Raw genomic sequence first — 115,343 nt, 5'->3', positions numbered from 1 at the left:
CAGTTAATGAGCTTGAAATGGATTATTTGATGAAGAAAATTACCAAAGAGGATTTTGAGTCGATGAAGAACCGATATCAATCACTTGCTGCAAGCTATATGAAAATAGAAAGTAACGAAAGATCTAGTCATTCAAAGGGAAATAAAACAAATGACGTAATTGAACGGGAAATTTTAAAGGAACTAAATAAACTTCGCAAGCAGAAAGGACAGATGGAAGGATGAGTGAAATACCGCCTTTCCACCCAGAATGGCTAGTATCCTTTTGGCTGGGTACGCCAATTTTAAATACAATTAATCCTCACTTCGTATTGATTGTATTAATTGCTGTCTTGATTTTCAAGCTTATAAAAAGAAGAAAGAACACACATGAACATGATTATGAAGAGATGCAATTTCAGCTTCTTTTAAAAAAGAAGGCAGTCATTGAAGAACAAATGACAGAGCTTGAAAGGAATAAGAAGCTAGGAGAAGTAACGGATTTACAATATTCCAAAATCATTGAGGAATACAAGCAGCACCTTGATACAGTGAAAAAAGAACTGCTTCGATTCACTCAAGAAAGAGTTGGATAAAATGCTTGAATTAAAGAATATGACAAAAATTATTGGAGATAGGATCATCATTAGAAATCTTTCACTAGCTATCGAGCCGGGAGAAAGTGTAGCCATACTTGGTCCGAATGGAGCTGGGAAAAGTACATTCTTTAAGCTTGCAGCAGGGCTGATGCAGCCCACGAGTGGAGACATATATTTAAATGGAGAGCTAATAAAGAAAAAATCACAATTATTGAAGCAAAAAATTGGATATTTAGGGCATGAATCCTTTCTATATACGGCTTTAACACCACTTGAGAATTTACTCTTTTATGCAAAATTATACAAAGTAAAAAATAGAGAAGAAAAAGCTATGGAGCTATTAAAAGCAGTGGGACTCCATTATTTTAAAGATATTCCTATTCGTTCATTTTCAAGAGGGATGGTACAGCGGCTAGCAATTGCTCGTGTTTTGCTAGCTGATCCAGAAGTGCTTTTACTTGATGAGCCACATACGGGATTAGATCAAGAAGCAATCAGTTTGCTTAATAATCTTATACTAGAGAAGCAGAGGAAAGGCATTGCTATACTATTAATCTCTCATGATTTTGAACAAGTCATTAAAGTTTGTGAAAGAGCGATTATCCTTAATAAAGGAAAAGCTGCTGAGTCTCGGAGCATTGATAGGCAGGCAGGTTTAGCTGGTTTGAAAAAATGGTATGACAAGGCGGTGAGCGGATATGATGACGATTCTCTCTGACGCTTTAGCAATTGCTAGTAAGGATATACGAAATGAATTGAAATCAAAGCAGACAATCGGCATGATGGTCATCTTTTCTAGCCTTGTCATACTCATTTTTAGTTTTGCATTTGATCCTACAAATAACACTGTAAAAGCGATTATTCCAGGTCTTATTTGGGTCATTACTATTTTTTCAGGGCTACTAGGGTTGAATCGTTCATTTTTATTAGAGAATGAGAATGCAAGCTTAACAGGGTTAAAGGTAGCCCCAATCGATTTATCGAGTATTTATCTTGGCAAAGTCATTGCAAATTTTCTATTTGTCATCATTACGCAGATCATTAGTATTCCTGTTTTATTTATACTATTTGATTATCGTTTTACAGGCGAATGGGTTTGGTTCCTTTTGATTGTGTTTATAGCTACATTTGGATTTATTACTGTTGGCACCTTCTTGGCAGCATTAGCAGCAAATGCAAAGAATAGTGAGATGCTGCTCCCTGTATTGCTGCTTCCTTTGCTCAGTCCTTTGATGATTGCTGCTGTTCAAGCAACGAGAATTGTTCTTGGACAAGATGGAATAGAAGATGCATTATCTTGGCTTCAGCTAATGGTTGGATATGATTTGCTCTTCTTTGCCGCATGTTTTTTCTTATTTGAGTTTTTAATGGAGGGATCTTAATGAAACAACAGTCTTCATTGATTGATCGTATATTATTTCTTTGTCTCGTCCCCGCCTTCTTTATTGCATTGTATCTGGTGTTTATTTGGTCACCAATTGAAAAACAAATGGGCGTTACCCAGAAAATCTTCTATTTTCATGTAGGCTCTGCTTGGGTCGCTTTCTTAGCATTCTTTGTAGTCGGTTTTTATAGTGTTTTAACATTAAGAAGACCAACAGAATCTAGATTTATTCATGCAGGAGTTTCGGCCGAAACCGGTGTTCTCTTTACTACAATCGCATTGGTTACCGGAATGATTTGGGGGAAATCAGCTTGGAACACATGGTGGACATGGGAGCCTCGACTCGTCACAACATTAATACTGTGGTTTATTTATGTAGCCTATTTGTTCGTAAGAAGAATGGAAGGGGCATGGGAAAAAATCGCAAAGCTTTCAGCCGTGTTTGGGATTATTGGATGTATTAATGTTCCAATTGTCTTCATGGCCATTCGCTGGTGGAACACAAAGCTGCATCCAATTGTTTTTGGAGAGGGGAAAAACCAAAAGGGTGGAGGAATCGAGCCAGAGATGCTTATAACTCTTCTTTTCTGCATCGGTACAATTACCCTTTTCTATATTTTTTTAATGCGTAAAGGAACAGAAATTGAAAAAATGCGTTTGACTGTAAAAAAAACAAAAGCAAAAGTAATTGAAAAATTAGCAAGTTAATAGGAGGCGGAAACAATGCAATATTTATTTATAGCATATTCAGTTATTTGGGGATTACTTGCAGGATATATTTTTATTCTAGGAAAGCGTCAAAAAGACTTGAAAAAAGAGCTTCAGCTCCTTGAGGATTGGAAGTCAGAACATTAAAAAGCGGGTGAAATGAATGAGGAAAAGACTCGTTCCAACTATCATCATCATAATTACTATTGGGATCATCGGTGTTCTAATAAGCGGATTAAGCGAAAAGGTATCAGCAAATCCAGGCGATACAGCCTTTGATTATACCCTTAAGGATATGTATGGAAAAGAACATAAATTATCTGACTCTAAAGGAAAGATTGTTGTATTAAACTTTTTTGCTACATGGTGCCAGCCTTGTATTGATGAAGCTCCAGAGCTAGAAGCATTTGGAGCGGAATATAAAAATGCAGAGCTTTTCATAATCGCAAAAGGCGAAACAACAAAGAGAATGAACAAATACATTGAGGAATCAAATTCCAAATTGAGCTATTTACTAGATACAACTGAGGATGTATCTAAGAAATATAATGTTATTGGCCAGCCTGAAACGATCATTATTGATGAAAATGGAATAATTGTTGAGAGATTTTCTGGCCCTACGACTAAGGAACATTTAATTGAACTTATCGAAAACATTCACAATTCCCAGGATTAAAATGCTGTTATCAGCGTTTTAATATATATAGATAAAAAAAGGGAGGTGAAGAAAATGCTAAAAAAGCTATTAGCCATCGATAAAAAGCTCTTAATTATGATTGGAGTATTTGTGGGAATTATTGTCTCTGTCGTTACAGTTAAAACATTTGCCTATACAGATTCTGCAGATTTCTGTCAAAGCTGTCACATTATGACGAATGTATATGAATCTCATGGAGATTCAACGCATGCAAAGCTAGCTTGCAGTGATTGTCACTTGCCTCACGAAACATTAGCAGGGAAGTTAGTGTTTAAAGCAAAATCAGGTATTGGACATGTGTATTACAATACGCTCGGTTCTGAAAAAATACCTGAGGTACTGCTAACGACCGAAGATTCAAAAAAAGCCGTCAATCAAAACTGCATTAATTGCCATGAGAGCACATTAGATAATGTTTCTCATGATGCAAAGGATAGCTGTTCAAGCTGCCACCAGGCAATCCCGCATGGCAAAGGCTTTAAAACAGAAGATTTCTATAAACCACCTAAATCAGGAGAATTGTTAGATACTAAAGGAGGTACGATGAATAATGGCTAGGACTTATCGATGGACATTTTTATTCCTGGCTGCTGTCATGCTCATTATCTCAGGCTGTTCAAGTTCAGACAATGCGAGTACTGAAGCAAGTTCTGATAAAACTGGTCTGTCAAAGGATGAGATTAGTAATGAAGCGTTTAAGGATTTATTTCCGCTTCAATATGACAGCTATCAGAAAAATGCAAAAGAGGAAGATACGAAATACAGTGGTTCTGTAAAAAGAAGTAAATTCGATGAAGATAAAGAACCGTACTTACCGATTCTTTTTAACGGATATGGATTTGCTACTGATTACAACGAGGATCGAGGACATGTTTATGCAAATGAAGACATTCGATCAACCATGCGAATTACAGATAAATCAATTGGATCTTGCTTAACATGTAAATCAACAGCAGTTCCGCAAATGATTGAAGAAATGGGCGATGAATATTGGGGTGGAAGCTTCAATGATGTCGTTTGGCCAAAGGCGGAGTCGATGGGACACTCTCCAATCGGTTGCTCTGACTGCCATGATCCTGAAACAATGGACCTTCGCATCACTCGTCCAAGCTTTATTAAAGCAATGGAATCTAAAGGTGTTGACATGTCAAACCCGACGAAAAATGAAATGAGAAGCTATGTATGTGGTCAATGTCACGTAGAGTATTATTTTGCACCAGAAAATGGGGAGGTTACATTCCCATGGGCAAATGGCTTTAAGCCAGAAAATATGTATGAATACTATGATACTGTGGCTAAAGACAGAGGATTTGAAAAAGATTGGGTTCATAATGTTTCAGGTACTCCGATGTTAAAGGCACAGCATCCGGATTTTGAAACACATATGGAAGGTCCTCATGGAAAAGCCGGTGTAAGCTGTGCTGATTGTCATATGCCATATGAGCGTGCTGACGGTAAAAAGAAAATTAGTTCTCACTGGTGGCAATCACCACTTAAAACTATGGAGAAATCTTGTGCAACCTGTCATAGCAACCGCGACCTTGATGATCTCAAAGACCGTGTTGTAAGCATCCAGGATACACATATGAAGGCATTACATTCAGCTGAGGATATTTCTATTTCTTCACACTATTATGTAAATAAAATGATCACTTCTGGAGTAAGTGAAGAGAAAATAAAAGAAGCACAAGAACATGTACGTAAAGGACAATGGTACTGGGATATTGTTGCCGCTGAAAGTGCTGCAGGCTTCCATAATCCGCAAGGAGCAATGGATTCATTGAAAATCTCTAGTGATGAGTCGAATAAAGCGATTCAAATTGCTACTGAGGAGCTTGCAAAGAAAGGCGTAAATCTAGAAGAATTAAATAAAGAGATAGAAAAAGCGAAGAAGGCTGTTTTAGAAGAGAAGGAAAATCCGAAAAAGAAAGAGCATGTAATTAATGGATATTTCCCACCTCAACAGCCTGCTCCGAAAAAATAAAAGCGAAAAGTAAACTATGAAAACACTGTACAAATGAGACTTGTACGGTGTTTTCTTTATTATTTTGTCAAAATTATGAACTACTGTCAATTAAACTGCCTGAAATATCATAATGTTTTTATGGGATTATTTCGTATTTTCTGTATTTATTTAATGGCTTTAATATCTATTGCAAGGACAATAAAAAAGAAATAAAATTATTTTGGTAACCGAAATAGAATGGAATTTTTTCGTTTTTTTGAAAAACGATGATAGGCGATTATTTTAAAAGGAGGGTGTTTCATGCCACGCGCCTTATGGTTATTAATTATTGGGATGGTCGTGAATGTAACAGGCTCTTCTTTTTTATGGCCATTAAACACGATTTATATTCATGATCATTTAGGGAAATCTTTATCGGTAGCAGGTTTTGTCCTAATGCTAAACTCTGCTGCAAGTGTGGTCGGAAATTTATGTGGAGGCATCCTTTTTGATAAAATTGGGGGCTATAAATCGATCTTGCTTGGAGTAGTAACTGCGTTATTATCATTAATCGGCTTGTCCTTCTGGAATGGCTGGCCTACATATGTGCTCTTTTTAACCATTGTTGGTTTTGGGTCAGGGATTATCTTTCCCTCTATGTATGCAATGGCAGGTTCAGTTTGGAAGGAAGGCGGAAGAAAATCCTTTAACGCTCTTTACGTAGCACAAAATTTAGGTGTTGCACTTGGGGCTGCACTTGGAGGGTTTGTTGCATCTTTTTCCTTCCAGTTAATATTTATTGCAAATACACTCATGTATGCGCTCTTTCTTCTAATTGCCGTTTTTGGATATAGAGGTATTCATACCGAAACAGGTACTCAGACTTCAGTTCTAAAAGAAAAGCCAGTTCATAAAAATCATTCTCGGCTTTATGCTTTATTAATATTGTGTATTGGCTATAGCTTATGCTGGGTTGGATATGTTCAGTGGCAGACGACAATTGCTTCCTTTACACAGGAGCTTAATATTTCGTTAAAGCAATATAGTTTGCTATGGACGATTAATGGCGCATTGATTGTTCTTGGTCAGCCCTTCGTGAACATAGTAGTAAAACGAATAAAATCTCTAAAGACACAAATAAATGTGGGGATCGTTATTTTAATATTTGCCTTTTTAATTGCATCTGGCGCAGAGGAGTTTTCTGCTTTTCTTGCAGGGATGATTATATTAACAATTGGTGAAATGTTTGTTTGGCCAGCTGTCCCAACCATTGCTAATGATCTCGCGCCAAAAGGAAAAGAGGGCTTTTATCAAGGCATTGTGAATAGCATGGCAACAGCGGGCAGAATGATTGGCCCCTTGCTAGGCGGTATCCTTGTTGATATGTACGGTATGTCAATGCTATTTACTATTGTTATTGGCTTGCTCTTTATTTCTATCTTTACTACGCTTATTTATGATAAAAAAATAAAGAATTCGAAGAAACTTGCTCATGCTTCTTAAAACCTGCAGAATTATTGCAGGTTTTTTTATTAATATTGCTGTGTTAAAGCTCAGTGTTTATAAAACTATTTTGTTGTTGATTGAAGCGGAAGGCGCGAGCTCCTCGAAAATGCTAACGCATTTCCTTCGTGCGGTGATTATTCTAGGAAGCTTTTTCAACGTCCTGCGGGAAAGCGAGTCGAAGGAAGACCCCGCAGGAGCGATAGCGACGAGGAGGCTTCCGGACCGCCCGCGATCGCTAAGTGCCTGCAGCGGAAATCAACTGAGAAGTTTATTATAAAATATCAGCTTGTTCCATATAAATCGTTTATTTCACTCTTATTCACAAATAAGATTTCCTTAAAATAGCTTTTTAATAACAGCCATCTTGCAGGATAAATTTGAATAAATTCTTCGATCGTTCTTTGAGAAGGGATCACAAGGCAGTCTAAATGAGCATTCGTTTGTTTCAAGTCAAATAATAGAGCGTGGGGGATGGTATAATAATCATTTATTTGGTAAGGATTGAGCTTCTCAACTTGGATTTTGTTCGCCTTCATATAAGAGACTGCTGCCATTTGCTGATAAGCAATTCTCACTTGTTTATCAAACAATTTCTTCGGTTCATTTTCATTCAATAATAAAACACCTTTCAAGAAAAACACTCCCATTCGTTTTACTATTTTTTTAGACCAAAAGGGTATAAAAGATACATGTTCATCTAAATTATCTGATAAGTATGATAAAATACAGAAAGAGATTTCCATAATATCCAAATAAGGGGACTATGATGAGAAGCGCACTTTTAGATATACCTATTGATATTGTTGAAACAATTGTGGAAAATGCTTTTGGTTGGCTAGTAGTTGTTGATAATAAAGGAAAAATCATTTACATAAACAAAAACTATTGTGAGTTTTTAGAGGTTGAACGAGAGAAGGTTCTTGGTGTACATGTCTCAAATGTCATTGAAAATTCCCGCATGCATATTGTTGCTGCTACAGGAAAAGAAGAGGTCGCTGACCTTCAATACATAAAAGGGAATTATATGATTGCAAACCGTATTCCGATCTTATCTAATGGGCAGGTGGTTGGAGCTTTTGGTACTGTGTTCTTTCGTGACACAAGGGAATGGATGAAAATGAATAGCCATGTAAAAAGCATGCTAACAAAGATTCAAAGCTATATTCAAGATATTGATCGCAGTGTGAAATATAGCCTGGATGATCTGCTAGGGAAATCAAAAGAAATTGAAAGTCTTAAGGAAAAAGTAAAGATGATTGCAGCAAGCGATATCTCAGTTCTTATCCGTGGTGAGAGTGGAACTGGCAAAGAGTTATTCGCACACAGCATCCACCAATTAAGCAATCGAAGCCATCAGCCATTTGTGAAAATTAACTGCGGGGCCATACCTGAAAATCTTCTTGAGTCTGAATTATTTGGCTATGAAGAAGGCGCCTTTACTGGAGCAAAAAAAGGCGGAAAAAAAGGGAAATTCCAATTGGCTGATGGGGGAACTTTATTTTTAGATGAAATTGGCGATATGCCCTTGAATATGCAAGTAAAGCTGTTAAGAGTCATTCAAGAGGGTGAAATTGAAAGTATAGGGTCCACAGAGTCTATATCCGTAGACGTTCGAATTATTGCTGCCACAAATCGCCCTCTGGAAAAAATGATGGAAGAAAAAAGATTTCGTGAAGACTTGTTTTATCGGATTAATGTCGTTCCATTCACGATTCCTCCATTACGTGAAAGAATGGACGATATCCCGGTTTTGCTCGATTATTTTATCAAAAAAATTACGAAAAAATCGGGGAAGCGAATAAGCTTTGTTGAAGATGAAGTACTCGAGCGATTTACTCAATATAGCTGGCCAGGAAATATTAGAGAGCTTGAGAATGTCATTGAAGCATCCGTTCATCTTACAAACAACGAGGTCATATCATTAGATTCTTTGCCTGATTATTTAAAAGAATCATCGGTTTTCCCCGTTGGGAGTAAAAAGCTAAAGGAAATTTTGGAGGAAACAGAAAAAAGAGTATTGATTCAAAGTATAAATAAATTTAATGATGACAAGATTGAAGCAGCAAAAGCATTGGGTATTAGCAAGTCTTCCATGTATGAGAAATTAAAAAAATACGGAATTTTTCATCTCTAGTCCAGAAAATTGGAATACAGTCCAGTTTTCTGGACTTCCTTTTATCTATTAATTTCTGCAGCAAAAAAGCCAATGGTTTTCACATCTATTATTGAAACTACTCTATTAAGTATGAGAAACTATCAATTTTGCATTCCAGCTTTTCGGAAAAAATGTTCATAAAAAATTCAAAAAATCCCTTCCCATAAGCTTTTATTTTTGGCACAAAGCTTGCAAGTAAGTGGGTAGGAAGAATTTTTTGAATCTTCTGTTATAATCCTTTGTAAAAATGTAGTAGCTCATCATTTGAAAGCGTTATCAAGAATGGGAGGGATGTAAAAAGAGGGAAAGAGCTTAGAAAATGATTGTAAAAAACATTAAAGGGGGAAATGAAATTGTTAAGCATGATTGGATTAATTGGTGGCCTTGCATTATTAATTTATTTAACGATGCGAGGGATGAATCTGCTTGTCGTTGGACCATTGTCAGCGATATTTGTTGCCGTTTTTAGCGGTATGCCTCTATTTCCACAGCTTGCTGCGGAAGGCGAAGCAAATTTAGTTGGTAATTATATGTCCGGATTCTCAGGTTTCGTGACGTCATGGTATTTAATGTTCCTATTAGGAGCAATTTTTGGAAAGGTCATGGAGGATAGCGGGGCAGCAGATAGTGTTTCGAAAATGGTTGTGGATAAGCTAGGAATGAAATATGCCGTTTTAGCAATCGTAGCATCTTGTGCGATTTTAACCTATGGTGGTGTAAGTTTATTTGTCGTAGCATTCTCTGTTTATCCTATGGCTTTAAGCTTGTTCAAACAGGCAAATCTGCCGAGGAGATTTATCCCAGCAGCACTTGCATTCGGGTCCGTAACATTTACGATGACTTCTGCAGGGTCACCAGAGATTCAAAACTGGATTCCAATTGAATTTTTAAACACAACTCCGTATGCAGGCTGGGAGGTTAGTTTGATTGTAGCCGTATTTATGATGATCTTTGGTTACTGGTGGCTGAAAAGGATGATAACAAAAGCTGTTAAAAAAGGAGAAACATTTGTCTCAAGGGATAGTGATCCAGTAACAGAAAACAAAGCTTTACCAAACCCATTTATGGGAATTCTTCCTTTAGTTGTCGTATTATTAATTTCTTATGTTTTTCACGATTCTCTTAAACAATCTGCACTTATTATTGCTTTATTAGGCGGAGTTATTGCTACTTATTTATTGAATAGAAAATACTTCAGAAATTTCTGGAATGCCGTTTCAGAGGGAACTCTAGGGGCATTAATTGCTATCGGTAATACAGCGGCTGTTGTCGGATTTGGAGGAGTGGCAAAAGCTGTTCCGGCTTTTACAACTGCTGTTGAATTTATGACTAGTATTCCTGGAAGTCCGCTTATTGGAGGGGCTATTGCTGTAAGTGTAATAGCTGGAATGACGGGCTCAGCTTCTGGAGGTCAGGCGATAGCCTTGCCTTTAATTGCACCACATTATATGGATATGGGAGTAAATCCTGAAGCATTGCATAGGGTTGTTGCCATATCGTCGGGTGCCTTGGACTCTCTGCCTCATAATGGTTATGTTGTGACAACAGTACGATCTATTTGTGGTGAAGCTCATCAGGATGCTTATGGTGCAGTTGGCGCACTAACGGTTATTGTTCCTGCCATAGGTGTTGCAATTGCGATCATTTTATTCTCATTAGGCTTAGGGATTTAGATTTCAAAGAGATCTTGGTATGTTAGGTATTTGAAAGGAGTCACAACATGGTTCAGGAAAAAGTTATTTTTATTACAGGTGCTGCTCAAGGAATTGGTTTTGAAATAGGGAAAAAATTTGCAGCAGCTGGAGCAAAAATTGTTTTAACCGATATTCAAGAAGATGCAGTCAAAAGGGCTGCAAAAAATTTGCAGGATGAAGGCTATGACGCTATCGGATTAAAATGTGATGTGACATCAGAAATTGATATTCAATCCTGCTTGCAAGAAGCAGTAAGCCATTATGGAAGTTTAGAGGTACTTATAAATAATGCTGGCTTGCAGCATGTTTCATATATCGAAGACTTCCCAACCGATAAGTTTGAATTTCTAATAAAAGTCATGTTGACGGCACCATTTATTTCCATTAAGCATGTTTTGCCAATTATGAAAAAACAGCAATTTGGCAGAATCATTAATATGGCTTCCATCAATGGCTTAGTCGGCTTTGCAGGAAAAGCTGCTTACAATAGTGCAAAGCATGGAGTAATTGGGTTAACGAAAGTAGCGGCATTAGAAACGGCCACAGATGGAATTACCGTTAATGCCATCTGTCCTGGCTATGTGGATACAGCCTTAGTTCGGAATCAGCTCAATGATTTAGCCAAAACGAGAAATGTGCCGCTTGAAGATGTATTAAATGAAGTAATTTTTCCATTAGTTCCTCAAAAAAGGTTATTAACTGTTGATGAGATAGCTGAATGTGCTATTTTCTTAGCTAGTGATTCTGCAATGGGGATGACTGGGCAGGCGATTGTGATAGATGGCGGGTATACGGTTCAATAAAGTGAAACTTCAATAAGTGGGGTTTTTTTTCATCCCCCACTTATCCTTTTTTAGTTCCCTAAAAGTTTTGATGTGGGGGTCTTACTGCCGGTTAATGCGGGATAAAACATTTCAAGGGGCAATCAGTATTGATTGCCCTTTATTTTTTTGGGGAAAATAGTAAAAATGTTTTCACACATGAACATTTACTTCATATGCTAAGTATTAAATTTCTCGTCAGGATGAGCCCCCTTGCATCTTGGCGGGAAATTATATACAATTACATTTAATTAAATAGTTATCTGCTAAGATAAGGAGCAGTAATGGTGTTTTATTCTGATTTAGAGAGCTGACGGGTGGTGCAAGTCAGTCAGGTATCCCATGAACTCGCCTTTGAGCAGCAAGTGTGAATGAACAGTAATGCTTGCCGTATACCGCGTTAAGGTTGAATGAAGCGAGTGACTTTGTCACTAATGTGGGTGGTACCGCGGGAGATATACATAATCCTCTCGTCCCTATTATGGGATGAGAGGTTTTTTTATTTTATTTTTTAGGAGGAAATTGAGATGAGTTTCAATCATCAACAGATTGAAAAGAAGTGGCAAGCATTTTGGGAAGGAAATAAAACATTTAAAACGAGTGAAGACAAAGGAAAGCGTAAATTTTATGCGCTTGATATGTTCCCATATCCATCTGGTGCAGGACTTCATGTAGGCCATCCTGAAGGATATACGGCAACTGATATTCTTTCACGAATGAAGCGGATGCAAGGATATAATGTTCTTCATCCAATGGGATGGGATGCATTCGGTTTACCAGCTGAGCAATACGCTTTAGATACAGGAAATGACCCAGCTGAATTTACTGAGCAGAATATCAATACATTCCGTCGCCAAATTAAAGAACTCGGTTTTTCATATGACTGGGATCGTGAAGTGAATACGACAGATCCTAATTATTACAAATGGACTCAATGGATTTTCACTAAGCTTTTTGAAAAAGGCCTAGCTTATATCGATGAAGTAGCCGTTAACTGGTGTCCAGCTTTAGGAACAGTTCTAGCTAACGAGGAAGTCATCGATGGGAAGAGTGAGCGTGGCGGCCACCCAGTTGAAAGAAGACCAATGAAACAATGGGTATTAAAAATAACTGAGTATGCTGATCGTTTACTTGAAGATCTAGATCTATTAGATTGGCCAGATAGTCTTAAAGAAATGCAGCGCAATTGGATTGGACGTTCAGAGGGTGCTGAGGTTACTTTCCAAATTGAAGGGCATGAAGGAACATTTAAAGTATTTACAACACGTCCTGATACTCTTTTTGGCGCTACTTATGCAGTCCTAGCTCCTGAACATGCTTTAGTAGAAAAAATTACAACGGCAGAGCGACAAAGTGCTGTCAATGAATATCTTGAAAAAGTTAAAACAAAGTCTGACCTTGAAAGAACAGATTTAGCAAAAGAAAAAACAGGCGTATTTACAGGTGCCTTTGCTATTAACCCAGCTAATGGCGAAAAAATGCCAATCTGGATAGCGGACTATGTATTGGCTAGCTATGGAACTGGTGCAATCATGGCAGTACCTGCTCATGATGAGCGCGACCATGAATTCGCAAAGCAATTCGGACTTCCGATCATTGAGGTTGTTGCTGGTGGTGATGTGGAAAAGGAAGCTTACACAGGCGACGGAGAACATGTGAACTCAGATTTCTTGAATGGAAAGAATAAAGATGTGGCTATTGCGGAAATGATTTCTTGGCTTGAGGCGAAAGGTCTTGGAACGAAGAAAGTGACATTCCGTCTACGTGACTGGTTATTCAGCCGCCAGCGCTATTGGGGTGAACCAATTCCAATTATTCATTGGGAGGATGGCACGATGTCAGCAGTCCCAGTGGATCAGCTGCCATTAATTCTTCCGAAAACGACAGAAATTAAACCTTCTGGTACAGGGGAATCTCCGCTTGCTAATATTGAAGATTGGGTTAATGTTGTAGACCCTGAAACAGGGAAAAAAGGGCGTAGAGAAACGAACACAATGCCTCAATGGGCGGGAAGCTGCTGGTATTATTTACGCTATATTGATCCACACAATAGTGAAGCACTTGCAGATCCAGAAAAGCTAAAAGAATGGCTTCCAGTTGATATTTATATCGGAGGAGCAGAGCATGCCGTTCTTCACCTTTTATATGCACGATTCTGGCATAAGGTCCTTTATGATATTGGGGTTGTTCATACGAAGGAACCTTTCCAAAAGCTATTTAACCAAGGAATGATTCTTGGTGAAGGCAATGAAAAAATGAGTAAATCAAAAGGGAATGTCGTAAATCCTGATGATATTATTGCGAGCCATGGCGCAGATACTCTTCGCTTATATGAAATGTTCATGGGACCACTAGATGCTTCGATTGCATGGTCAACTAATGGTTTAGATGGCTCAAGAAGATTCCTAGACCGTGTATGGCGCTTATTTATTGAGGAAAACGGAGAACTAAATCCAAAAATCCAAGAGTCAGAAGAAGTAAGCAACCTTGAAAAGGTTTACCATCAAACAGTGAAAAAAGTAACAGAGGATTATGAGGGATTACGATACAATACAGCGATCTCACAAATGATGGTCTTTATTAATGAAGCATATAAAACGACAGTTCTTCCTAAGCACTTTATGGAAGGCTTCGTTAAATTGCTTTCACCAATTACACCTCACGTTGCGGAAGAGCTTTGGGAAAAGCTTGGCCATAGCGAAACCATTGCCTATGAAGCATGGCCAGCATTTGATGAGGCAAAGCTTGTAGATGATGAAGTTGAAATTGTTATTCAAGTAAATGGTAAAGTAAAAACGAAGCTGCTTGTTCCAGCAGATGCTCAAAAGGATGCTCTAGAAAAAATCGCAATTGAAGATGAAAGAGTTAAAGAGCAAATTGATGGAAAAACCATTCGCAAAGTCATTGCTGTCCCAGGAAAGCTGGTCAATATTGTAGCGAACTGATAAAAGTGGCGGATATATTGCCAAGTGTGCAGATAAATAAAAAGAGAAGGTCAAATCTCCTCTAGTAACTATGTCTAGACAAATAAATAATAACATCCTCCGATTGCGTTTTCGGAGGATGTTTTTTAATATGGGTATAGGGAAAACTAATATTTGGTTTAGAAAGGAAGTATTTGATGGATATAGAAATTATGACAACTGATGATTTAGAAAAAAAGGTAGCTGCTGGTGAAAAATTAGAGCTTGTCGATGTAAGGGAAGATGAAGAGGTTGCATATGGCATGATTCCAGGAGCAAAGCATATCCGCATGATGACAATTCCTGAAAACTTGGATTACTTTGATAAAGATAAAGAATATATTTTTATTTGCCGTTCAGGTGCCCGAAGTGAAAATGTTTGCTACTATATGCAGGATCAAGGATATAAGGTTCGCAATTTGGCAGGCGGCATGATGCAATGGAAAGGCGAAACAATATAATTTTATTAAAGAAAAAGACCGAATCAATCAAGCAGGAGTGATTGATTGATTCGGTCTTTTTGCTAATCTTCATTACACTTGAATAAAAAAGTATAAATCTTGCCCATCTTTATATGGTTCTTTTGCTAAAGTATAGCCATGCTTAACGACTTCTTCAGGGACGTTTTTGAAAGAAGCTGGACAGTCTGCAATAACTTGCAGTACTTCACCTTTTTTCATATCTTTTAAGGTTTCTAATGAGTAAATAACAGGGAAGGGACAAGGCTCTCCTCTTAAGTCTAAAGTATAATCAATAACCATGCTGCTTCATTCCTCCTTTTTTAAAACCAGTTCCGAATCGATAATGTTTCTCCCAAAATACAGCTACTGCAAACCAGACAGCGAGCATAATGAGTGTTAGAACGAGGGCTGTTATTGGTCCAAATTTTTCAATTAAATTAATTTTAGAACCACTTTTAACAAGTGTGTTAAAAATACCTAAATGATCCCAGCCGTATGCTAGGAAGGTGGCACCAATAATATTTCCTGCAAAAACAAATAAATATAAAACCTGACCTTCCATTACTCGGTACATCATACCTGTTTCACAGCCGCCAGCTAGTACAATTCCTAGACCAAATAATACTCCACCGATAAATGTGCTTGGGGCAGCAATTTTCGTAATCGGCTCTAATCCGTAAACAACAATGACGACGAAAGTAAATAATGTACTGATGGCGATCCCAACGGCGATTGCTTTTGTCATAGTTGCTCGTCCGCTTACCCATAGATCTCTAAAAGCAGAAGTGAAGCAGATCTGCCCTCTTTCTATTAATATACCAAATGCTGCTCCGAAAATAGCAGCAATCCCAAGATAAGGTTTACCAGTAACAAAAAAATAAATAATTAGTAACGCATACACAATCGCAATGAGAATTCCGATATAAGGCTGAATAATTTTCTTATTTTCAGCCTTGGTTGCAGTATTCCCTTTGTTGAGAACTGGTTTGCCCTTCCACCATTTCGTGCTGACGATCTTAAATCCTATATAAGTGCCGATTGCTGTGGCAACCATAAAGATCCAAGAATGGAAGGAAAATTGCGGCACACCAGTAAAAAAGGCAGCCAAGTTACAGCCTAATGCTAATCGTGCTCCAAATCCAGCAATTATCCCGCCAATTAATCCTTGTACTAATCTGCGCTTTTGTTTAGGGACTCTTATTTTAAAATTATTACTTAGAAGAATCGTAATGAATGCCCCGATAAACATCCCCCAAACAATCCATCCATCCGTTCTTTCGAAGGTAGATCCCTTTATTGTTATAAGTTTGAAATACTCCCAATCTGAAATATCAATACCGAAGAGCATAAGGATCTGCCCTCCTAATCGAGTAAATTCACCTGTAACAGCCCATACAGTATTTGTTAGCCCAAAGTAGAGGGCACTTAATACACCTGCAATCCCTATGGCCCAATATGGATTCCAATATTGGCCAAATACTTTTGAAGTAATACGATTCAATATAAAGACCCCTTTATCCTAGTTCTGTTGCATTTGCAAGTTTATATGATTATAAAAACTATGACAATAATAAATATCAACAACCAATTACTGAAATTGGCATATATTCTAATGGAATTACGTTGACTTGACTAAACTCTTAGCATTCTCAATAAATAATTTAGCAGCTAATGATAACGTTTTATTTTTATGGTAGACAAGATAGATATACCTTTCATCTAGAAAGTCCTTAATCTCATGCATACGAATCATTTTATAGGCTGCATACTCTTTTGCTGCAACTTCTGAAATAATAGAAATACCGATGCCTTGTTTAACGAATTGAATTAAACTATTTCCAGATTCAGTATAGGCAGCAATTTGCAACTGCTCCTTTGATACTCCATTTTTCTTGAAGTACTTATTAAGTTGTGCCTGAGTACCAGAATCAGAATTCCTCATTATGAGTGGATATTTAATGATATCATCGAAACAAACGGCATCTTTTTCTAACTTCACTTGATTGGAAGTAATTAGAACAAGCTTTTCCTTTTGAAAAGGTAGATAACAAAGCTTGTCATTTTCATATTTTTCTCCGAGTACTCCAATATCGACTGATCTATTCAGGACGTTATGAGCAACAGTTTTTGAAGAAGCCTCTGTTACATGAAAAGTAATATTTGGAAAAGAATTAGTAAAGATACTGATTAAATTAGGAATAATAAATGAGCTAGGGACGGAACTTGCAGCTATTCGTACAATTCCACGAAAATCCATCATTCCTGTTTTTAGATCGAGAATGGCCTTATCTCTTAACAGTAAGATTTGTTGTGCCCAAGCATGTAAGCGTTCTCCGTGAGGTGTAAGAATCGTTTCTCTTCCATCGCGATCAAAGAGTTTAAGGTTTAGGCTTTTTTCTAAAGCTTGAATATGTGAACTTACAGTTGATTGACTTAAAAAAATATCATCAGCTGCCTTTGAGAAACTTTTATGTTCAACCACTTTTGTAAAAATAAATAATTGATGTAAATCCATAATATGCTCCTCATAATCTATCGATAAAATCGATTAATATACAAATATAATTACGATACAATGTAATTATATAAGAATACCATTTCTTCATAAAATTAGAAAGAGTGTTTAAAGGGACTGATCCGCTCATGGACAATTATTGGCGAGAATGTCATCTACATTTCATAATTTGGTATAAAAAGTAATAAAATTTGATTATTCTGTAAATAATGTGTAAAAAAGCATTATAAAGGATGAGGCTTTTGATTAAGGTGAAATTATTTGATCATGAACATGAAAAAGATCTTGAGGCAGCTATGAATCGCTTTTTAGAAAAGATTGAAGAGAAGAAGTTGCTTGATATTAAATATAATATCGCAGCTATCCATGAAGAGGAGGACGAGCAGATTTATTGTTTTTCAGCGATGATTGTTTACAGAGCCTGAAAGTTGATCAGGCTCGAATTTTTATAAAGCAGCATTAATACCAGCAAGTCTTCCGGTCACAAGTGCGGACGTAATATTATATCCCCCTGTATAGCCATGAATGTCGAGGATTTCTCCGCAAAAGTATAAGCCTTCCATCAATTTTGATGCCATCGTCTTTGGCTCGATTTCTTTTACAGAAACCCCGCCGCCAGTTACAAATGCTTTATCTAAGGATAGTGTTCCATTTACATTAAACTGAAACTGCTTGCAGTTTTTAGTGAAGCTTTTTATTTTTTCATTTGATATTGTAGCCCCCTGTGCGCCAGGATCAATGTCACTTTGCTCAAGTAAGAATAATAAGTATCTCTCTGGTAAAATCCCTTTTAAAAGATTCTTAATACTTTTCTTCGGTTCTTCTTTCAATTGCTTATTGATTTCCTGAAATAAAGTTTCTTCTTTTTTATCAGGAATGGCATCAATACTCATCGTAATCTCTTTAAGATTCCATTTCTTCAGCGCTTTTACTACAAATTGGCTACATCTTAAAACGGCCGGACCACTCACACCAAAATGGGTGAAAATCATGTCCATTTTATGGGTGATTATTGCTTTTCCTTTTGGATTCAATACACTAAGAGCAACGTTTCTTAACGATAAACCTTGTAATGTTTTTTCTTTAATAAATGGAGCAGCAGAAGTAACTGGCACCTCTGTTGGGAACAACTCTGTAATTGTGTGCCCAGCTTTTTTTGCCCATGCATAGCCATCACCCGTTGAACCTGTATGTGGAACTGATTTTCCTCCTACAGCAACAACCACTGAATTTGTTTCGTAAGTTTCTCCATTTTTCATTTCGACGGATTTCACTCTTCCATCCTCATAATGCACAGTTTGTACGGGACTGTTTGTTTTTATATCAACCTTCAAATGCTTTAGTCTTTGAAGTAGTGCATCGACAACAGATTGAGCTTTATCAGTCACAGGAAACATTCTTCCATGGTCTTCCTCTTTTAATCGAACGCCTAATTTCTCGAAAAACGTAATAATATCCTCATTGCTAAATAAAGAGAATGCACTGTATAAAAAACGGCCATTCCCTGGAATATGCTTAATGATCTCATCAATCGGAAGCTTATTTGTCACATTGCATCTGCCTCCACCAGAGATGGCTAGTTTTCTGCCGAGTTTGTCCCCTTTATCAATTAGTAGCACCTTTGCTTTTTGTTCAGCTGCTCCAATTGCAGCCATTAAACCAGACGGACCTCCGCCAATCACTATTACATCATATTTCATATAGTCACCAACTTAACTTTTGTACTAGATGCAATCAATTATAAACGATTCAAGAGAAGATGCCTAACACGCAACTCATATCTATTGAAAAAAGCGATGAATAGTCATAGTTACTATTGATAGGTTGAATTTATTTATAGGAAACTAATTCATTATAATGAGTTTAGGCTTAACCTCTAAAAGGAGGTGTCGAATGGATAAGCATATGCAGGCAAATGTAGTCTATGATGCTGGCCCGACCGGGTGTGGAGAACTGATAATGAACGTATTTCTAACAATGCGAAAAATGCAAGAGGGAGACATCATTGAAGTGATTTCCTATGATCCTGGTGCACGTGAAGATTTACCAGCATGGTGCCGATTGCAGCACCATACGTTATTAAAACGTTTTGACGAAGGAAAGATTAGTCATTATTTTATCAAAAAAGGAAATTAGAAATAATTTAATGGGGGAATAGACAATGTCAGGAAAATTCACAGTAAGTATAACAAGTGCGAAAAATGATCCGGATAAAGCGACAGTCGGTTTTGTGGTTGCGAATGCAGCTGTTGCATCAGGACAAGAAACAGTTGTGTTTTTGAATGTTGAGGGCTCCTTTTTAGCTGAAAAAGGCTATGCAGATGAAATTCATGAAGAGGGCTTCGCACCGTTAAAGCAGTTGATGGATCAATTTACAGAAGCAGGTGGAATTATTTGGGTGTGTAGTCCGTGTTATAAAAAGAGAGGCCTTTCTGAAGATAATTTAATAGAAGGAGCAACCATTGTTGGCGGTGCAAGATTAATAGAATTCCTTTCACAAGGAGCGGCCTCAATCACTTATTAATTCTTACCCTTAAGGAGGAAATTTTATGCTTGATCCTCATGCAGTTTGTGATGGAGGGGATCTTGACTGTGGTTCAGGTCTCCTATTAATTATTAATAAAAATATGTCACCACTTATAGAAGGACAAGTTTTGGAAATTAGAAGCAGGGAAAGCACAGTAGCAGATGATTTGCCAGCATGGTGTCGAATGGTCAAACATGAATTTTTAGGATCTGAACCGGGTGACGACACAGTCCGCTATTTTGTCCGTAAGGGGCAAACGGAATCTAATATCGAAAAAGACCTTGAGGCAGCTAAAGGCTACAAATGGAATGTTCGTGTACAAGGTGAAAAAGGTTTAAGGGCGAAAGTTTATGCTCGAAATCATCGTTTTTATTCTGGGCAGCCAGCTGAATTCAGTCCAAATGTGGATGCTCCGAGTGCAGTAGACTATTTGATTACATCGCTTGCCTCCTGCTTAGCTGTTGGCTACAAAGCTCATGCCTCAAGAAGAAATGTGACTGTAGACCAAATTGAATTATCACTTAAGGGTGAAATTGAAAATATTCTTTATCATATGGAAATTGAAGAATCGGGTAATCCTAGTTTGAAACAAATTTCTGGTACTTGTTATGTGTCATCCTCTGCTGATGAGAAATTGCTAGAAGAAATCTGGCAGATCACTTTAGACAGGTCGCCAATTTATCAAACTTTGAAAAAGGCAGTTGAGATCAATCTAGTTTTCTCGCTTGTTTATTAAAAATAGCAGATAAGAGGAGGATGTAATATGGGATCAACACTCTTTCCTGCAACTGTAATAGGTAGCTGGCCGCGAACAGTTGAGGTTCAAAAAGCAATGAGAGAGAAGCGGGCAGGAAGAATGACAGATGCAGAGTTTCAAGCAGTGGCTGATGATGCGGTTATTCAATGCCTTCGTCTACAAGAAGAAGCTGGAATGGATATTGTAACGGATGGGGAACAGAGAAGAGATAATTATATTTCATTCGTAGCGGAGCATTTACATAATGTAAAAATGTTAACGGTTTCAGAATTACTTGAATACATCGAGGACAAGGCGAGCTTTGAAGAAATTCTTGGCACATTAGATGTCCCAGCTTTTTCATTATCGAATCCTGCTGCTACGGGGAAAATTAGTCGAAAAAAACCGCTTGCATTAAATGATTATTGTTTTCTAAAAAAACATACAGATAGAAAGATAAAGGTTACTCTTCCTGGCCCCTATTTATTAACAAGATCGATGTGGGTTGAAGGCTTATCAATTAAAGCTTACCCAACGAAAGAAGACTTGGCTATAGATATTGTCAGCGTTCTACGAGAAGAACTGGAGGAATTGATTGCGGAAGGTGTTGATTTCGTTCAATTCGATGAACCTGTGCTGACTGAGCTTGTTTTTACACAAAAGAACACCAATCGTACATTTATGTGTGGTGCTCTAACTGCAAAAGCAGATGCTGAGGAAGAAATAGAGTTTGCTCTTGGATTAATGAATAGTGTTATGGAAGGAATGCGAGGCAGAGGAACGAAATTTGGCGTTCACGTTTGTCGTGGAAATTGGAGCAGGGATGATAGTATTCTTCTCAAAGGCCCTTATTTTTCTTTAATACCATATCTTTCAAGAGTTGATATTGATCAATTAGTGCTTGAATTTGCAACACCAAGAGCTGGGGAAATTGAAGCGATTAAAGATTTTGCTAATGTTGAGATCGGGTTTGGAGTTGTGAATCCAAGAACGGACACTGTTGAAACAACAGATGAGATCGTAGAGAAGGTAAATCAATTATTAAAGATAGTGCCAGCAGATAAAATATATTTAAACCCCGATTGCGGCTTTGGAACATTTGCGCAAAGACCGATGAACAGTGAAGAGATCGCTGTTAATAAATTAAAAGTGATGAGCAAGGCAGCTAATCTGCTTAGAGAGCAATTTAAATCTGTTCGAAAAAGTGACTAGGTATGTACAAAATGCAGGACTTTCTATCGAAACTACTAGGGTGAAAACAAAATACATAGTCTTGTAAAAAAGCTAGTAAAAAATTGCTGGCTTTTTTTTCATTTGTTCCCAAAAATGAAACCTTAATATTTTATTTTCACCGTAGTAGCATTCTTAAAAAAAGAAGAGTAAACTACTAATAGTGTGCATATTTTTAAATTGTGTTTGAAATGAGTTCAAAATTATATTAGTTCTTCAAATAAATAGTAGCGTTTGTAGACCAAATTAGTTTAAAATAATTTCTTATGTATTTGTTTTTATTTTATGGCTGAGCAAGGCGGGATTTTATGTCATCTAAGCTTTTAAGGGGTACATTTATATTAACTTTAGGCACAATAATTTCAAAAATATTGGGACTACTCTATGTAATTCCTTTTTACCATATTGTCGGAGATAAAGGGAACGCTCTTTATTCTTTCGCCTATGTTCCATATACGATTTTTATTAGTATTGCAACCGCAGGGATTCCGTTGGCGGTTTCTAAGTTTATTTCAAAATATAATGCTTTAGAGGAGTATGCAGTTGGGAGAAAGCTTTTTAAATCAGGACTGATCATTATGACGTGTACTGGAGTCCTGTCATTTCTTGCACTGTATTTTTTTGCTCCAGTAATAGCTGAAATGAGTACTTCATCTGAAGCAGGCACGAACGTTAAAGATGTAACGACTGTCATAAGGGCCGTCAGCTTCGCCCTAATTGTTGTCCCTTTCATGAGCCTAATTAGAGGGTTTTTCCAAGGGCATCAGTCAATGGGGCCGTCAGCTGTTTCTCAAGTTATCGAACAGATTGTTCGAATTACTTTCGTGTTAGCTGGTGCATTTGTTGTTTTGAATTTCATGAACGGAACGATCACACAAGCAGTAAGTGTGGCTACATTTGCAGCGTTTATTGGTGCTATTGGTGGTTTAGCAAGTTTATTATGGTATTGGTATAAGCGTAAGTTCTATTTTGACGATTTGCTCTTATATGATAAAGGAACAATGGATATCTCTCTTAAGGACATGTACAAAGAGATCATCATCTATGCTGCACCTTTTGTGTTTGTAGGGATTGCGAATCCGCTTTTTCAATTAGTCGACCAGTTTACCTTTATTAAAGCGATGCAGTCCATTGGTTTTGAGTATGATAAAGCCGAATCTGCTTATGCTGTGATAACGATGCAAACGCATAAGCTTGTTATTATTCCAGTTTCCTTGGCAACTGCATTTTCATTAACATTAGTTCCTTCAATTACAAAAGCATTTGTAGATCTAGACCGTTCAAGCTTGAATCGTCAATTAAATCAGACATTCCAAGTAGTATTATTTCTGACTCTACCTGCTGTAGTTGGGCTTTCGATGTTGGCAGAGCCGATATTTACTTTGTTTTATGACCATAGCGAATTGGGGACAGAAGTATTAAGAACGTATGCGCCTGTTGCTATATTATTTGCCTTTTTCTTAGTAACAGCTGCGATTTTACAAGGGATTAATGAACAGAGATTTACCGTATTGAGCTTACTTGTTGGTTTATTGTTAAAGCTAAGTCTAAATATCCCGTTAATAAAGCTCATGGAAACAGAGGGATCAATTGTAGCAACGGCTATTGGGTATACTGCATCAATCTTAATTAATTTATTTGTTATTAAAACCTTTGCTAAATATCCTTTTAGGCTTGTATTTAGAAGAAGCTTATTAATTGTACTATTTACTTTCTTAATGTTTATTGGAACAGGGACAGTATATAAAATTCTTACGTTGTTCTTATCTCCGGCATCTGATTTCCAAGCATTACTCATTGTGATTATTTGTGCAGGAGTCGGTGCTGGAATCTATTTCTATTGCAGTTTCAAAACGAGACTTATTTACTTCTTATTTGGAGAAAAAGTTGACCGGGCATTGAAAAAATTGAAATTGAGATCCTAATCATTATTTAGTCGCAGATTAACGGGCAGTAAGACCCCCACTTCAAGGTTACGAGAGAATCAAAGAAACATAAGTGGGGGATCAACTGCCCGTAAAGGCCCGACGACGGACACGATGTCCTAGTCAGGCGAAAGCCACAGGACGTGGCGTTTTGAGCGTGATTGGTTCAACTAACCATCAGTGGGGGATGAAAGCCGACTAAGAACGCCACGTCCTGTGGCAACGTCGGCACTAGCACGTCCTGTGCGTCGAAAAACCCCCACTGATGGAAGTTTCACTTTATTTGAGGGAACCGTGCTTTCTATAAGGAGGTAACAATTGTATGCGGATTGATAAAATGCTTGCCAATTTAGGATATGGAAGCAGGAAGGATGTTAAGAAGCTTTTAAAGGATGGAGCCGTTCATGTTAATGAGCAAAAAGTGAAGGACGCTAAACACCATGTCAATCCAGAAATAGATTTGGTTACGATTCATGGTGAAAAAGTAGAATACAAGGAATTTATTTATTTAATGATGAATAAACCACAAGGGGTTATTTCCGCTACAGAAGATATCGAGCATGAAACTGTTCTGGATTTATTGGAAGCAGGAGACCTTGTATTCTCTCCATTTCCGGTAGGGCGTCTTGATAAGGATACGGAAGGACTGCTCCTGTTAACGAATGATGGTCAGCTTGCTCATCGTCTCCTTTCTCCTAAAAAGCATGTGCCGAAGACGTATTTTGCTGTTATAAACAGTGAAGTAACAGAAGAAGATGTTAAAGCTTTTAATGAGGGTGTCATATTGGATGATGGCTATAAAACGAAGCCTGGAGAATTAAAGATTATGAAATCAGGTTTGACATCAGATATTGAGCTGACGATTTCGGAAGGAAAATTTCATCAAGTTAAAAGAATGTTTGAAGCAGTTGGGAAGCGGGTTATTTATCTACAAAGGATTTCTATGGGTCCTCTTCAGCTCGACGAATCTTTGGAGCTTGGAGAATATAGAGAATTAACGGAAGAGGAAATAAATAAATTAATTGAATATGAAGCAAAGTAAAAATCGCCTAAAAAGGCGATTTTTTTTATATATATTCATTAGGATGACATTTTCACTTTCTTTTTGGTTGTTGTCCATCTTCCTCGACTAGGGCTTTTCACTAGGTCGTTATAAACAAGAACATTTAAATCTCGTTGAATGGTGCGAGGAGTAATACCAAATTCCTCTACAAGTTCACCAGTTGTTACAGTTCCGCGCTTATTTATAAACATGTAGACGGATTTGATACGGTTTAACATCCGGTTAGTTGAATGTTTCAAAGAACCACTCCCTATCCTTTTTTCAAACCAATGGCAAATTCCTGCAACTGACAGCTTCGTTGAAGAAACAAGTCCTTCAAGCACATGTAGTTTTTCTTTTCCGCAGCCATCTCCTTTTCAAACTTCAGGTGATTATTTCCAAATATCATCCTCTACCTACATTGTACCCTTATTATTTAATAATTTCTACTTTATTGGGAAATTTACAAAATCTTTATAAGTTTCCCGCTTTCCTTACCTATTTTCTAAATACTATGGTAACTAATTCTTGTATTATGTTTGTCTTCGAACTACAAGGGGGAAATTACCTGTATTCAATAATTACCTTCTCTTCTATAATCAATGAAGGTTTTATTATACATAGAGAGGAACAGGGGTTTATGCGGGAGGAATCATTAAGAAATCAATTAGTATTTCCGAAAGAAAATATATACTTTGCATTTGTTGTTTTATTAAGTATATTAACTTACATTTATTTAGCCATTTCGATAGTAGGTATCATCATTATTTTAACAATATTATTTCTTTCGATTGTGCTGCATGGAATTATGGTGGGCGGCATTAGACGAAATGGAGTAAGGATAAGTGAAAAGCAGTTTCCAGATCTGTATAAAAAGGCTGTTGTAACTGCAAAGGATATGGGTCTAACAGTTATGCCAGATATTTATGTTATCGAATCAGAAGGCATGTTAAATGCATTTGCCACAAGATTTTTCCGAAAGAATATGGTTGTTTTGTATTCAGGTATTTTTGAGTTAATCGAGAGGGAAGCAGAAAAAGAAGTTTTGTTCGTCCTTGCTCATGAATTTGCCCATTTAAAAAGAAAGCACATTATTATTAGTATATTGCTATTACCAGCTATGTGGATCCCTTTTCTTGGGAATTCCTATTTAAGAGCCTGTGAATATACATGTGATCGATATGCTGCTTATTATATTCAATCATTCGATGCTGCAAAAGATGCTTTAACAATGCTTGCAATCGGAAAAGAATTATACCCTAAGGTCAATAAGCAGGCATATATGGAACAGCTACAAACGGAACATGGATTTTTTGTCTGGTTGAATGAAAAGTTATCAACTCACCCTCATCTGCCAAAGCGAATATATGCACTGTCAAGATTTTTCTCGGAGGATTCCACGGTTGAACTTCATGAACCAAAAAGTAAGGTATGGATTGGTCTTTTTGGAGCCATGCTTTCAGTTGTTATTCTGTCTGCAGGAATATGGGGTGGATATAAAGCTCTTAAAAAAATGGATTTCTGGACGGAAATGGCATTAGGCGTAGAAGGAGCTACTCCGTTAATGAGTGCTGCAAGTGAAAATGATGTAGAAACAATTCAGAAATTACTTGCAAACGGTGCCGATGTGAATGAATTCGATGAAGAGGGTTCGACAGCACTTCATTGGGCTGTTTACAATGGAAATACGGATGCGGCAAGTATCTTACTTGAAAATGGAGCCGATCCTAATATTGTAGATATATATGAATCTACACCTCTTATAAGCTCTGTTTTTAATGATGATATTGAAATGGCTGAACTGCTTTTACAAAATGGTGCAGATCCAGCATATGTGGATTCTGAAGGCTATACTGCATACAAATATGCAGAAGAATATGGAAATGTAGATTTAATGGAAATACTTAAACCTTAAAAAATGAACTGCTCTGGCTATAGAGCAGTTCATTTTTTTATATCATTTAAGATTTTTAAAGAAACCTTTTCCATTTTTTATCCGTAATATTAGCAAGGAGGAGAAGTCATGCAACTATTAAATGTAAATATTAAAGAAGCGGGCTATGAAAAAGATAAATCAGTCATACATAATATTCAGTTCAATGTCCAGGAGGGTGAGCTTATCGGGCTTATTGGACCAAACGGAGCAGGAAAAAGCACGACAATTAAAACGATACTTGGATTGTTGGAAAATATGAAAGGGGATGTAATATTTCAGCAAGAAGCCAAATATTCATATATTCCGGAAAGACCAATTTTTTATGATGAGTTGACTTTATGGGAGCATCTTGACTTTATTGCGGCAGTTGAGGGGATTCCTGATAAAGAATACCTTCAACATGCAAAAGAATTACTAGGGAATTATAATCTAGCAGATTATGCACATGAATATCCAGGCAAATATTCAAAAGGAATGCAGCAGAAAGCGATGCTTATTATGTCGATGATTACAAATCCTGATGTTTATATCATTGATGAACCATTCATAGGGCTGGATCCTAATGCGATGAAGCTTTTCCTAGAGTCTATTCAGAATGAGCGTAAAAGAGGTGCTGGCATCCTTATGTCTACACATGTATTGGATACAGCAGAAAAGGTATGTGATCGCTTCTTAATTATTCATCAAGGAAAGCTCCAAGCAGCTGGAAAATTGGATGAAATTAGAGCTCAGTGCAATCTGCCTACTGGATCACTTTATGATTGCTTCCATTTGATTGCGGAAGGTAAAACAAATGAATAGTAGAATGATATTTATGAATCGTTTGATAAGAGCGTGGAAATATCAATATGGAGTTATTCGATCAATAGCTGATTGGACAATCATTCTATACTTAATCATTCCTTCTGCTGCCATCTTTATTATGATGTACCGAACGTGGTGGCAGGAAACGCCTGCTTGGATTGAATATCTTCCCTTTTCTTTAATATTCTTCACTATCTATTTATTTTCATGGAGCGGTCGTATTCGTACATATGTTCAGGAAGCTGATAAAGTTTTCCTTATAAAAAAAGAGCTAATCTTTATTGGTATGAAGAAGTGGGGATATGCTTATTCGCTGTTCGTTCAGTTTTTTCGTATAGGTGTCTCTATACTAATCTTGCTTCCTTTTATGAGAATCCACTATCTTTTAGATTGGCAGCAAATATTACCATTATTTTTTTATTTTTTCTCACTTAATACAACCATTTTGCTTGTGAAATTCTATTTAAGAAGAATAGATATAAAATTTATTAAAATCGCAGCCGGAATTCTATTATTTATTGTATTTAGCTGGTTTAGCCAACTAATTTATTTACTATGGGAAAAAGATTTATTCATATTCATTTATACATGTGGTGCTGTTCTAATGGCTGTATCCATTCATCAAAGCTTGAGGGCATTAAAAAAAATGTCTTCTATTGATCATGAAATTGCAATGGGTCTTGAAGACAAAATGAAGAACATTAATTTAATTTTCAGCCTTTCTTATGATATAGAAAAGCCTATTGTTTCTAAAAGAACGAAGCCGTTGCTATTTCGCCGCTCGAAACGTATTTTTAAGAAACGAACAAAGGTGAATGGGCATACAGAATTATTTATTAAGATTTTTATCAGAAGTTACTCATATATTTTCGGATTCTTCCAAATTATCTCTGTAACGACAGCTGCAATGATCATTATTCCGCCACTGTGGATTAAGGCGATTATTTTCATAGGATTTCTAATTATGATGCATTTCTGGCTTTCATTAATTTGGAATAAGATTACGGCATCAAATCCGATAAGCAAGAAGTATAGTGAAATGCCTTCCTATTTTTCTGCAAGAAAAAGGGCTGTTACAACCTTATTTATTGCAGCAATTCTTATCCTTAGCCTATTTATCACAGGCTGGTTTTTGGTTCTATCTCATTTTGGAGTCAGTATTGGTATGCTAGGGCGTTAATGTTCCAAATGATTAATCATTTCCAATAAGTTTTCATATTTAAATACAAATTGATATAATTTTTCCTAGTAATACATATTTAAAATTCCAACAACGTATCAGGAGGAAAAGCAGTGAGTACAATTAATTGGACACAGGAAGTTGAAAATAGACAAGATGCATTAATCGAGGATACGAAAAAGCTTCTACAAATAAAAAGTGTGTTAGATGAAGAAAATGCTACCGAGGATGCTCCACTTGGAAAAGGTGTTAAGGAAGCTCTAGACTTCATGCTGCAGCTAGGAGAAAAAGACGGATTTATAGCAAAAAATGTAGGAAATCTTGCGGGGCATTTGGAGTTTGGACAAGGAGAAGAAATTGTAGGTATTCTTTGCCATGTCGATGTTGTCCCTGAAGGAGACGGATGGTCCAGTGATCCCTTTGGTGCTGAAATACGTGACGGTAAAATTTATGCAAGAGGGGCGATTGATGACAAGGGCCCAACCATGACAGCTTATTATGCGATGAAAATTATCAAGGAGCTTGGTCTGCCCCTTAATAAACGCGTCCGTATGATTATTGGAACGGATGAAGAAAGCGATTGGCGCTGTGTAGATCATTATTTCAAGCACGAAGAAATGCCAGCGATGGGATTTGCCCCTGATGCTGATTTTCCGATTATTTATGCTGAAAAAGGAATTTCTGATTTTGATATTGTTCAAAAGGCAGACAGCTTAAATGAAGATGAAGAATCTCAAGTAAAAGTTATTTCATTCCAGTCAGGACGTAGATATAATATGGTTCCAGACTTTGCTAAGGGCGTATTAGATGTACAATATGAACCCACAGAGATCATTCAAAAATATGCTGATTTCCTAAAATTGCATGAATTAAAAGGGAAGTATTACATCGAAAATGGTGAATTAATTCTTGAGGCTGAGGGGATATCCGCACATGGAATGGAACCTAATAATGGGAAAAATGCGGGTTTGTATATGGCAGAATTTTTATCAGCATTGAATGTTGACGCAAAAGCACAGCATTATTTTCAATTTACTGCCGATTATTTCAGAGAAGATTCAAGAGGGCAGAAGCTTGGGATTGCTTATTCTGATGATATTACGGGGGATTTAACGATCAATGTCGGGAAGTTATCCTACACAAAGCAAGAAGGTGGCAGACTTGGTCTGAATCTTCGTTATCCTGTTACAAGCAAAATGGAAGAGACAAAAGAAAAGCTAGAATCTTTACTGAAAAAGGAAAGTTTTATCATTGAAAATTTCTCTGACTCGAAGCCACATCATGTGGATGAGAATGACTTTTTAATTCAGACCTTAAAGAAAGTATATGAAGAACAAACAGGTGAAAAAGCTGAACTGATTTCAATTGGCGGAGGAACTTACGCTCGTTCATTGCAATCAGGAGTAGCCTTTGGACCGTTATTTCCAGGCAGAGAGGACATCGCTCATCAAAAGGATGAATATATGCATATTGAAGATATGCTGAGAGCCGCAGCAATTTATGCTCAAGCAATTTTTGAACTTGCAAAATAATAGGAAAATTTGTTAAGATTGCTCCGAAGTTATTATTTGCCAAAAAAATAGAGGCATAACAATGAGGAGATGCGTGGGAAATGGAATTTGTGATCGTAAATGGGGAATTTATCGAACGGTCAGAAGTAAAGATTGATATGGAAGATCGCGGCTATCAATTTGGAGACGGAGTTTATGAAGTTATCCGAGTTTATAACGGAAAAATGTTTACTGCAAATGAGCATCTTAATCGTCTAATTGAAAGCGGCAAGAAAATCAAAATGGATATTTCATATACTGTTGAAGAAATGAAAGAAATGTTAAACAAGCTAATCCAAAAAAATAATCTCGATCTTGGTACCATTTACATGCAAATTACTCGAGGAACAGCACCTCGAAATCATGTATTCCCAGGAGATCATGTTCTTCCAACCTTTGTAGCAAATACGAAGGAAGCAGCAAGACCGATAGAAAACATGAAATCAGGTGTAAAAACAATTTTAAACGAAGACATTCGTTGGCTTCTTTGTGATATTAAGAGCTTGAACCTGCTAGGAAATTTAATGGCGAAGCAAAAAGCTGTTGAAGCAGGCTGTTTCGAGGCGATTCAGCATCGTAATGGAACAGTAACAGAAGGAAGTTTATCGAATGTACTGATTGTGAAAGACGGCAAGGTTATCACTCATCCAGCTGATAATCTAGTCCTTAATGGAATTACAAGACAGAAAGTATTAGAAATTTGCCGAAATAATGGTATGTCTTATGAAGAAACGACCTTCACTCTAGATGACCTAAATGCAGCAGATGAAGTGTTTATCTCTGGTACGACTACAGAAGTAACGCCTGTTATTGAAATAGAAGGAAATAAAGTAGGCGATGGTACACCAGGGCCTATTACTAAAAAGCTTCAGGAGCTTTTTGAGAAGGAAATTGAGAAAGAATGCGGCAATTTAAGCGTAGAAGCTTAAATGAAAATAAATAATATAATGATTTAGTAAAAAAGCAAGCTAACATCATTTTTGATGCTTAGGCTTGCTTTTTTCAATTCATGAATATTGCTAAAATGGCTTGGTGGGTGCAGTAGTCAAAAAAAATGATTCATTGAGTGGAATTATTTTTGCTCAAATGTCGAAATTACATAATTCTATTTATTAAGCAATTATAAAGATAAAAGGCTAGTGAGTTTTCGTTGCGTATAATCAAAAATGAAAGAGGGAACAACGAATGGCGAACAAAGAAAAGATATTAATTATTGAAGATGATGGATCTATTGCGCGCATTCTTTGCGACCATTTGCGAAAGGAGGGCTATTTTGTTACTTGGGCATCTACTGGTAAAGAAGGCTGGGAGGATTTTAAAGCAGATCAATATGATCTTATTTTAGTAGATTTGATGCTTCCTGAAATGGATGGATTTACACTTTGTAAAACCATTAGGCTAGAAAGTGATGTTCCTATTCTAATCGTTAGTGCGAAAACAGAAAGCGATAGCAAAATTAATGGTCTTGACTTAGGGGCAGATGACTATATTACGAAGCCGTTTAGCCTAGAGGAATTAAGTGCAAGGATAAGCTCGCATTTAAGGCGGTATCGCCGCTACTTGAACACGGATGAATCTCAAAGTATTCACTACTTTGGAGGGCTTAAAATTGATTTTCAAAAAGAGGTTTTACACTTAAATGAGGAAACATTGCAATTAACAATGAAGGAACTTGAGCTGTTATTTTTATTAGCAAAAAACCCCTTCAAAACCTTTTCTAAATCAGAGCTGTATGAGCATATTTGGCAGCAAGAGGATTTAAATGGAAATAATACCGTCACAGTCCATATTAAAGGCTTACGTACAAAGTTAAAGGATGAAGCAAAAACAGCAAAATACATTCAAACGGTCTGGGGAATCGGCTATCGTTTTATCGGAGAAGTTATTTCATGAAAATAAAAACATGGTTAATGCTAAGTTATTTTATCGTTATGATTCTTCCTGTCGCAACTCTATATTTTTTCTATATAACCATAAGCCATTATGATGAAAAACATAATTTCTTAGAATTTATGGAAATGAAAAAAACGATTGATGCTTTCGAGTCGAAGCTCGAGAATCCCTCTTTATATAAAATTCAGCCGATTGAAAAGTATGAGCCGATAAAAAAAGAGACGGATGAGTCAATGAATATTACCCTTTATCGTTATGATGGGTTTAAGCTATATTCGACATTAGACAATATCGGATTTGAAATGTATTTACCACAATTCAGAGATGAATTATTTCAGGACTTAAATGTTTTGAAAAAAAATCATCGTACATTTACATACAAGAAAGCCGTTTTCGATTCTAATAAATTAATTGGCATTTATGAAATTAAGATGACTAGGAATGATTGGCTTCAAGGTGTAAATAATCGAACTTTACTGCTAGGCTCATTATTTGCTCTCTCTTTTATTATCATCTACATAGCTGTTTTCATTCTATTAAACCGTAAGTTAAACCGCCCTCTTAAATTATTAAGAGAAGAAATGACGGCCTTTGCTCATGGAGAAAAAAGTAGAGAACAACTCGTCCATGCAAATGATGAGCTTGGAGAATTGATCCATCATTTCGAAAAAATGAAGTCACAAATTGAAAAAACGAACGCTGAAGTGAAGCGACAACAAGCTGAGAAGGAGTATATGGTTGCTTCTCTATCACATGACTTAAAAACTCCATTAACAGTTATTCGGGCGTATTCAGAGGCACTTCATGGAAATCAAGTGCTTACCAACGAGGAAAAGATAGAGTACAAGACTATTTTATTCGAAAAATTAGATTATATGAAGAGCATGCTTGATGATTTAGCGCTATATACTGCCCTGCAGTCAGCGAAGGATAAAGTGGAGTTAGTGAATGTCGAGGGCGAAGAGTTTTTTGAAATGCTTCTTGGAGGCTATCATGAGCCGTGTATGACGAAAGGGATCCGATTGACGGTTAATCAAATGATCACAGCCAATTATCAATTAAACACGAAGCAAATGATGAGAATTGTGGATAATTTAATGGAAAATGCACTTCGCTATACTAAAGATGGACATAATATATGGCTATCTGCTCTATCAACAAGCTCACCATTGCCAAAGTGGATATTCGCCCCCTTTGTTAAAGAGGTAGAAATGTGGAGAGAAAACGGAACAATTATATTGATTCAAAATGAAGGGCTTGCGATACCAGAGGAAAATTTAGAAAAGGTATTTCAGCCATTTGTGCAAATAGAGGAAGCAAGAGGACAAGGCGGAAGCTCTGGACTCGGGCTTAGTATCGCCAAAATGGCCATTGAACAGCATGGCGGAAAAATAAAACTATGGTCAGCGAAAGGATACGGCACTTTAGTAGCTTGCTGGCTTAAGGAAGGATAGGTTCAAATGAAAATAAAAGGCTTATTAGTTAGTTCATGCTTAGCGTTAGGAGTTTTAGCAGGGTGCTCAGGAGATTTGAATGTGTCGGCGGAAGAGATTATTACAAATGTTCTTGAGGCGGATAAGGAGCTTAAGTCTTACTATGCTGAAGGTGAAATGAAGTTTTTTGAAGGGGATACTTTAAAGGAAGCCCATTTGATGAAGGAATATGTTAACGAGAATGGTAAAAAGAAAGTAATGATAATAGATAAAAACACCAAAAATGAAACAGTATCTGTAAATGATGGCAAAGAATTAATTACTTATGATAAAAAGGAAAATAAAGCATTTAAAATAGATGTTTCTTCACTGGATTTACCTGAAAAAACTCAGCGGGAGCAGCTGATCGCAATGATGGAAGCATTAAAGGACACTCATAATTATGAGATTATAGGTGAAGAAAAAGTGAATGGATTTTTGACACATCATGTCAAATTAATTCCGAAAGAGAAAAAATCTTTGCTTGGTGAAATGGAATTCTGGGTAGATCAAAAAACATGGTTCCTTGTAAAGTCCATAAGTACCGTTGGTGAAAACCGTTCCGAAATTGTTTATACGAAGTTAGATACTTCAACTAAGTTTGCTGAAGACACGTTTAAAATAAATTTACCGAAAGATGTTGAGATTAAGAATATTGATGAAGATTTAGGTCAAAGAATTGGTACAATTCAAGATGCGGAAAAGGGATTAGGAAAACCATTTTTAGTTTTCGATGAAGAAGACTTAACATTTAGCGGTGTAGAAATTTTGGAAACAAAAGGTGAAATTAATAGAACGGAAGTTTCAATGAACTATTTAAAAGAAGGGAATCCTCAGCTCAATTTATCTATTTTTCCAGCACCAGAAGGTCAGGGAATGGAAATTGCGTATAATGGTTTGAAGGTTCGTGGGAATAATGCGGAATATATGGAGGAGATAGACGCCCTTAGCTGGGACGAAGACGGCCTGCGCTATTCAATTCTTATAAACAATCCTGATTTGTCTTTAGAGGATGTTATGAAAATGACCGAAAAAATGAAGCTAAGTTCAAGCAAATAATGATGTGATTGGATAAATTATAGTTTTAATAAATAAATTTAAATTGTGGCCATGTTCTTGTTACCGAACCTCAACTAAGGTAGAACATGGCTTTTTTATTTGCTAAAATAGGTTAATATGTCACTCACTCACTTAATGGAGGGCTAAAATGGAGAAAAAGACTCATTTTTTCTTTGCGATCAGTTTACCAATTGAAACAAAGCTAAAGTTAAAGGAAGTATGTTCGATAATAAAAGAGAATCTTCCGTTTCAACGTTGGGTTCATTTTGAAGATTTTCATATTACTTTGGCATTTCTTGGAGCGGCTGAGGAGGATATGCTGCGTCATGCACAAATCCTTATTAAGGAAGGATTAAAAGAACAGAAGCCTTTTTCATTACATATCAATCAGCTTGGAGTGTTCGGTAGAGGAGATGCGCCTAGAATATTTTGGGCTGATACTCTTAAAGAAGAAAGATTAACAGAAATACATAATATTGTATATCAGGCGTGTGTCAAAGCAGGCTTTGAACTAGAAACTAGACCATTCAAACCTCATATCACATTAGCGAGAAAATGGACAGGCAGCTCTTCTTTTCACACAAGTCTATTAGGGGAAAACAATCCTTTTCATCCTTCACCTCTAACTTTTAAGGCAAGTGAGGTAGTCTTATATCAGACTCATTTAGATCAAATTCCTAAATATGAAAGAACAGCAATCTTTCCGTTGCTGGACGAATAAACTTATCATACAATAATCTTACAGTTCAGTAAATATTCTATATTTTTTAATTATTATTAGGGAATTTAGGGTAAACACTGAGCAAACAAGGCAGGCAAATAGAAATGGGACAATTAATTAAAATACAGGATTATGTTTCACGTTATGAACAGAATATCTATTTATACCCTTCGCGTTATGTCAGATTGAAAAAACAGCAATGGGGTAAATTGAAATCTGCGTGGGAAAATAACGATCCCAGTTTTTTTATGGATCAATATCAGGCAAATCAAGATACAACTGACTGGTTTATAGAAGAAAAACAGCCCTTTATGAACAAATTAAAGGGTTTTCTAAAGCTAGGAAAAAATGAAATAGATGAAGAAGAAATGATTTTAGAAGAACCGGAAAAAACGGAAGATGAAGATGAGGAAGAGGAAGTAAATTTTGATTTCAAAACAAACTTTACTTATCGGCCGGATTCGATTGAAGAATTAAAGCATCAATTTCTTGATCAGCTCTTCAGCTTTCAAATGAAATGGGCCAGCTCTACATTAACAGAAAAATCATTCGTCGAAAGAAAATTCTATTATGATGAAAGGCTCAAATATTTTCTTCAAAGATTTCCAGACACTTATCTTGTTCTATATTTTCCACTTTTTTTATTAAAAAAAGCTCCTGTAGAAGTAGAAACAATTATCTTAGGTCCTACAGGTGTTTGGTGCATCAGTTTTCTTGAGAGTGAGGATCTTGCCGTTTTTATTGGCTCTAAAGAGAGGTTCTGGGTGAAGCGCGGAAAAGGTGAGGAGAAAAAAGTCTTGAATCCATTACCCGCCTTAAATCGAACGGGGAAAATTGTTCAGCAAATTTTTCAAATGAATGAAATAGATCTGCCTATTCACAAAGTAGTCTTATCTAGAAACGGATATATTGATTATCCGGCATTACCATTTGATGTTCAGCTTATAGAAAAAAGAAACTATGAAGAATGGTTTAATAGTATGAGAAATCTTAGTTCACCATTAAAACACAACCAAATCAAAGGAGCTCAAGCTTTACTTCAATTTTGCCAAACAACATCAATTAGAAGGCTTGAATGGGAGCTTCCAAATGAAGATTAATATTTTAAAAGGCTGATCTTATGAAAAATATTTATTTTATCATTAACCCACAAGCCAAAAATGGCTATTGTCAAAAGGTATGGAACCGATTAGAAAAAATATTAATAGAACAAAAAACTTCTTATATGGCTTTTTTCACAGAATACAGTGGACACGCAGAGGAAATTTCGCAAACCATTGCTGCTAAAGCAGAAGGAAATAGGACTACGATCATTGCAGTTGGTGGTGATGGTACAATGCATGAGGTCTTGAATGGTGCTGCATTATTTAGCAATGTTCAAGTAGCATTTATTCCATGCGGATCAGGCAATGACTTTTCAAGAGGCTTTGGAATTCCCAAAAAACCATCTGAAGCACTCCTTTCATTATTAAAGGAACTAGCGCAACATAATCCGATATTTGTTGATACAGGAAAGATACTAACAGAAGACAATAAAGATATATATTTTATTAATAATATGGGTGCTGGATTTGATGCGCTTATTTCTAGAGAAGTGAATCGTTCAAGAATTAAACGATTATTAAACCGCTTTTCTCTCGGGAAATTTGTTTATGTATATTTTTTATTAAAAAATATGTTTACGTATAAACCAGTTTCGATGGATATAAAGATTGATGGTAGAAAATATTCCTTTCATTCTGCATGGTTTGTAACTGTGTCCAATCAGCCTTACTATGGCGGAGGAATGAAAATCTCTCCAGATGCATCTCCTTTTGATGGCGTATTAAACATTACTGTTGTCCACAATTTATCAAGAATCAAGCTATTATTTGTTTTTATCACTGTGTTTTGGGGTGGACATACTAAGTTTAAGGAAGTAACAGCATTAACTGGCAGAAGCATTAAAATACATTCTTCCAGTGCGCTATTTGCTCACGCGGATGGGGAAGACATCGGCTATACTCCATTAAAGGTATCGGCGTGTCATAAAGCTCTCCCTGTAATATTATGTGGCATCTTGAAAGAAGAGGAGGTAAACATGAATGATTTCTATTAAACGCAATTTCTTTGCATATTTAGATGAGATGAACATCATGACTGTTTTACTTCCTTATGACTATAATGGTGGAAATTCTGCTTTTTTTTCCTTAATAAATGAACATGATCAAGTTATTTCTGATGTTAAAATACTTAATCGAACAGCTATAGAAGATTCGATGAAATATGTTTGCAAAATCGAAAGGGCTCCTATTATTGGCGGGCAGTATTGGGTGTTAGATGAGTTTGGCGGAAAAACCGATTTACAAATAGGTGCAGTTATTCGAACACCCGCTTTCGATGAAGCATTTTATTATGAAGGAGCTCTTGGTTGTTCTTACACAAATGAAGGAACAAGCTTTACGGTTTGGGCACCCACTGCAACAAGTGTAAAGCTTAAATTGATGCCTGAAAGAGAAACTACTCATGAAACCGTTGAGATGGAAAGAAAAGAAAATGGCGTTTGGTGCATATACGTCAATCGAGACTTGGAGAAATACCGCTATTCATTTCTTGTTTGTATTAACCTGGAATGGCGGGAGGCAGTGGATCCATATGCCTTTTCTGTTAGTGTCAATGGCGAATATGGCATCATCGTTGATTTACTAAAAACGAAAATGGCAAAACCTCCTCTTCCTCCTCTTGAAAACCCAACAGATGCAATTATCTACGAAACCCATGTCAGAGATTTTACTATTCATCCAAACAGCGGTGTGACAAAAAAAGGGACATATCTTGGTGCAGGAGAATTGAATACGACAGATAAAGAGGGAGCTCCAACCGGATTATCATATGTAAAGAACCTTGGTGTGACCCATATTGAGTTTCTTCCACTTCAGGATTTTGAAGGTATTGATGAAAGGGGACTAATTCAGGAATATAACTGGGGTTATAATCCATTGCACTTTAATACTCCAGAAGGGAGCTATTCTACCGCCCCCGTTGATCCATATGCCAGAATTCGGGAATTGAAAGCAATGATTTATGCTGTTCATTCACAAGGATTAAGAGTCATCATGGATGTTGTTTATAACCATGTCTATATACGAGAAAATTCTTCATTTGAAAAAATTGTACCTGGCTATTATTTTCGCCATGATGAGTTTGGAATGCCTTCAAATGGAACAGGTGTTGGAAATGATTTTGCTTCAGAACGATTAATGGCAAGAAAATTTATTATTGATTCGGTTAAGTTTTGGCTTAAGGAGTATCAAATAGATGGATTTCGCTTCGATTTAATGGGTATCCTGGACATCGAGACGATGAATAAAGTTCGTGAAGCGGTTGATTCAGTAGATCGAACAGCCATTATTATTGGCGAAGGATGGGATTTGAATACACCCATTCCGGGAAATCAAAAGGCGAATATCAGCAATCATGAGCATCTGCCGAGAATCGGACATTTTAATGATTGGTTTAGGGATACGATAAAGGGAAGTACATTTAATTTATATGATAAGGGGTATGCTCTAGGGAATGAACATTATTATGAGGCAGCTAAGCAGGTTCTTGCGGGCAGCATCGGATTAGAAAAGAAAGAAAGAGGACTCTTTCTATCACCGGTCCAATCCGTTAATTATGTGGAGTCACATGATAACCATACATTATGGGATAAATTAATTGTTTGTTCATCTACGTTGGAAGAGAAAATAAAAAAGCGTCAGCATCGTCTTGCAACAGTGATGGTACTGCTAGCACAAGGAATTCCCTTTTTGCATAGCGGCCAAGAGTTTTTCCGGACAAAAGAAGGAATAGGCAACAGCTATCGGGCATCTGATGAAATAAACCGTTTAGATTGGGATCGAAAAGCTCGATATTCTGAAAATGTAAATTATATTAAAGGGATAATTAGGATAAGAATGGACCATAAAGCTTTTCGGTTTTCCACTTCTGAAGAAATAAGGAAGCATTTAACGTTCCTCTCCACTGAAAAGCCCGTTATTGGCTTTATTATTGAAGATGTAAGAAATCTTGGTCCCTGGAATCGGATTATGGTCCTATTCAATCCTGCTCAAAAAGAACAAACTGTCATGATACCTAAGGGGAAATGGGAGGTGCTTGCAGATGATCAGAAAGCTGGAACCACTCCAATTCGATTTGTTTATGAATATTCCCTTTTACTCACGCCAATTTCCTCTTATGTTTTAGTATGTAAATAAAAGAGATTTTACGAGTCTGTTTAAATAACCAAAATAAATAAGCTTGACGAAAAAAGCTAGTAAGAGATAAAATTTATAATGATAGCTATTGTGAGGAACTTGCATCAATAGCTTTTTTTCTTTTATTAACCTTGATATTCTTTTACAGATTGCGCTTTTCTAACAATACATTTTTTTTGGTGGGCTTTTCATTGAGTCCGCCTTCTGTTTCCATTTGGCGTACTCACGCTACCATATTTCATAAACTGTAATTATAGGCAAGGTAACTATCATCATCTGGTAGTTTGAGCAGGAAAAAATCTCTGCTTACTATGAATGCAGTTGGTAGCCTTTATGTTTATCATCAAGAGGGGATTGTACGCTTTTATAATAGCTGTTAGCATAAATGGCTTACTAAATTGCAGGTGAACAATTTTGAAACATTTATTAGGACAAGAATGGGAAATCGTTCCTGCTGGTGGTGCGACGGGAGAGGCTTTTTTTGCTAAGCACGAAGAGCAAAGACTGTTCCTAAAAAGGAATTCGTCTCCTTTTCTTGCAGTGTTATCCGCAGAGGGAATTGTTCCTAAGCTTGTTTGGACAAAAAGACTAGAAAACGGTGACGTCATAACCGCCCAGCAATGGCTTAATGGAAGAGAACTGAATCATGCGGAAATGAATAATGAACGTGTGGCAAAGTTGCTCAAGAAAATCCATAGTTCAAAGCCATTGCTAGGCATGCTTAAGAGATTGGGGAAGTCTCCGCTTGCCCCTGAAATGCTGCTTCGCATCATTGAAGAGCAACTTGATGGGGATCTAAAGCAGGATCAGACAGTGATTCATTCAATTGAATTTCTCAGAAAAGAAATATTGAATATACGCTGTGATGAAAAAACCGTATGCCATTGTGATGTTAATCATAACAACTGGCTTCTCACTGAAAACAACCAGCTGTACTTAATTGACTGGGATGGGGCAATGATTGGAGATCCTGCCATCGATCTTGGAAGTGTTTTATATTGGTATATTCCAAAAGATGAGTGGTCTGATTGGGTTGAGCGATATGGACGAACACTTACTAAAGATTTAATTCTTAGGATGAAATGGTATGTGATTGCTCTAACATTAAATTCAATTCAGTGGCATAAAAATAAGCTTCGTTTTCAGGAAATGAAAAAGCTACTTGGATTTTTAAATGAAATTCATGATCATTAAGTGAACTGATTAATATCACTGACCCATTGTGTAAGTTCATTCTGATGGGATTCAATATGATTATCCAAATGAACGGAATTAATTCCATGTTGACTGTATTTATATATTTCTTCTAATATTGATTGTGCATGTTCATCCAAGCTTGGATGAACCATTAACGATTTGACTAACCGTTTTAATTGTTCACATTCTGAAACTGATCCACAACAATCCATTTGATGGTTGTTTAATATATCTTTTAATAAGTTTAATTTATCTTGATGACTAATTGGCATAATAGAGGTGCCACCTTTCTCCTTTTATTAAGGTAGAAAAAAAGGAATTCATATCTAGGTTGTGAATTCCTTTTTTCATTTATGCATGACCTATGCTTACAAATAAAATAATGAGATTTGAAAATAAACTTTACAGCTAATACTTTGGCAGCTTCATCGCTGCAAGACTAAATATTTTTCATAGTTGCCATCTATAGTATTTGCATGATATTGTTTGAACTGATATTAATTTTTAGGAGTGTCAAGCATGCGACAACGGAATAAGCCATGGGCTAAGGAAAAACTTGCCGACTACCCGCAATATGTAATAGCTTCACCTGATCAATTCAAAGGGAAATGGCATGATGTTTTTGAGAAGAAGCAACCCCTTCATATAGAGATAGGAACAGGTAAAGGCCGCTTTTTGACAGGTATGGCTAAAGCTAATCCTGATATTAATTATATTGGCATTGAATTACAGGACAGTATTATTGTAACGGCACTTGATAAGATTATTGAGGAAGAAATCCCTAATATTAAGCTAATGAATGTTAATGCAGAAGATTTACGAGAGTTTTTTGAAAAAGGGGAAGTGGATCGAGTTTATTTAAACTTCTCTGATCCTTGGCCAAAGACTCGCCATGCAAAGAGGAGATTAACTTTTAAGCATTTCTTGAATATATATGAGGATATTCTTATCGATAATGGGGAAATACATTTTAAGACCGATAATCAAGGTTTATTTGAATTTTCTCTTATGAGTTTTTCTGAATATGGAATGCTGCTAAAATATGTGAGTTTAGATCTTCATAATAGTGATTTTGAAGGAAATATTATGACTGAATATGAAGAGAAGTTTTCAAACAAGGGCAATCGTATTTATCGATGCGAGGTTCAATTTAAATAAGTGACAGTAGAGAACGCATTATGTTTAATGCGTTTTTTTTTGTTAAGCTTTAATTTTATTCCTATTATTAATACGTTAAAAATATACTTTTCATATTTCGGAAAATACACTATGCTATAATCGAAATAGTGACTGAATATTCGTTATATTAAAATTACAGGAGGTTTGTACAATGGATAAGGATGTAATATTTCAAGAGTCTTCAGGTACAGGCTGGGTCATATTAAATCGTCCTAGAGCATTAAATGCATTATCACTGCAAATGGTAACGGATATTTATAACAAACTAAAAGAATGGTCAGAAAACGAAAGCATTGCGCTCGTTTGCATCAAAAGCCAAATTGAAAAGGCTTTTTGTTCGGGCGGGGATATTCGTTCCATATGTGAGATGGCTAAAATAAATAAGTCGAGCACATTTTTTAAGGAGTATTTTTCAACAGAATACAAGATGGATTTACTCGTTCATGAATACCCTAAGCCAATTCTTGCTTTTATGGATGGGGTTGTTATGGGCGGTGGTGTGGGCCTTTCAATAGGAGCTAAATTTAGAATTATGACGGAAAGAACAAAATGGGCCATGCCTGAAATGAATATTGGTTTTTTTCCTGATGTGGGTGCAAGTTATTTTCTTAATCAAATGCCTGGAAAAATTGGTACTTATCTAGCTTTGACTGCTAAGGTCTTGACTACAGGAGATATCCTTTACACAAATGCAGCGAATTATTATCTAATGAGTTCGGACTTATATAAAGTGGAGGATTATATAAGAAGCTTCAGTTGGAGAAAAGGGACAGTAGAAGAACCTCTCACTTCTTTTTTAGAAAGTATTTGTATGAAACAGGAGCAGGTATCCTTTTCAATAGATGAAAAGAGGATTAATCAGCATTTTCAATACAAATCCATGGAAGAGATTATCGAATCTTTAGATGAGGCTATAGAAAAAGGTGATAAATGGGCGGAAGAAACGAGAAGTTTACTGCTGCAGAAATCCCCGACTTCTCTAAAAGTCACATTAGAATTAATTCAAAGAGGAATTGAGTACACTTTGGAGGAGAGCTTTGAAACGGATGTAATACTTGCTCAAAACTTTTTACATACAAATGATTTCCATGAGGGAGTAAGAGCTGTATTAGTAGATAAAGACCATTCCCCTAAGTGGAATCCTGATTCATTGAATAATGTAAGCAATGAATATGTTAATAGCTTTTTTTATTTTGAATAGGATGATGGGGAAATTTAATTTCTTGAAAGCAGATATGAAGACAATTTTTGAATTTAAGGAGTAGATCGAATGAGATTAGAAAAGCATTTGTTATCTATCTTAGAATCACTTCATGATGCAGTAATTGTCATTATTATGGACAGTACAATTGTCTACGTAAATAAGGCTTATTCTATACAGTTTGGTGTTCCCGCAAAAAAAATAATTGGAAAAAAATTAAAGCAGATCGAGGAACACTCAAGAATTTTAGAGGTTTTAAAAGATGGCAAGCCGAGAATAAATGATTGCAGCTACGTACATTCTCTCAAAAAAGACGTATGTGCAAACATAACTCCATTAATTGAAAATGGTGAGATGATTGGTGTCGTTACAATCATGAAGGACATTTCTGAGCTAACAAAAATGGAGGACGAATTAACAAAGTATAAAAGCGACGTTACTAAACTTAAAGAGCAATTGGATAGAAGAAACTTTTTTAAGCTCGAAAGTCATTCACAGCTAATGAAAAAATCAGTTCAGTTAACAAAAAATGTTGCTGACACGAATGCAACGGTAATCCTTTACGGTGAAAGCGGAGTTGGTAAGGAGATTTTTGCTACCGCCCTTCATGAGGCTAGCAAAAGGAATAATAATCCTTATATTGCTATAAATATTGCATCAATCCCAGATGCGTTATTTGAAAGTGAAATGTTTGGATATGAAGACGGTTCCTTTACAGGGTCAAGAAAAGGGGGGAAAAAGGGTCTTCTAGAAATGGCAAATGGAGGGACGCTTTTTCTAGATGAAATCGGTGAAATGTCTTTAAATGCTCAATCGAAGCTGCTTAGAGTCATTCAAGAACGTCAATATCAAAAAGTAGGCGGTACAACACTAAATCCCTTAGATGTTAGAATCATTTGTGCAACTCACCGTAACTTAAAAGAAATGATCAAAGAAGGCAAGTTCAGAGAGGATTTATTTTATCGGATTAATGTTGTCCCAATCCATATTCCACCGCTCCGTGAAAGGAAAGAGGATTTGGCATTTTTAACAAATAATATCATGCATGATTTATGTTTGAAGTATGGAAAACATGTAAGGATTGACGAAGAAGTCATCTCCCGTATGAAACAATATGAGTGGCCTGGAAACGTAAGAGAACTTGTTAATGTGTTAGAAAGAATGATTGCGGTCTGTACTAAATCATATCTTGACCCAACAGATCTCCCTGAATATCTATTTAATGACCAGCCTCTTTACATGCCTAGCTCCAATCCTTCTGTTCATTCTATTTCAACTCCGAAAATGACGAATCGGCTGGATATGATCTTAGAAAATGCAGAAAAGGAGCATATCGAATTTGTAGTGAGAAGCAGCAAAAATAAATCAGAGGCCATCCGAGAATTAGGTATGAGCCGAAAATCCTTCTATGCCAAAATAAAAAAATACCAAATTCAATAAAGTGAAACTTCCATCAGTGGGGGGGTTCTTTCATCCCCCACTGATGGTTAGTTGAACCAATCACGCTCAAAACGCCACGTCCTGTGGCTTTCGCCTGACTAGGACATCGTGTCCGTCGTCGGGTCTTTACGGGCAGTTGATCCCCACTTAGGTTTCTTTGATTCTCTCGCAACCTTGAAGAGGGGTCTTACTGCCCGTTAATCTGCGATAAAATATTTAAAAATAATAATGCTGGCATAAAACTTGCATTATATTCTTCTGAATTTATGTCTTTTAGGAAAAATGGCAGTAAAATAATGGGCATAGGAGGAAGAGTTAATGAAAGTAGATATTGTGAGAATGGAAGAAGAACAAGCAAAAATCATTCTTCAGGAAACAGCTGGATTGGCGATCATCACGATACACAGGCCACAAAAAAGAAATGCATTAACAGCAAAAATGTGGAGGCATTTGTCAAAAGTAGGAAGGGAGATATTAGAGAATCCGAAAAACAAGGTTGTACTTTTACGAGGAGCGGGGGAACAATTTACAGCAGGATCGGATATTAAGGAATTTCATGAAATGACATTAGAGGAAGCAGAAGAATCATTCGTACTTATGGAAGAGGCTATCTCAACATTTGAAAATTTGCCAATCCCTACAATCGGAGTTATTAATGGCCCAGCAATGGGAGCAGGGTTAGAGCTGGCACTTGCCTGTGATCTTAGAATAGGCTCGGAAAAATCAAAATTAGGAATTCCTGTTGGTAAATTGGGCATCACACTGAATAATAAATTCGCACAGCGGCTAGTTGATTTGATTGGACCGAGCCTTGCCAAGGATTTAGTTTATACTGGTAGGGTATTAAAAGCTGAGGAGGCATACCGATTAGGAATGATCAATTATTTAGTGAATGAGGATAATCTTGATCGTTATGCAATTAGAATGGGAAAATTGGTTGCATCTCAGTCGCCAGCTTCATTACTTTCTATAAAGAAGTCGGTAAGCCAATGTGTAAATAGTGTCCCTGAATTATGGAAAGGAACTTCTAGTTTTGTAGATACCTATGATTTTCCGGAAGGTGTGTCCGCTTTTGTTGAAAAAAGGATACCAAGATTTTCGCGCAGGACAACCAATGGAGAATAAGTAAAGTAAAAAGGAAGATCACTTTGTGCAGGGACTTCCTTTAATTCTTTTTCTTTTAAGCTACAACCGTTTGCGTAAATGTGATTTCCAGATGTTTCACCTAGGGAAACATATTCATTTACCTAATTAACTTGCTTTATTAATCATGATGTATATTGAGTGAAGTTCAATTTGTAAATTACGCAAAAAATGGCTGTAGATATCCTCTTGAAGAATTTCAATTTTCTCGTATAAACTGCCGCAAATTGGATATTTTATGTTCACCTTAATAGTAAGGGTCGGTAGCTGCTGCAAGTTCATCACAACGGATTCACATTTCACGATTTGTTCATGGTTCAAACAGATAAATTCAACCATTTCTTGAAAAACTTTTTTATAAATCTTAATAGATCCCTTATGGAAATCAGGGTGGACGATTGTCGTTTCACCTATTCTTTCTTTTTTAGTCGAAAATATTTCTACCCCTTTTTGAATCATTCTCTTGAAGAAGTTTTGCTCCACTTGTTTATAAGGCAGAGGGATAACATGCGTTCCCTCTGTTTTTCTTATATATTGTGCAATTTTGATTTGACTGGAGGATCGTATATCTTCAATATGATTGAATAGTTTTATTTCCCCTATTTCTAAGCGGCTGGCAATTTGCTTAACCATTTTGTCAGACGTTCCGATAATTAGAATCCTGCTGATGAAATGATTGCGAATGGCCTGCTGGACCTCCTTCTTATGCTGTTCATCAAAGAAGGTAGCTCGCTTTACCGCTGATATCGCGTTTTTCTCAAATTTTGCAGAGGTTCCCGCTATTTTTTGTCCGTTTAAAATTAGAAGACCATCATCAATTATTGCGGGAATCTTACTTTTATATGCGAATGATAAGGCGCTTGTACTTTTTCCTGTTCCACTTGGGCCGCTTAGCGCAAAAATTTCCATATGATCCTCCTATTAAAGGGGTTGGCTCAGACAACCTCTTTTATTGTTTTAGCTAAAATTCACTAATTAGCTGAGCTGTTTCATTTTGAAACAGATGTTTCCAAAGGATACAAGTGTATTTCTTTTGGAAACAAAATGTTCTGAAAATTAAGTTATTTAATTAGTAAATCAATATTAAACTTTTGGCATAAAAATTGCAAATATAGAAATAAGTCAAAAAAATAGAGGTGAAAAAGAGGATGTCAAAAGTAAAATATGAAGAAAAAAACAGAATTGGGATCATTACAATTGATTCACCTCCAGTGAATTCCCTAGATCGCGAAGTTTTTGATCAGCTGGAAAGTGTTGTCACACAAATTGGTGCAAATGTAAATGTGATCATCATTGAAGGAGCTGGGACAAAGGCATTTGTAGCTGGTGCAGATATAAAGGAGTTTCCAGGGTTAGCGCCGGAGGCAGGAGAAGCACTATGTACAAGAGGACAGTCAATTTTTAATTTGTTGGCTGAATTAAAGCAGCCTGTCATTGCAGCAATTGATGGTTTCACATTAGGAGGAGGTTTAGAGCTTGCACTTGCTTGTGATATTCGGATCTCCACTGCCCGGTCGCAATTTGGACTTCCAGAGGTTAAGCTAGGCATAATTCCTGGGTATGGAGGTACGCAAAGATTACCGCGGCTGATTGGTATTGGAAAAGCAATGCAGTTAATTTTTACTGGAGACTTCATCACAGCTGAAAAGGCTTATCAGATTGGGCTAGTTGAGGAAGTTACAGAAACTGATGCTCTAAGTAAAGCAATCGAGATTGCAAATTCCATTTCATCAAGAGGCCCAATTGCAGTGAAAGCTGCAAAAGAAGCGGTCATGAAGGGGATGCAATTGTCATTAAAGGAAGGATTAAATCTTGAGGCGAAATTATTTGGAGATTTATGTACAACGGAAGATAAAGAAGAAGGAGTAGCTGCTTTCTTTGAAAAAAGAGAACCAGTATTTACAGGAAATTAAGGAGGAGTTTTAACATGAAGAAAATTGCAGTGATTGGTTTTGGAACAATGGGATCTGGCATTTCACAAGTATGTGTGGAAGCTGGCTATGAAGTAATCGCCATTGAAATGGAAAAATCTTATTTCAATCGCGGCCTTGCGCAAATAAAGAAAAACTGGAATAGATCTATCGAAAAAGGAAGAATTGATGAAGCAAAGAGAGAGGAATATGAGCAATTACTTACAACTTCTACTGAATGGGAAGCGATTGCGAATGCTAATTTCGTTATTGAAGCTGTCAGTGAAGATATAGAGTTAAAAAAGGAAATATTTAAGAGAATTGATGAAATAGTGAATGAACAGGCGATAGTAGTAAGCAATACATCAGGCTTAAGTATTACAGAAATAGCAAGTGTGATGAAAAACCCTGGAAGAGTTATGGGATTCCATTTCTTTAACCCTGTTCCGGTCATGAAATTAGTAGAACTAATAAAAGGATATGATACAACGGAAGAAACGTATCAGCAGTCAAAAGAATTGGTTGAATCACTGGGAAAAGAAGCGGTTTCTGTAAAGGAATCACCATTGTTTGCGGTTAATCGGATTTTAGTTCCAATGATCAATGAAGCAATATTTGTTTTACAAGAAGGTGTGGCAACTGCTGAGGATATTGATAAAGGAATGAGACTAGGTGCAAATCATCCAATTGGACCACTTGCACTAGCAGATTTAATTGGACTGGATACACTTTTATTTGTACAGGATTCACTTTATGAAGAAACACAGGATTCTAAATACCGTTCGGCTCCGCTATTGAGAAAGCTAGTAAGAGCAGGGCATCTTGGAAGAAAAACTGGTAAGGGCTTTTTCGAATATTAATAGGCTTATCGGATTATAGAAAAGGAGGTCAATAGATGAGTACAACCATTGGAGAAATAATTGAATGGTCAGCTATAAATTACCCTAATAAAATTGGGCTAATTTATCGGGAAAAGGAGCAAAGCTTTACCTTTCAAGAACTAAATGAAAAAGTAAATCAATTTGTTTCCTCCCTATCACAATTAGGTGTAAAAAAAGGCGATGTTGTTTCAACATTCCTTTATAACACGAGTGAATTTGTTATTGCATTATTTGCGTCAGCAAAACTCGGTGCAATTTTCAATCCGATTAATTATCGGCTAACACCAAGTGAGCTTCAATATATTTTAAATGATGCTGGCTCCAAGGTTCTTATTTTTGAAAAAGATACAGCTAATGTCGTTGAAGAAACAACGAATCTGGGTGTCAATGTTTCACATTGTATCTACACAGATGAATATGTGCCACAATACGCACTAGATTTTTATAAGCTGCTTGAAACAGGATACACATCAAAGCCAGATGTTACCGTAACCGAAGATGATATATATATCATGATGTACACGAGCGGGACGACTGGACGGCCAAAAGGAGTCATTCATAAGCATAGAGATATGGTTCATCATAATTTTTTGATGATTGAATGTATGAAACTCAGTAAAAATGATGTAGGACTTTCTGTTGCACCATTAAATCATACAGCAGAATTACATACATCTTTTCTTCCAAGAGTAATGGTAGGAGCAACTACTATAATTAAGCATCATTTTGAAGCGGAAAAGGTATTAAAGACCATTGAAGAAGAAAAGGTTACCCATATATTTGCCGCCCCGACAATGGTCAACATGCTTTTGAATGTTAAAGGGTTTGAGAATTACGATCTTTCAACCTTAAGGCTTCTCGGTTATGGAGGCGCTTCCATGGCTCCAGTACTGATTAGAAGATTTCAAGAAAAGACAAATGCAGATTTAGTGCAAATGTTTGGGACAACAGAAATGGGTCCAGTAATGAGTGTCTTATATGCAGATGAGCAATTAGAAAGAGCGGGTTCAGCTGGTAAAGCTATTCTTACACATCAAATGAAAATTGCCCGTGTACAAGAAGATGGAGGTCCAACTAATCCTAGTGATGAATGTGCAATTGGTGAAATAGGTGAAATCCTTGTTAAAGGACCTTGTATGATGAAGGAATATTACAGCCGTCCAGAGGCAACCGAAAAAGCACTAGCATATGGCTGGTATCATACTGGAGATATGGGCTATGTAGATAAAGATGGGTATGTTTGGATTAAAGACCGAATGGATTTCATGATTAATTCCGGTGCTGAAAATGTATATCCGAGAGAAGTAGAGGACTCGATTCAAGAGCATCATGATGTATTAGAGGTAGCTGTTATTGGAAAGTCCGACCCGTATTGGGGTGAAATCGTTGTCGCTTTTGTTGTAAAAAGAGAAGGAAGTTTCATAACGGAAAAAGATTTAGATCAATTTCTAATAGATGGGAAGAAATTAGCCAAGTATAAGCGCCCGAGGGAATATCACTTTGTAGAAAGTCTGCCAAAAACGACAAGCGGGAAGCTGCAAAAATTTGTTCTTTCGAAGGAACTGTCCAAAGAAGAGGGGGGAGTTAAATGAAAGCAGAAAAGTTAAAAAGCAATGATTTTGATTTATCTAATGAACATCTCGAAATTAAACAGGAAATTCATCGTTTAGCACAAGAGCGAATTAAGCCAAGGGCAATGGAAATTGATGAAAAAGCCGAATACCCTATGGATATTTTACACCTACTTTCTGAGTATGGTTACATTGGTGCCAATATGCCTGAGGAGTATGGTGGCTTGGGACTGGACTTATTAAGCTTCTGTCTGGTCGTAGAGGAAATATCCCGTGTGTGTGCATCTTCTTCACAGGTAGCTGTTGTTCAAGAACTAGGAACACTGCCAATTATTATTGGCGGAAATGATGCTTTGAAAAAAAGATTTATTCCAGACTTAGCAGCAGGGAAGAAAATTGCCGCCTATGCATTAACTGAACCAAACGCGGGCTCTGATGTTAAGAGCTTAAAAACACGTGCTGAGCGTGATGGAGATTCGTATATTTTAAACGGACAGAAAATGTTTATCAGCAATGGAGGGGTAGCGGACGTCTATTCAGTGTTTGCCCAAACTGAAAAAGGAATTACAGCCTTTGTCGTTGAGAAAGATACCCTTGGTTTTCATGTCGGTAAATTAGAAAAGAAAATGGGAATAAAAGGGTCACCAACAGCCCAGCTCTATTTCGAAAACTGCAGAGTACCTGTGGAAAATAGAATTGGTGAAGAGGGAGAAGGCTGGCTGATTGCAATGAAGACTTTTGATAAATCGAGGCCAACTGTTGCAGCTCAGGCTTTAGGGATTGCACAAGGAGCCTTTGATTTAGCAGTGAAATATGTACAAGAGAGAGAACAGTTTGGCAAAAGTATCGCCTCATTTCAAGCGGTACAATTCATGCTAGCTGATATGGCAACACAAATAGAGGCTGCACGGGGCCTAGTATATAAAGCCGCTTCAAAAGTAAATGAAATAACATCTACAGGGAAAAATCCGGAATTAACAAAAAGCTCTTCAATGGCCAAGATGTTCGCATCAGATGTTGCGATGAAGGTGACAACAGATGCAGTACAGCTTTTAGGGGGCTATGGGTTCATCCATGAATACGAGGTTGAAAGAATGATGAGAGACGCAAAAATAACACAAATATATGAGGGAACAAACCAAATTCAACGATTAATTATCGCAAGAAATCTTTTAGGAGGAAGGTAATGAAAAAATATAAAATCATGTTTATTCATGGAGCAGGCGGTACAAAAAGCAAATGGCGTGCCATGAAAGAATACTGTGAAGAGGCACTTTATGAAGCTATTGATCTTCCAGGACATGGAGAAAATGAGTTTAATCTTATCACTTCCATTCAAGATCATGCCGCTTATATCGATCAATCTATTCAGGAAGACACGATCGTCGTTGGCCATTCAATGGGTGGGTTAATTGCGCTTGAATTGGCTGCAAGAAACAAATGTGTAAAGGGAATTGTCCTTGCAGCAAGCTTTTATGAACTGCCTGTGCATCCAAAAATACTTGATAAGCTGGCTAATGGTGAGTTTCCAAGCTCATTGTTTCATGCGTCATACAGCAGTGATGTGTCAGAGGTGTTGCTAGAGGAAGAAAAAACGGAAATGAATAAGGTTCCAATTGAAATTACTTATGCAGATTTTAAAGCATGTAATAGCTATTTAGATGGAACTGATAGATTAACTGCTTTAGACATTCCGGTTTGTGCCATTTTAGGAAAACAGGATAGGCTATTACCAAGCGAACCAGCAAAATTGCTGAAAAATCTAAAGCCTGATATAAAAATTGTCGAAATCGATGGCTCTGGTCACTATATTATGCTAGAAAAACCAAAGGAATTTTCCGAGGCTTTAACAATGTTTACTCAAGAATTAGAGCAGCAAACAGTCTAAATTGAACCGAAATTGTATGATTTACGATAATCTGGAGGAGTGAGAGGGAAATGGGATTATATAGGAAAAGGAATGACGGTGGTGAACAACCTTATGTGCTTGGACCTCTAAAGTTTAGACTTCCATTTATTCATTATAAATTTGAATATCCTGACTGGATTCAAGGAGCCATTTTATGTGTGGTTCCTATGGGAATTACAGCAGTCATGATGGACGTTCTGGGGATTCCATTTGAATTAGCAATTGCCTTTGTTATTATAAACAATTTTCTTTACCTTCTTCATACCCATTTTGGTGACCCGTCTATCGCAGGATGGATCACTGCTGGTATTCCCTTATATGTAGGTTTTTTAACAGGCTTTCCTGAGGGGGAGGCAAGAATTCTTGCTCTCATCGCCTTACAATTAACTGTTGCCCTTTTGTTTTTGCTCATGGGGATTTTTAAAGGAGCAGATATGCTTATTAAGCGATTACCTATTTCTCTCAAAGCCGGAATACTCCTTGGTGCAGGATTTGCAGCTATCTTTGGTGAGTTTTCCCCAAATGGTAGAGTTTGGACAATGCCTATTACGATTCTATTAGGTGCAGCGTTTGGCTTTTTCATGATGTTTTCGAAAACAGCAGAACCTTTAAGAAAGAGATACTCACTTTTCCGTTATATTGCTCAATTTGGAATTGCCATCCCCTTTGCCATATCCTATTTAATAGGTATGCTAATCGGCGAGGTTAAGATTCCAGAGATAGCATGGAATATCGTACCAGTGCCAATCGGCGAAATTATTTCCAATTATAGTGTGTTCGGGATAGGGTTTCCTCCATTTGAATATTTTATGAAAGCGCTTCCGTTAGCCATTGCAGCTTATATTATCGCTTTTGGTGATATATTAGTAGTTAGCTCTCTCATTGATCAGGCTAATGAGGTTCGCAAAGACGAGAAAATTGTTTTTAGTGCTAGTAGAAACAGTATTATCGTTTCAATCAGAAACTTTTTACAAGGAATATTTATGCCTTACTTACCTTTATCAGGTCCACAATGGACCGGTGGGCAAGTATTGGTCATAAATAGATATATGAACAATGGCCGTAAGCAAGTAGATAGTTATTGGGGAGGTGCAACAGGGATATTCTGGGGAATGAGCATTGCGCTAATGCTCGGACCAATCGTAACCTTGTTCAAACCTGGTATTAATATTGGAATGGCATTAACTATGCTTATACAAGGTTATTTATGCGGCTATTTGGCTATGGAAGTGCTTAAGGAAAAAGGGAATTTAGAAAAAGGAATTGCAGTCATTATTGGTGCAGTTCTTGCTTCAAAAGGAGCAGCTTGGGGTCTTGGAGTAGGTATTATTTTATGGCTCCTTCTTGAGAAAAACTGGGTTAAAGATATGAAAGAAGATTCAAGCGAAACAAAAACTGCTTAATTATTGTAGAGTCAAAATTCAGAATATTATGATAAGAAGGAAGAGAAGAAAATGTTTCTTCTCTCTTTCTTATTAAAAAGAGTTGGAGGTATTTAAATTGCTATATATCAATGGAGAGTGGGTCGAATCTGAATCTAATCGTTCATTTCCTGTATATAACCCTGCAAATGGTGAAGTAATTGGAGAAGTTGCCGATGGGAATCGAAAGGATACGAAAGAGGCAATTAATGCAGCTGCCCAAAGCTTTAAGACTTGGTCCAAATTAACAGCATATGAGCGCTCCAGTTACTTATACAAAGCCTATCAGATTATGATGGAAAGAAAAGAAGAACTCGCTCGCTTAATGACAATCGAGCAAGGAAAACCATTAAAAGCTGCACGTAATGAGGTCCAATATGGCGCAGATTTTTTATTATGGTATGCGGAAGAAGCTAAACGAGTTTACGGAGAGATTATTCCAGCGCCGAGAAGAGATCAAAGATTCTTGGCCATTCGTCAGCCTGTAGGTGTTGTCGGTGCCATTACTCCATGGAATTATCCAGTTTCAATGATTACAAGGAAACTAGCTCCTGCTCTTGCTGCTGGCTGCACAGTTGTATTAAAACCTGCTGAGGAAACTCCCTTATGTGCAAAGGAAGTGTTTAAGGTTTTTGCGGATGCTGGAATTCCGAATGGTGTCATAAATTTAGTTTCTTCAACAAATCCAGAGGAGATTGGCGAGGAATTATTATCAAACAAGTCGGTTAAAAAAATTACGTTTACCGGATCAACGAATATCGGAAAGCTTTTAGCAGAAAAAGCAGCAAGATATGTTAAAAGAATCTCCATGGAATTAGGGGGACATGCTCCATTTATTGTTTATGATGATGCTGACCCAGTCCATGCTGCCAAAGGCGTTTCATTAGTGAAGTTTTTGAATACAGGGCAAGCCTGTATAAGTCCAAATCGAATCTTCGTTCATCGCTCAATTGCTGAAGAATTTACGAATACATTGATTGAACGAGTTCATAAGCTAAGAGCAGGCAATGGATTAGAAGAAGGGGTTAGCATAGGCCCGCTTGTTAATGAAGCTGCAATTGAGAAGGTGGATAATCAAGTAAAGGATGCTATTGAGAGAGGAGCATCTTTGAAAATTGGCGGCAACCGAATGATAGAAAGTGGATTGGACAAGGGAAATTATTATGCCCCAACGATATTGTCGGGAATCAACAAAGAGATGAAGATATTTAGTGAAGAAACCTTTGGTCCGGTTGCGCCCATTATCATTTTCGATTCTGACGAAGAAGTAATGCAGATGGCAAATGATACGAATTATGGACTCGCTGCCTATGTCTATACAAATAATTTATCAAGAGCGATGAGAGCATTTGAAGAATTAAACTTTGGAATTATTGGGATAAATGATATAAATCCTACATCTGCTGCCGCACCTTTCGGAGGTATGAATGAAAGCGGGTTAGGCAGAGAAGGTGGAAGAGAAGGTATTGAAGAGTATTTAGAAACAAAGCTTGGCGGATTTTCTATCTAATTCTTAAATATTGAATTTCAACTATTTTACCAATGTAAAAAGAGTTATTTATCGCAGATTAACGGGCAGTAAGACCCCACTTCAAGGTTGCGAGAGAATTAAAGAAACCTAAGTGGGGGATCAACTGCCCGTAAAGGCCCGACGACGGACACGATGCCCTAGTCAGGCGAAAGCCACAGGACGTGGCGTTTTGAGCGTGATTGGTTCAACTAACCATCAGTGGGGGATGAAAGCCGACTAAGAACGCCACGTCCTGTGGCAACGTCGGCACTAGCACGTCCTGTGCGTCGAAAAACCCCGACTGATGGAAGTTTCACTTTATAGGGCGGCGGGTTCGATTAATCTCCCGAGCTGAGTCTGATTTTGTAAAAAAAAGCTCTAGAATAGCAAAATCGCTCCCGCCTACTATTAAATGGACTCTACCTAGGATAGCTTGTATGCATCCAAAATCAATCCAGTACCTGTATCTGCAATAAATTCATATTGCTCTACTTGATCGCCTATTTGTCTAGAAATTCCGCCTCGATATATTTCGTATTTTAGGTGACCCTTTTGATATTTCTCTGCTTGCATCTGAATCCACGAACCGCTTATTGGTCCCTCTTTCTTAAAAGCATTTTTTGCATTAGCCAATGCTTTTTCAGGCGAGACGGTAGTTTTTTGTGCTAGCAGCTCTCTAGCAGCATATCCACCTGCTAAACCGACTCCCACACCTAACAAAAATGATTTCCAGTTCATAAACACTCCCCCAGATGAGATAAATAAACACGAATAATACATCCATTTTAAAAATTAAGTATAAGCTTTCTCGAGTAAGAAATGTCTAGCTCCACAATGAAGGCTTACGTTTTTCTGTCTACTGTACCATCTTATCAAAGAACAGGCTTGGATAAAAACATTTAGAGTGGTAAGCAGAATTAAAGTTCTGTAAAATAAAAATATACATAAATTTCTTAATGAAAATAAAGGAGCATAAAGATGAACGAGAAAACACGTCAGCTTTTTAAAACATTAACTGAGCTGCCTGGTGCGCCGGGAAATGAACATTTAGTACGTAAATTTATGCGAGAACAGCTTAGTCAATTTGCAGATGAAGTGGTTCAGGATAAGCTGGGAAGTATTTTTGGAATAAAGAAAGGTGACGAAAATGGGCCAACTGTAATGGTTGCAGGCCATATGGATGAAGTTGGTTTCATGGTCACTTCCATTACTGACAATGGCATGCTGCGCTTTCAAACATTAGGCGGTTGGTGGAGCCAAGTATTATTAGCTCAAAGAGTACAGATTATGACAAATAATGGGCCTGTCATTGGTGTGATTGGTTCTATTCCTCCACATCTTTTGGATGAAGCTAAACGCAGTAAGCCAATGGAAATAACAAATATGTTAATTGATATTGGTGCTGATAATCGTGAGGATGCTGAAAAAATAGGGATTAAGCCTGGTCAGCAAATTGTCCCTATTTGTCCTTTTACACCTATGGCCAACGAAAAGAAAATTATGGCAAAAGCATGGGACAATCGCTATGGCTGTGGATTAGCAATAGAGCTTCTAGAAGAAGTAAAAGATGAAAAGCTGCCTAATATTCTTTATTCAGGAGCAACCGTACAAGAAGAAGTTGGTCTTCGAGGTGCGCAAACCGCTGCAAACATGATTAATCCAGACATTTTCTTCGCATTGGATGCTAGCCCAGCAAATGATATGTCAGGTAGCAAAGATGAGTTCGGTCAGCTAGGAAAAGGGACTTTATTGAGAATTTTAGACCGCTCTATGGTGACTCATCGAGGAATGAGAGAATTCATCCTTGATACGGCTGAAAAGCATAATATACCTTATCAATATTTTGTATCTCAAGGAGGTACAGATGCAGGACGAGTTCATCTATCTAATGAAGGTGTTCCAAGTGCAGTAATTGGTATTTGCTCTCGCTATATTCATACACATGCTTCGATTGTACATGTAGATGACTATGCTGCAGCGAAGGAATTACTAATAAAGCTTGTAAAGTCGTGTGACCGTACAACGGTTGAATCTATTCGTCAAAATAGCTAAAAAAACTTATATTTTCTTTGGAAAGAGGCAGCCATTTTGTTGCCTCTTTTCGATTTCCCTTTTAAGGAGCGCATATGATGAAAATAATAATTGGTTCTAAAAATCCAGCTAAGATCACAGCAGTTGAAACCGTATTTCATAGCTATCAAGCTGAGTTTATATCAGTCAATGTTCCATCTGGAGTAAGAGATCAGCCATTTTCAGATGAAGAGACAATTAAAGGAGCCATTAATCGAGCTTACAGTGCCTTAAAGGAAGGTGGCGGGGATATTGGGATTGGACTCGAAGGTGGGGTTCAGAAGACAGAATATGGGCTATTTTTGTGTAATTGGGGAGCACTTGCAGAGGAGGGAAAGCCTCCAATTATTTCTGGTGGTGCTAGAATCCCTCTCCCTAAGAAAATTGCAGACAGATTGCTTTCCGGAGAAGAACTTGGTCCAGTAATGGATAGATTTACAGATAAAGAGGGTGTTAGGAAAAAGGAAGGGGCAATTGGAAACTTTACAAATGGACAAATCAGTAGGTCGGAAATGTTTACACATGTGGTTAAGCTTCTTGTTGGCCAATACGAGTATAGATCTAAATAGGATTAGGGAAGTTTTCTATACAAAGGTAGTGAAAATATGGTTCCTTGTTACAATTTAGTCAAAGGGTTGCCAGATGATCAATAAGAAATGTATGATAGAAAAGGATGATAGATTTTCCTAGCAAGGAGGAAAAAAGTATGAGAAACCATTATAAAGCTGCCTTGCTCTTGTTTTTTGCTATTATACTGCTGAGTGCTTGTTCTGCTTCATTAAAAGAAGAGCAAAAAGTGGCAATGGATACTGTTAATAAAGCCTTCAACAATAAACCAAAAGAGACAAATAATGAAAATGAAGATATTAAGTTCTATCTACCATTTGGCTTTGAAGTTGAAGAAGAGTCACCAAACAATATTATTCTAAAAAATGGCTCGAAAAAATATATACTATTTTATAATCAGCATGAAGGCCCTGATAGTAAAGTTGTGTATGATGCTACACTAAAGCAAAATGAGTATGATTTAAAAGAAACATATAGTGAAAATGGTAAGTTTGGATTTTTATTAATAAAAAATTCTGACAATAATATGAATGAAGTGACAATTGGTATTGGTGGAGTGAAAATTACGACCAATATTAAAACAAAAAATTTATCAACCGAAGCAAGTTCAATGATCGATATCGTTCAATCCGTTAAGATGAAATAAGAAAAAGCGAAGGTCTCCTTGCGCTTTTCTTATTTCATCTTCTTTCTTATCGCAGATTAACGGGCAGTAAGACCCCCACTACAAGGTTGCGAGAGAATTAAAGCAACCTAAGTGGGGGATCAACTGCCCGTAAAGGCCTATAAAATGAACACAGACTAAAAGCGCCACGTCGTGTGGCAACGTCTGCGTGACCCACTTCCTGTGGGCCGCAACTAACCATCAGTGGGGGATGAAAGCCGACTAAGAACGCCACGTCCTGTGGCAACGTCGGCACTAGCACGTCCTGTGCGTCGAAAAATCCCCACTGATGGAAGTTTCACTTTATTCTTGAATGTGGTTTTGCGCATTTTATTAGCTTAGCTACTATAAGTTTGCTATTATCTAAATAAATAAAATGAGGAAAAGGTGAACGAAATGAAAAAGCTTGAAACAATGGAACAATTTGAACAGCTAAGAGATCAAGGTAAGCATATTTTTATGTTTTCTGCTGATTGGTGTCCGGATTGTCGCATAATTGAACCAATTCTTCCAGAGGTTGAAGCAAAATATCAAGATTATTCCTTTATCTATGTTGACCGCGACCAATTTATTGACTTATGTATTCAGCTTGATGTGTTTGGTATTCCAAGCTTCATTGGCTTCCAGGATGGGAAAGAACTTGGCCGTTTTGTCAGCAAAGATCGAAAGACACAAGAAGAAATTGAGAATTTTATTAATCAATTGGATCAGTAAAATGATAACCCTCCATCCTTTTAGATGGGGGGCTTTTAGTGTACAATTTTTTTAGATAGTTAATTGTCAGCTTTTCTTCTAAGGAGGGACTAATATGAAAATGAATAGTTTAAAAATGAAGAAAGAATTAGAAAAACGATTAACAAATTCTAATCGAGTTTTTTTATTTGATAAGAAAAAAGATGAGCTTCGCATTGAAAATAAAGAAACTGGAAAGGGAATTACAATTTCGTTGCCAGGAATTATTGCTAAATGGGAAGTACAAAACGTGAAGGCAATTGACGAGGTCGTCTATTACGTTGAAGAAGGTTTAAAGGCAATGGAAGAAAGACCAATTCAGTTATCAGGATATGAAAAGAATATATTTCCAGTTATACGTTCAACTTCATTCCCGATAGAATCTGAGGAGGATGTTCCATTTTTAGCAGATGCCCATACTGCAGAAACAAGAATCTATTATGCACTCGATCTTGGAACAACCTACCGGCTTATTGATACAAAGCTTATGCAAAAGGAAGGTTGGGCTCATGAAAGAATAAAGGAAATTGCTCTATTTAATGTACGCTCGCTTTCAACAGATTTGAAAAGTGATACAGTTGCTGGAAATACTTTTTATTTTTTAAATAAAAATGACGGATATGATGCAAGCAGAATTTTAAATGATTCTTTTCTTAAGGAAATGGAAAAGCAAATAATTGGTACAATGGCAGTGGCAGTTCCGCATCAGGATGTTCTTATTATTGCTGACATAATGAATGATACAGGCTATGATATTCTCGCTGAAATGACAATGAGCTTTTTCGCGAGCGGGAGAGTACCAATTACAGCATTGTCCTTTTTATATGAAAACGGTGAGCTTGAACCAATATTTATCCTTGGCCAAAATCGAAAGAAGTAGATAGTTAGTAACAAATCGTTTTAGGGATCACAAAGCTGTGGTCTTTTTTTATTACAGATATTCCCTTCAATTATGACAAAAATATTTAATTTTTATCGAAATATTTAACCATTAAAAACAATCTCTTATTTTTCCTTCAAATATCGCGAAATACTGATAAAATAAAGCTTCACCCAATGGGACAGAAAGTTAACCGTAATAAATATACTAATTGGGTTTCCAAATATTTTGTAGGGGTTTTACTGCCTGTAAAACTGCGATAAAATGGATGGGATAGAATCAAAGAAAGAGTTGGTATAAAATGAGTTGGATTAAAAAGCTATTTCAAATGTTCAGAGATGATGAGGATCAGAATGAATTCAATGAAGAAAATATGATTCATAATCATCAAGATTATGAATCTGAAACATACAGTCAAAAAGGTATTTCTAAAGATGTAAACGCAAAGGTTGTTTATCAATATCCAAAAGGGCAATTTCGTTTTCCACTGATCCCTGATGATAACCAGGAGCAAAAAATAAAAGGTGAAAGAAATCGAAACATTGAAAGAGAAAAAGTGTCATTCTCTCCCAAAACAAAAGAAGAAAAGCCTAAACGTAATCCAGAACATCAATATGCTGCTACAACTAAAAATAAAAATGAAAAGGAAGTTTCAAAAAGAAAAAGACCTTTTCGACCAACGGAAATTCCATCTCCGATCTATGGGTATAATCGTCCTAAGACAGAAATTACTAATAGGCAGGTAAAGACAGAACCGATAGAATATGAATTAACTGATAGCGTCTATGATGATATGAAAGAAAAGCTCGAACCTAAAGAGGTGCTAAGATCAATAACTGAAGAGTTAATTGATCCTTCTTCATATGAAAACACCAATAAGATAGAAGCACTAGCAGATCAGTTACTTGAAAATCAGCAAGAAGAACCTATTTTCTCGGCTTCAGTAATGGAAACTCAAGAGAGTACATCTGAAGAATCACCTAACTCCATTGATCATTATCAAGTGATAGAAGAGAAAGAAGACCTCGAAACACGGAGCAGTGTTTTTGAAATAAATAATGAAGAGAAGGTCAGTGAAAATTCGAAGATAATTGTTGACCAAGAAAGCAATATTGAACAAAACGTAAGCAGGATTCCAAGTGAAGAAAGTAAATTAGAGGAGAAAATCTCATCTCCTACTAGGAAGCATATACCATTTAATGTTTTAATGCTCAAAAATGATAAACAAAAGCTTACAGAGAAAACAGAAACGATTCCATCACCTGCAATAGAAAATAATTATTTACACGATGAGGAAACTAAGTCAGATACAATTTCAGTAGAAAAAACATTCATGGATGAAGAGATTTCATATTATGAATTTCCTTACAAAAGCTTGCTTAGTCCCCCAGTATATCAAGAAAAGTCCTCTGACTGGCTGATCGAGCAAGAGGAATTATTGAATTCAACATTAATAAACTTTAATGTACGAGCGAAAGTTGTCAATGTTACTCAAGGACCATCCGTTACGAGGTTTGAAGTCCAACCAGAGCCAGGTGTAAAGGTAAATAAAATTACAAATCTCACTGACGATATTAAATTAAGCTTAGCAGCAAGGGATATTAGAATTGAAGCACCTATTCCAGGAAAACATACCATTGGGATTGAAGTGCCGAACAAAGCTAGCAGGCCAGTGTTTATTAGTGAAATCATTAATAGCCCAGTGTTTAATAATCATGCATCTCCTTTAACGGCTGTTCTTGGATTAGATATTGGCGGGAACCCAATCGTAACTGATTTAAGGAAAATGCCACATGGTTTAATTGCAGGGGCAACTGGATCAGGGAAAAGTGTGTGTATTAATTCAATTCTTGTCAGTCTTTTATATAAAGCAACACCTGACGAATTAAAGCTAATATTAATTGATCCAAAAATGGTTGAACTAGCTCCTTATAATCAAATTCCACACCTAGTTAGCCCTGTAATAACGGATGTGAAGGCGGCAACTGCTGCATTAAAATGGGCTGTGGATGAGATGGAGCGTCGATATGAGTTGTTTGCCCATGCTGGCGTTAGGGATATTAACCGTTTTAATGAGGTTGCTGAAGAACATAAGCGCTATTCAGACAAGCTTCCATACATGGTTATCATTATTGATGAGCTCGCAGACTTAATGATGATGTCACCTGCTGATGTGGAGGAAGCGATTTGCCGGATTGCCCAAAAAGCGAGAGCCTGTGGAATACATCTAATTATTGCTACACAAAGACCATCCGTTGATGTCATTACAGGATTAATAAAGGCGAATGTCCCGACGAGAATTGCTTTCTCTGTCTCATCCCAAATCGACTCAAGGACTATTATAGATATTAGTGGTGCTGAAAAATTACTTGGACGAGGAGATATGCTATTCTTAGAAAATGGCTCATCCAAGCCTGTTCGTCTTCAAGGCACATATGTTTCTGATCAGGAAATAGATGCTGTAGTTGCCCATGTAAGAAAGGAACGGGCCCCTGAATATTTATTTGAACAAGAGGAATTACTGAAAAAGACACAGGTCATGGAAGATGAGGATGAACTTTTCTATGAAGCCTGTGAGTTTGTTATTGATCAAGGAGCTGCTTCAACATCAAGTCTCCAAAGAAGATTTAAAATCGGTTATAATCGAGCAGCAAGGCTAATCGACATGATGGAGAAACAAGGGTTTATTTCTGAAACACGCGGAAGCAAGCCTAGAGAGGTTCTGATAACAGATGAAGAACTTGAATCCATTTTAGATACTAGTACAATAAATTAATAAATGGTATCCTTTACTTGCATGTTTTAAGCTAGTAGAAAAGTTTTAGTATATAGCAACCTAAAATGGTTACGAACTTTCTATATAGATTCAGCTAATGAGTTCACATAAGAATGGCTAAGCGTTCGGCGGAAGGACTTAGCGAACGCCCATTTTTCTAATTATGTATTTGAGGAGCTTTAGAATGAAGGAAATTGAACTTAAGGTAAAAGGGGAAATAAAACGCCTTACAAATCAGACATTTAAATTTGACGAAAGGGTCAGAGATGGCTGGTTTTCTGCCGTATATTTTTTAAAGACTAGAGATATTGTAAATAAATATCATAAAGATAATATTGTTACGATGCAATTTTTTCAAAAAAATCATGCCGTTCTTTGTGGTACGGATGAAGCAATTGCTCTTCTAAAAACTTTTGCTGATAATCCGGATGAACTTGAAATATATTCTTTAAAAGATGGTGACCAAATCTCACCATTTGAAACTGTATTGACCATTACAGGGAGATATCAAGACTTTGGTTATCTAGAGGGAGTGATCGATGGGATTCTCTCTCGTCGAACTTCAGTCGCTACAAATGTGTATAATGTTGTGAAAGCAGCAAGCGTTTCTGGGAAACAGAAGCAGGTCATCTTCATGGGTGACCGCGATGACCATTATATCACTCAAGCAGGGGATGGATATGCGGCTTTCATAGGTGGAGCAACAGCACAAGCCACTCATGCTATGAATGAATGGTGGGGAAAAAAGGGCATGGGCACGATGCCTCATGCACTTATTCAAATGTTCAACGGGGATCTTGTTGCTGCAACGAAGGCTTATCAAGAAACATTTCCGGAAGATGAATTAGTTGCGTTAGTTGATTATAATAATGATGCAATCACTGACTCCCTAAAAGTAGCCAGAACTTTTGGGAAGGATCTGAAAGGTGTACGCATTGATACTTCTCGTACAATGATTGACCAATATTTCCTGAGAAACCAGCACTTACTAGGTACATTTGACCCGCGAGGAGTTAATGCAGAATTAATTTTTGCCCTTAGAAAAGCACTGGATGATGAAGGGTTTAATCATGTAAAAATTGTTGTAAGCGGAGGTTTTAATGAATCTCGCATACTTGAATTTGAAGAGCGTGGCGTTCCTGTAGACTTGTACGGAGTAGGCAGCAGCCTATTAAAAATTAATATTGGTTTTACAGGAGATAATGTATTAATTAATGGCAAACATGCTGCAAAAGCTGGTAGACGCTATCGTCCAAATCCTCGCCTTGAAAAGGTAGACTAAACAAAGAAAAGCGTAATGTGTCTAATGAACGCAGACTAAAGCCGCCACGTCCTCCCAAAAGCTCTGCTTTTGGTCGTGCGATGTATAGCTGACGGTTCTTTCCTTGTCCTGTGGCAACGTCTGCATGACCCGCATCCTGCGGGCCTCAAGCATAAGGCGAGCCTCCATGAAGGTTGCTCTTTAACCTTCATGGGGGATTGACTTATGACCTCGAGCCGATGGCACAAGAAGCTAGACAATGTAAAACGGCATGAAAAGATCAATCTGGGATTTCATTACATAGTTTTTAAAAATAAATAGTGCTATAATGTTTGAATATGATGATCAGTGGACTGTAAAGCTTTAAGAGAAGTTAGAGTTACGCTTAAAAATAGTTAAGTTAATACTCTATATACCATTAAGACCGACAGTCCTATTTCAATTGATGTCCCTAATTGGGATATGCGCATAACTAGATAAATGTCATATACTATTTTACAGATATACGATGGTTGGAGGTTCTTTATATGACTATTTACCATTTCGTAGGTATTAAGGGGTCCGGCATGAGTGCTTTGGCACAGATCCTTCACGATATGAAATTTGAGGTGCAAGGCTCAGACTATGAAAAACACTTTTTTACACAAATGGCCCTTGAGCAATCAGGAATAAAGATCCTTCCCTTTCAAAAGGAAAATATTAAGCCTGGTATGACGATAATTGCTGGAAATGCATTTCCGGATTCTCATGAAGAGATCCAAGAAGCAATGGAGCTTGGATTGCCTGTTATACGTTACCACCGTTTTCTTGGTGACTTTTTGAAAAAATTCACGAGTGTCGCTGTGACAGGTGCTCATGGAAAAACTTCAACTACGGGCTTGCTGGCACATGTAATGAAAGGTGCTAAACCAACTTCATTCCTTATCGGTGATGGAACTGGCAGCGGAGACGAGAACGCTGAGTTTTTTATATTTGAAGCTTGTGAATATAGAAGGCATTTTTTGTCTTATTTTCCTGACTATGCAATTATGACGAATATTGATTTTGACCATCCCGATTACTTTGCCAATATTGATGATGTGTTTTCTGCCTTTCAGGAGATGGCATGGCAAGTTAATAAGGGTATTTTTGCATGTGGTGATGACGAGCAATTGCAAAGGATTCAAGCAAAGGTACCAGTGGTTTTTTATGGCTTTGGAGAAGAAAATGACTTTCAGGCTCGAAACATTATTAAAACGACTGAAGGAACCACTTTTGATGTATTTGTGAGAAACACTTTTTTTGAAACTTTTTCCATTCCTGCATTCGGGGATCATAATATATTAAACTCCTTGGCAGTTATTGCTCTTTGTCAATATGAAGAAATCGATGCACACATTGTCCAGGATTACCTTAAATCCTTTAGTGGAGTGAAAAGAAGATTTACAGAGAAGCAGGCTGGAACACAAATAATCATAGATGATTATGCACATCATCCGACTGAAATTAAGGCCACCATAGATGCGGCAAGACAGAAATACCCTGAACGCGAAATTATTTTCGTATTTCAGCCACATACATTTACAAGAACACAGGCATTTCTTGATGACTTTGCAGAGAGTTTAAATTTAGCTGATAAAGTTTATTTGTGTGAAATTTTCGGTTCTGCCCGTGAAAACCATGGAAAATTATCAATCGAGGATTTAATAGAAAAAATTCCTGGTGCTGAAAAATTAATAGAAGAAGAAACGGCTGTTTTAAAATCTCATGAAAATAGCGTAATTATTTTTATGGGAGCTGGGGATATTCAGAAGTTTCAGGAGGCATACGAGAGTCAATTATTATTATAAAATTGACCATGTATGAATTAACATAAAAGGATGCAGCTATATTGACTGCATCCTTTTCTTAATGATAAGAAAGTATAACTTTTCTCGAGTTAGAGAAATGTCTAGCTCCAGCGCCTACCCCCTCGAGGTCATAAGCCAGTCCGCCAAGAAGGTTAAAGAGCAACCTTCCTGTCGGCCTGTCTTATGCTTGTCGGGGGTGAGCAAGGCGCTTGCGCTTTTCTTATTTCAAGTTTTCTGGATTAAGTGCTTCAAGCTCAGGAATGACAAAACGGCCGTCTTTGCGAATTAAACAATCATCGAAATAAATTTCACCGCCGCCGTAATCTGGTCGCTGGATGTTGACCATATCCCAATGAATATTTGATTTATTGCCATTATAAGCCTCGTCATAGCATTGGCCTGGCGTGAAATGGAAGCTTCCATCAATTTTCTCATCAAATAATATATCCTGCATTGGATGTAATATATACGGATTTACCCCGATGGCAAATTCTCCGATATAGCGGGCTCCTTCGTCTGTATTAAAGATTTTGTTTATTCTTTCAGTATCATTGGCTACTGCTTCAACAATTTTTCCATCCTTAAAGGTTAACTTCACATTCTCAAACGTAAAGCCATTATATGGTGATGGAGTATTGTATGTGATGACTCCATTTACAGAATCACGAACGGGTGCTGTATAGACTTCTCCGTCTGGAATATTCATTTGTCCAGAGCATTTTATTGCTGGAATATCTTTAATAGAGAAGGTTAAATCTGTTCCAGGACCTGTAATCTTTACTTTATCTGTTTTATTCATTAATTCAACGAGATTATCCATTGCTTTGTCCATTTTTCCGTAGTCAAGATTACATACATCAAAATAGAAGTCCTCAAAACCTTCTGTGCTCATTTTCGCTAATTGAGCCATTGAGGAGGTTGGATATCTGAGAACAACCCATTTTGTTTTTGGTACACGAATTTCACGATGGACCTTCTTCCCAATTGTTGATCCATGGATTTTCATTTTTTCATCCGGTACGTCAGAATGTTCATTAATGTTATCCCCAGAGCGGAGACCTATGTATGCATCCATTTGACTCATAACATTTGCTTCAAAATCCGCCATCATATTAAATTGTTCTTCCTGTGCACCAAGGAGGAGTGAACGATCAACCTGATGATCTTTCAATAAAACAAATGGAAATCCGCCAGCAGCGTATGCTTCTTTCACTAGAGCTGTAACAAGTTCTCTTTGCAGTCCGAAGTTCTCAATAAGAACTTTCTCACCCTTTTGAAGTTGTACAGAATAGTTAATTAAATTTTTTGCTAGTGTTTCAATACGAGGATCTTTCATCTAATCCATCCCTCCGATAAAACTAATTCAATTCTCAATAAATATTGTATACTAATTTCTCTTTTTTGTTTAATAATATATTTTCTCTTTCGACAAATATGTTAAAATGTCCATTGTACATAGAATCTTAGAAAATAGAAGAAGGATATTTGTTCTATTAAATGGTATTTTATTAAGAGGGGGGTTTTAGTTCCTAAAATAAGAAAGTTTTCTCGAGTTAGAGGAATGTCTAGCTCCAGTGCCTACCCCCTAGCCGACTAAAGACGCCACGTCCTGTGGCAACGTCGGCACTAGTACGTCCTGTACGTCGGAGGTCACAAGCCAATCCTCCCAGAAAGGTAAAGAACACCTTTCCGAGAGGCTCGTTTTATGCTTGTCGAGGGTGAGCACTACGGAAAGCTCCATAGAGTAATCATCGCAGGAACAATCTGTACTTTGATTGTTCCGAAGGCGCTTGCGCTTTTCTTATTACAACTGGGTAAAAAGATAATAGCAGTCAAACGGAGGTTATTAAGGTGCAAATTATTATGTATTTAAGTATAGCAGTAATCGCAATTGCGTTTTTAATTCTTGTTATTTATTTATCAAAAACATTGAAATCTTTACAAATTACTTTAGAAAGTGTTTCTAAAACATTAAGTGGTTTAGAAGGTCAGCTAGATGGAGTTACGAGAGAAACAACAGCTTTACTCCAAAAAACGAATGTATTAGCAGAAGATATTCAACAAAAATCTGAAAATCTAAATAGTGTTGTTCATGCTGTTAAAGAAGTTGGAGAATCTGTAAGAGGATTTAATAATTCTATTAAAAGGATTACTAGCTCCGTTAATGATCAGCTAGAAGAAAATCAAGATAGAATATCGCAAGTCGTTCAATGGAGTCAAGTTCTCCTGGAGCTAAAGGATAAGTGGAAAATGAGAAAGCAGGCCCATGAAATTGTAGAAGACAAGAGTGTACCCCAAAAAGTAAGCAAGCAAGAGCCTCAGAAAAAATGGATTCGAAGTAGAAATTAAAAGGAGGAGATAGAACATGAACAGTCAAGAGCGTGGGCAGTATGAACAAAACCAATCGAAATCGGAAGAAAGTATTAACACAAAGGACTTTTTAATCGGTGCTTTAATCGGTGGAATGGTAGGAGCAGCTGCAGCGCTTTTCCTAGCCCCTAAATCTGGTAAGGAATTGAGAAGTAATATTAATGAACAAGCAATCGTTTTAAAGGGAAAGTCAGGTCAATTTCGAGATACAGCAAAGGCAAAAGGAACACAATTGGCTGTAGTGGCTAAAGAGAAATCAAATGTAATTGCACAAACAGTTTCTAAACAGTCAACCGATATCGTAAATAAAGTAAAAAGCATGACGCCAACAGTGAAGACAATTGGAAAAGTTGAAAATAGTGATACTGATAAAAGCGAACAAGCTAAAAGTGATGATATCCAGAAGAAGCTAGAAGAAACAAAAAAAGCATTTGATGAGACAGAATATAAATATAATCAATAAGTCATAATATTGTTTTCATAAAGGTGAAGTGATAAGATTACTTCACCTTTATTTTTTAGGAGGGAATAATATAATGAATAAATTCAACACGATTGAAGAGTTTGATCAGACTGTACAAAATGCAGAGCAAATCATGGTATTAAAGCATAGTTCAACATGTCCAATTAGTCAGGCAGCCTTTGAAGAATATGAAAGCTTTGCAAGCGAAAATAAAAACCTTCCCATCTATTATCTTATTGTTCAGGAAGACCGTCCTTTATCAAACCATATTGCAGAAAAGTCCAATATTAAGCATGAGTCTCCTCAAGCAATTCTATTCAACAATGGTAACGCCGTTTGGCATGCATCTCACTGGAAAATTACATATGATTCATTAAGAAAGGCTCTAAATGAATAAAAAAACATCCATTTTTGGATGTTTTTTAATTTAATGAAGTATTTGTTTTTGTAGGCCACACTATTTTTAACTCATCGCCTGGTTCAATTTTGCTATGGAATGAAGCGTCTTCTCCATTTATTAATAATACAAATTTACCATTAGATTCTGCAGGTATTTCAACATCTACATGTCCAAATACGTCTTGAAAAATGAATGGTTCTATTTTACCTTGCTCAATGAAAAGGTGATCCCCATCTCGGATGATGTCCTCCTCTAATAATACTACCCCATCTCTTTTCATGACTGAAATTTGTTTTTTTAGATTAATATTCTTGTTGTTAAAAGAAACTGGGATGTATTGTGATAACATCATTTGTTTCATATTTGCCAGTTCTCGTACTGAAATTGTTTGTTTATCTTCTATTATGATATGGTCACCATGTTCAAAACTATTATATGGTTTAACTTCTTTTCCGTTACGGAAAATTGTTCCTGAAAGTTGAGGGATAAAGTTTTCTTTTCCATTTATTTTAATCCTAAAGGGCCTAATTTTAGCGACTAGTTCATGTAAATTCAAAGAAATAAGCATTTCTTCAATCGTTTCTGAAATTTTGCATTCTATTACAGCTCGATCTTCTACATACTTGTCTGGATTTGCTGGTTCCCCATTACATGTTAAGGAGGCTGATATTGTATATGTCTCCTCATTTATTTTAATTTCTTTATTTGGTATTTCATCTACTAAATCTTTGATTTGCAGCTCAGCTTTTTTGCCATCTTCGCCTTTTTCAACAATGAGCTGGTCACCGTTTCCAATTTCATTATCTAATGAGTATGACGTTCCATTGCATAAGATTAGAGGAGCTTTTCCATGACCGCCAGGAATAGTAATATTTTGTCCGTTTACAGTTACGATCATGGCTAATCCAGGCTTACCGTATAGTTTATTCATTTTAATACCAGCTGCAAGAAGACAGTCACCAACAGTAAGTTTTTTTACTTCAAATAATCTCACTGGCTGTTCATTAACATATACTGTTTTATATTGAACAGGTGATTTATGAGCTGCGATGGCAATACCAATAGGTGTAACGAGGTCTGGCCCCTTAGTTATATGATCAGATAAGGTTAATGATTGAATGGCATCTATACCTCTAATTGCGACCCTATTGTTTGGCAAATTGAGTTTTTCTGCCACTCTTAATGGCAATTCTGGTGTCAGGCTGCCTCCACCTACGAGCATGACCGCCTTTGGAGGCTGATGATTGTTTAAACTCAGAATTTCATCACATATAGAAGTTGCTAATTTTTCTAATGCTGGAGAAATGCTATTAATAATTTCATCTTTCTTTACTTCCGTTTCAAATCCAAGAATATCCGTGACCATTATAGTGTCATGATTATGTAATTCTCTTTTTGCTTTTTCAGCAAGTGGAAAATCTAACAGCAGATGATCGCTAAGCGCCTCGGTTATTTCGTCTCCTGCTACTGGAACCATGCCGTATGCGATAATTGTTCCAAAATCTGTTATGGCAATATCTGAAGTACCAGCTCCTATATCAACTAAAGCGACATTTAATCTTCGCATAGTGGGTGGAATTAACACATTTATGGCTGCAATAGGCTCTAGAGTAAGTGCTTCCATCTCCAGTCCTGCTCGGTGAAGGGCAGATAAGAGTGATTCAACAACAACCTTTGGTAAAAAGGTGGCTATAATTTCAACAGATGCTTCCTCCCCTTGCTGGTCAATTAAACTACCAATCTCTTCACCATCTAAACGGTAATAAAGAACAGAATAACCTACGCAATAATAATAGTAAGTCTTTTCTGATTGATACTTTTCTGCTACACAAGCTTGTGCTTGCTGTACAGCACTTAACTCTAGATGAAGAATATCTTGTTTTTGGATTAATGGCTTCCCGTTAATATTGATGCTTACTTTTGCTCGCTCTGTTTTTAAAGCCCGCCCAGCTGCAGCAACACAAACCTTCTTCAAAGGCCCGTGTTTTTTCTCAAGTATTTCTTTTATTTCTAATATAATTTTTGAAACAGACAAAACATCATGAATTTGTCCATCAAGCATGGCTCGTTCTGTATGCTCTTTCAGAAGGAAGTCGACAACATGATATTGACCCTGATTTTCTTCTAATATAATTCCTATTACTGAACGCGTTCCGATATCTAAAGCAAAAAGCTTTTTTTGTTCGTGCAAGTGAATACACCTTCTTTTACAAGATACTGTACTTTATTACTTAAAAGCGTTTAATTAATAAAGAAAAAATCCGTGACATGCAGTTCATTTTCATATATAATAACTCTAATTATTAAAAATGTATCATATATTTAAGGGCCGATAAAGAAGAATGAGAGGAATCATGTGTATTGGGATAGGATAACTTATTCTTAATGGCTACCTCATTCGAATCGATCTTAATTATCTATTGAAGGGGAGGGATTGAATTGAGTAATGAACTTAATCAATTGCGAAATCGAGTAGATGAGTTAAATTTGCAGCTCCTTTCATTTATTAATGAGAGAGCTAAATTAGTTCAGGAAATTGGGAAGGCGAAGGAAACACAAGGGGTTCATCGTTACGATCCTGTCCGCGAACGACATATGCTGAATTTAATTAAAGAGCATAATGATGGGCCTTTTGAAAACTCTACAATTGAACATGTTTTTAAGGAGATTTTTAAGGCTGGATTGGAACTGCAAGAGGATGATCACCGTAAGGCTCTTTTAGTTTCTAGGAAGAAAAAGCCCGAAAATACGATTGTGGATATTAAAGGAGAAAAAGTTGGCGATGGAAATCCACATTTAGTATTTGGTCCTTGTGCGGTAGAATCTTATGAGCAAGTAGCTACCGTTGCTGATGCAATCAAAGGGAAGGGGCTTAAGCTTCTTCGTGGAGGTGCCTTTAAACCTAGAACATCCCCATATGATTTCCAAGGTTTAGGTATTGAAGGGCTGAAAATATTAAAAAGAATAGCAGATGAATTTGATTTAGCTGTTATTAGTGAAATTGTAAGTCCTGCTGATATCGAAACAGCTGTAAATTACATTGATGTTATCCAAATCGGTGCAAGAAACATGCAGAATTTTGAATTATTGAAAGCAGCAGGAGCAGTCAATAAGCCAGTATTACTGAAGCGTGGTATTTCTGCTACTATTGAGGAATTCATAAATGCTGCCGAGTATATTATGGCTCAGGGAAATGGGCAGATCATACTTTGCGAACGCGGAATACGTACGTATGAGCGTGCAACTCGCAATACTTTAGATATTTCTGCAGTGCCAATTTTAAAACAAGAAACGCATTTACCAGTATTAGTCGATGTCACACATTCAACTGGAAGACGAGATTTACTTCTTCCTGCAGCAAAAGCGGCATTAGCAATTGGAGCAGATGGTGTTATGGCTGAAGTTCATCCAGACCCAGCAGTGGCATTATCAGATAATGCCCAGCAAATGGATTTAAAACAGTTTGATGAGTTTATGAAGGAACTGCAATCGTCTGCGTTTGTTAAAGTATAATAGATGGAAAGCCTTCTGCATTCGACAGAAGGCTTCTTTTATTTGAAGTTAAGGAAGGATAACTTTTCTAAGTTTGAGAATTGTCTAGCTCCAGCGCCTACCCCCTCGAGGTCACAAGCCAATCCTCCCAGAAAGGTAAAGAACACCTTTCCGTGAGGCTCGTCTTGTGCTTGTCGGGGGTGAGCAAGGCGCTTGCGCTTTTCTTAGTGTCATTTTTGTAAAAAAATGAGTCTTGACATTGCGGCAATTCGTAGACTGTCGTATGATTAATTACATAATTATGCATGTGTAACCAATCACAAATGTCAACGTGATAAGGTTAAGAAACTTGTAGTAAACTAAAATAAAATGATTCGCCTAAGAGTATAAGGAGTGAAAAAAATGAATGTAACGATATACGATGTTGCTAGAGAGGCTAATGTATCAATGGCAACGGTTTCCCGAGTAGTGAATGGGAATCCAAATGTAAAGCCCGCAACTAGGAAAAAGGTAACGGAGGTGATTGAAAGACTTGGTTATCGTCCAAATGCAGTTGCGCGTGGTCTTGCGAGCAAGAAAACGACTACAGTTGGTGTAATCATACCAGATATTTCGAATATCTTCTTTGCAGAGCTGGCTAGAGGAATTGAAGATATTGCAACCATGTATAAATACAATATTATTCTTAGTAATTCGGATCAAAATTTAGATAAGGAACTACATCTATTAAATACAATGCTTGGAAAGCAAGTCGATGGAATTGTTTTTATGGGAGGGAATATCACTCCGGAGCTAGTTGAGGAATTTGAAAAATCTCCAGTTCCAATTGTTCTGGCAGGCTCAATTGAGGAATCTGAAACAATCCCATCAGTAAATATCAATTATGAGCAAGCAACATATGATGCTGTCACATCGTTTATTAAAAATGGCCATAATGAAGTAGCAATCGTTTTAGGGCCTTTGCATGAGCCGATTAATAGCGTGAAAAAACTTGAAGGCTATAAGCGAGCATTAGCAGATGAAGGAATATCTTATAATGAAGTGTTAGTAGCTGAAGGTGATTACACATATGATTCTGGAATTGAGGCATTCGAAAAGCTTCTTGAAGCAAATAAGAAACCAACTGCAATTTTTTCAGCATCCGATGAAATGGCATTAGGCATTGTTCATGGAGCAGAAGATAAAGGATTTAATATTCCAGAAGATTTCGAAGTGATCAGTTCCGATAATACAAGATTATCATTGATGGTTCGACCTCAGCTAACAACTATTGTACAGCCACTTTATGATATCGGGGCAGTTGCAATGAGACTTTTAACAAAGTATATGAACAAAGAAGAAGTAAGGGATCATATTGTCGTTCTCCCACACCGAATTGAACAACGAAGCTCAACAAAATAATGGAAATGCCGATATAAGAAGAAAAGCGGAAGCGGTTTGTTCTAAGGAACGTCGAATAAGAACCGCCACGTCCTGTGGCGAACATCGACGTCATCACATCCTGTGAAAGTCCGACAAGCATAAGACAGTCCGGCATGAATGTTGTTCTTTAACTTTCTTGACGGAATGACTTAAGACCTCGAGGGGCTAGGTGGTGTAGCTAGACAGAGAAAAGCGGAAGCGGCTTGCCCAGGGGCGACAAGCTTAAGACGAGCCGTCAGAAAGGTTGACCTTTAACCTTTTTGGCGGAACGGCTTAAGACCTCGAGGCCCTAGACGCTGTAGCTGGACAGAGAAAAGCGGAAGCGCACTTTTCATTATTTTTAAAGATCGGGAGAGGACCTTATGAAAAAAATGGATGCACTAACGCCAATCGGTTTGATTGTTGGCTTAGTTATGCTTGTTTTTGGGATTATAACAAATGGAGGAATAAGTGGCTTTTTTTCCTTTATTGATCCAGCTTCCATGTTAATTGTTTTAGGTGGAGTTATTGCAGGTTTGCTTGTAAGCTTTCCACCAAAAGATATGAAACATGTTTTTACTGTTATAAAGCAAGGATTTAGCCAAAATGAGCAAAATTTGGACCAATTAATTAAGACGCTTGTCACTCTTTCGGAGCGTGCGCGTCGTGAAGGGCTGCTTTCTTTGGAAGTTGAGATAGAAGAGGTTGAAGATCCTTTTATTCGTAAGGGAATTTTGCTTGCTGTAGATGGAATTGAGCCTGATATGATTAACGATATTATGAACGCGGAAATTACGGCTATGGAAGAGAGGCATCGAAAGGGTAGAAGTATTCTGGAAAAAGCCGGGGAATACGCGCCGTCATGGGGGATGATTGGTACATTAATTGGACTAGTTCTCATGCTAAGAAACTTAAATGATCCATCAAGTCTCGGTCCCAATATGGCAATTGCTCTATTAACCACTTTATATGGAACATTACTAGCGAATTTAGTATTTCTTCCAATAGCCTCAAAGCTAGCTTTAAAAACAGAGAAGGAAGTCTTTTTAAAGCAAATAATTATTGAAGGTGTGCTTGGTGTACAAGCAGGTCAAAACCCTAAGCTTCTTGAAGAAAAGCTGAGTGCTTTCTTATCTACAGAAGAGCGAAAAGCAGCAGCGTCATTGATGTATTCTGGGGAGGATTTAAAAAATGAAGCTTAGGAGAAGGGAATCTCAAGCTCCTAAAGGTGCTCCTGGCTGGATGGTTACATTCTCTGACTTAATTACATTAATATTAGTTTTCTTTATTTTGCTATTCTCAATGTCTCAGATTGATATGCTAAAATTTAAGGCAATAACAGAATCATTTCGTGAGCAATTTTTTGATTTCTATCCTTCAGTTGTGCCACTAGATAATCCAGCAGGAATAGAGGCGGATATGCCTGTGAATGACAAGAATGAAGGAAAAGCTAATGAAAATAGTGATCAAGATTCTACGGATGAGTCATTGGAAAATCTTTTAACAGAAGTTCAGAGCTTCTTAGATAAAAACGGTATGGATGATGTAATTATCGCCAATCGAACGGAACGTGGTGTTGTACTGGTCCTTCAGGAAAAGGTTTTATTTGCACCTGGGGAAGCCAATGTAATTGCTGATGCTCATCCATTTCTAGATAAGGTAGGCGAACTCTTAAAAAACCTGCCTAATTTAGTAAAGGTTGAAGGACATACAGATGACCGCCCTATGAATAGTTATCGATATCCTTCCAATTGGGAGTTATCTGCTGCACGGGCAAGCAGTGTTATCAACTATCTTATAGAAGAGCATCAATTGGATAGCAGCAGATTTATTGCTGTTGGCTATTCTGATACTAGACCAATAGTTCCGAACGATTCACCAGAAAATAGACAAAAAAATCGTCGCGTTGAAATTGTTATTTCAGATCCAAAATATAGTAAAGATGATCTCGTTTCAAATTAAAAGGACCTATAAGGTCCTTTTAATTTGTTTCCCTTTTGCTATGATTTCTAATAGGATAGAGAGCCTTTTCTAATGTTTGTTTGTTTTTTTCGGTTATTTCCATTTTTCTTGGAATAGGCTTGTACAAGTCATCGGGATCGTCCCACTGTATAGGAAGCGGAACAGGAGAACGATCTTTCCAGTTATTTAACCATTCTAACGGCAAAGATCCATAACAGTTAGAGTTTTCAGTCATTTCTAACCAAATGAACGCCCATGCTCGAGGAACGACCCGCCATATATCATATCCCCCTCCCCCTACTGCAATCCATTTTCCATCACAATATTGATGAGCAATCTCATGGGCAATCTTTGGGATTTCACGATAAATTTTCATAGTTGAAGAAAGATGTGTAAGGGGGTCTAAATAATGAGAATCGGCCCCGTTCTGTGTCAAAATGACATCGGGTTTGAAAAACTCAGCAATTTCCTTTAATGATGCTCTGTAAATATCAAGCCAAGAGTCATCTTCTGTAAACGCATCTACGGGAATATTAAATGAATAACCGTACCCCTTTCCTTGTCCACGTTCATTTACATTACCAGTTCCAGGGAATAAATATCGCCCAGTTTCATGGATTGAAAGTGTACAAACATTAGGATCATCATAAAATGACCATTGAACCCCATCTCCATGATGTGCGTCTGTATCTACATATAGGACTCTAGCATTATAATTTTCTTGTATATACTTAATTGCTACCGAGCTATCATTATAAATACAAAAGCCAGAAGCTTTTCCTCTGAAACCATGGTGAAGGCCGCCTCCAAGATGAAGAGCATGCTTAGCACGACCGCTCATGACATAGTCAACAGCAGATAGTGTTCCTCCAACTAATAATGAACTTGCCTCATGCATATTTTTGAATATGGGTGTATCTTCTGTACCAAGGCCGTAATTTTCCCCTACTTCAGTGGATAGCTGGCCGTTGCTGGCCAGCTTCACTGCATTTACATAGCTTGGGTCATGTATGAGTTGAAGCTCCTCATCGGTGGCAATACGGGGAGGAACAATTTGATGATCCTCAATTGCCTTTATTTGTTGAAGCAAATCAAGTGTAAGTTTAATTCTTATTTGATTAAAAGGATGATTCTCACTGAATTTATAGTTCAGCAAGTCTTCTGAAAAGATAAAAACAGAATTCTGTTTCATGAAGACTGCCCCGGATGATTAGGCCATAATACTTGATGACCGGCTTTCTTTAAATCTTCAATAATAGTTAAGGGGTTCATCATTTGAACTCTTAATACGATTATTTTGTATTTTTCATCACTTTTATCAGGATAAACTAGTACACTTTGAATATTTGCTTTACGGTTTCTGATTACTGTAGTGATCTCATACAGCATCCCGGATTTATTTGGAACTTTCACTTCAATTTGTGATCCTGGCTGGTGTGCACCTGTTAATTCAACTAACGTCCTTAAAAGATCTGTTTCAGTTACAATTCCCACCAGCTTTTCATCTTTTAGAATTGGAAGGCATCCAATTCGGTGCTCGTAAAGGATGGCTGAAATCTCTTCAACAAAATCAAGAGGGTGTCCCGTAATAATGTTTGTTTTCATAATCATTTTTAACGGGTTCTGTAATCCCTCTTTAAATTTATCAGTATCAAAAATGGATGGTGTTGCATCGCGAATATCTCTATCTGTTACAAGTCCTACTAGATGATGTTCATGATCGATTATAGGAAGATGGCGTATTTTTTTTTCACCCATTAACTTGATAGCATCTGCAATACAGTCATCCATTGACAATGCAGTTAAATCTGTTTTCATAATTTCTTCAACAATCACTTCATATCACCCTTATAAAATGATAAATAACAATCTAATACATAAATCGGTTCATGAAACGAAGGCGGTCAAATTTCTGTACGGAATCAAGATCTACCCTTTTACCGATCTTTGCCATCAAGCAATTTGCAGGATGAGAGCTGATTTCTGGATCATCTGTTGCATACCATTCCAAGCCGCCTGCGTTCATCATTTTCTCCATTACCTTCCGATATTCCCAGACATTTAAGCCAGTTCCTTTTAAATCCCAATGCCAATAATACTCAGTTGTAATAATAATATAATCTTCCATCGCATCATCCATCATAGAGACCATTATAAGGTTTTTACCAGTACCTGTACCTCTATACTCGGGGATAACTTCGATGGCGCCAAGCTCTATTAAATTCTCCATTTTCCCTTCTGACCATCTTTCAAGTGGATCAGGGTATACAAATGTGACGTAGCCGACAATTATGTCTCTATACCTAGCGATAATGATTCTACCTTCTGGAAGGCCAGCAATTTCGATCAGAGCTTTTTTCTGCTGCTCTGGGGGACGAAATGCGATTAAATCTTTATGAAACTCTAAATCTGCTAATTTTTGAGCAGAAATGGGTCCTTCAATAATTATATTTCCTCTAGGTGTTTTTATTTCTTTTGCATTATACGTTTTTCGATGTTCCATTTATTCACCGCCTAATGACATGTTCATTATGAATACTATTATACATAAAAATAATTGGTTTTAAGCGCTTTCACAATATTTTCTGTATTATTCGAAAACATTTTGTGACAGATTTGTCAGATGAACTTAGCGATTAAAGAGTTAAAGAGATCGAATGTCTGAAAAAATTATTATCTACTATCTTTAATGGCAGCTTCTTAAATTTTAGCTTTGTTAAAGCTCAGTGTTGATAATGCTATTTTTGTTGTTGATTCTCGCTGCAGGCGCGAGCTCCTCGAAAATGCTAACGCATTTTCTTCGTGCGGTGATTATCGGGGAAGATTATTCAACGTCCTGCGGGAGAAGCGAGTCAAAGGGAGACCCCGCAGTAGCGATAGCTACGAGGAGGCTTCTGGACCGCCCGCGATCGCTAAGTGCCTGCAGCGGAAATCAACAGGGAAGTTTAACATAGCCTAAATTTTAGTATAAAGAGGAAAATCCGGATTGAATATTTTAAAAATTGAGAAAAGATAAAACTTATACTATAATATTAGCAAACTATCACAGCAAAAGCACACTGATAATCTCAAAATGATTTGCTGAGGTTATTCAGTTGCTAAAGTTGTACATTATCAAAAGGGGGATATTGATATATGAAAGTCGAAGCGTTACCGGCAACAAGAGGGGATAATAATTTAAAAAACTATGATGAAATGTACAATCAATTCGATTGGGCAGAAGGTGAGAAAGCTTTTTCTTGGTATGATACAGGTCGCGTGAATATGGCTTATGAGGCGATTGACCGACATGCAGAATCATTTAGAAAGAATAAAATAGCTTTATATTTTCGTGAAGGTTTAAGAAAAGAAAAATATACTTTTAAGGAAATGAAGGAGCTATCCAACAAGGCTGGTAACATCCTTAAATCTTATGGAGATGTTGAAAAAGGAGATCGCGTATTTATCTTTATGCCGCGTTCTCCAGAGCTTTATTTTGCTGCATTAGGTGCAATTAAGCTTGGAGCGATTGTTGGACCTTTGTTTGAAGCGTTTATGGAAGGTGCTGTTAGAGATCGGTTAGAAGATAGCGAAGCAAAGGTTTTGATTACGACACCGGAATTATTAAATCGTGTTCCAGTGAATGAACTTCCTGCACTCAAAACTGTTTTTCTTGTTGGGGAAGGAATTGAGGAAGAAGGACCTTATATTGATTTTAATAAAAGATTGAGTGAGGCAAGCAACAAGCTTTCGATCGAATGGGTTGAACGAACAGATGGGTTAATTCTTCATTATACTTCTGGTTCTACAGGAAAGCCTAAAGGGGTATTACATGTCCATAACGCCATGATTCAGCACTATCATACAGCAAAATGGGTACTAGATATGCAGGAAGAAGATGTATATTGGTGCACGGCCGATCCTGGTTGGGTGACGGGAACCTCCTATGGAATATTTGGGCCATGGCTTACTGGTACATCAAATGTAGTTGTAGGAGGAAGATTTAACCCAGAATTCTGGTATAAAATAATTGAGGAATACGGAGTTACGATCTGGTATAGTGCCCCTACTGCATTTAGGATGCTTATGGGAGCTGGGGACGAGATTGTAAAGAAATTTGAACTTAGCACGCTTCGTCATATTGTCAGTGTTGGTGAACCATTAAATCCAGAGGTTATTAAGTGGGGAATGAAAGTATTCCAAAAACGGATTCATGACACATGGTGGATGACTGAAACAGGAGCACTATTGATCTGTAATTATCCTTGTTTGGAAATAAAACCTGGTTCCATGGGTAAGCCGATACCTGGAGTAATCGCTGCAATCGTAGATGATCAAGGTACTGAACTTCCACCATACCGTATGGGCAATCTCGCTATCAAAAAGGGCTGGCCTTCAATGATGCAAACCATTTGGAATAATAAAGAGAAATATGATTCGTATTTCATGCCTGGTGACTTGTATGTTTCGGGTGACTCAGCTTATATGGATGAGGAAGGTTATTTTTGGTTTCAAGGACGTGTTGATGATGTGATCATGACCTCTGGAGAACGGGTAGGGCCGTTTGAGGTAGAGAGTAAGCTATTAGAGCACCCAGCTGTGGCTGAAGCAGGTGTAATTGGAAAACCGGATCCAGTACGTGGAGAAATTATTAAAGCGTTTATTGCTTTACTTGAGGGGTATGAACCTTCTGAAGAGTTAACGGAGGATATTCGTCAATTCGTAAAGAAAGGTCTTGCAGCGCATGCAGCACCTCGTGAAATAGAATTCCGTGATAAGCTTCCAAAAACAAGAAGTGGTAAAATCATGCGTCGCGTTTTAAAGGCATGGGAATTAAACCTCCCTACAGGTGATCTTTCAACAATGGAAGACTAATTGAGCAAAATAGATCAAAAAGAGGGGCAGCTATAAGTCGAGTTCTCGACTTATAGCTGCCCCTTTATCATATATTAAATGCCTATATAACAGCATTTTTATTTTCAAAGGAGATGTCATTTTAGAACAGTTCCCTCTTTAATTACTTTAAAAGCGATTAATTTCTGTCCATAGGTGGCTGATTGTCACCATCTTCATTACCGTCGCCGGGGCTCGTTCCAGATCCTGGATTTGAACCATCCCCGTCATCAGGCGGGTCTTTGTCCTCTTTAGGTGGTTCAGAAGGTTGATCTTTATCAGGTGGTGGTTCAGTTTGCCCAAATTGAATGACATTGGATGGGGCAGATTCTTTACCTGCAATATCAACTGCTGTTACATAATATTCTCCAGTTGACACTTGATAAGATCGTTGATCACCAGCAGTAATGCTTCCAACCTTTTTGATGGTGCCGCCAGATTTTTGATAAATTCGGTAGCCAATTACATCATTTTCAGGATGTTGGTTCCATATGATTTTAGAATTAGAAAGACTGACGCTTGGTGCAGACGGATTTTTTCCATTTTCCTCTAATTTTGAATCGGCTACAAAGAGGCCAGCCCATTTCTCTCGTTTAGGTATTAACTGTGATACATCTTTTATTGGAATTCGATACTTCTCTTCAAAAAGCTTAGGACTGATAATGACTCCATTTTTGGTAAATTCCTCTGGTGTGCTTTCCAATGCTAAATATCGTTTATCTCCAATATACACAAATTTTCCGTCTGCAAAATTGTCATCAGACTGTGTAGGAACAAACTTGGCGTTATACAAATCTGTTTCAACAAGGCCAGCTTTTGAACATGCTTCAGATGGAAGAAGTCCAGAAGCAGCACAGTATGATCTGCGTACAATTCCACCAGGCATTTGGAATTGTTGATTTGATGTTACAAGTTCAGGAGCCGCATCATATGCAGCATTCATTAAATCTGCCCATAAATAAACATTTCTAGCTCCGTGATGAAGACCCTTATAACGAAGCTCTAATGGTTTCGGTGTATCGTATCCATTCCAGACACCAAAACTAACCTTTGGATTGACTGCGACAAACCATGAATCCTTTAAATCTTGGCCTGTACCTGTTTTTCCAGCCCAATCGGAATTAAATTTTAAACGGCCTTTTAGCGAGCTTGCTGTTCCATTACTAATAACATCTCTCATCATATCAATAGTTAGATAAGCAGTTTGAGGGCTGAAAACCTCAACTGGCTCTACTTCATGCTGATAGATGACTTTACCGTTTTTGTCTACTATTTTTTCAATCATGTAAGCATCTATAAATTTTCCGCCATTAGCAAATGTGCCATAAGCATTAACATTTTCTTCCACTGTTACACCGTTTGTAATGCCGCCGAGTGCTAATGAATTTGTTGTGTAGTCATTTTCAATAACAGTTGTAAAACCCATCTTCTCTAGATATTGTGCTGGTCGTTGATCAATAATTGTCCGATAGGTTAGCATGGCAGGCACATTATAGGACATTGCCAATGCATGGCGTGCAGAAACTAATCCACTATATGTTTTATCATAGTTTCTTGGATATGGTTCATTTGGACGATGAGGATCCAGATAGACCTCGACATCCGGTATTACTGTTCCTGGAGATACCTTTCCTAACTCTAGGGCTGGAGCGTAAACAACTAAAGGCTTCATTGTTGAACCGTTAGATCGTGTAGAAAATGTAGCATGATTTACCTGGTTTAACTCAAAATCTCTTCCACCGACAAAGGATAGAATTTTTCCAGTGCTGTTATCGATTAGAATTGCTCCAAGCTGTACCGGTTCAATAACCTCTTTCATTTCACCGGTTTCAGCGTCTTTAACCATTTCTACTTTATCGCTTCCATAGTAAGCAAAATTATCTTTTGCCGTTTGCATGGCATCATAAATACCCTTGTGGATGGTTGTATGGATTTGATAACCGTTTTGACGTATATTACGGTCTGCTAAAATCTCGTATTCATTTTGAAGCTCACTATTATTTTTTAAATCCTGCTCAGTGTATCCGTCATTTTTTGCTAATATTTCTGTCATGATTTCAACAGCGCGCTTCTCTATTTCCATGGTCAAGTATGGATACTTTTCAACTGTACTTTCGACGCGTGGAATAAAGTCCTTTGTGATATCATAGGCTAATGCCTCTTCGTATTGCTTTTGATCGATTTTTCCATTATCATACATTCTTTTTAAAACGGTTTTCATTCGCGTAAGGCCAGGTTCAAGCCCTTCAGGTGTTTTTAGTTCTCCAGCTTGTGTATAAGGCGTGTAGCCGAATGGACTTTGCGGAAGACCAGCGATGAAAGCGGATTGTGCAAGATTTAAGTCCTTTGCATTAACACCGAATATTCCTTTAGCAGCTGCTTGAACACCTGCAATATTTCTCCCAGATGAATTTCTGCCAAAGGTTGAAACATTTAAATAGGCTTCCAAAATTTCCTTCTTATCAAAAAACTTTTCTAAACGGAGAGCGAGTAATATTTCTTTAGCCTTTCGTTCGAAGGATACTTCGTTGGTTAATAATTGGTTTTTGATTAATTGCTGTGTAAGTGTGCTTCCTCCACTTTGGACAGAAGAATTTGTCACTTCTTGAAACACGGCACGCATTATCGCTTTAGGTACGACCCCATTATGCTCATAATAATATTCGTCCTCTGTTGCTACGACTGCGTCAATTAAATATTGAGAAACGTTATCGAGCTTGACTTCCTCACGTTCTAGGTCCGTTCGAAGCTTGCCGAGATAAACATTGTCTGCAAAATATATATCAGAGGTTTCTTCATAGTTATAAATATCTTTTTTCATTTTTTCATATGGACGTACCTTTTCGTCTTTTACCAGGGAGGCAAAATAACCTGCCCCAACTCCCCCGGCAAATGAGCCGACAAGAACGACAACCACAATAAAAAGCAAAATTAAGTTCCAAGCAACCTGAAAGGAGATACGCGCTCCTTTTGTTGCTTTTTTATTCGTTAATAGGCTGAACCACGACCTCAATTTATCTTTAAAATGTTGATTCTGTTCCATGTACATCATCCCCCTAAAATCACATACATTATAGCATAAACAGAGATATTAATATGGTTTGGTTCGCAATTTTTCTGAAATTTCCTTTTTTCGTAATGGAAAAATAACTTACTGGCTTTTCCTGCCTTTCATTGAAAAATATTTTAATAGGTATTTGACAATTTTTGCACTATATGATAAAAATGCTATAATATAAAAAAATTATAAGCATTGATGGGAATTAGTAATGCTTCAATCTCTGTTTCAGAAAGTCGGCGGTTGCTGTGAGCCGATACATATTGAAGGATGAATTACCTCCCTGAGCTTTCACTGTCAACCTGTGTTCCAGTTATAGCAGTGAACGGTTAAACCGTTAACATGTTGAGTGGAGGGCATTTATTTGTCCTCAATCTGGGTGGTATCGCGCAAAAATATGCGTCCCTGCAATTTAGCAGGGGCGCTTTTTATTTTTTTGCATTGTTAAAACTCAGTGTTGATAATGCTATTTAGTGTTGATTGGAGCAGAAGGCGCGAGCTCCTCGAAAATGCTAACGCATTTTCTTCGTGCGGTGATTATTCTAGGAAGCATTTTCAATGTCCTGCGGGAAATGCGTGTCCAGGGGAGACCCCGCAGGAGCGTTAGCGACGAGGAGGCTCCCCGACCGCCAGCGATCGCTAAGCGCCTGCAGCGGAAATCAACAACAGCGTTTAACAGAGCCATTTTTTTAAAGGAGGAAATTAGAAATGAATTTACTTGAAGAATTGCAATGGAGAGGAATTATTTATCAACAAACAGATGAGGAAGGCTTAAAGGATACATTAAATAAAGAGAAAATTTCTTTATACTGTGGAATGGACCCAACTGGTGATAGTATGCACATAGGGCATTTGCTTCCGTTTTTAACCTTAAGAAGATTTCAAAACCATGGACATCGTCCAATCGTTCTTGTTGGCGGGGCAACCGGATTAATCGGTGATCCAAAGGCAACTGAGGAAAGAACACTGCAAACAATTGAAACTGTGCAGCACAATGTAGAGTGCTTAACTGCTCAATTAAAAAGAATATTTTCATTTGATGGTGAAAATGGTGCTACGATGGTAAATAACTATGATTGGACAGCACCATTAAACATCATTACCTTTTTAAGGGATTTCGGAAAGCATATTGGGATAAATTATATGCTTGCGAAAGATACAATTGCTTCTCGTTTAGAAACAGGCATATCATTTACTGAGTTTACTTATACGATTTTACAAGGAATGGACTTCAAACATCTATATGAGAATCATCAATGTAAATTGCAAATTGGTGGCAGTGACCAATGGGGAAATATCACAACTGGTCTTGAGATGATTCGCAAAATGACAGGGGAAGGCGCTAAAGCATATGGCCTTACAATTCCACTTGTAACAAAAGCTGACGGAACAAAGTTCGGTAAAACAGAAAGCGGTGCTGTCTGGTTAGACCCGGAAAAAACGACTCCATATGAGTTCTACCAATTCTGGATTAATTCAGCTGATGCAGATGTTATTAAATACTTGAAATATTTCACGTTCTTATCCCGAGAAGAAATTGAAAAGCTGGAACAGTCTGTTCAAGAAGAACCACATCTTCGCAAGGCTCAGAAAGCGCTGGCAGAGGAAATGACCCGTCTTATTCATGGAGAAGAATCTCTAAATCAAGCGATTAAAATTACGGATGCTCTCTTCAGCGGAGAAGTGAGAAATCTATCAGCTGCAGAAATTAAACAAGGCTTTAAAGATGTGCCTTCATATGAGCATGCTTCCGGTGAAGAAATTGGTCTTGTTGACCTGCTAGTAGCTGCAAAAATTTCGCCATCTAAACGTCAAGCGCGTGAAGATGTCGCTAATGGAGCGGTTTCAATTAATGGTGAAAGAGTGACAGACACAGATTATATTCTTTCTGTAAAAGATCGTATCGAGGATGAATTTACTATTATTCGCCGTGGTAAGAAGAAATACTTTTTAATTAAATATTAAAATATTAAACGATATATACTGAAGAGGTTGTCCCATAAGGTGTCTGGCATCCGCAATAAACTATATCTAGAATCCCGATCGCTTATAGATATTAGATGTTGTTCGTGGTGCCTGACCCTTTGCTTTTGGGACAGCCTTTTATATGTTCAATGCTCTTCAATACTTATAATTATGGTAAAAAAGGCAAAAAAAAATCCAGTATCTATAAAACAGGATTTTTTTGCCTTTTTTTAGTGTAATTATTACCTAGTGTTTATAACACCCATACCATCCAATATTACTTTTGCATCTGTATTTAAATATTCAATAATATCTGTTCTTAGTAGCAATTTTGCTTTATCCTTGACGATAAATTTTAAAGATCTAATATCAAAATTAGATGCATAAGAGTTTATTGCAATCAGTATAGCCATATCTTGTCTTGAAATAGGCTGGTATCCTGATTCAAGTCTGTCAGTTAAAAATTTTAGTAATTCTCTTGCGTTGCTTCTTAGTGAGAGCCTATGTTTATTTAATATTTCCAGATTCTCTTCAATAAGTTTTCGAGCCGTGACAAAATCTAATTCATCCATGTATTTATTGATTTCAAAAATTAATTCATCTACCTTCAATTCAATTACACCTCTTTATTTATTTTTTTTCTGATAAATTTAAAATAGTTCTTCCAACATATATGTAAAAAAGCAATAATAATATTTTGAATTAACATTAAAAAAGACTATTCTGAATAGATTAGAATAGCAAAAAAATTTAATACTATAATCAAAAAATTGGTAACTTGTCTATCATTGTATAGGTATTTAGAATTGACGAAACCTTAGGATGCAGGTTTTTTATCCTAATTTTTTGAGTGTTTTGCCTTTCTTATTATGTATATATAGGACTTTATTCATATTATGAAGTTATAATATAGTATTTTTTTACTAATTTCAACATTTAATTGCAATATTCATCATAAATCTACAAAATTCTACATTTCAAACAATAATAGTTGGATGAACACTTATTTAAGGAATCGTAGCAGGAACTTTTTTGTTTTGCTCTTTTGTAAGATGCCTACAGCGCACAAAAAAAGCCCTAGAAACGTTGGTTAACAAGGTTTCTAGGGCTATAAAAGCGTTATTTACAATGCAATTTAATTAACGAGAGTAGAACTCAACGATTAGAGATTCGTTAATTTCAGCAGGAAGTTCAGAACGCTCTGGTAAGCGAGTGAAAGTTCCTTCTAATTTATCAGCATCAAAAGTTAAGAAGTCAGGAACGAAGTTGTTTACTTCGATAGCTTCCTTAACGATGTCAAGGTTACGAGACTTTTCACGAAGGCTGATTGTTTGGCCAGGTTGTACGCGGAATGATGGGATATCAACGCGAGAACCATTAACTAAGATATGACCATGGTTAACAATTTGGCGAGCTTGACGACGAGTACGAGCTAGGCCAAGGCGATAAACAACATTATCAAGACGAGATTCTAAAAGAATCATGAAGTTTTCACCATGTTTACCAGTTAATTTACCAGCTTTATCAAATAAGTTACGGAATTGACGCTCATTTACTCCATACATATGACGAAGTTTTTGCTTTTCTTGTAATTGTAATCCGTATTCAGATAATTTCTTGCGTTGGTTTGGACCATGTTGTCCAGGAGCGTAAGGACGCTTTTCTAATTCTTTACCTGTACCGCTTAGGGAAATTCCTAGACGGCGAGATAGTTTCCAGCTTGGACCAGTATAACGAGCCATTTAAGACTCCTCCTTTATGTTTTTATTTTGTAAAATAAAAACAGATGTGCTCAACTTTGATGAACATTTTGTTTTCATGTACCTTCGCCCTAGCAGCTAAGGGTTACACAGTACCCCGTCATCAGTAATGTCTGATTGAGGAACAAAATGAAATCATTAAAGAGTTCACATAGGCTGCAATATTTTACACAAAGAATATTATATAGTTTTTGAATATGAATAGTCAAGGGGGATTTTACTGTGTATTGAAAGAAACCTTGTATTTTTTTACTATCTCATCTATATAGATATGATATAATAAGAAGAAAGATAATTTGAAATAAGAGTGATCTTAGTGAATGAAACGTCTAAAGAGAGGTTTATCCGATTTGTGTTAATCGGTTTTTTTATGCTTGTGACGATATTTGCTTTTATATATCGATATGATACGCAATTAACACAAAAAGAAGAGCAACAACAACCTCTAGCAATTGTATTGAAGCCAAGTGTACAAGCGACAGATGATCCGATTGTCGCATTATATGAAAATAAAAATAACGAGCATATTTTAGCTATTTATCAAATTGATAGAAGTGACCGCTTTAAATTTCGCACCCTTCATGCAAAAAAATTAAAAAGTGCGCCAACTCAATTATCACCTGATCGGAAGGAAATTGGAATTTGGGCACTTATAGATGGAAAATGGGTGTATTTTAATTCAAGTTTGAAAGAAGAAAAAAGGCATGTGCAAAATAGAAGCCTCTATAGTCCTTATGAAACACAGTATGAATTCGATAAAAGCAAATCATTAATAAAGATAAACGACAACCAATCAATATCATTAGATGCAGGAACTTCCCCTTCAGTTGGTGTACACTCACTATCGGAGGATGGGTTATTATGGTTAGTTCTAACTAATGTAAGTGTGAAAATTGCGACAATTGAAACGGAATAGACTTATAGATGTGGGAAAGTTTGAATTTTTTCCAACGTATAGATCCATAAACAGTATTCATAATAGGTGATGATAAAGATGGTACACTCAGAGCATGAAATGATAATACAATTAAAAAGTCATTTTTTGGATATTATTGACACAGAAAATGGTTTTTTGGTATATGAAGATTTATTACTTAATATGCTCAAATCCATCAAATCATTGATAAATGCTGAGGAAGCAACTCTGTATAGTTTTAATAATTGTAAACAGCAATTATTGATAGAAGCTTCAACAAAATTAATTGATGATCAACATAAGATATCGAATAGCTCCATCTTAGAAATTACAGAAATGGTAAAAGAAAAAAGGATTGAGCAGCGAGTTTTTTCTGGATTTGAGGGAGATGGTTTATTACTCATTCTTAAAAAGAATGACCATTTGCTAGGGGTTATTGCTCTAAAGGGTGATTGTAAAGCATTTGCTCAATTTTCGGATCAAATTCTGGAAGCGATTAGTTTAGAGTCTGCGAAATTTCTAGATAAAGCACAATTTTTGACTAAGACAGCTTCAGAAGAAAAAAGGTATAAACAGCTGTTTCGTGTTACGGAGAAATTTCATTCTACGATGAACATGGATGATGTCTTAGGGGAAATCATCTATACACTTCAGGAAGTTTACCCAACATTTACATATTATTTACTTCTTTCTCATGATAATAACAAGCTTAGCGATTTGCCAATTAAAGATTTAGAATATGACAGTGAAAACATTGCAGCCATGCAAGCATATGTTACAGGCAACATCCAATTAGAGGATTCTATTCAAAACAAAAGATCGGTTATGTATGCACCATTGAAAGGAAAACAGGGAGTATATGGCGTTTTGCAAGTCATTGCACCAAATACACTTGTATTTCCTAAAAATGAAGTAGAATTTATTGCTCTATTAGCGAATACAGCAGGAAGCGCTCTAGAAAATGCTAAGCTTTATCAGCAATCAAAGCGATTAGTTACGGATCTTAAATTAATTAATGAAACCTCACATCGTTTAAATTCAAATATGAGATTGACAGAAACAATTGCATACATGACAGAACAAATTTCAAGCTCCTTTGATGCTGAAGAAATCGGTTTTATCCTGCTTTCTAAAAATGGTTTACAAAGAGAAATATTAAAAGGAAGTACAGATTTCTATTATAAAAGGGATGCTGAAATTTATCTTGAAATTGTGCAAGATAAAATTGAAAAAGAGAAGGAAGCATTATTTATAGGCGATTATAATCTACCTGATAATCTGTCTGTTAAACATTATAAATCTATAATGGCAGTTCCTATGATCCAGGAGGGTGTGCTAAAGGGATTTGCACTCGTTATGAGTAAAGCACCATACCATTTTTCTTTTGAAACATTTAAGCTATTGCAATCGCTTATCCATCATTCAACTCTTGCATTCACAAATACAATGCTGCGAGAGGAACTAGAAAAAATGGTTGTCACTGATCATTTAACGAAATTGTTCTCCAGAAGTTATCTAGATGAGAAGATTCATAAATCATTGAATGAAGATCAAGAAGGAACCTTTATCATGATTGATATTGATAATTTCAAAATGATTAATGATACCTTTGGCCATCAAATCGGGGACGATGTCATTATACAAGTGGCAAATTTAATTAACGCAAATATTAGGGGCTCTGACATTGGTGCAAGATGGGGTGGTGAAGAGCTAGCTATTTATTTACCAGGAGTGTCATTAACTTCAGGTGTGTTAATAGCTGAAAGGCTAGTAACTAAAGTCTTCGAAAGTTCTGAACCGCAAGTGACCATATCGTGTGGTGTCTCCCATTGGTCCAAAGGGCGTAAAGATTCTTATGCTGCATTATTTAAACGGGCCGATAAAGCATTGTATGTCGCGAAGCAAACTGGTAAAAACAAGGTTATCGTACAAGAGAATGACATTGTATTAGAAAAGGCTTAGCTGTAGTTTATTACTTCGGCGGGCCTTTTTGGCTTTGTTCATGAAGTTGTTAAAAATGCGATAAATTATCAGATTTATCCTAAAGTGAATAACTTTCAAAATTATCTTACTTGTCATATTCTATAAGTAGAAGATTTTTTTGCGTTTTTATGAAAGCGTTCCGATGAAAGGGAGAGTGCTATGAAAGAAAAGAAGGCAATTAAATTTGAAACAAAAGTAATCCATGAAGGTTATGATGCACATAAGCATAGCGGAAGTCTTGTTCCTCCTATTTTCCAAACTTCAACATTTATCTTCGAGTCAGCTCAGCAAGGGGAAAAGCGTTTTGCAGGTGAAGAAGAAGGCTTTATTTATTCTAGACTTGGAAATCCAACGGTAAAAATGTTAGAAGAAAGAATTGCTGCTCTCGAAAATGGAGAGGCCGCACTTGCATTTGGGTCTGGAATGGCTGCTGTATCTGCTGTTTTGATTGCTATGACCAACACGGGAGATCATATTTTATGCTCTCAAGGTATATATGGCTGTACCTTTGGATTGCTGGAAATGATGAATGAAAAATATAAAATTACCCATGATTTTTCTGCAATGGAAACGAGAGAACAGCTTCTAGAGGCCATACGTACAGAAACAGTTTGTATATATGTGGAAACACCAATAAATCCAACAATGAAGCTAGTAGATTTACAAATGGTGGCTGAGGTAGCTAAAGAAAAAGGAATTCCAGTAGTAGTGGATAATACCTTCTGTTCCCCATATTTGCAAAACCCAATTTCTCTTGGCTGCGATGTTGTCATTCATAGTGCGACAAAGTATATTTGCGGTCACGGGGATGTAATTGCTGGACTTGTGGTAGGAACAAAAGAGTTTATTAGCAAAGTAGCAATGACTACACAAAAGGATATAGGCGGTGTCATTTCTCCATTCGATGCTTGGCTATTACTGAGAGGATTAAAATCCCTTGCGGTTAGAATGGATCGGCACTGTGAGAATACTGAGAAATTAGCAAACTATTTATTGGAACATCCTAAAGTAGAAAAAGTATATTATCCGGGAGATTTTCGAAATTCTGAGTATGAAATAGCACAAAAACAAATGAGAAAACCTGGTGGGATGATTTCTTTTACATTGAAAGGAAATAAAGAAACAGCCCAATCATTTATGAATAATTTAGAAATGATAAAAATAGCCGTCAGCCTAGGTGATGCAGAAACATTAATCCAGCATCCTGCAACAATGACCCACGCAGTCGTTCCAAGAGAATCTCGTAAGAATATGGGAATCGATGACTCATTATTAAGACTATCAGTTGGTCTTGAGTCATGGGAGGATATGCGGGATGATTTAGAGCAGGCACTGGAAAAGATATAAAAAAAGAATGGTTTGTCCCATGAGGTGTCTGGCATCCACTTAATGTTCTATATTTAGAATCCCACTTGATTATTGATTCTAGATATTGTCCGTGGTGCCTGACACCTTTGCTATTGGGACAGCTCCTTCTTTGCTAAAATTATAAGTATGAAACAAGTATTTTCGTAAACTCTTCTAATTCTCTTTGATCAACCTCATCAAAGCGTTTTTTCACAGGAGAATCTATATCTAATACACCAATAATGCCTCCATCCTTAATGAGCGGAACAACTATCTCTGATTGTGATGCAGCATCACAGGCGATATGGCCAGGGAATAGGTGTACATCATCTACACGCACTGTCTCCTTATTCTTCGCTGCAGTACCGCAAACGCCTTTGCCTATCGGAATTCTGACACATGCAGGAAGGCCTTGGAATGGGCCTAATACGAGCTCAGAATCTTCTAGTAAATAAAATCCAACCCAATTAATTCGATCTAGAAATTGATTTAGTAAAGCAGATGCATTGCTCAAGTTCGCAATTCGATTCGTCTCACCATCTAGCAATGCAGCAAGCTGTTTCTTCACTACTGAATAATTTTCTTCTTGGCTGCCACGATAATTTTCGACTTTAAACATCTTAAAGCAACCTCCTTTTTCAAAAAATAGGATGTAATTTGCAAAAATTCGCAGAAATTAGAGAAACTTTGTCGAGATTTTTATAAAGGATAAGGTGATTTTAACAAGAATGTTTTTATATAACAATATATCTAATGAAAGAAGGTGATAACATGATTAAAAATGGAAAAGAGGCAATTGTTACAGCTGCAATCGCTTTATTTAATTCAAATGGTTTTGACGGTACATCCATTCGTGATATTGCTAAAAAGGCAAAGGTGAATCCTGCAAATATTTCCTACTATTTTGAAAGTAAAAACGGATTGCTGGAGCATTGTTTTACTGCTTTCTTTGAAGGGTATGTCGATAGTATTGAAAAGGGTTTTTCTCTACTAGATCAAGGCGCTGCTAATTGTTTGAAAAAAATAGCAGAAAACATCATGTATTACCAATATGAAAACATTCATCTTACAAGGATGGTTTTAAGGGAAATTTCGATTGACTCTCAAGTTGTTCGTGAAATTATGTCTACCTATTTGATGAAAGAAAGGTTTTATTTAAGTAAGGTGATGGAAAGAGGAGTAAAGACAAGAGAGTTTCGGACGCTAACATCTAATTATATGATATTGCAGTTAAAGGGATTATTAAGTATGCCTTTTTTGAATACACAATATATGACTGAGGTTCTCCATATGTTGCCTAATGAAAAATATTTTGCAGAAAAATACATTCTAGAAATATTCCATTGGATCGATGGAGTTCTATGTAATCGAGAAATCGACAGGTTCTATCTTGCTGTAAAGTAAATCAGAAGGAAATCCAAAACATGGATTCCCCTCAAAATAGCATGGTATGTTTACCTTGGCCGAGTTCTTTAATTTGGTGAGCATCAGAACCATAGACAAGGTTAATATCTCTATGCATCGCTTCCTTTACAACCCAATTGGGAGGATATGGTTCTTTACAAAGAGGCTTGGAATACCCAGCTCCATTATAGTCAATTTCATAGCCCTTTTTTTGGATAGCTGAAAGCACCTCTAATATCTCAGGAGTAAAGTCCCTTTCGGAAGGAAATTTCTTTTGAAATTTTTTCACCAATGTAATATGACCTATCCTTTTCGGTTTACAAGGGCCTAATTCACAATGTATGGATTGAAGCAATGTCTTAAAGTAAACACTGTATACTTCATTAATGGAGCCATATTTTTGAATCATCGTACCAAATGTTTCTGGACTATAGTCCAAACATTCGTATTCGCTTCCATACTTTAAAAAATGCACAGATAATATGGAATCATCTAATTGGTGGCCGAACTGATTTAAAAAATTCGTAGTCTCGCGTTCAAATCCCTCGATAAAATCAACTTCAAGACCTGTATTGATTTTTATTTTTTCTTTATAAATGGATTTCACTCTGCTAATTTCCTCAAAATAAAATCCCAAATCCTCCATTTTCATAGCGCTGTCCTTGGCAGGGGTAGGATCTTTAAACCCTTCTGGTAACGGGGCATGCTCAGTAAAAGAAATTTCTTTAAAACCGAGTTCAATCGCTTTTTCCACATACCCCTCCAACGAGTCTTGTGTGCCATGCGGACAAAATGATGTATGAATATGTCCATCTTTTATCATTGGATAGCAACCTTCTTTCCATTAAAAAGAGCGAAATATTTGAAAATATTAAATACTTAGTGTTCAATTAAGGATATAATACCAATTTTTTCACAATAAATTAGATAAAAAAATGAAATAAATAGTCAAAAATTGTCGTATACATGGTATCATAAAAACATTGAACTGAACATGATATTAAAAAATATATATAAAATGTAATTCTGGCTCGGAAAAGAACAGGGGGCTTTTGAAAAAATGGAATACATAATTGGCGGAATCGTCATTGTAATAGGACTATTTTTTACAGGATTTATATTAAAGAAAAAACATTATAAAGAAATTGATCGGTTAGAAACATGGAAGATGGATATTGTGAATCGCCCTGTTCTCGATGAAATGTCGAAGGTGAAGCAATTAAATATGACAGGTCAAACGGAAGAACTATTTGAGCGCTGGAGAACGGAATGGGATGATATTGTTACAGCTCAGCTGCCAAATGTTGAGGACTATTTATTCGATGCGGAAGAATTTATTGATAAATATCGTTTTAAAAGAGCAAAAGAAGTTCAAAGATCAATTGTAAAATATTTAAATGAAATCGAAGAGAGCATTCAAAATTTATTAAATGAGTTGAATGAACTTGTTGGAAGTGAAGAGAAAAATAGGACGGAGATTGAAGAGCTTAAAGATATATACCGTGAAAGCAAGAAAACATTACTTGCTCATCACCATACATATGGGAAAGCCGCTGAAATTCTTGAACAGCAACTAGATAATGCCTTCACAAAGTTCGAAGACTACGAAGAAAAAACTGAAAATGGCAACTATCTTGAAGCAAGAGAAATTGTTTTAACGATAAAAGGAAATCTAGAAGAAATCAAAAGTAAAATGGATGTAATACCGACATTACTTGTTGAATGTCAATCGAAAATGCCAACTCAATTAAAAGAGCTTACAGAGGGCTTTAAAGAAATGGCGAGTCAAGGCTTTATCCTCGATCATATCCAATTTGATAAAGAGCTGGTAAGAATTGAGCAGGAAATAACAAATTATTTAAGTAGTGTTGAAAAAGCAGAAATTACAGATGCTGAAAAGGGTATAAGTGAAATTAAAGACAATATTGATTTGCTCTATGATTTACTTGAGGAAGAAGTTCATTCAAAGCATTACATTGGCCAGCAGAACGAGACTACAAAAAATATGTTATATACTAACAAAGAAATTAACAAACAACTAAAAGATGAATTAGGCCTTGTTCGTCAGAGCTATCATATTACAGATAAGGATAATGAGATTCAAAGCAATTTAGAAAAGAAGTTAACGAAAATTTTTAAGAGATTCGAAATCCTTGAACATAACATTGCTACAAAAAGTACCGCACACTCTATATTAAAGGCAGAACTTGAAGAGATAAAAGCACATATAGAAGAAATTGAAGAAGAACATGCTAAGTTTGCTGAAAAGTTGCAAGCCTTAAGAAAAGACGAAATAACTGCACGCGAGAGTGTTCAAGACTTAAGAAAAAAATTAGCTGATACAGTAAGGCTTGTTTCAAAAAGTAATGTGCCAGGTCTTCCTCAAGATTATCAATATTTAATGGAGGATACCAAGGAAAGTATTGAAAATGTCTTTGTTAAGTTGGATGAAAAACCATTAAATATCCCAGTTGTACAACAATACTTAGAGGTTGCTGTCCTTACAGTAGAAAAGATGGTTAACATGACAAATGATATGATTGAAACAGTCATGTTTGTAGAAAAAGTCATTCAATATGGAAATAGATATCGAAGAAGATATCCTTCTGTTGAACAAGGATTGCATGATGCTGAGATCTCTTTCAGGAGCTATGATTACAAAACAGCTTTAGAACAAGCAGCGACCGCAATTGAGGAAATCGATCCTGGTGCAATGCAGAAAATAGAAGTAATAATAAGTGAACTTTAAAGAAAAGACACAGCTTCTTTAAATAATGAAGGCAAATTAAAAAGCAATCAGCATTTTCGCTGATTGCTTTTTTTACACGTTAATTTGTAATCGTTTCCTCAGCAGTACCAGAAGCTAAAGAAATTACATATCCGACAATCGCTCCTAAAATGGCAGGTACAATCCAGCCAATTCCTTGATCGAATAGCGGTAAGAAATTAAGTGCATCAGTAATAGCTGTCATGTTTAATCCTGCTGCATTTAAACCATCAATTAAGCTAATGATACCTGTTGGAATTAAGGCCCATATATATACGATTGAAGAACCTTTAAATGCATTATGCAAAAAGGATAGGACAATTAAAACAATTGCTAGTGGATAAATAATAACTAACACAGGAACCGAGAACTTAATAAGCTGTGTTAAACCTATATTTGCTATGATTGTACTAAAGATTGAGAAAATTATAACTATAGTTTTGTAAGAAAAACGTGGCATAAGCTTTGAAAAATACTCTGCGCAAGCTGACACAAGACCGATTGAAGTCGTTAAACAAGCAAATAAAATCGCTAATCCAAGTATGATAGATCCAAATGATCCGAACAAGTAATTGGCAGCTCCTGAGAGAATAGCTCCACCATTTTCCTGAGTCCCTAAAGTATCTGGTGCAGTTGAACCGATATAAGCTAAAGAAAGATAAACGATGACAAGACCTGTTGCAGCAATTATACCAGCTTGTACACAAATCTTTGTCAATGATTTTTTATTTGTAACACCTAGCCCTTTTATTGAGCTAATGACAATAATCCCAAATACAAGAGCGGCAATCGTATCCATTGTTAAATAGCCTTCAACGAACCCTTTAAATAAAGGACCATCTGCATAAGGACCTACAGGTGCATGCGGCTCACCTAATGGAGTAATTAGACTTTTAACAACGATGATTCCTAATATAATTAGTAAAGCTGGTGTTAATATCTTTCCAATTGTGTCTACTAGCTTAGTTGGATTCATCGCAAGTAATGCTGTAACAAAAAAGAAAACAATCGAAAAAATAAGTAATGGCCAACGGCTGCTGGAAGCGTTTTCAGATAGGAACGGTAAAACACCGATTTCGAAGGAAACAGTCCCAGTCCTAGGAATTGCAAATAATGGTCCAATGACTAAATACATCACGACTGGGAATACAATCCCATAAACAGGATGAACCCTACTGGCCATCGTTTGAACATCACCGGCTTTTGCGATGGCAATAATTGCAAGAAGTGGTAATCCTACCCCGGTTATTAAAAATCCAATAATAGCAGTCCACATATTGCTTCCTGCTTCTTGACCTAAAAATGGCGGGAAAATCATATTTCCAGCACCAAAAAATAAAGCAAATAACATAAGACCAACGGCCATGATTTGCTTCGAAGATAAATTTTTATTCATACTTCATCCCCCTGAATCCGTATCTAAATATTTCAAACGTTTACATAGTAACATAGGTTGTAACAGAATTGTCGAAAATAACTAAAGTTTCAATATTAAATATATTGAGATAACAACGTTTCATCTTTTTAATATTCAATTGTATTGTATAATCACACAATAATAAAGTAGATTTTTAATAAAAATAATCTTTATTAAAGAAATTAATTCTTACAATAAACAGATTAAATCACTTCATCTTTAATCAGTTTTTGCGGTAAGATAAAAATGATTCATTTTAATAAAAGTTAAATTATGATAATATATACAGTTGCCGTCCGTTTTTGGAAAGAGAGGGATAAAAATGATTTATTTTGATAATAGTTCTACAACCAAGCCTTATCAAGAAGTTATGGATTCATTTCGCAAAGTTTCTTTAGAGTACTTTGGCAATCCCTCTTCTTTGCATAGCATGGGTGCTAAGTCAGAAAAGCTCCTATTTCAAGCTAGAGAGCAAGTGGCCAGGCTGCTAAAGGTTCAAACAAATGAGATCTTTTTTACATCAGGTGGTACGGAAAGCAATAATATTGCTATTAAAGGGGCAGCTCTTATGCATCGAGGAAGAGGCCGTCATCTGATCACAACGGAAATAGAACATCCTTCCGTAAGAGAATCAATGGAACAATTAAAAGAGCTTGGATTTAGGATAACCTATATCCCAGTTGATCATAACGGAATCATAAATATTAACGATATTGCGGATGCAATTACTGATGAAACGATTTTAGTTTCTGTCATGCATGTTAATAATGAGATTGGATCTATTCAGGCAATTAAAGAGATCGGCCAGCTCCTAAAGAAGCATTCGAAAATACTTTTTCATGTTGATCATGTTCAAGGTATTGGAAAGGTTCCACTTTCGATCTCTGAGTGTTTTGTAGATCTGTGCACTATTTCAGGCCATAAATTTCATGGTTTAAAAGGGACAGGCGCACTGTTTATCCGAAATGGTGTAAAAATCTCTTCGTTAATTTCTGGTGGTGGCCAAGAATGGAAGCTTAGAAGTGGCACGGAAAATGTGGCCGGAATGGTAGCAATGGCTAGAGCACTAAGGTTAACATTCCAGCAACAAGAAAAACACTTAGATAAAATGATTAAAATAAAGGATTTTTTAAGGAGAGAATTGGAAATGATACAAGGGGTTACAATTCATACCCCACTTAACCAATCAGCTCCTCATATTTTGAATTTTTCAATTAAGGGCTTCAAGGCTGAAGTTTTTGTCCATGCACTTGAGGAAAAAGAAATGTTTGTATCAACGACAAGTGCTTGCTCATCTAAAAAACAGAAGGCAAGCAGCACTTTACTAGCAATAGGAGTCCCAGAGGATGAAGCTTTGAGTGCCATTAGGATAAGTTTATCCTATGAAAATACCCTAGAAGAGGCTGCTCAGTTTATTGAAGCGGTTAAAGAAACAGTTAAAAGGCTAAGAGAGGTAATGAAATAATATGAATTATGATCGCATTCTAATCCGATATGGGGAACTATCAACAAAGGGAAGAAATCGGAAACATTTTATTGATAAATTGAAGAGAAATATTAAGCAAGTTTTACGTGATTTTGAAAATGTAAAAATTGAAGGAAACAGAGAAAGAATGTTTGTCCTTTTGAATGGGGAAAACGGTACTGAAATTATCGACCGCTTAAAGAATGTGTTCGGCATACAATCTTTTAGTCCAGCAATTAAAGTAGATAAAAATCTAGAAAATATGAAGGATGCTGCTCTTACCCTGTTCAAAAATCAATATAAAGATGGAAATACCTTTAAAATTACAACAAAAAGAGCAGATAAAAAATTTATTCTCAATACAGACGAAATAAATCATACATTCGGCGCACATTTTCTTAAAAATATTCCAGGGTTAAAGGTTAATGTCAAAACCCCAGATATTAATCTTCAAATCGAGGTTCGCGAGGAAGCGGTGTACTTGTCCTGTGAAAATATTCTAGGTGCAGGAGGTCTTCCGGTTGGATCAAGCGGAAAATCCATGCTCATGCTTTCAGGAGGAATTGATAGCCCAGTAGCGGGATATTTATCCATGAAAAGAGGGCTTGAAATGGAGGCTGTTCATTTCTACAGTCCACCATTTACGAGTGAGCGTTCAAAACAAAAGGTTATCGATTTAACTGAAAAACTGGCTAATATTAGTGGAGGCATCCTTCTTCATATCGTTCCATTTACCGAAATTCAACAGCTAATTCAGCAGCAGGTTCCAGAAAATTATACAATGACAACAACAAGAAGAATGATGCTGCGAATTACAGATGAAATTAGAAGAAAAAAGGAAGGATTGGCGATTATTACTGGGGAAAGTCTCGGCCAGGTTGCAAGTCAGACCCTTGAGAGTATGTTTGCGATCAATGATGTCACAAACACACCGATTTTACGACCATTAATTACAATGGACAAATCTGAGATCATTAATATTGCAGAAAAAATTGATACATTTGAAATATCTAATCGCCCATATGAGGATTGCTGCACGGTTTTTGTACCATCATCACCGAAAACAAAGCCAAAACGGGAAAAAGTGAGGTACTTTGAGAGCTATACTGATTTTGATCCGTATATTTCAAAAGCAGTAGAAAATACGGAAACAATCCTAATTACTCCTCAAACTGTGAAACAAGAATCGTTTGAAGATTTATTTTAAATATAAGCTGAGTTACTGCTTAGTGTTTATACTGCTATTTTGTTGTTGATTGGAGCGGAAGGCGCGAGATCCTCGAAAATGCATTCGCATTTCCTTCGTGCGGTGTTTATTCAGGGATGATTATTCATTGTCCTGCGGGAGAAGCGAGTCAAAGGGAGACCCCACAGGAGCGACAGCGACGAGGAGGCTCCCGGACCGCCCGCGGAAAGCGAGTGCCTGCAGCGGAAAACAACGGAGCAGTTTAACTCAGTCTAAAGGAGTCAGGAAGAAACAATTACCAATAAAAAACTGAATATGGCCATGTGATTCTACACATTCTATACTCACAAGGAGGTGAAGTCACATGGCAAACAACAGTTCAAACCAACTTCTAGTTGCTGGAGTACAGCAAGCTCTTGATCAAATGAAGTATGAAATTGCTACTGAGTTTGGAGTAAACCTTGGTGCAGATACAACTTCTCGTGCTAACGGTTCAGTTGGAGGAGAAATCACAAAGCGTTTAGTACAAATGGCTGAACAGCAATTAGGTGGTTTCCAAAGATAATATAAAAAATAAATAATATGGCTACAAGGAGCAGGATATCTTTCCTGCTCCTTATTCATGTTTTCCAGTAAAATAGACTAAACAGCCTTGTTAAAAATAAATAATTTAAAATTTTGAAATAATTTAGTATAATAATTTTTAAATACGTATTCGAAATAAGCAGTACAATACATAAATTACTAGGGGGAGATATGATGAAGCGCGAAGACTTACTGGCTCCAGAGAAGTATAATCTTGTATCGGAGATAGAGCGTTTTGCATGTGATTCTGAGAGGCTGGCGATCAGATGGGAAGGCGAGCAAGGGGAAAAGAGTGAAATCACTTACAAAGAACTGATTCGTAATGCAAATAAAATTGGGAACATTTTTATCAATCATGGGTTAAAAAAAGGTGATGTTCTTCTTATAATTGTTCCACGATTAATAGAAGCTTACCAAGTATATATAGCTGCTTTAAAAGCTGGACTTGTCGTAATACCAAGCTCTGAAATGCTACGAGAAAAAGATTTACAATATAGAATTACTCACGGTGATGTGAAGGGAATTATTAGCTATTATCCATATGTCGAACAGTTTACGGAAGTAAAGGAAGCGGAGCAACTTGCGAAGTTTGTTATCGGCGGTCAAGCAGAAAATTGGATAGATCTAGATGACGCCATGAAAGCTGCATCTGATAAGCTAGACATGGCAGAGACGAAACAGGATGATATGGCTTTCTTATCCTATACATCTGGAACAACTGGAAATCCGAAAGGAGCCGTTCATACTCATGGTTGGGCATTTGCACATCTTCGGACGGCTGCTCCAAACTGGCTATGCATTGAAGAGGGCGATACAGTTTGGGCAACAGCAGGACCTGGCTGGCAAAAGTGGATTTGGAGTCCATTCTTATCTGTACTAGGCTCTGGTGCTACAGGGTTCGTGTATAATGGAAAGTTTGAACCGAAAAAGTATTTACAGCTTCTCCAGAATTATGATGTAAATGTTCTTTGCTGTACACCGACAGAGTACCGAATTATGGCGAAAGCAGATAATATCCATGAATACAAACTCCCTCACCTTCGAAGTGCTGTTTCGGCAGGAGAGCCATTGAACCGAGAAGTGATCGATATATTTAAGAAGCATTTTAATGTGAATGTACGAGATGGATATGGACAAACCGAAAACACACTGCTAGTTGGTGTTACGAAAGGTATGGATTTAAAGGCTGGTTCTATGGGCAAGCCAACACCGGGAAACAGAGTTGAAATCATTAACGAAGATGGAGAACCTTGTGAAGTAAATGAAGTTGGTGATATCGCTGTTCATATAGAAACACCAGCGTTATTTAAAAACTATTATAAAGATCCTGAAAGAACAGCTATGCAGTTCCGAGGAGATTACTACATCACAGGAGATAAAGCAAAAAAGGATGAAGAAGGCTATTTCTGGTTCGAAGGCCGTGGAGATGATATTATTATTAGCTCTGGCTACACGATTGGACCATTCGAAGTAGAAGATGCGCTTGTCAAGCATCCTTTTGTTAAGGAATGCGCTGTTGTAGCAAGTCCTGATGAGGTTCGCGGGCATATTGTAAAAGCATTTGTTGTCTTACAGGATGGGGTAGATGAAGAGGATCTGAATCTTATTAAAGTACTTCAAGACCATGTAAAAGAATTGACAGCGCCATATAAATACCCAAGAAAAATTGAGTTTATATCTGAACTTCCGAAAACAACTTCTGGAAAAATTAGACGTATTGAACTTAGGAAACAAGAAATGGAAGCAACTACAAATTAATTTTATTTTTTTATGCAGGTGAATAAAGCACCTGCATTTTTCTGTGATAAAAATTGAAGGAAGGGGACTAAGAAAATGGGTAAACTCTGGTATGGAGGAAATATTTATACAATGCAATCTGAAAATCATATCGTTGAAGCTGTTTTTACAAGAGGCAATCGAATTATTGAGTTAGGTGCACAAAAAGATTTAGAAAAAAAATATTCCACAGAGATTACAAAGAGAATGAACTTGCTTGGTGGTACGATGATCCCAGGATTTGTTGACAGTCATATGCATTTAATTGGTCATGGTGAAAAGCTTATTCGATTAGATCTTTCTGGCTGTCAATCGAAAGCAGAAGTACTAATGGCCGTAAAAAATTATTCTAGAAAACAAGAAATAGGAGATTGGATTATAGGGGAAGGTTGGAATGAAAATCTATGGGGGCAAGATGCAGAGCCTATTTTTGCCCATGAATTGGAAGAGATTGTGCCCGATCATCCTGTTCTCCTAAAAAGAATCTGCCGTCATGCTCTCGTAGCGAATAATTCAGCATTAAGAACCGCCAATATTGATGAAAATACGATAAGTCCAGCTGGTGGCGTAATCGAAAAGGATGTAAATGGACAGTTAACCGGTATTGTGAAGGATCAGGCCCAGGAATTGATCTACAATGTCCTTCCAAAAGTGTCAGATACTTATTTGAAAAATGCCCTTCGTGCAGCAATAAAAGATGCACATCAATTAGGTATAACAGGCGCCCATACAGAAGATTTAAGCTATTATGGCGGATACAATCAGACATATCAAGCATTTAGGCAGGTTATAGAGGAGGAGGAGGGCTATTTATTCAGAGCGCATCTTCTTGTCCACCACCTTGTTGTTGATGATATGAAAGCGGCTGGTGAGCACTATTTGAGTGGAAATGAATGGATTGAATTTGGTGCCATGAAGATTTTTGCTGACGGGGCATTGGGAGGTCGAACCGCTTTACTAAGTCATCCTTATGCGGATGATCCTTCAACTTCAGGGGTAGCGATTTTTACACAGGAAGAGTTAGATGAACTTGTTAAAAAAGCGCGAGAATATGAATTACCAGTAGCTGTTCATGCAATTGGAGACTTGGCATTTGAAATGGTCTTAAACTCAATTGAAAAACATCCACTTAAGGGAGATGGAAGAGACCGACTCATCCATGCGCAAATTTTACGGGAAGAATTAATCGATCGAGTGAGACAATTACCGGTGATACTTGATATTCAGCCTAGATTCCTAGCTTCAGATTTTCCTTGGGTAATCGATCGCATTGGAAAGAATCGTGTAGGTTGTTATTATTCATGGAAAACATTACTACAAAATGGATTACATTGTGCAGGTGGATCTGATGCACCAATTGAACCGCTAAATCCACTTCTAGGCATCCATGCTGCAGTAACTCGGACAAATGTTGATGATCCAGCGAAAACGGTTTATCATCCGCTCGAGTGCTTATCAGCTTTTGAAGCTGTTAGCCTTTTTACAAAAGGAAGTGCTTATGCAGCTTGTCATGAAAAAGACAGGGGTGTAATGAAAGAAGGGTTTTTGGCAGATTTTACAATTCTGAATGACGATATTTTTAAGATCAACCCCGAAAAAATTCCATATATAGCAATCTCTAAAACGGTTATTGGCGGGAAGATAGTTTACGATTCAGAAGTAGAGAAATAAAGGAATTTCCTTTTTTTAGAATTGAACATAAAAGATTGCGAGCTTCTTTCGATTCGATCTATAATAATATTATTTCGATAAAAGAATGAATAGAGGGAAAAGCAAATGAAAAAAAACGAAGTCCAGATGGGGGTCTTGTATGCAGGCTTTTCCTATTTTATATGGGGATTATTGCCGATTTATTGGAAGTTTCTTCATCATGTAAGTGCTGATGAAATATTGGCGAACCGGATTTTTTGGTCATTTTTCTTTATGGTAGGTGTTCTGCTAGTTACTAGAAAATGGGGAGAATTTATTCAAACACTGAAAAATTTTCGCTCGAATAAAAAACAGCTATATGCTTTAGTCATTGCTTCACTCCTAATAAGCTGCAATTGGTTTATCTATATATGGGCAGTCAATTCAGACCAGTTGATTGAAGCAAGCCTAGGATATTATATTAATCCTCTAGTAAGTGTTTTACTTGGAATGATTGTATTCAGGGAGAAATTATCGCCTGCCCAGTATTTCTCTTTTTCTTTAGCAATTATAGGTGTTCTAATTTTAACGATATCCTATGGTAGATTTCCATGGATTTCATTTATTTTGGCATTGTCCTTTGGTTTATATGGTTTATCAAAAAAAATGATAAAAGTAGATTCAGCAATCGGATTAACCTTAGAGACACTTGTTGTTATGCCTATTTCATTAATATATATAGCTATTCTATTTATTAAGGGGACACAATCCTTTTTGACAGTATCTGTCGGTACGGATTTGCTTTTGATTGGTGCAGGAGCCGCCACGGCTATTCCACTTTTGTATTTTGCTAAAGGAGCACAAAAGATACCAATGTCGACTCTTGGCTTTTTACAATTTATTGCACCAACCTTAACATTAATTCTTGGTATTTTTATTTATCATGAACCTTTTTCAAAGGTGCATTTCATCTCATTTCTATTTATTTGGTCAGCTATTACACTGTTTTCTCTTTCTAAAACAAAGATTTTTTCCTCCTTTGATCTAAAGAGGAAGAAAGGAAAAAGTCTCGGAGCTTAATGTGAATAAAGGGGTCTTGGAAAAATGGATAAACTATTTATGCAAACATCAGATCAAATGCTGCAAATTTTAAATGATCTTATTTCTATTGGCAGTATTTCGTTATCAGAAGCAGAAAAACAATTCCCATTAAGAGTAATAGAGCATTTAATGAAAATACCTTATTTCACAGAAAATCAATCCTATATGACGGAACATCCAACTAAGGATGGAAGGTCATTTTTAACAGCATTGTATAGACATGAAGAAGCAGTAAAAACGGTTGTAATGATCAGCCATTTTGATGTTGTGAATGTTGAGGATTATGGTGAATTAAAGCATCTTGCCTTTCAGCCTATTGAGCTGACAAAGGCTTTGTTTGATCGCGAAGATGATTTGCCAGAAGATGCAAGAGAGGATTTACAAAGCAATGAATGGCTTTTCGGCCGAGGAACAATGGACATGAAATGTGGATTAGTTCAACATATGTCACTGCTTGAAAAAGCCTCAAATGAACAGTGGAAAATCAATTTATTATTACTTACTGTTCCTGACGAAGAGGTCAATTCTGTTGGGATGCGTGAAGCTATTCCAAGGCTTTTAGAAATTGCTGAGCAATATCAATTAAACTATACATTATTCTTAAATTCAGAGCCGATGTTTGCATTAGAGCCTAGAGATAAAAATTATTATTTCTACACAGGTACGATTGGAAAGATTATGCCAGCTGCACTTTGCTTTGGAAGAGAGACGCATGTAGGCGAGTCTCTTTCAGGCATTAATGCCGGCTGGATGTCAGCTGTGTTAACTCAGGAAGTTGAATGGAATGAGATGCTTTGTGAAACAGTGAATGGTCAGCAATGTCCGCCTCCGACCTTATTATGGCAACGGGATTTAAAGAAGGATTATTCAACTCAAATTCCTCATCGATCTGTAAGCTTATACAATGTATTTTTGATGAAGAAAAATGCAGCTGATGTCATGGAAGCAATGAAAACTGTTGCTGAAACAGCTGCTGGTAAAATGGAAAAATTTATGATCGGAAAATACCGTAAATTTAATCTGGATACACATCAAATATCTAAAATACGAGTTGTATTTTATGAGGAATTAAAAGAATATGCATGCAAAAAAATGGGAAATACGTTTATATATGATTTAGAGAAAAAAATAGCTGAACAAACAATTGGGGATAATCGCGAACAATGTATAGAGATTGTTGATCAAATGGCAATGCTTTGCCAAGAGTTAGGTCCGATGATTGTTTTGTTCTATGCACCGCCATATTATCCTGCCATCAATACTGGGGATAATCCTGTTATTCTTGAGCTGTCGGATGCAATTATTCAATATACAAATCAGCATTTTGGCTATGATCTTCAGCCAATTGAATATTTTAATGGAATTTGTGACTTAAGCTATGCTGGGCTTCAAGGGGAGCTTACTAATATGAAAACATATGATGCGAATTTGCCTGGTGGTCAGGAGATTTATTCCATCCCCTTCATGGAAATGTCAAAGCTTACAGCTCCAGTCATTAATGTTGGACCGATTGGAAGAGACGCACATAAGAAAACCGAAAGACTTTATTTGCCTTTTGCCTTTGAGCAGCTGCCAAAGCTTTTGGAGCATCTTTTGCAAACACATATTAAACAGTAAATCTTCAAAAAAAAGTGCTGACTAAAGAAGGTCAGCACTTTTTTTTCTGAAGGCACTTGAGCTTTTTTATCGCAGATTAACGGGCAGTAAGACCCCACTTCAAGGATTCGCGTATGCAAAGAAGAGTAAGTGGGGGATCAACTGCCCGTAAATGCCCATAAAATGAACACAGATTAAAAGCGCCACATCGTGTGGCAAAGTCTGCGTGACCCACTTCCTGTGGGCCGCAACTAACTATCAGTGGGGGATGAAGGCCGACTAAGAACGCCACGTCCTGTGGCAACGTCGGCACTAGCACGTCCTGTGCGTCGAAAAACCCCCACTGATGGAAGTTTTACTTTATAAGAATGTTCTTTTCACCTTTTCCCAGAAGGAATTATCTTTTAATTTTACAGTTTTTATTTTTTTATCACTGAGCTTAATATCAATTTTCTCAACATGTTGAATGCTCAATGCCTCATTATCCATTCCCATGGTCGGATGATCATTTCCGTCTTGTACGACTTCTAATGTTAGTTTTCTTTCTCCACTTAATATGAAGGACGAGCCAAGTGTACGATAGCGATTATTATTGAGTGAAGCCATTTCACTTACTTGAAGACATGGAAGAAGCGGATCGACTATTGAACCTCTGAGAGATTTATTATAGGCGGTGCTTCCGGTAGGTGTTGCAACAACCATTCCGTCTCCTCGGAAAGTTTCGAAATGCAAGTCGTCAATTAATACATCCAATACAAATGTTTTAATAATAGCTGATCGGATGCTGAACTCATTTAAGCAATAAAAAGAAGTTTGATCATCAATCGTTACTTCAATTGTAGGATAACGCCGGACTTCAATCTGTTCATTTGTCATTGCCTCAATCATTTTATCTGTATTATCAATATGAAAGTCACAATACATGCTGAGACTTCCAAGAGTAGAAATTCCTGCATATAAACAATCATCCCGGAACCCAGTTTTTCGAACTGCTTGTAAAAATGTCCCATCTCCGCCAATGCTAACGATAATATTGGCCTTTTTGTAATCATTTACAATTGTAAAATGATGAAACTTAGCAAGCTCATAAAGAGGTTTAACCTTAAGATTCATGTCTGAATCTTTTTTATGATAAAAATATATGTTACGACGTGTAGACATCTATTTTCCTCCAAATAATAAAGATAATAAAAAAATAATAGATCAACCGAAGTTCATGATTATTTGGTATGATATGTAATGTTCATCAAAATTAGTTTACACTTTTTTAGAACAATTTGAAAGTTTATGACTTATTAAGATTGGGCGAGACATCTTTAGGGGATATTATATTATCTTCTTAAAGATTCAAAAGGTTGTTTTTCTTAAAGGGAGGATTAAGAAATGAATGGAAAGCGATGGGCCGCATTAGGGATTGCGTTTGGATTATTTATTTTTTCAGTTTTTACAAATTTTCTTACGGGGCTTGCATTCAAGGATGTTGAAAGCTCATTTACAGAGATGTTTGCAAGCAGTAATGATGCATTTGTAGAGGAAGTAATTGAGGAAGGAAACGAGCTCAAAAAAATTGCAGTTCTTGAAGTAGATGGTGTCATCCAAGATACAGGCCAGCCCACTTCTCTTTTTACTTCAGCAGGATATAATCATAAAGCCTTTATGAAAAAGCTCGAGCAAGTAAAAGAAGATGATACTGTTAGAGCGGTAATTATTCGAGTGAATTCACCAGGTGGTGGAGTCGTAGAAAGTGCTGAGATACACGACAAAATTAAAGAAATTCAAACGGAAACAAAGAAGCCTGTCTATGTATCAATGGGCTCAATGGCTGCTTCAGGTGGGTATTATATTTCAGCACCAGCAGATAAAATTTTTGCAAGTCCTGAGACATTAACGGGCTCACTTGGCGTCATTATGCAAGGAATCAATTATTCCGGTCTTGCTGAAAAGTACGGTGTAGATTTCGTAACGATTAAAAGTGGTCCATATAAGGATATCATGAGCCCATCAAGGGAAATGACAGAAGAAGAAAGAAAAATTTTGCAAGCAATGATCAATAATTCTTATGAAGGCTTTGTGAAGGTGATTTCTGAAGGGCGTAATATTCCTGCTGCAAAAGTAAAAGAAATTGCAGATGGAAGAATTTATGATGGCCGTCAAGCGAAAGAGTTAAATTTAATTGATGAGTTCGGTTATCTTGATGACGTTATTGAAACAATGAAGAAGGATCAAAAGCTTAATGATGCAAAAGTTGTAAAGTATACTGAGAATCTTGGATTTGGCTCCATTTTTAGTATGGGAACGCAAAAGTTTATCGGCAAAGACACCGAAATGGCAGGCTTGATGAAGCTCTTGTCACAGCCTAATTCTCCGCGTCTTATGTATTTATATGCTGAGTAGGAGGTGCAATGATGACTTTAAATCAATCTGAAGAAAAAGAGTTTTCAATTGCGGAACAAGATGTCCATCATACTGATACAACGATAGCCAGTCCATCTTTAGAAAAGAGTGAATCGAATAGCAGCTCTAATCCGGTTCGATTTGCTGGATTTTGGATGCGATTTTGGGCTTTTTTACTTGATTTAATAGTTATAGGCAGTATTGATCGATTAATTATTAATCCAATTTTTAGGCTATTAGATATATCTCTAATTGAATATAATTTCTTTGCACCAATTTCAATTGCAACAGCTATTACGTTTTATGTTTATTTCGTTCTAATGACACGTTTCTTTAACCAAACTTTAGGAAAAATGGTTTTTGGCTTGAGGGTTGTTGATCTAAAAGGGAAGAAGCTGACATGGGGAACCATTATTTTTAGAGAATGGATTGGACGATTTATATCAGGTACAATCGTAATTGGGTATGTCATTGTTGCATTTTTACCGAAAAAACAAGGATTGCATGATATCTTTACAGATACAACGGTTGTCCACGAGAATTAATGATTTCATAATAAACCTGTTAGACTCAATAGAGCTTACAGGTTTATTTTTTTTTGCAAAGGCTATAATAATAGGCTGAAAGGTTGTGAATATATTTGAAATGGGTGCTTATAGCCTTAATTATTCTTATATTACTTTTTATCATCATCATCATAACAAAATTAAAAATTTTATTGCATTTTACTCATTTTAATGATGATGATCATTTGAAAATTGAAATCAAAGCTTGGTTTGGCTTGATTAAATATAAAATTGAAATGCCCCTTATTAAAATTGATGATGATTCCCCAACTATTGTAGTGAAGCAACAGAAGGGGAATGAAAGTGATTCAATAAAGAAGGATACGAAGCAATATAGTGCAAAGTATATGCTTGATAGCATGCATGATATGAGGGAATTACTTCATAGTGTTGTCTCCATTAATAGAATTATTAAAAAGTTCTTGAGAAAAGTGACGATTCAAACACTGGAGTGGCATACAACAATTGGGATTGGAGATGCAGCATATACGGGGATGCTGACAGGAGCTTTTTGGGCAGTTAAAGGAAGCATTGTTGGAGTGGTAAGTCATTTTATGAGATTGAAATCATTCCCGAACATTACGATTACCCCTCAATTCCAAGTTGCCGTCTCACAAACAACCATTTCATGTATGATTTATTTTCGAATCGGACATGCTATGTTAGCAGGAATCAAATTAATTAAATATTGGAAAGGTGGAAGGGCTAGATTTAGAACAAAGCCGTTAGCCGCTCTTTCTAATAATAAAACAAAATCAGTATAGAAGAGGGGGTTTTAGTAGATGTCTGAGCATCCAATTCAAGGATTAATGACAACTGCTATGGAAAATCTGAAGGAAATGATTGATGTTAATACAATTATTGGTGATCCAGTTGAAACACCAGATGGCAGTGTAATATTGACTGTTTCAAAGGTTGGATTCGGTTTTGCAGCTGGTGGCAGCGAATTCAAGCTAGACAGCCAGTCCAATAGTGGCGGGCAAGGGCAATCGAGTGGACATCCATTTGGCGGTGGAAGCGGAGGCGGAGTATCGATCACTCCGATCGCATTTCTTATCGTCAACTCTGGTGGCGTGAAAATGGTTCATCTTGATGAAAGCACACATTTATACGAGAGAATTCTCGATCTTGCTCCTCAAGCAGTCGATAAGATCCAACAGATGTTTAACAATAAAAACAAACAAGGAAGCAGCGATCATACTCATAATAAAAACCAAGACTATAATGGCCCAAAGCATGATTTAAATATTTAAGTATTAAAGTTAACTTTTCCAACAGTTAGGAGAGGTTAACTTTTTTCTTGGCCATTAGAGTATTGAAAAAAAAGATAATTTTAATACGAAATAAAATGAAATAATTGCAAAAAAGATTTTGAAAAGATATGATTTACATTGTACATATGTTGTTTAAGGAGGATGAAATAATGGCGTCAATTACTTTTAAAGGGAATCCAGTAACTTTATTAGGAAATGAAGTTAAAGTAGGAGATAAAGCTCCAGATTTTAAGGTTCTTGCAAATGATTTATCTGCAGTTACTTTAGCTGATTCCAAAGGACATGTTCGTTTAATCAGTGTAGTTCCTTCAATCGATACGGGTGTTTGTGATGCGCAAACCCGCCGTTTTAATGAAGAGGCATCTAAATTAGATAATGTAAAGATCTTAACTGTTAGTGTGGATCTTCCGTTTGCTCAAAAACGTTGGTGTGCAGCAGCTGGAATTGAAAATGTTCAAACTGTTTCAGACCATCGCGAGCTTTCTTTTGGAGAAGCTTATGGAGTGGCTATTCAAGAGCTACGCCTTCTAGCACGTGCTGTATTTGTAGTTGATTCGAATGATACAGTTACATATGCAGAATATGTAAGCGAAGCAACAGATCATCCAAATTACGAAGCAGCAGTTGAAGCTGCAAAGCAAGCGAAGTAAGTAGAAAAGCGGAAGCGCCGTGATCAGGGGCGACAAGCATAAGTCGAGCCCCTAGGCGCTGGAGCTAGACAAAGAAAAGCTTAAGCCATGTCCTGAATGGAAGCTCAATGTTGAGCTTCTTTTTTTTTTTACTTGAGTAAGTAAAATGAATTCTTGTTTGTTACTATCCCCTAATACTTGTGATAAAAATAAAACCTCGTTAAAATAGGACAATAGAAAAGAATCGGGAGGAATATATAATGAATAGTACACCGGTTGAGGAATTGTTTACTGTTTTTAATGAAACGGCAATGATCATTCAAGAAGAACTAGCATGTACATATTTAGAAGCATTAGCAGAAACAGGGGAAAATATTTTTCACGGAAGTATCCTTCAGGAAGAATTGAGCGAATTGACGGTAAAAAGATTAAGAAAAAATTATGAGACGATTCAAATGGAGAATTACTCGAAGGAAGAAATTCGAAAATCCATCCAGCTTGCCATTCTTAAAGGAATGAACGAGCTTATTCAGCCGAATCATCAAATGACACCTGATGCTATTGGACTGCTCATTGGCTATTTAGTTGATAAGTTTGTACAGAAAAACGAATTTCGATTACTTGACCCTGCTGTGGGAACAGGAAACCTTTTAACAACCGTTATCAATCAACAGCAAAACAAAATGGTTGAGGCTACGGGGATCGATATTGACGATATATTAATTAAACTGAGTTATGTTAATGCAAATCTGCAGCAGCACCCAATTCAATTTTTTAATCAAGATAGCCTAGAATCATTATTTATAGAGAAGGCAGATGTGGTAGTAAGTGACTTGCCTGTAGGATATTATCCAAATGATCTTAGAGCATCAGAATACGAAATGAAGGCAGATCAAGGGCATACATTTGCTCACCATCTTTTTATTGAACAAAGCGTTCGGCATGTGAAAGAGGGCGGATATTTATTTTTTATTGTACCGAATGGTCTTTTTGAAAGTGAGCAGGCTTCAAAGCTTCATGAATACATAAAGAAATATACAAATATTCAGGGGTTCTTACAGCTGCCGCAATCGATATTTAAAAATGAAAAGGCTGCAAAAAGTATATTTATCCTGCAAAAGAAGGGAGAAGGTGTAAAGCCTCCGAAACAAGTTCTTCTTGTGCATCTGCCTAGCTTGTCAAAAACTGTGGAAGTAGAGAAAATACTGAATAAAATTGATATATGGTTTAAAGAAAATAAATAAGAAGGAAGCCCACAAAAGTGTGGCTTCCTTCTTATTTATTTTCAAAAGTGTAGTATTCTAATAGTAGGTAAAATATATGGTGATTCTTGAAAATTTTGATTAATAATGATTAAATGAATACTCGAGAGATGCTAATATGTTTTGAAGTACAAAATAAAGAAAAACAAGAATGAATAATAAGAAATCCTTTAAAAGGAGCGGTTGTATATATGGCAAAAATAATTGCGATAAATGCCGGCAGCTCTTCATTGAAATTTCAACTATTTGAAATGCCGAGCGAAGAGGTAATAACGAAGGGATTAATTGAACGCATTGGATTAAATGATTCGATATTTAACATTGTTGCAAATGGTAAAAAAATAAAAGAAACGATGGAAATACCTAATCATGAAATAGCTGTTAAGCTTTTATTAGAGAAATTAACATCCTTAGGAATTATTCATTCATTAAATGAAATAGATGGAATTGGCCATAGAGTCGTTCATGGCGGTGAAGAATTTTCTGATTCTGTTTTAATTAATGAAGAGGTTTTGAAAAAGATTGATGCACTATCAGAGCTTGCTCCCTTACATAATCCTGCTAATATAACGGGAATCGAAGCTTTTAAGCATGCTCTTCCTAATGTTCCGGCTATTGCTGTCTTTGATACTGCATTTCATCAAACAATGCCAGAAAGCTCGTTTTTATATAGCCTGCCATATGAATATTACAAAAAGTACGGAATTCGAAAATATGGATTTCACGGCACTTCTCATAAATATGTTTCGCAGCGGGCTGCTGCAATGCTTGGCCGCCCATTAGATCAACTTCGTTTAATTTCCTGCCATCTTGGCAATGGTGCAAGTATTGCTGCGATTGAAGGCGGGAAATCCATTGACACCTCAATGGGGTTTACACCGTTAGCTGGTGTTACAATGGGGACACGATCTGGGAATATTGACCCTGCCTTAATTCCATTTATTATGGAAAAAACAAATAAAACGGCAGACGAGGTATTAGATGTCCTGAATAAAAAGAGTGGAATGTTAGCGGTTTCAGGATTTTCAAGTGACTTGCGTGATATAGAGACCCATGCATCAGAAGGCGATGAACGGTCGAAATTAGCACTTGAAGTATTTGCAGGCAGAATCCATAAATATATTGGTTCATACGCTGCGCGAATGTACGGAGTTGATGCCATCATTTTCACAGCTGGAATTGGAGAGAACAGTGATGTCATTCGTGCACGAGTAATTCAAGGTCTTGAATTCATGGGTGTTTATTGTGATCCTGCACTAAATAAGGTTCGTGGAGAAGAAGCATTTATTAATTATCCTCATTCACCTGTAAAAGTTATGGTCATTCCAACAAATGAAGAAGTCATGATTGCACGTGATGTAATGAAATTAACAAAATAATTTGAGAGACCACAGTTATTTAAAAGGAAATCAAAAGGATTTGAAATGGAGGCTTACAGCATGGCAATGACCGAACGGGAGAAAGTGGTCTTGGCCCAAATCCAAGATTGGGTAAATAAACTTTATAGCTATGAACCCAATGATTTTGAGTTAACTTATGAAAAATATTTGGAAAGATCTTTTTCGCTGCTTCCAGAAAACATTCAGCAACAGTTTTTTTCTGTATTGGACAATTGGCTGTTTCATCTTCATGCTCTTATTCAAGGCTCTCAGCTGCAACTTGATGCGAAAGAACGGATAATAACAGCCGGGCGTGTGTTTAACCCAGGAATAGAAACAATTGAAGAATTAATTTCTTTAGATATTGATAAGCTTCAGTACATCGCACAGCAGCAAATTTCTCGGCATAGGGTGTATTCAATAGCACAAGGAGGATTGGCTGGAACAGGAAGCTCCATTATGCTTGGGGCGGATATCCCTGCAATGGCAGTTATTAATCTTAGGGTCGTCCAGCTAATCGCAATGACATACGGTATTGAGGTTAATACTCCTTATGAGATGATGTGCTCGCTTAAAGTTTTTCATGCGGCTACACTTCCAAGGCGTATGCAAAGCAGAGCTTGGGATGAATTAATGTCAGAGCTTAATAATGAAAAGGATTTTTACTTTTATGAAGGAAATGAGGAGCTCGCTAATTTAGCTTGGATGGAGCAGCCACTACAACAGTTATTAAAGGGAATAGCTATTTTCATATTCAGGAAAAAGTCCATTCAAGGAATTCCTTTTATTAGCATGGCCATTGGAGCCGGAACAAATTATCGGCTGACACGAAAAGTAACTGAATTCGCCCATACATATTATCAATTTAGATACATACATAGGAAGGGTGGAGAAATGATATGAGTACGACCGAGCATAAAAAAGAAGCACCGAAACAGGTTAATTGTAAAGTCATTACGATTAGTGATACAAGGGATAAGGAAACAGATAAAAGCGGAAAGCTAATGATCGATCTTTTATTGGAAAAAGGTCATATAATCCGCG

Annotated in this window: 105 protein-coding genes and 2 other annotated features (2 of these 107 running past the window's edge); of the genes, 84 read left to right on the top strand and 21 right to left on the bottom strand. The window is 36.8% G+C overall.

What is annotated here, in order from left to right; all coding sequences use genetic code 11:
• The 10 genes from FSZ17_RS18125 to FSZ17_RS18080 all read left to right on the top strand — a co-directional run.
• Positions 1-224, top strand: partial view of a hypothetical protein gene (locus FSZ17_RS18125; RefSeq protein WP_057772243.1) — the 3' portion only. The gene continues 142 nt to the left of window position 1, outside the view; 224 of the gene's 366 nt are visible here — the last part of the coding sequence; the start codon falls outside the window, past its left edge; its stop codon occupies positions 222-224.
• The gene (locus FSZ17_RS18120) at positions 221-574 is read left to right on the top strand and encodes a hypothetical protein (protein WP_057772241.1); all 354 of its coding nucleotides are present in this window, start codon (positions 221-223) and stop codon (positions 572-574) included. The genes FSZ17_RS18125 and FSZ17_RS18120 overlap by 4 nt, the downstream gene beginning before the upstream one ends.
• A gap of 1 nt (position 575) precedes the next feature.
• Complete coding sequence (gene ccmA / locus FSZ17_RS18115) at positions 576-1,295, top strand: heme ABC exporter ATP-binding protein CcmA (protein ID WP_057772238.1); 720 nt, start codon at positions 576-578, stop codon at positions 1,293-1,295.
• A complete protein-coding gene (locus FSZ17_RS18110; RefSeq protein WP_057772236.1) occupies positions 1,276-1,959 on the top strand; it encodes a heme exporter protein CcmB in 684 nt (227 codons plus the stop codon). The genes ccmA and FSZ17_RS18110 overlap by 20 nt, the downstream gene beginning before the upstream one ends.
• Positions 1,959-2,669: a cytochrome c biogenesis protein gene (locus FSZ17_RS18105; RefSeq protein WP_057772234.1), complete on the top strand. Its 711-nt coding sequence runs from the start codon at positions 1,959-1,961 to the stop codon at positions 2,667-2,669. Before FSZ17_RS18110 ends, FSZ17_RS18105 begins: the two co-directional genes overlap by 1 nt.
• 15 nt (positions 2,670-2,684) lie before the next feature.
• On the top strand, positions 2,685-2,816 hold the full coding sequence (locus tag FSZ17_RS18100; RefSeq protein WP_082625250.1) for a CcmD family protein: 132 nt from the start codon (positions 2,685-2,687) through the stop codon (positions 2,814-2,816).
• Positions 2,817-2,832: 16 nt separating this feature from the next.
• The gene (locus FSZ17_RS18095) at positions 2,833-3,345 is read left to right on the top strand and encodes a TlpA family protein disulfide reductase (RefSeq protein ID WP_057772232.1); all 513 of its coding nucleotides are present in this window, start codon (positions 2,833-2,835) and stop codon (positions 3,343-3,345) included.
• A 54-nt stretch (positions 3,346-3,399) separates the two neighbouring features.
• Entirely contained in the window at positions 3,400-3,924 is a 525-nt protein-coding gene (locus FSZ17_RS18090; RefSeq protein ID WP_057772231.1) for a cytochrome c3 family protein, read from the top strand.
• Positions 3,917-5,350: an ammonia-forming cytochrome c nitrite reductase subunit c552 gene (locus FSZ17_RS18085; protein ID WP_057772228.1), complete on the top strand. Its 1,434-nt coding sequence runs from the start codon at positions 3,917-3,919 to the stop codon at positions 5,348-5,350. The genes FSZ17_RS18090 and FSZ17_RS18085 overlap by 8 nt, the downstream gene beginning before the upstream one ends.
• A 282-nt stretch (positions 5,351-5,632) precedes the next feature.
• Positions 5,633-6,814: an MDR family MFS transporter gene (locus tag FSZ17_RS18080; protein ID WP_057772227.1), complete on the top strand. Its 1,182-nt coding sequence runs from the start codon at positions 5,633-5,635 to the stop codon at positions 6,812-6,814.
• Positions 6,815-7,098: 284 nt separating this feature from the next.
• Here FSZ17_RS18080 and FSZ17_RS18075 read toward each other — a convergent pair whose 3' ends face one another.
• Positions 7,099-7,449, bottom strand: coding sequence for a hypothetical protein (locus FSZ17_RS18075; protein WP_146846513.1), 351 nt, complete (start codon positions 7,447-7,449; stop codon positions 7,099-7,101).
• A 134-nt stretch (positions 7,450-7,583) separates the two neighbouring features.
• Here FSZ17_RS18075 and FSZ17_RS18070 point away from each other — a divergent pair, with 134 nt between their 5' ends.
• The 5 genes from FSZ17_RS18070 to FSZ17_RS18050 all read left to right on the top strand — a co-directional run bounded on the left by FSZ17_RS18070 (position 7,584) and on the right by FSZ17_RS18050 (position 14,911).
• A complete protein-coding gene (locus FSZ17_RS18070; protein WP_057772223.1) occupies positions 7,584-8,951 on the top strand; it encodes a sigma-54 interaction domain-containing protein in 1,368 nt (455 codons plus the stop codon).
• A gap of 374 nt (positions 8,952-9,325) precedes the next feature.
• Positions 9,326-10,645 (top strand): GntP family permease, encoded by a 1,320-nt coding sequence (locus FSZ17_RS18065; protein ID WP_057772221.1) that lies wholly within the window; start codon positions 9,326-9,328, stop codon positions 10,643-10,645.
• Between the two features lie 47 nt (positions 10,646-10,692).
• A complete protein-coding gene (locus FSZ17_RS18060; RefSeq protein ID WP_057772219.1) occupies positions 10,693-11,469 on the top strand; it encodes a 3-hydroxybutyrate dehydrogenase in 777 nt (258 codons plus the stop codon).
• 277 nt (positions 11,470-11,746) lie between these two features.
• Positions 11,747-11,968: a binding site (T-box leader), on the top strand.
• 46 nt (positions 11,969-12,014) lie between these two features.
• Positions 12,015-14,432 carry a leucine--tRNA ligase gene (gene leuS, locus FSZ17_RS18055; protein WP_057772217.1) on the top strand — a complete coding sequence of 806 codons (2,418 nt, stop codon included), beginning with the start codon at positions 12,015-12,017 and terminating at the stop codon, positions 14,430-14,432.
• Positions 14,433-14,608: 176 nt separating this feature from the next.
• On the top strand, positions 14,609-14,911 hold the full coding sequence (locus FSZ17_RS18050; RefSeq protein ID WP_407643413.1) for a rhodanese-like domain-containing protein: 303 nt from the start codon (positions 14,609-14,611) through the stop codon (positions 14,909-14,911).
• A gap of 72 nt (positions 14,912-14,983) precedes the next feature.
• On the opposite strand, the gene yedF is transcribed toward FSZ17_RS18050, so the two are convergent.
• The 3 genes from yedF to FSZ17_RS18035 form a co-directional block, all read right to left on the bottom strand.
• A complete protein-coding gene (gene yedF, locus FSZ17_RS18045; RefSeq protein WP_057772213.1) occupies positions 14,984-15,211 on the bottom strand; it encodes a sulfurtransferase-like selenium metabolism protein YedF in 228 nt (75 codons plus the stop codon).
• Positions 15,201-16,412, bottom strand: coding sequence for a selenium metabolism membrane protein YedE/FdhT (yedE, locus tag FSZ17_RS18040; protein ID WP_057772211.1), 1,212 nt, complete (start codon positions 16,410-16,412; stop codon positions 15,201-15,203). The genes yedF and yedE overlap by 11 nt, the downstream gene beginning before the upstream one ends.
• 117 nt (positions 16,413-16,529) lie before the next feature.
• Entirely contained in the window at positions 16,530-17,426 is an 897-nt protein-coding gene (locus tag FSZ17_RS18035) for a selenium metabolism-associated LysR family transcriptional regulator (RefSeq protein ID WP_057772209.1), read from the bottom strand.
• A 242-nt stretch (positions 17,427-17,668) separates the two neighbouring features.
• Between FSZ17_RS18035 and FSZ17_RS18030 the strand changes: the two genes are divergently transcribed.
• Entirely contained in the window at positions 17,669-17,851 is a 183-nt protein-coding gene (locus tag FSZ17_RS18030; RefSeq protein ID WP_057772206.1) for a sporulation protein Cse60, read from the top strand.
• 21 nt (positions 17,852-17,872) lie between these two features.
• Here the strand turns inward: FSZ17_RS18030 and FSZ17_RS18025 are convergent, their stop codons facing one another.
• Positions 17,873-19,126, bottom strand: a complete 1,254-nt coding sequence (locus FSZ17_RS18025; RefSeq protein WP_057772204.1) for a BaiN/RdsA family NAD(P)/FAD-dependent oxidoreductase — start codon at positions 19,124-19,126, stop codon at positions 17,873-17,875.
• A 193-nt stretch (positions 19,127-19,319) separates the two neighbouring features.
• Between FSZ17_RS18025 and FSZ17_RS18020 the strand changes: the two genes are divergently transcribed.
• The 6 genes from FSZ17_RS18020 to FSZ17_RS17995 all read left to right on the top strand — a co-directional run bounded on the left by FSZ17_RS18020 (position 19,320) and on the right by FSZ17_RS17995 (position 24,886).
• Positions 19,320-19,562: a sulfurtransferase TusA family protein gene (locus FSZ17_RS18020; RefSeq protein WP_057772202.1), complete on the top strand. Its 243-nt coding sequence runs from the start codon at positions 19,320-19,322 to the stop codon at positions 19,560-19,562.
• A 25-nt stretch (positions 19,563-19,587) separates the two neighbouring features.
• On the top strand, positions 19,588-19,950 hold the full coding sequence (locus tag FSZ17_RS18015; protein ID WP_057772201.1) for a DsrE family protein: 363 nt from the start codon (positions 19,588-19,590) through the stop codon (positions 19,948-19,950).
• Between the two features lie 25 nt (positions 19,951-19,975).
• Entirely contained in the window at positions 19,976-20,689 is a 714-nt protein-coding gene (locus FSZ17_RS18010) for a sulfurtransferase TusA family protein (RefSeq protein ID WP_057772198.1), read from the top strand.
• A 27-nt stretch (positions 20,690-20,716) separates the two neighbouring features.
• Positions 20,717-21,901, top strand: coding sequence for a cobalamin-independent methionine synthase II family protein (locus FSZ17_RS18005; protein ID WP_057772196.1), 1,185 nt, complete (start codon positions 20,717-20,719; stop codon positions 21,899-21,901).
• A gap of 326 nt (positions 21,902-22,227) precedes the next feature.
• On the top strand, positions 22,228-23,844 hold the full coding sequence (locus FSZ17_RS18000) for a putative polysaccharide biosynthesis protein (protein ID WP_057772194.1): 1,617 nt from the start codon (positions 22,228-22,230) through the stop codon (positions 23,842-23,844).
• Between the two features lie 322 nt (positions 23,845-24,166).
• Positions 24,167-24,886 (top strand): pseudouridine synthase, encoded by a 720-nt coding sequence (locus tag FSZ17_RS17995; RefSeq protein WP_057772192.1) that lies wholly within the window; start codon positions 24,167-24,169, stop codon positions 24,884-24,886.
• A gap of 38 nt (positions 24,887-24,924) precedes the next feature.
• On the opposite strand, the gene FSZ17_RS17990 is transcribed toward FSZ17_RS17995, so the two are convergent.
• Positions 24,925-25,146 (bottom strand): DeoR family transcriptional regulator, encoded by a 222-nt coding sequence (locus tag FSZ17_RS17990; RefSeq protein ID WP_057772355.1) that lies wholly within the window; start codon positions 25,144-25,146, stop codon positions 24,925-24,927.
• 380 nt (positions 25,147-25,526) lie between these two features.
• Here FSZ17_RS17990 and FSZ17_RS17985 point away from each other — a divergent pair, with 380 nt between their 5' ends.
• The 13 genes from FSZ17_RS17985 (at position 25,527) to FSZ17_RS17925 (ending at position 40,933) form a co-directional block, all read left to right on the top strand.
• Positions 25,527-26,801 (top strand): M48 family metallopeptidase, encoded by a 1,275-nt coding sequence (locus FSZ17_RS17985; RefSeq protein ID WP_057772190.1) that lies wholly within the window; start codon positions 25,527-25,529, stop codon positions 26,799-26,801.
• Positions 26,802-26,909: 108 nt separating this feature from the next.
• Positions 26,910-27,623, top strand: coding sequence for an ABC transporter ATP-binding protein (locus tag FSZ17_RS17980; RefSeq protein ID WP_057772188.1), 714 nt, complete (start codon positions 26,910-26,912; stop codon positions 27,621-27,623).
• Positions 27,616-28,806, top strand: coding sequence for an ABC transporter permease (locus FSZ17_RS17975; RefSeq protein ID WP_057772185.1), 1,191 nt, complete (start codon positions 27,616-27,618; stop codon positions 28,804-28,806). The genes FSZ17_RS17980 and FSZ17_RS17975 overlap by 8 nt, the downstream gene beginning before the upstream one ends.
• A gap of 113 nt (positions 28,807-28,919) precedes the next feature.
• Positions 28,920-30,338, top strand: coding sequence for a dipeptidase PepV (gene pepV / locus FSZ17_RS17970; RefSeq protein ID WP_057772183.1), 1,419 nt, complete (start codon positions 28,920-28,922; stop codon positions 30,336-30,338).
• A gap of 80 nt (positions 30,339-30,418) precedes the next feature.
• Positions 30,419-31,285: a D-amino-acid transaminase gene (gene dat, locus FSZ17_RS17965; RefSeq protein ID WP_057772180.1), complete on the top strand. Its 867-nt coding sequence runs from the start codon at positions 30,419-30,421 to the stop codon at positions 31,283-31,285.
• Between the two features lie 256 nt (positions 31,286-31,541).
• The gene (locus FSZ17_RS17960; protein WP_057772178.1) at positions 31,542-32,249 is read left to right on the top strand and encodes a response regulator transcription factor; all 708 of its coding nucleotides are present in this window, start codon (positions 31,542-31,544) and stop codon (positions 32,247-32,249) included.
• Positions 32,246-33,703: a sensor histidine kinase gene (locus FSZ17_RS17955; protein WP_057772176.1), complete on the top strand. Its 1,458-nt coding sequence runs from the start codon at positions 32,246-32,248 to the stop codon at positions 33,701-33,703. Before FSZ17_RS17960 ends, FSZ17_RS17955 begins: the two co-directional genes overlap by 4 nt.
• Positions 33,704-33,709: 6 nt before the next feature.
• Complete coding sequence (locus FSZ17_RS17950) at positions 33,710-34,780, top strand: LolA family protein (protein ID WP_057772173.1); 1,071 nt, start codon at positions 33,710-33,712, stop codon at positions 34,778-34,780.
• A 148-nt stretch (positions 34,781-34,928) separates the two neighbouring features.
• The gene (gene thpR, locus FSZ17_RS17945) at positions 34,929-35,501 is read left to right on the top strand and encodes an RNA 2',3'-cyclic phosphodiesterase (RefSeq protein WP_057772171.1); all 573 of its coding nucleotides are present in this window, start codon (positions 34,929-34,931) and stop codon (positions 35,499-35,501) included.
• 104 nt (positions 35,502-35,605) lie between these two features.
• Positions 35,606-36,601: a nuclease-related domain-containing protein gene (locus FSZ17_RS17940; RefSeq protein WP_057772168.1), complete on the top strand. Its 996-nt coding sequence runs from the start codon at positions 35,606-35,608 to the stop codon at positions 36,599-36,601.
• 20 nt (positions 36,602-36,621) lie between these two features.
• A complete protein-coding gene (locus FSZ17_RS17935) occupies positions 36,622-37,599 on the top strand; it encodes a diacylglycerol/lipid kinase family protein (RefSeq protein ID WP_057772166.1) in 978 nt (325 codons plus the stop codon).
• Positions 37,586-39,739 carry a type I pullulanase gene (pulA, locus tag FSZ17_RS17930; RefSeq protein WP_057772163.1) on the top strand — a complete coding sequence of 718 codons (2,154 nt, stop codon included), beginning with the start codon at positions 37,586-37,588 and terminating at the stop codon, positions 39,737-39,739. The genes FSZ17_RS17935 and pulA overlap by 14 nt, the downstream gene beginning before the upstream one ends.
• Before the next feature lie 414 nt (positions 39,740-40,153).
• On the top strand, positions 40,154-40,933 hold the full coding sequence (locus FSZ17_RS17925; RefSeq protein WP_057772161.1) for a phosphotransferase family protein: 780 nt from the start codon (positions 40,154-40,156) through the stop codon (positions 40,931-40,933).
• Here FSZ17_RS17925 and FSZ17_RS17920 read toward each other — a convergent pair.
• A complete protein-coding gene (locus FSZ17_RS17920; RefSeq protein WP_057772159.1) occupies positions 40,930-41,208 on the bottom strand; it encodes a YtzH-like family protein in 279 nt (92 codons plus the stop codon). The genes FSZ17_RS17925 and FSZ17_RS17920 overlap by 4 nt on opposite strands.
• A 247-nt stretch (positions 41,209-41,455) precedes the next feature.
• On the opposite strand from FSZ17_RS17920, the gene trmB reads away from it, so the two are divergent.
• The 4 genes from trmB (at position 41,456) to FSZ17_RS17900 (ending at position 45,881) form a co-directional block, all read left to right on the top strand.
• Entirely contained in the window at positions 41,456-42,094 is a 639-nt protein-coding gene (gene trmB / locus FSZ17_RS17915) for a tRNA (guanosine(46)-N7)-methyltransferase TrmB (protein ID WP_057772157.1), read from the top strand.
• A gap of 172 nt (positions 42,095-42,266) precedes the next feature.
• Positions 42,267-43,316 (top strand): enoyl-CoA hydratase/isomerase family protein, encoded by a 1,050-nt coding sequence (locus FSZ17_RS17910; protein ID WP_057772155.1) that lies wholly within the window; start codon positions 42,267-42,269, stop codon positions 43,314-43,316.
• 69 nt (positions 43,317-43,385) lie between these two features.
• Positions 43,386-44,756, top strand: a complete 1,371-nt coding sequence (locus tag FSZ17_RS17905; RefSeq protein ID WP_057772153.1) for a sigma-54 interaction domain-containing protein — start codon at positions 43,386-43,388, stop codon at positions 44,754-44,756.
• 318 nt (positions 44,757-45,074) lie between these two features.
• Positions 45,075-45,881, top strand: coding sequence for an enoyl-CoA hydratase/isomerase family protein (locus tag FSZ17_RS17900; RefSeq protein ID WP_057772152.1), 807 nt, complete (start codon positions 45,075-45,077; stop codon positions 45,879-45,881).
• A 126-nt stretch (positions 45,882-46,007) separates the two neighbouring features.
• Here the strand turns inward: FSZ17_RS17900 and FSZ17_RS17895 are convergent, their stop codons facing one another.
• Entirely contained in the window at positions 46,008-46,808 is an 801-nt protein-coding gene (locus tag FSZ17_RS17895) for an ATP-binding protein (protein ID WP_057772150.1), read from the bottom strand.
• A 239-nt stretch (positions 46,809-47,047) separates the two neighbouring features.
• Here FSZ17_RS17895 and FSZ17_RS17890 point away from each other — a divergent pair, with 239 nt between their 5' ends.
• From FSZ17_RS17890 to FSZ17_RS17860, 7 genes are all read left to right on the top strand, one after another.
• On the top strand, positions 47,048-47,812 hold the full coding sequence (locus FSZ17_RS17890) for an enoyl-CoA hydratase/isomerase family protein (protein ID WP_057772148.1): 765 nt from the start codon (positions 47,048-47,050) through the stop codon (positions 47,810-47,812).
• Positions 47,813-47,826: 14 nt separating this feature from the next.
• Positions 47,827-48,669 (top strand): 3-hydroxyacyl-CoA dehydrogenase NAD-binding domain-containing protein, encoded by an 843-nt coding sequence (locus FSZ17_RS17885; protein ID WP_057772146.1) that lies wholly within the window; start codon positions 47,827-47,829, stop codon positions 48,667-48,669.
• 35 nt (positions 48,670-48,704) lie between these two features.
• Positions 48,705-50,282 (top strand): long-chain-fatty-acid--CoA ligase, encoded by a 1,578-nt coding sequence (locus FSZ17_RS17880; RefSeq protein ID WP_057772144.1) that lies wholly within the window; start codon positions 48,705-48,707, stop codon positions 50,280-50,282.
• Complete coding sequence (locus FSZ17_RS17875) at positions 50,279-51,448, top strand: acyl-CoA dehydrogenase family protein (RefSeq protein WP_057772142.1); 1,170 nt, start codon at positions 50,279-50,281, stop codon at positions 51,446-51,448. The genes FSZ17_RS17880 and FSZ17_RS17875 overlap by 4 nt, the downstream gene beginning before the upstream one ends.
• Positions 51,448-52,149 carry an alpha/beta fold hydrolase gene (locus tag FSZ17_RS17870; RefSeq protein ID WP_057772140.1) on the top strand — a complete coding sequence of 234 codons (702 nt, stop codon included), beginning with the start codon at positions 51,448-51,450 and terminating at the stop codon, positions 52,147-52,149. The genes FSZ17_RS17875 and FSZ17_RS17870 overlap by 1 nt, the downstream gene beginning before the upstream one ends.
• Before the next feature lie 50 nt (positions 52,150-52,199).
• Positions 52,200-53,573 (top strand): hypothetical protein, encoded by a 1,374-nt coding sequence (locus tag FSZ17_RS17865; RefSeq protein WP_057772138.1) that lies wholly within the window; start codon positions 52,200-52,202, stop codon positions 53,571-53,573.
• 97 nt (positions 53,574-53,670) lie between these two features.
• Positions 53,671-55,101, top strand: a complete 1,431-nt coding sequence (locus tag FSZ17_RS17860) for an NAD-dependent succinate-semialdehyde dehydrogenase (protein WP_057772136.1) — start codon at positions 53,671-53,673, stop codon at positions 55,099-55,101.
• A 423-nt stretch (positions 55,102-55,524) separates the two neighbouring features.
• On the opposite strand, the gene FSZ17_RS17855 is transcribed toward FSZ17_RS17860, so the two are convergent.
• Positions 55,525-55,839 carry a hypothetical protein gene (locus FSZ17_RS17855; protein WP_057772134.1) on the bottom strand — a complete coding sequence of 105 codons (315 nt, stop codon included), beginning with the start codon at positions 55,837-55,839 and terminating at the stop codon, positions 55,525-55,527.
• Between the two features lie 240 nt (positions 55,840-56,079).
• On the opposite strand from FSZ17_RS17855, the gene FSZ17_RS17850 reads away from it, so the two are divergent.
• The 8 genes from FSZ17_RS17850 to murC all read left to right on the top strand — a co-directional run bounded on the left by FSZ17_RS17850 (position 56,080) and on the right by murC (position 65,880).
• Complete coding sequence (locus FSZ17_RS17850; protein WP_057772132.1) at positions 56,080-57,153, top strand: M42 family metallopeptidase; 1,074 nt, start codon at positions 56,080-56,082, stop codon at positions 57,151-57,153.
• Positions 57,154-57,230: 77 nt separating this feature from the next.
• Positions 57,231-57,740: a DUF84 family protein gene (locus FSZ17_RS17845; protein ID WP_057772130.1), complete on the top strand. Its 510-nt coding sequence runs from the start codon at positions 57,231-57,233 to the stop codon at positions 57,738-57,740.
• A 137-nt stretch (positions 57,741-57,877) separates the two neighbouring features.
• Positions 57,878-58,384 (top strand): hypothetical protein, encoded by a 507-nt coding sequence (locus tag FSZ17_RS17840; RefSeq protein WP_057772128.1) that lies wholly within the window; start codon positions 57,878-57,880, stop codon positions 58,382-58,384.
• A 414-nt stretch (positions 58,385-58,798) separates the two neighbouring features.
• The gene (locus tag FSZ17_RS17835) at positions 58,799-59,116 is read left to right on the top strand and encodes a thioredoxin family protein (protein ID WP_057772126.1); all 318 of its coding nucleotides are present in this window, start codon (positions 58,799-58,801) and stop codon (positions 59,114-59,116) included.
• 94 nt (positions 59,117-59,210) lie between these two features.
• Complete coding sequence (locus FSZ17_RS17830) at positions 59,211-60,014, top strand: DUF1444 domain-containing protein (RefSeq protein ID WP_057772124.1); 804 nt, start codon at positions 59,211-59,213, stop codon at positions 60,012-60,014.
• A 301-nt stretch (positions 60,015-60,315) separates the two neighbouring features.
• Complete coding sequence (locus FSZ17_RS17825; RefSeq protein ID WP_057772122.1) at positions 60,316-62,790, top strand: DNA translocase FtsK; 2,475 nt, start codon at positions 60,316-60,318, stop codon at positions 62,788-62,790.
• A gap of 184 nt (positions 62,791-62,974) precedes the next feature.
• Positions 62,975-64,072: a nicotinate phosphoribosyltransferase gene (locus FSZ17_RS17820; protein ID WP_057772120.1), complete on the top strand. Its 1,098-nt coding sequence runs from the start codon at positions 62,975-62,977 to the stop codon at positions 64,070-64,072.
• Positions 64,073-64,578: 506 nt separating this feature from the next.
• On the top strand, positions 64,579-65,880 hold the full coding sequence (murC, locus tag FSZ17_RS17815; RefSeq protein ID WP_057772116.1) for a UDP-N-acetylmuramate--L-alanine ligase: 1,302 nt from the start codon (positions 64,579-64,581) through the stop codon (positions 65,878-65,880).
• Between the two features lie 220 nt (positions 65,881-66,100).
• Here murC and FSZ17_RS17810 read toward each other — a convergent pair whose 3' ends face one another.
• The gene (locus tag FSZ17_RS17810) at positions 66,101-67,216 is read right to left on the bottom strand and encodes an aminopeptidase (RefSeq protein ID WP_057772114.1); all 1,116 of its coding nucleotides are present in this window, start codon (positions 67,214-67,216) and stop codon (positions 66,101-66,103) included.
• Between the two features lie 527 nt (positions 67,217-67,743).
• On the opposite strand from FSZ17_RS17810, the gene FSZ17_RS17805 reads away from it, so the two are divergent.
• From FSZ17_RS17805 to ytxJ, 3 genes are all read left to right on the top strand, one after another.
• Positions 67,744-68,229, top strand: a complete 486-nt coding sequence (locus tag FSZ17_RS17805) for a DUF948 domain-containing protein (RefSeq protein WP_407643455.1) — start codon at positions 67,744-67,746, stop codon at positions 68,227-68,229.
• A 16-nt stretch (positions 68,230-68,245) separates the two neighbouring features.
• Complete coding sequence (locus FSZ17_RS17800) at positions 68,246-68,713, top strand: YtxH domain-containing protein (RefSeq protein WP_057772111.1); 468 nt, start codon at positions 68,246-68,248, stop codon at positions 68,711-68,713.
• 73 nt (positions 68,714-68,786) lie between these two features.
• On the top strand, positions 68,787-69,110 hold the full coding sequence (ytxJ, locus tag FSZ17_RS17795) for a bacillithiol system redox-active protein YtxJ (RefSeq protein WP_057772109.1): 324 nt from the start codon (positions 68,787-68,789) through the stop codon (positions 69,108-69,110).
• 25 nt (positions 69,111-69,135) lie between these two features.
• On the opposite strand, the gene FSZ17_RS17790 is transcribed toward ytxJ, so the two are convergent.
• Positions 69,136-71,304 carry a cell division protein FtsA gene (locus FSZ17_RS17790; protein ID WP_057772106.1) on the bottom strand — a complete coding sequence of 723 codons (2,169 nt, stop codon included), beginning with the start codon at positions 71,302-71,304 and terminating at the stop codon, positions 69,136-69,138.
• A gap of 248 nt (positions 71,305-71,552) precedes the next feature.
• Here FSZ17_RS17790 and FSZ17_RS17785 point away from each other — a divergent pair, with 248 nt between their 5' ends.
• The 4 genes from FSZ17_RS17785 (at position 71,553) to motS (ending at position 75,968) form a co-directional block, all read left to right on the top strand.
• On the top strand, positions 71,553-72,626 hold the full coding sequence (locus FSZ17_RS17785) for a bifunctional 3-deoxy-7-phosphoheptulonate synthase/chorismate mutase (protein WP_057772105.1): 1,074 nt from the start codon (positions 71,553-71,555) through the stop codon (positions 72,624-72,626).
• 381 nt (positions 72,627-73,007) lie between these two features.
• Positions 73,008-74,006, top strand: a complete 999-nt coding sequence (gene ccpA, locus FSZ17_RS17780; RefSeq protein ID WP_057772103.1) for a catabolite control protein A — start codon at positions 73,008-73,010, stop codon at positions 74,004-74,006.
• Positions 74,007-74,389: 383 nt separating this feature from the next.
• Positions 74,390-75,208, top strand: a complete 819-nt coding sequence (gene motP / locus FSZ17_RS17775) for a flagellar motor protein MotP (RefSeq protein ID WP_057772101.1) — start codon at positions 74,390-74,392, stop codon at positions 75,206-75,208.
• Positions 75,198-75,968, top strand: a complete 771-nt coding sequence (motS, locus tag FSZ17_RS17770; RefSeq protein ID WP_057772098.1) for a flagellar motor protein MotS — start codon at positions 75,198-75,200, stop codon at positions 75,966-75,968. The genes motP and motS overlap by 11 nt, the downstream gene beginning before the upstream one ends.
• A gap of 19 nt (positions 75,969-75,987) precedes the next feature.
• Here the strand turns inward: motS and FSZ17_RS17765 are convergent, their stop codons facing one another.
• The 3 genes from FSZ17_RS17765 to FSZ17_RS17755 are packed head-to-tail and all read right to left on the bottom strand — an operon-like array spanning position 75,988 to position 78,471.
• Positions 75,988-77,160 (bottom strand): acetoin utilization protein AcuC, encoded by a 1,173-nt coding sequence (locus FSZ17_RS17765; protein ID WP_057772097.1) that lies wholly within the window; start codon positions 77,158-77,160, stop codon positions 75,988-75,990.
• Entirely contained in the window at positions 77,157-77,804 is a 648-nt protein-coding gene (locus FSZ17_RS17760) for an acetoin utilization AcuB family protein (protein ID WP_057772095.1), read from the bottom strand. Before FSZ17_RS17760 ends, FSZ17_RS17765 begins: the two co-directional genes overlap by 4 nt.
• A gap of 34 nt (positions 77,805-77,838) precedes the next feature.
• Positions 77,839-78,471: a GNAT family N-acetyltransferase gene (locus tag FSZ17_RS17755; RefSeq protein ID WP_057772093.1), complete on the bottom strand. Its 633-nt coding sequence runs from the start codon at positions 78,469-78,471 to the stop codon at positions 77,839-77,841.
• 632 nt (positions 78,472-79,103) lie between these two features.
• Here FSZ17_RS17755 and acsA point away from each other — a divergent pair.
• Positions 79,104-80,822, top strand: a complete 1,719-nt coding sequence (acsA, locus tag FSZ17_RS17745; RefSeq protein WP_057772090.1) for an acetate--CoA ligase — start codon at positions 79,104-79,106, stop codon at positions 80,820-80,822.
• 157 nt (positions 80,823-80,979) lie between these two features.
• Here acsA and FSZ17_RS17740 read toward each other — a convergent pair whose 3' ends face one another.
• Positions 80,980-83,883, bottom strand: a complete 2,904-nt coding sequence (locus tag FSZ17_RS17740) for a transglycosylase domain-containing protein (RefSeq protein ID WP_057772087.1) — start codon at positions 83,881-83,883, stop codon at positions 80,980-80,982.
• A gap of 201 nt (positions 83,884-84,084) precedes the next feature.
• Positions 84,085-84,308: a binding site (T-box leader), on the top strand.
• Between the two features lie 298 nt (positions 84,309-84,606).
• Between FSZ17_RS17740 and tyrS the strand changes: the two genes are divergently transcribed.
• Positions 84,607-85,863 carry a tyrosine--tRNA ligase gene (gene tyrS, locus FSZ17_RS17735; protein WP_057772083.1) on the top strand — a complete coding sequence of 419 codons (1,257 nt, stop codon included), beginning with the start codon at positions 84,607-84,609 and terminating at the stop codon, positions 85,861-85,863.
• 242 nt (positions 85,864-86,105) lie between these two features.
• On the opposite strand, the gene FSZ17_RS17730 is transcribed toward tyrS, so the two are convergent.
• A complete protein-coding gene (locus FSZ17_RS17730; protein WP_057772081.1) occupies positions 86,106-86,474 on the bottom strand; it encodes a hypothetical protein in 369 nt (122 codons plus the stop codon).
• A gap of 528 nt (positions 86,475-87,002) precedes the next feature.
• Complete coding sequence (gene rpsD, locus FSZ17_RS17725) at positions 87,003-87,605, bottom strand: 30S ribosomal protein S4 (RefSeq protein ID WP_057772079.1); 603 nt, start codon at positions 87,603-87,605, stop codon at positions 87,003-87,005.
• A 334-nt stretch (positions 87,606-87,939) separates the two neighbouring features.
• On the opposite strand from rpsD, the gene FSZ17_RS17720 reads away from it, so the two are divergent.
• The 3 genes from FSZ17_RS17720 to megL all read left to right on the top strand — a co-directional run bounded on the left by FSZ17_RS17720 (position 87,940) and on the right by megL (position 91,869).
• On the top strand, positions 87,940-88,539 hold the full coding sequence (locus FSZ17_RS17720) for a hypothetical protein (protein WP_057772078.1): 600 nt from the start codon (positions 87,940-87,942) through the stop codon (positions 88,537-88,539).
• Between the two features lie 78 nt (positions 88,540-88,617).
• Positions 88,618-90,501: a sensor domain-containing diguanylate cyclase gene (locus tag FSZ17_RS17715; RefSeq protein WP_057772077.1), complete on the top strand. Its 1,884-nt coding sequence runs from the start codon at positions 88,618-88,620 to the stop codon at positions 90,499-90,501.
• A gap of 180 nt (positions 90,502-90,681) precedes the next feature.
• Positions 90,682-91,869, top strand: a complete 1,188-nt coding sequence (gene megL, locus FSZ17_RS17710; protein ID WP_057772076.1) for a methionine gamma-lyase — start codon at positions 90,682-90,684, stop codon at positions 91,867-91,869.
• A gap of 139 nt (positions 91,870-92,008) precedes the next feature.
• On the opposite strand, the gene FSZ17_RS17705 is transcribed toward megL, so the two are convergent.
• Positions 92,009-92,488, bottom strand: a complete 480-nt coding sequence (locus FSZ17_RS17705; protein WP_057772075.1) for a GAF domain-containing protein — start codon at positions 92,486-92,488, stop codon at positions 92,009-92,011.
• Between the two features lie 152 nt (positions 92,489-92,640).
• On the opposite strand from FSZ17_RS17705, the gene refZ reads away from it, so the two are divergent.
• Entirely contained in the window at positions 92,641-93,273 is a 633-nt protein-coding gene (refZ, locus tag FSZ17_RS17700; RefSeq protein WP_057772074.1) for a forespore capture DNA-binding protein RefZ, read from the top strand.
• A gap of 31 nt (positions 93,274-93,304) precedes the next feature.
• Here the strand turns inward: refZ and hisJ are convergent, their stop codons facing one another.
• Positions 93,305-94,096 (bottom strand): histidinol-phosphatase HisJ, encoded by a 792-nt coding sequence (gene hisJ / locus FSZ17_RS17695; RefSeq protein ID WP_057772073.1) that lies wholly within the window; start codon positions 94,094-94,096, stop codon positions 93,305-93,307.
• A 237-nt stretch (positions 94,097-94,333) separates the two neighbouring features.
• On the opposite strand from hisJ, the gene ezrA reads away from it, so the two are divergent.
• Entirely contained in the window at positions 94,334-96,022 is a 1,689-nt protein-coding gene (ezrA, locus tag FSZ17_RS17690; protein ID WP_057772071.1) for a septation ring formation regulator EzrA, read from the top strand.
• Positions 96,023-96,101: 79 nt separating this feature from the next.
• On the opposite strand, the gene brnQ is transcribed toward ezrA, so the two are convergent.
• Positions 96,102-97,436, bottom strand: a complete 1,335-nt coding sequence (gene brnQ / locus FSZ17_RS17685) for a branched-chain amino acid transport system II carrier protein (RefSeq protein WP_057772069.1) — start codon at positions 97,434-97,436, stop codon at positions 96,102-96,104.
• A gap of 343 nt (positions 97,437-97,779) precedes the next feature.
• Between brnQ and FSZ17_RS17680 the strand changes: the two genes are divergently transcribed.
• The 7 genes from FSZ17_RS17680 to FSZ17_RS17650 all read left to right on the top strand — a co-directional run bounded on the left by FSZ17_RS17680 (position 97,780) and on the right by FSZ17_RS17650 (position 106,816).
• The gene (locus tag FSZ17_RS17680; RefSeq protein WP_057772067.1) at positions 97,780-98,922 is read left to right on the top strand and encodes a cysteine desulfurase family protein; all 1,143 of its coding nucleotides are present in this window, start codon (positions 97,780-97,782) and stop codon (positions 98,920-98,922) included.
• 1 nt (position 98,923) lies between these two features.
• A complete protein-coding gene (thiI, locus tag FSZ17_RS17675) occupies positions 98,924-100,129 on the top strand; it encodes a tRNA uracil 4-sulfurtransferase ThiI (protein WP_057772065.1) in 1,206 nt (401 codons plus the stop codon).
• 343 nt (positions 100,130-100,472) lie between these two features.
• Entirely contained in the window at positions 100,473-100,673 is a 201-nt protein-coding gene (locus tag FSZ17_RS17670) for an alpha/beta-type small acid-soluble spore protein (protein WP_057772063.1), read from the top strand.
• Between the two features lie 194 nt (positions 100,674-100,867).
• A complete protein-coding gene (gene mbcS, locus FSZ17_RS17665) occupies positions 100,868-102,451 on the top strand; it encodes an acyl-CoA synthetase MbcS (RefSeq protein ID WP_057772061.1) in 1,584 nt (527 codons plus the stop codon).
• A gap of 75 nt (positions 102,452-102,526) precedes the next feature.
• A complete protein-coding gene (locus FSZ17_RS17660) occupies positions 102,527-104,140 on the top strand; it encodes an amidohydrolase (protein WP_057772059.1) in 1,614 nt (537 codons plus the stop codon).
• Positions 104,141-104,245: 105 nt separating this feature from the next.
• The gene (gene rarD, locus FSZ17_RS17655; RefSeq protein WP_057772057.1) at positions 104,246-105,178 is read left to right on the top strand and encodes an EamA family transporter RarD; all 933 of its coding nucleotides are present in this window, start codon (positions 104,246-104,248) and stop codon (positions 105,176-105,178) included.
• A gap of 24 nt (positions 105,179-105,202) precedes the next feature.
• Positions 105,203-106,816, top strand: coding sequence for a M20/M25/M40 family metallo-hydrolase (locus FSZ17_RS17650; protein WP_057772055.1), 1,614 nt, complete (start codon positions 105,203-105,205; stop codon positions 106,814-106,816).
• A 339-nt stretch (positions 106,817-107,155) separates the two neighbouring features.
• Here FSZ17_RS17650 and FSZ17_RS17645 read toward each other — a convergent pair whose 3' ends face one another.
• Complete coding sequence (locus FSZ17_RS17645) at positions 107,156-107,956, bottom strand: NAD kinase (protein WP_057772052.1); 801 nt, start codon at positions 107,954-107,956, stop codon at positions 107,156-107,158.
• 222 nt (positions 107,957-108,178) lie between these two features.
• On the opposite strand from FSZ17_RS17645, the gene sppA reads away from it, so the two are divergent.
• From sppA to FSZ17_RS17600, 9 genes are all read left to right on the top strand, one after another.
• Positions 108,179-109,189 carry a signal peptide peptidase SppA gene (gene sppA, locus FSZ17_RS17640; protein ID WP_057772050.1) on the top strand — a complete coding sequence of 337 codons (1,011 nt, stop codon included), beginning with the start codon at positions 108,179-108,181 and terminating at the stop codon, positions 109,187-109,189.
• A gap of 155 nt (positions 109,190-109,344) precedes the next feature.
• Positions 109,345-109,734, top strand: coding sequence for an RDD family protein (locus tag FSZ17_RS17635; RefSeq protein WP_407643454.1), 390 nt, complete (start codon positions 109,345-109,347; stop codon positions 109,732-109,734).
• A 104-nt stretch (positions 109,735-109,838) separates the two neighbouring features.
• Positions 109,839-110,519, top strand: a complete 681-nt coding sequence (locus tag FSZ17_RS17630) for a DUF2953 domain-containing protein (protein WP_322107616.1) — start codon at positions 109,839-109,841, stop codon at positions 110,517-110,519.
• An 18-nt stretch (positions 110,520-110,537) separates the two neighbouring features.
• Entirely contained in the window at positions 110,538-111,008 is a 471-nt protein-coding gene (gene ytfJ, locus FSZ17_RS17625) for a GerW family sporulation protein (RefSeq protein ID WP_057772043.1), read from the top strand.
• Positions 111,009-111,178: 170 nt separating this feature from the next.
• On the top strand, positions 111,179-111,679 hold the full coding sequence (gene tpx / locus FSZ17_RS17620) for a thiol peroxidase (protein WP_057772042.1): 501 nt from the start codon (positions 111,179-111,181) through the stop codon (positions 111,677-111,679).
• A 239-nt stretch (positions 111,680-111,918) separates the two neighbouring features.
• The gene (locus FSZ17_RS17615; RefSeq protein WP_057772040.1) at positions 111,919-112,902 is read left to right on the top strand and encodes a class I SAM-dependent methyltransferase; all 984 of its coding nucleotides are present in this window, start codon (positions 111,919-111,921) and stop codon (positions 112,900-112,902) included.
• A gap of 209 nt (positions 112,903-113,111) precedes the next feature.
• The gene (locus tag FSZ17_RS17610; RefSeq protein ID WP_057772038.1) at positions 113,112-114,299 is read left to right on the top strand and encodes an acetate kinase; all 1,188 of its coding nucleotides are present in this window, start codon (positions 113,112-113,114) and stop codon (positions 114,297-114,299) included.
• 60 nt (positions 114,300-114,359) lie between these two features.
• Positions 114,360-115,202, top strand: a complete 843-nt coding sequence (locus FSZ17_RS17605) for an EcsC family protein (RefSeq protein WP_057772036.1) — start codon at positions 114,360-114,362, stop codon at positions 115,200-115,202.
• Positions 115,199-115,343, top strand: partial view of a MogA/MoaB family molybdenum cofactor biosynthesis protein gene (locus FSZ17_RS17600; RefSeq protein WP_057772034.1) — the 5' end (the start) only. The gene runs 368 nt beyond the window's last position; only the first 145 of its 513 coding nucleotides appear in the window; it begins with the start codon at positions 115,199-115,201; the stop codon falls past the right edge of the window. The genes FSZ17_RS17605 and FSZ17_RS17600 overlap by 4 nt, the downstream gene beginning before the upstream one ends.

The organism is Cytobacillus dafuensis, assembly GCF_007995155.1.
Taxonomy (GTDB): Bacteria; Bacillota; Bacilli; order Bacillales; family Cytobacillaceae; genus Cytobacillus; species Cytobacillus dafuensis.
The sequence above is the reverse complement of the archived record's forward strand: the minus strand, read 5'-3'. Positions and strand labels throughout refer to the sequence as shown.

Coding starts and splice junctions, on each gene's coding strand:
- murC (WP_057772116.1), top strand. CDS start 64,579: ATGACTATTTACCATTTCGTAGGTATTAAGGGGTCCGGCATGAGTGCT.
- FSZ17_RS17800 (WP_057772111.1), top strand. CDS start 68,246: ATGAACAGTCAAGAGCGTGGGCAGTATGAACAAAACCAATCGAAATCG.
- FSZ17_RS17960 (WP_057772178.1), top strand. CDS start 31,542: ATGGCGAACAAAGAAAAGATATTAATTATTGAAGATGATGGATCTATT.
- trmB (WP_057772157.1), top strand. CDS start 41,456: ATGCGACAACGGAATAAGCCATGGGCTAAGGAAAAACTTGCCGACTAC.
- FSZ17_RS17755 (WP_057772093.1), bottom strand. CDS start 78,471: ATGGAACATCGAAAAACGTATAATGCAAAAGAAATAAAAACACCTAGA.
- rpsD (WP_057772079.1), bottom strand. CDS start 87,605: ATGGCTCGTTATACTGGTCCAAGCTGGAAACTATCTCGCCGTCTAGGA.
- yedF (WP_057772213.1), bottom strand. CDS start 15,211: ATGGTTATTGATTATACTTTAGACTTAAGAGGAGAGCCTTGTCCCTTC.
- FSZ17_RS17825 (WP_057772122.1), top strand. CDS start 60,316: ATGAGTTGGATTAAAAAGCTATTTCAAATGTTCAGAGATGATGAGGAT.
- acsA (WP_057772090.1), top strand. CDS start 79,104: ATGAAAGTCGAAGCGTTACCGGCAACAAGAGGGGATAATAATTTAAAA.
- FSZ17_RS18005 (WP_057772196.1), top strand. CDS start 20,717: ATGGGATCAACACTCTTTCCTGCAACTGTAATAGGTAGCTGGCCGCGA.
- FSZ17_RS18090 (WP_057772231.1), top strand. CDS start 3,400: ATGCTAAAAAAGCTATTAGCCATCGATAAAAAGCTCTTAATTATGATT.
- FSZ17_RS18105 (WP_057772234.1), top strand. CDS start 1,959: ATGAAACAACAGTCTTCATTGATTGATCGTATATTATTTCTTTGTCTC.
- dat (WP_057772180.1), top strand. CDS start 30,419: ATGGAATTTGTGATCGTAAATGGGGAATTTATCGAACGGTCAGAAGTA.
- FSZ17_RS18100 (WP_082625250.1), top strand. CDS start 2,685: ATGCAATATTTATTTATAGCATATTCAGTTATTTGGGGATTACTTGCA.
- brnQ (WP_057772069.1), bottom strand. CDS start 97,436: ATGAATAAAAATTTATCTTCGAAGCAAATCATGGCCGTTGGTCTTATG.
- FSZ17_RS17835 (WP_057772126.1), top strand. CDS start 58,799: ATGAAAAAGCTTGAAACAATGGAACAATTTGAACAGCTAAGAGATCAA.
- FSZ17_RS18015 (WP_057772201.1), top strand. CDS start 19,588: ATGTCAGGAAAATTCACAGTAAGTATAACAAGTGCGAAAAATGATCCG.
- ytxJ (WP_057772109.1), top strand. CDS start 68,787: ATGAATAAATTCAACACGATTGAAGAGTTTGATCAGACTGTACAAAAT.
- FSZ17_RS17980 (WP_057772188.1), top strand. CDS start 26,910: ATGCAACTATTAAATGTAAATATTAAAGAAGCGGGCTATGAAAAAGAT.
- FSZ17_RS18070 (WP_057772223.1), top strand. CDS start 7,584: ATGAGAAGCGCACTTTTAGATATACCTATTGATATTGTTGAAACAATT.
- FSZ17_RS17765 (WP_057772097.1), bottom strand. CDS start 77,160: ATGAAACAGAATTCTGTTTTTATCTTTTCAGAAGACTTGCTGAACTAT.
- FSZ17_RS17885 (WP_057772146.1), top strand. CDS start 47,827: ATGAAGAAAATTGCAGTGATTGGTTTTGGAACAATGGGATCTGGCATT.
- FSZ17_RS17880 (WP_057772144.1), top strand. CDS start 48,705: ATGAGTACAACCATTGGAGAAATAATTGAATGGTCAGCTATAAATTAC.
- FSZ17_RS18120 (WP_057772241.1), top strand. CDS start 221: ATGAGTGAAATACCGCCTTTCCACCCAGAATGGCTAGTATCCTTTTGG.
- FSZ17_RS17995 (WP_057772192.1), top strand. CDS start 24,167: ATGCGGATTGATAAAATGCTTGCCAATTTAGGATATGGAAGCAGGAAG.
- refZ (WP_057772074.1), top strand. CDS start 92,641: ATGATTAAAAATGGAAAAGAGGCAATTGTTACAGCTGCAATCGCTTTA.
- hisJ (WP_057772073.1), bottom strand. CDS start 94,096: ATGATAAAAGATGGACATATTCATACATCATTTTGTCCGCATGGCACA.
- FSZ17_RS17645 (WP_057772052.1), bottom strand. CDS start 107,956: ATGTCTACACGTCGTAACATATATTTTTATCATAAAAAAGATTCAGAC.
- FSZ17_RS17940 (WP_057772168.1), top strand. CDS start 35,606: ATGGGACAATTAATTAAAATACAGGATTATGTTTCACGTTATGAACAG.
- FSZ17_RS17610 (WP_057772038.1), top strand. CDS start 113,112: ATGGCAAAAATAATTGCGATAAATGCCGGCAGCTCTTCATTGAAATTT.
- FSZ17_RS17900 (WP_057772152.1), top strand. CDS start 45,075: ATGAAAGTAGATATTGTGAGAATGGAAGAAGAACAAGCAAAAATCATT.
- FSZ17_RS17635 (WP_407643454.1), top strand. CDS start 109,345: ATGCGATTTTGGGCTTTTTTACTTGATTTAATAGTTATAGGCAGTATT.
- motS (WP_057772098.1), top strand. CDS start 75,198: ATGAAGCTTAGGAGAAGGGAATCTCAAGCTCCTAAAGGTGCTCCTGGC.
- FSZ17_RS17660 (WP_057772059.1), top strand. CDS start 102,527: ATGGGTAAACTCTGGTATGGAGGAAATATTTATACAATGCAATCTGAA.
- tyrS (WP_057772083.1), top strand. CDS start 84,607: ATGAATTTACTTGAAGAATTGCAATGGAGAGGAATTATTTATCAACAA.
- FSZ17_RS17605 (WP_057772036.1), top strand. CDS start 114,360: ATGGCAATGACCGAACGGGAGAAAGTGGTCTTGGCCCAAATCCAAGAT.
- FSZ17_RS17895 (WP_057772150.1), bottom strand. CDS start 46,808: ATGGAAATTTTTGCGCTAAGCGGCCCAAGTGGAACAGGAAAAAGTACA.
- FSZ17_RS18110 (WP_057772236.1), top strand. CDS start 1,276: ATGATGACGATTCTCTCTGACGCTTTAGCAATTGCTAGTAAGGATATA.
- FSZ17_RS17830 (WP_057772124.1), top strand. CDS start 59,211: ATGAAAATGAATAGTTTAAAAATGAAGAAAGAATTAGAAAAACGATTA.
- FSZ17_RS17845 (WP_057772130.1), top strand. CDS start 57,231: ATGAAAATAATAATTGGTTCTAAAAATCCAGCTAAGATCACAGCAGTT.
- FSZ17_RS17975 (WP_057772185.1), top strand. CDS start 27,616: ATGAATAGTAGAATGATATTTATGAATCGTTTGATAAGAGCGTGGAAA.
- tpx (WP_057772042.1), top strand. CDS start 111,179: ATGGCGTCAATTACTTTTAAAGGGAATCCAGTAACTTTATTAGGAAAT.
- FSZ17_RS18000 (WP_057772194.1), top strand. CDS start 22,228: ATGTCATCTAAGCTTTTAAGGGGTACATTTATATTAACTTTAGGCACA.
- thpR (WP_057772171.1), top strand. CDS start 34,929: ATGGAGAAAAAGACTCATTTTTTCTTTGCGATCAGTTTACCAATTGAA.
- FSZ17_RS18060 (WP_057772219.1), top strand. CDS start 10,693: ATGGTTCAGGAAAAAGTTATTTTTATTACAGGTGCTGCTCAAGGAATT.
- FSZ17_RS17705 (WP_057772075.1), bottom strand. CDS start 92,488: ATGTTTAAAGTCGAAAATTATCGTGGCAGCCAAGAAGAAAATTATTCA.
- FSZ17_RS18020 (WP_057772202.1), top strand. CDS start 19,320: ATGGATAAGCATATGCAGGCAAATGTAGTCTATGATGCTGGCCCGACC.
- FSZ17_RS17680 (WP_057772067.1), top strand. CDS start 97,780: ATGATTTATTTTGATAATAGTTCTACAACCAAGCCTTATCAAGAAGTT.
- FSZ17_RS17870 (WP_057772140.1), top strand. CDS start 51,448: ATGAAAAAATATAAAATCATGTTTATTCATGGAGCAGGCGGTACAAAA.
- FSZ17_RS17920 (WP_057772159.1), bottom strand. CDS start 41,208: ATGCCAATTAGTCATCAAGATAAATTAAACTTATTAAAAGATATATTA.
- mbcS (WP_057772061.1), top strand. CDS start 100,868: ATGAAGCGCGAAGACTTACTGGCTCCAGAGAAGTATAATCTTGTATCG.
- FSZ17_RS18085 (WP_057772228.1), top strand. CDS start 3,917: ATGGCTAGGACTTATCGATGGACATTTTTATTCCTGGCTGCTGTCATG.
- FSZ17_RS18050 (WP_407643413.1), top strand. CDS start 14,609: ATGGATATAGAAATTATGACAACTGATGATTTAGAAAAAAAGGTAGCT.
- FSZ17_RS18010 (WP_057772198.1), top strand. CDS start 19,976: ATGCTTGATCCTCATGCAGTTTGTGATGGAGGGGATCTTGACTGTGGT.
- ccmA (WP_057772238.1), top strand. CDS start 576: ATGCTTGAATTAAAGAATATGACAAAAATTATTGGAGATAGGATCATC.
- FSZ17_RS17935 (WP_057772166.1), top strand. CDS start 36,622: ATGAAAAATATTTATTTTATCATTAACCCACAAGCCAAAAATGGCTAT.
- FSZ17_RS18095 (WP_057772232.1), top strand. CDS start 2,833: ATGAGGAAAAGACTCGTTCCAACTATCATCATCATAATTACTATTGGG.
- FSZ17_RS18035 (WP_057772209.1), bottom strand. CDS start 17,426: ATGGATTTACATCAATTATTTATTTTTACAAAAGTGGTTGAACATAAA.
- FSZ17_RS17855 (WP_057772134.1), bottom strand. CDS start 55,839: ATGAACTGGAAATCATTTTTGTTAGGTGTGGGAGTCGGTTTAGCAGGT.
- FSZ17_RS17850 (WP_057772132.1), top strand. CDS start 56,080: ATGAACGAGAAAACACGTCAGCTTTTTAAAACATTAACTGAGCTGCCT.
- FSZ17_RS18025 (WP_057772204.1), bottom strand. CDS start 19,126: ATGAAATATGATGTAATAGTGATTGGCGGAGGTCCGTCTGGTTTAATG.
- motP (WP_057772101.1), top strand. CDS start 74,390: ATGAAAAAAATGGATGCACTAACGCCAATCGGTTTGATTGTTGGCTTA.
- megL (WP_057772076.1), top strand. CDS start 90,682: ATGAAAGAAAAGAAGGCAATTAAATTTGAAACAAAAGTAATCCATGAA.
- FSZ17_RS17670 (WP_057772063.1), top strand. CDS start 100,473: ATGGCAAACAACAGTTCAAACCAACTTCTAGTTGCTGGAGTACAGCAA.
- sppA (WP_057772050.1), top strand. CDS start 108,179: ATGAATGGAAAGCGATGGGCCGCATTAGGGATTGCGTTTGGATTATTT.
- leuS (WP_057772217.1), top strand. CDS start 12,015: ATGAGTTTCAATCATCAACAGATTGAAAAGAAGTGGCAAGCATTTTGG.
- pulA (WP_057772163.1), top strand. CDS start 37,586: ATGATTTCTATTAAACGCAATTTCTTTGCATATTTAGATGAGATGAAC.
- FSZ17_RS17985 (WP_057772190.1), top strand. CDS start 25,527: ATGCGGGAGGAATCATTAAGAAATCAATTAGTATTTCCGAAAGAAAAT.
- FSZ17_RS17715 (WP_057772077.1), top strand. CDS start 88,618: ATGGTACACTCAGAGCATGAAATGATAATACAATTAAAAAGTCATTTT.
- ccpA (WP_057772103.1), top strand. CDS start 73,008: ATGAATGTAACGATATACGATGTTGCTAGAGAGGCTAATGTATCAATG.
- ezrA (WP_057772071.1), top strand. CDS start 94,334: ATGGAATACATAATTGGCGGAATCGTCATTGTAATAGGACTATTTTTT.
- FSZ17_RS17840 (WP_057772128.1), top strand. CDS start 57,878: ATGAGAAACCATTATAAAGCTGCCTTGCTCTTGTTTTTTGCTATTATA.
- FSZ17_RS18080 (WP_057772227.1), top strand. CDS start 5,633: ATGCCACGCGCCTTATGGTTATTAATTATTGGGATGGTCGTGAATGTA.
- FSZ17_RS17740 (WP_057772087.1), bottom strand. CDS start 83,883: ATGGAACAGAATCAACATTTTAAAGATAAATTGAGGTCGTGGTTCAGC.
- FSZ17_RS17905 (WP_057772153.1), top strand. CDS start 43,386: ATGAGATTAGAAAAGCATTTGTTATCTATCTTAGAATCACTTCATGAT.
- FSZ17_RS17650 (WP_057772055.1), top strand. CDS start 105,203: ATGGATAAACTATTTATGCAAACATCAGATCAAATGCTGCAAATTTTA.
- rarD (WP_057772057.1), top strand. CDS start 104,246: ATGAAAAAAAACGAAGTCCAGATGGGGGTCTTGTATGCAGGCTTTTCC.
- FSZ17_RS17805 (WP_407643455.1), top strand. CDS start 67,744: ATGTATTTAAGTATAGCAGTAATCGCAATTGCGTTTTTAATTCTTGTT.
- thiI (WP_057772065.1), top strand. CDS start 98,924: ATGAATTATGATCGCATTCTAATCCGATATGGGGAACTATCAACAAAG.
- FSZ17_RS17890 (WP_057772148.1), top strand. CDS start 47,048: ATGTCAAAAGTAAAATATGAAGAAAAAAACAGAATTGGGATCATTACA.
- FSZ17_RS17615 (WP_057772040.1), top strand. CDS start 111,919: ATGAATAGTACACCGGTTGAGGAATTGTTTACTGTTTTTAATGAAACG.
- FSZ17_RS17955 (WP_057772176.1), top strand. CDS start 32,246: ATGAAAATAAAAACATGGTTAATGCTAAGTTATTTTATCGTTATGATT.
- FSZ17_RS17910 (WP_057772155.1), top strand. CDS start 42,267: ATGGATAAGGATGTAATATTTCAAGAGTCTTCAGGTACAGGCTGGGTC.
- FSZ17_RS17810 (WP_057772114.1), bottom strand. CDS start 67,216: ATGAAAGATCCTCGTATTGAAACACTAGCAAAAAATTTAATTAACTAT.
- FSZ17_RS17950 (WP_057772173.1), top strand. CDS start 33,710: ATGAAAATAAAAGGCTTATTAGTTAGTTCATGCTTAGCGTTAGGAGTT.
- ytfJ (WP_057772043.1), top strand. CDS start 110,538: ATGTCTGAGCATCCAATTCAAGGATTAATGACAACTGCTATGGAAAAT.
- FSZ17_RS17820 (WP_057772120.1), top strand. CDS start 62,975: ATGAAGGAAATTGAACTTAAGGTAAAAGGGGAAATAAAACGCCTTACA.
- FSZ17_RS17875 (WP_057772142.1), top strand. CDS start 50,279: ATGAAAGCAGAAAAGTTAAAAAGCAATGATTTTGATTTATCTAATGAA.
- FSZ17_RS17865 (WP_057772138.1), top strand. CDS start 52,200: ATGGGATTATATAGGAAAAGGAATGACGGTGGTGAACAACCTTATGTG.